The following is a 109,844-nucleotide window of genomic DNA, read 5'->3' as shown; positions in this document are numbered from 1 at the left end:
GCACTCGACAGGATTCGAACCTGTGACCGCTCGGTTCGTAGCCGAGTACTCTATCCAGCTGAGCTACGAGTGCATTTGTTGCGCCGCATTATAGCCCGTCTAATCTCTATTCCAACCACTTTTTCTATAAATTTCAACAACTTACAGAAAAAGCCAGATTACAACGTACTAAGCAAATAATGGCGGAGAACGGGGGATTCGAACCCCCGACACCCTTGTGAGGTGTACTCCCTTAGCAGGGGAGCGCCTTCGGCCACTCGGCCAGCTCTCCGCAACACGGGGCGTATCTTAACCAACCTTTTCCCCGTTTGCAAACATAAAAATCAATAAAAATTAATGACTTGGTTCTTCGTCCTTCTCTTTCTTTATACGCAGGTAGATTTCCTCACGGTGCACGGCGACCTCTTTCGGGGCGTTGACGCCGATACGCACTTGATTTCCTTTGACGCCGAGCACGGTCACGGTGATTTCGCCATCACCGATAATCAGGCTTTCTGCGCACCGACGAGTCAGAATCAGCATACCTTTCTCCTCACGCGAATCATTTCAGGGACAACAGTCTGCAAAAAAAAGGCACCCGACCTACAACCGGAGCGATCGTAGCCCTACATGCCTGAGTATTGACCAGCGCGAGCAAAAGAACAGTTCAGGGCTCGCGCCATTCAAAAAATAAAGGGCGCGGTCAGACCGCGCCCTTCATTGACCAGGATTACTCGCCCTGACGGGCCGGAGCGTCCAGTTCGAAAGCCGTGTGCAGGGCGCGCACGGCCAGTTCCAGGTACTTCTCTTCAATCACCACGGAAACCTTGATTTCCGAAGTCGAGATCATCTGGATGTTGATGCTTTCCTTCGCCAGGGATTCGAACATGCGGCTGGCCACACCTGCGTGGGAACGCATGCCGACGCCGACGATCGAGACCTTGGCAATCTTGGTGTCGCCGACGACTTCACGGGCACCGATCTCGCGAGCGGTGTTTTCCAGCACGGTCTGTGCGGCCTGGTAGTCATTGCGGTGCACGGTGAAGGTGAAGTCGGTGGTGTTATCGTGCGCGACGTTCTGCACGATCATGTCGACTTCGATGTTCGCGGCACTGATCGGGCCGAGAATCTTGAACGCCACGCCCGGGGTGTCTGGCACGCCACGGATGGTCAGCTTGGCTTCATCGCGGTTGAAAGCGATGCCGGATATGATCGGCTGTTCCATGGTTTCCTCTTCATCAATAGTAATGAGGGTGCCCGGACCCTCCTTGAAGCTGTGCAGTACGCGCAGCGGAACGTTGTACTTGCCGGCGAACTCCACCGCGCGGATCTGCAGCACCTTGGAACCAAGGCTGGCCATTTCCAGCATCTCTTCGAAGGTGATCTTGTCCAGACGCTGAGCGACCGATACCACACGCGGGTCAGTGGTGTAGACACCATCGACGTCGGTGTAGATCTGGCATTCGTCAGCCTTCAACGCAGCGGCCAGCGCCACGCCGGTGGTGTCGGAACCACCACGACCCAGGGTCGTGATGTTGCCGTGCTCGTCGACGCCCTGGAAACCGGCGACCACAACCACGCGGCCGGCCTTCAGGTCGCCGCGAATCTTCTGGTCATCAATCTGCAAGATACGCGCTTTATTGTGCGCACTGTCCGTCAGGATCCGCACCTGATTACCGGTGTACGACACCGCTGGCACACCGCGCTTGATCAGCGCCATGGCCAACAGGGCAATCGTCACCTGCTCACCGGTGGAAACGATCACGTCCAGTTCACGCGGAACCGGTTGATCTTCGCCACTGATTTGCTTGGCCAGATCGATCAGACGGTTGGTTTCGCCGCTCATTGCAGACAGCACAACCACCAGGTCATCGCCGGCATCGCGGAATTTCTTAACCTTGTCGGCGACCTGCTCGATTCTCTCGACAGTGCCGACCGAGGTGCCTCCAAATTTCTGTACGATCAAAGCCATTTCAAAGCCGCCTCTGCCCATGAAGGGCGCCCAATAATCACTCAAACAGCCGCCGGGCCCGCCACTAGACTGCGGGCCCGACGGGCCGTCTTATAAACCCTGCTCGACGAATGGAACGGTCAGCGCCAGTGCGCCATCCAGTGCGCCGGCGTCGACACCGCCGCCCTGCGCCATGTCCGGACGACCACCGCCCTTCCCGCCCACTGCCGCAGCAGCCTGTTTCATCAAATCACCGGCTTTGAGTTGGCCAGTCAGGTCCTTGGTCACGCCAGCGACCAGTACGACCTTTTCCTCATGGACACTGCCGAGCAGGATCACTGCGCGACCGAGTTTGTTTTTCAACTGATCGACCAGCGCCAGCAGCGCCTTGCCGTCCTGACCATCCAGACGCACGGCCAGGACCTTCACGCCCTTGACGTCCACGGCCGAGGCCGACAGATCGTCGCCTGCGGCAGCAGCGGCCTTGGCCTGCAACTGCTCGAGCTGCTTTTCAAGCGCACGGTTGCGCTCCAGCACAGCCGACAGCTTGTCGATCAGGTTGTCGCGGCTGCCCTTGACCAGGCTGGCCGCTTCCTTGAGTTGTTCTTCAGCAGCGTTCAAGTAAGCCAGCGCCGCAGCGCCGGTGACCGCTTCGATACGACGCACACCCGATGCCACACCGCCTTCGCTGATGATTTTCAGCAGGCCGATGTCGCCGGTACGGTTGGCGTGGATACCGCCGCACAGCTCGACGGAGAAATCACCGCCCATGCTCAGCACGCGCACGTTGTCGCCGTACTTCTCGCCGAACAGCGCCATCGCGCCTTTCTGCTTGGCGGTTTCGATGTCGGTTTCTTCGGTTTCAACAGCGGAGTTCTTGCGGATCTCGGCGTTGACGATGTCTTCCAGCGCTTTGATTTGCTCAGGCTTGATCGCTTCAAAGTGGCTGAAGTCGAAGCGCAGGCGCTGGCTATCAACCAACGAACCTTTCTGTTGAACATGCTCACCCAGCACCTGACGCAATGCAGCGTGCAGCAAGTGGGTGGCCGAGTGGTTCAACGAAGTCGCATGACGCACCTCGGCATCCACGTGGGTTTCCACTGGCGCGCCGATGATCAGGCTGCCGGACGCCAGCACGCCGTGGTGCAGGAACGCGCCGCCGGTCTTGGTGGTGTCGCGCACATCGAAGCGGCTGTTGCCGGCCTGCAGATAACCGCAGTCACCCACCTGGCCACCGGACTCAGCGTAGAACGGCGTCTGATTCAGAACGATCACCGCCTCTTCGCCTTCATTCAAGACGTCGACCGACTGGCCATCTTTATAGATGGCGACAATTTTCGCCGAACCGCTGGTGTCGGTGTAACCGGTGAACTCGGTGGCCACATCGACCTTGACCAGCGTGTTGTAGTCCAGACCGAACGAACTGGCCGAACGTGCACGAACACGCTGGGCTTCCATCTCGCGTTCGAAACCGACTTCGTCGATGGTCAGGCTGCGCTCGCGAGCGATGTCCGCAGTCAGGTCCATCGGGAAACCGTAGGTGTCGTAGAGTTTGAACACCACGTCACCCGGCACCACGGTGCCTTTGAGTTCCAGCAGATCCTGCTCGAGGATCTTCAAGCCGTGATCCAGAGTCTTCGAGAACTGCTCTTCTTCGGCCTTGAGCACGCGCTCGATGTTCGATTGCTGCTTCTTCAGTTCCGGGAACGCTTCGCCCATTTCGGCGACCAGCGCTGCAACGATCTTGTAGAAGAAGCTGCCGGTGGCGCCCAGCTTGTTACCGTGACGGCAGGCACGACGGATGATCCGGCGCAGCACGTAGCCACGGCCTTCGTTGGACGGCAGCACGCCGTCGGCGATCAGGAAACCGCACGAACGGATGTGGTCCGAAACAACCTTGAGCGACGACTGATCGCCATTTTCGCAGCCGATTGCTTCGGCCGATGCGCTCAGCAGGTTCTTGAACAGGTCGATTTCGTAGTTGGAATTGACGTGCTGCATCACCGCACTGATCCGCTCCAGGCCCATGCCGGTATCCACCGACGGCGCAGGCAACGGATGCAACACGCCGTCGGCGGTGCGGTTGAACTGCATGAACACGTTGTTCCAGATCTCGATGTAGCGGTCACCGTCTTCTTCCGGCGAGCCCGGAGGGCCGCCCCAGATGTGGTCGCCGTGATCGTAGAAAATCTCGGTGCATGGGCCGCACGGGCCGGTATCACCCATGGTCCAGAAGTTGTCGGACGCGTAAGGCGCGCCTTTGTTGTCGCCGATGCGGATCATGCGCTCGACCGGCACACCGACTTGTTGGGTCCAGATGTCATACGCTTCGTCGTCGGAGGCGTAGACGGTGACCCAGAGCTTTTCCTTCGGCAGTTTCAGGACACCGGTCAGGAACGTCCAGGCGAAGGTAATCGCGTCGTGCTTGAAATAGTCACCGAAGCTGAAGTTACCCAGCATTTCGAAGAAGGTGTGGTGACGGGCGGTATAACCGACGTTTTCCAGGTCGCTGTTCTTGCCACCGGCACGCACGCATTTCTGGCTGCTGGTCGCACGGGTGTACGCGCGCTTTTCCTGGCCCAGGAAGCAGTCCTTGAACTGGTTCATCCCCGCGTTGGTGAACAGCAGGGTTGGGTCGTTGCCCGGAATCAAAGAGCTGGAGGCTACACGGGTGTGGCCTTGCTCTTCGAAGAAGCGAAGGAAGGCTTCACGGATTTCTGCGCTTTTCATTAGGTTCTTCCACGGAGGCTGCGGCCAAAGGCCTGTACGAAACGTCAACAGACGAAACGACGGCAAAGGGCCGCATTATATCGGCCCTGCGCGCGGGGTACAGCGTGTTTATACGATAGAAACGGTCAATTGAGGGGCTAACGCTGTCACTTGCGCGAAAACTCGACGAATGTCGCGATCACTTGCTCGATTTGCGAACGATTGACGTCCATGTGCGTGACCATCCGCAGACGGGCGGCAGCGCTCAATTTGATCCCGCGCTCGGCGGCAAACGCCTTGATCGCCTCGGCACGATCGCCCATCTGCACGTAAACCATATTGGTCTGCACCGGCTCGACGGTGAAACCGGCCGCACGCAGGCCTTCGGCCAGAAATTGCGCGTTGGCATGATCATCCGCCAGACGCTCGACGTGGTGATCCAATGCATACAACCCCGCCGCAGCCAGCAAGCCGGCCTGGCGCATGCCGCCGCCGACCATCTTGCGCAGGCGCCGCGCCTTGCCGATCAGTTCGGCCGAGCCGCACAGCACCGAGCCGACCGGTGCGCCGAGGCCTTTGGACAGGCACACCGACACCGAATCGAAATGTTGCGTGATTTCCCGGGCATCGACCCCTAGCTTGACCGCCGCGTTGTACAGCCGCGCGCCGTCCAGATGCAGGGCCAGTCCGTTGTCCTGAGTGAACTGGCGAGCCCGGGCCAGATACTCCAGCGGCAGCACTTTGCCTTGCATGGTGTTTTCCAGCGCCAGCAGACGGGTGCGGGCGAAGTGAAAGTCGTCAGGCTTGATCGCCGCCGCCACCTGATCCAGGTCCAGCGAGCCATCGGCCTGCACTTCCAGCGGCTGCGGCTGGATCGAACCGAGTACCGCTGCGCCACCACCCTCGTACTTGTAGGTGTGCGCCTGCTGACCAACGATGTACTCGTCACCGCGTTCGCAATGCGCCATCAAGCCCAGCAAGTTGCTCATGGTGCCAGTCGGGACGAACAGCGCTGCAGCAAAACCCAGCCGTTTTGCCAGTTCGGCTTCCAGACGATTGACCGTCGGATCTTCGCCATACACATCGTCACCGGTGGCCGCAGCGGTCATCGCGTCGAGCATGGCGGGAGTCGGTTGGGTGACGGTGTCGCTGCGAAGATCGATAACACTCATGAACCTGGCCTCTAGTCAGCAGGGGAAATCCCTTTTCGTAGAGGAATTACTGCGGGCATGGCGCGGATTAATCAACCCTCGCGCAAGGAAAAGTCGTTTCCACGCTTCGAAAAATCCGATGGCAATCATCACAAAGGCGCAATGCACAGCCCGGCAATCTGTGTTAAAAACGCTGCGCCGCCCGATAAAGGGTGGCGAAACGTTCTCAGGGCGGGGTGCAATTCCCCACCGGCGGTAATTGCGCGCAATGCGCATAGCCCGCGAGCGCTTGGTGACGGGCACGGCAAAAGCCGTGAGCGGCGGCAAGGTCAGCAGACCCGGTGTGATTCCGGGGCCGACGGTCATAGTCCGGATGAAGAGAGAACGGGATTGACGCCAAAGGGCCGTCCGCCGTGTTCGCGCGAGCGTGCGTACCCTTGAATCCCTTTCGATTCATAACGCCCTGTTTTTCACACAAACAGGAGTCAGAACATGCAACCCACCGCTATCGACAGCAAAAGCAAACACACTCACGGCGAGCGCGTCGCGTTCATCCAGGCCTGCTGGCACAAGGAAATCGTCGACCAGAGCCGTAAAGGCTTCCTCGCCGAAATGATCGCCCAGGGCTATCAGGAATCGGACATCGATTTCTTCGAAGTCGGCGGCGCCTTTGAAATGCCTCTGCACGCCAAGCTGCTGGCCAAGACCGGCCGTTATGCCGGTATCGTCGCGGCCGCCCTGGTGGTGGACGGCGGGATCTACCGTCACGAATTCGTCGCCCAGTCGGTCGTCAGCGGCCTGATGCAGGTTCAGCTGGAAACCGAAGTGCCGGTGTTCTCGGTATCGCTGACCCCGCACCACTTCCATGCCGGCGAAGAACACCAGAAGTTCTTCTTCGAGCATTTCGTGCACAAGGGTCAGGAAGCGGCGAAGACTTGCGCGGATACGCTGCAGAAAGTGCGTGCGTTGCGCCGCACCGAGCCGCGCGCCGTAGCGGTCTGATGCAATAACGATCTCCCCCGTGCGCTGCGCGGGGGAGATTCAGTGTCAGGCCAACTGCTCGTCAGTGGTCGGCACAATCAAAATGCCCGCCCGCAGGCCGTTCTTGACCTTGGGATTGGGGAAGATGATCCGCGCGCCCTGCTCCTCGATGATCCAGCGGGTATTGGCCAGGTCTTCGGCCAGCACATAACCCACATCCAGTTCCGAAAAGTTTTCGATGTCCGCCGGCAGGTTCAGACGGAACGCATCGCTGTGCTTGATGATTTCCCGGGCCACGCTGAACAGTTGCAGACCGTCCAGCCCCTGCTCGGCCATCTCCGGCTCGGTGCCTTCGATGATCTGCTTCAGACGGGTTTCCAGCAGCGACACATTGACCCCGGCGTTCTGCCCGAACGGCCGCGCCTTGCCCAGTTCCAGGGTGAAGGACTCGGCACCGAGCTTGTCGTAGGTGTAGGAGCTGAACACGATCGACGGCTTGTTCTGCAACAGCACCGCCTCCATGCCGGCCGCACGCAGACGGGACAGTTCAAGACGGGAATGCTGGCGACCTTCCTTCCACGGATACAGGGCGAACTGCTCGATCTTCGAACCGCGAATCGCCGTGTGCAAGTCGTAGTGCAGACGCTGACGATCCGGCACGCTGAAGAAGCTCGCCGCCAGGCGTTCCAGCTCGCAGGCGCGCAGGGCTTCGGAACCGCTGCTTTGTTCGTGACGGCCGTTGAACAGCCGATTGACGTCCTGCTCGATGAAACGCTCGCCCTTGCGAATCGCTTCCGGGTTGCCGAACAGGAACAGAATGCGTGCGCGCGGCTTCAAGTCGCCGCGGGCGATGTCATGCAGCAACCGGTCGAGCAATTCGATCGGCGCCGTTTCGTTGCCATGGATGCCTGCCGACAGCAGCAGATCCAGGCCATTGTCGCGTGCTTCGGGTGGCCGGACTTCCAGTGCACCCTCGCTCAACCAGCGCATGCGCACGCCTTCGACAGTCAGTTGAGTCTTCTCCGCCGGTTCGCGGCCGGCGAGGGTCAGTTCAAGCAGTTTGCCGAGGGCGAGCATAGAGCGGTTTCCTTAGTGGTCGTGGTTGCAATCCGGGCCGTGCACGTGGTCTTCGTCGTCGCCGACGTCGGCCGGTTCCATCTCCAGCTGCAGACTTACCAGATTAGTCGCCAATGGGCGCAACAGCAGGTTGGCGTATTCAGCATCGCCTTCTTCGACGTCCACGCCGATCAACAGTTGGCCGCGGCCGTCCTGCTGGATCCACAGCTCTTTGCCTTGCCACATGACCGCGACGCGGGTGCAGGAAGTTTCCAGTTGCTTGCCGTCGGTGTCTTCAAGGATCAGCCGCAGGGAATCGCTCATGTCTTTTTTACGCTCTGTTGGGGTGACAAGCCGCGCGCCGCGTTCAGGCGGCGCGCCGGCCATCAATTGATCTGGAATGGATAAACCGCGCCCAGTTTAAGGATTTGCGTCAGTTCATCCAGTGCCGTCCGGCATTCAAGCAGCAATTGCGGGTCCGCCAGATCGCTTTCGCTCAGGCGGTCGCGGTAGTGCTTTTCAACCCATGCGGTCAACGAACCGTACAACGGGGCGGTCATGATAACCCCTGGGTTGACGGCCGCCAGCTCGGTTTCGTTGAGCGCGACGCGCAGTCGCAGGCACGCCGGGCCACCGCCGTTCTGCATGCTTTGCTTGAGGTCGAAAACCTTCACTTCACGGATCAGACCGCCGGAGCTGGTCAGGCCTTGCAGGTAATTCCACACGCGCTCGTTGCCACGGCACTCTTCCGGCACGATCAGCAGCATCGAACCATCAGGGCGCGACAGCAACTGGCTGTTGAACAGGTAGGAACGCACCGCGTCGTCCACGGTGACCGCCGAGCGTGGCACGCAGACTGACTGGAACTTGCCGCCGACCTTGGCCAGTTTGGCTTGCAGTTCGGCCAGCATCTGTTCGGTGTCGAGGAACGCGTCCTCGTGATAGAACAGCACCTCGCCGTTGCCTACCGCGATCACGTCGTTGTGGAACACGCCTTGATCGATCACCGCCGGATTCTGCTGCGCGTAGACCACGCCTTCGTCACGCAGGCCGTGCAGACGGGCAACGGCTTGCGAGGCTTCGAGGGTCTGGCGCGCCGGGTACTTTTGCGGCGCCGGGTAACGGGTGTCGAACGCACTGCGACCGAACACGAAGAACTCGACGCCCGCCTCGCCATACTCACGGCAGAAACGCGTGTGGTTGGCCGCGCCTTCGTCGCCGAACTGCGCCACCGCCGGCAATGCGGCGTGGTGAGCAAAGTGTTGCTGGTCAGCGAACATCGCACCGAGCACGCGGCTGGTGGTCGGGTGCTCGATGCTGCGGTGATATTTGCAGTTCAGGTTGGCGGCGGTGAAATGCACGCGACCGTCAGCGGTGTCGGCACTCGGGCTGACCGTGGCGGCGTTGGCCACCCACATGCTCGACGCCGAGCAACTGGCGACCAGCAGCGGCATCGCGTCTTTCGCGGCGCGCTCGATGACCTGGGCGTCGGTGCCGCTGAAACCCAGACGGCGCAAAGCAGCCACGTCCGGACGCTCCTGCGGTGCGAGAACGCCCTGCTGAAAGCCCATTTCCATCAGCGCTTTCATTTTCGCCAGGCCTTGCAGCGCCGCTTCCTTCGGATTCGAGGACTGCTGGCTGTTGCTCTGGGACGCAACGTTGCCGTAGGACAGACCACCGTAGTTATGGGTCGGCCCCACTAGACCGTCAAAATTGACTTCAAAGGATTTCATCAGCGAGGCTCCACGAGAATCTGTTTTTATAGGCATCAAATAACAATCGAGTGCAATCGAGGCGCGACGCGCCTCACGCCATCTTCACGCCAGGCGTCAGGGCCGCCGGCATCACCAGGCTCGGGGTTTCCAGCGAGGCCACCGGGTACGCGCAGTAATCCGCCGCGTAGTAGGCACTGGCGCGGTGGTTGCCCGAAGCGCCGACACCGCCGAACGGCGCGCTGCTCGCAGCCCCCGTCAGCTGTTTGTTCCAGTTGACGATACCGGCACGGCTTTCCAGCCAGAACTGCTGGTAGCGCTCTTCGGAATCCGACAGCAGGCCAGCGGCCAGGCCGAAAGCGGTGTCGTTGGCTTCGGCGATCGCTGCCGCGAAATCGGCGTAGCGGATCACTTGCAGCAACGGGCCGAACAGTTCTTCGTCGGAGCGATCGGCAACCGCCGTCACATCAACGATGCCCGGGGTCAGCAGCGCCGACTGCGCCTGTGGCTGAGTCATTGCCAGCAACGACACTGCACCGTTAGCCAGCAGATGTGCCTGGGCATCCATCAACGCTTTCGCTGCGCCTAGGGAAACCACCGAGCCCATGAACGGCGCCGGTTGCTGATCGAACGCGCCGACCTCGATGGTCGAGCTGACGTCTACCAGACGCTTGAGCAGGCTGTCGCCCCACGCGCCTTGCGGCACCAGCAGACGACGGGCGCAGGTGCAACGCTGACCGGCGGAAATGAACGCCGATTGAATGATCGTGTATACCGCCGCATCGAGGTCAGCGACCTGATCGACCACCAGCGGGTTGTTGCCGCCCATTTCCAGCGCGAGGATCTTGTCCGGACGACCGGCAAACTGCTGGTGCAGGTGATTGCCGGTACGACTCGAACCGGTGAAGAACAGACCGTCGATGCCCGGATTCGCCGCCAGAGCGATCCCGGTTTCACGGGCGCCTTGCAGCAGGTTCAGCACGCCGGCCGGCAGACCGGCTTCGATCCAGCACTTGACCGTCAGCTCGGCGACTTTCGGCGTCAGCTCGCTTGGCTTGAACAGCACGCTGTTACCGGCCAGCAGCGCCGGCACGATGTGGCCGTTCGGCAAATGCCCAGGGAAGTTGTAAGGGCCGAACACCGCTACCACGCCGTGGGGCTTGTGGCGCAACACGGCGGTGGCGTCGCCCAATGGGCCGCTCTTCTCGCCAGTACGTTCGCGGTAGCTTTGCACCGAGATCGCGATCTTGTTGACCATGCTGGTGACTTCGGTCGCAGCTTCCCACAGCGGTTTGCCGGTTTCCTCACCGATGGTGCGGGCCAGCTCGTCGGCGTGGTTTTTCAGCGCGGCGGCGAAAGCCTCGAGCACGCTGATGCGATCTTCCAGGGTACGACGGGCCCAGCCCGGGAACGCCTGACGCGCAGCCTGCACGGCCGACTCGACCTGAGCGGCGGTGGCACCCTCCCCCGACCACAGCACTTGCTGGGTCACCGGGTTCAGCGATTGAAAGGCCTCGCCCTGACCGGCCAGCCACTCACCTGCGATGTATAGCGAATTCATTATTTCGACTCCCGAGCAGCGGACAACGCCACGGCGCGAACCTGATCGCCAGCGTTGAGTTGAAGACGTTTGGCGGTCAGCGGATCGACCACCAGCGTGCCGGCGGCCAGACGGGCCGGCGCAGCCGTGATGCGGCAGTCTTCGCGTTTGCGGTTATGGATGATGAACGGCGTGGCGTCTTCGCCCGGCGTGCCGATGGCCAGCACCAGCGCCTCGCTGTCACGCACTGCGCGGATCTTGCTGGTCTCGCACTCGATGGCCGGGCCGGCATCGAAGATGTCGACATAGCCCTGATAGCTGAAACCTTCGCTCTTGAGCATCGCCAGCGCCGGCTCGGTGTCCGGGTGCACCTGGCCGATGACGTTGCGCGCGTCCGGCGACAGGAAGCAGGTGTACAGCGGGAATTTCGGCATCAGTTCGGCGATGAACGCCTTGTTGCCGACGCCGGTCAGGTAATCGGCCTGGCTGAATTCCATTTTGAAGAAGTGACGGCCCAGGCTTTCCCAGAACGGCGAACGGCCGGCTTCATCCGACACACCGCGCATCTCGGCAATGATCTTGTTGCCGAACAGCTGCGGGAATTCGGCGATGAACAGCATCCGCGCCTTGGACAGCATGCGACCGTTGAGGCCGGTGCGGTAGTCGGCGTGCAGGAACAGCGAGCACAGTTCGGAGTTGCCGGTCAGGTCGTTGGCCAGGAACAGCGTCGGGATCTCGCGATAGATGTTCAGCTCCTGCGAGGCGCTGACGGTCAGCCCGACGCGGAAGTTGTACCAAGGCTCGCGCAGACCGACGGCGCCGGCGATGGCGGAAATCCCCACCACGCGACCGTTGTCGTCTTCGAGCACGAACAGGTAGTCCGCGTCGCCACGGCCGGCTTCACCGCGAAAGGTCTTCTCGGCCCAGCCGACCCGGTGGGTCAGGCGCTCTTCGTTGGCCGGCAACGTGGTCAGGCCGGTGCCGGTGCTGCGGGCCAGGTCGATCAGAGCGGACAAATCGCTGCTGCGTACGGGACGAACAATCATGCTATCTCCTCAAACGGGCCGCCGTGGCCACCCGTGAAACTCGCTAAGGCGTTAAACCGCCACCAGGCGCACGCTGGCACCTTCACCGACGCCCAGGGCTTCGGCCGCTTCCAGATCCAGGGTCACCGGTTTGCCCGGCGCGTAATCCAGTTCCAGCAATACCGCGCGGTAATCCTGCAACTGGGCATTGGCCACCAGATACTGGCGCCCGGCACCTTTGACCGGCTCGCCGATCTTCACCGGCACCACACGGCTCTGGGCGATCGAACGGATCCCCGAGACACGTGCATGCAGGGTCGGGCCGCCGTCGAAAATGTCGATGTAGTGATCGGTCTCGAAGCCTTCGCGCATCAGGATGTCGAAGGTGATCTGCGCACGCGGGTGAACCTGGCCCATCGCTTCCTGAGCGGAGTCCGGCAGCAGCGGCACGTAGATCGGGTAATGCGGCATCAGTTCGGCGAGGAACGTGCGGCTTTTCAGGCCACACAGACGCTCGGCCTCGGCGTAGTTCAAGTCGAAGAAGTTGCGACCGATGGCGTCCCAGAACGGTGAGTCGCCGTTCTCGTCGCTATAACCGACGATCTCGGTCACCACCGAATCGGCGAACCGCTCCGGGTGGCTGGCGACGAACAGCAGACGGCCACGGGAGTTGAGTTCGGCCCAAGGCGAACCTACCAGCTCGCGCTGCACGTAGAAACTGGTCAGCAGACTGTTGCCGGTCAGGTCGTGGCATTGCGAGAGCACGTGGATCTTGTTGTGGATCTTCAGCTCGCGGGAGGCATGCACGAAGGTCTCGTTGCGAAAGCTGTAGAACGGCTCGGAATAACCGGCCGAAGCGACGATCGCCGAACAGCCCACCAGTTTGCCGGTGGCAGTGTCTTCAAGGACGAAGAAGTAACTCTCTTCACCGTTGAAGCTCACTTCGGCGGCAAACGAGGCTTCGCTCGCGGCGATCTTGTCGCTCAGGCGTTCCACGTCATCCGGCAAGGAAGTGACACCAATCGGGCTGTCCGCAGCCAGACGCTGTACCTCGCCCAGATCAGCCATTTGCGCGGGGCGCATCACCAGCATGGTGTCACTCCTTTCTCTACTTCAGGTCGGCGAAAGCGCCGCCTCGGGAAAAAAATGCCGGGCAGGCCCGGCACAGGAAAATTGTCCCGGCGCCTGCCGATAACGACAGGCGCCGGGCGGTCTTGCATGAATCAGGCTTGGGTCAGTTTCGCTGCAGCACGTTCGAAGCGATCCAGACCAGCGTCGATATCCGCGTCTTCAACCACCAGGCTCGGGGCGAAACGGATCACGTCCGGGCCGGCCTGCAGAATCATCAGGCCTTCTTTTTCAGCGGCGTTGAAGATGTCCTTGGCCTTGCCTTTCCAGGCATCGCTCAGCACGCAACCGATCAGCAGACCGAGGCCACGCACCTGGGTGAACAGGCCGTACTTCTCGCCGATCTGTTGCAGGCGGGTCTTGAACTTGTCGTGCTTGGCGTTGACGCCGTTCAGCACCTCAGGGGTGTTGATCACGTCGATCACCGCTTCGGCCACGGCGCACGCCAGCGGGTTGCCGCCATAAGTGGTGCCGTGCGTGCCGACGACCAGGTGCTTGGCCAGCGCTTCGGTGGTCAGCATCGCCGCGATCGGGAAACCGCCGCCCAGGCTCTTGGCGCTGGTCAGAATGTCCGGAACCACACCGTAATGCTGGTAGGCGAACAGGTTGCCGGTGCGGCCCATGCCGGTCTGCACTTCGTCGAACACCAGCAGCGCGTTGTTCGCGTCGCACAGTTCACGGGCACCTTGCAGGTAAGCCAGCTCGGCCGGCAGTACGCCGCCCTCGCCCTGGATCGGTTCCAGAACGACCGCGCAGGTCTTGTCCGAAACAGCGGCTTTCAGTGCCGCCAGATCGTTGTACGGCACGTGGGTGATGCCGGTGATTTTCGGGCCGAAACCGTCGGAGTACTTCGACTGGCCACCGACGTTCACGGTGAACAGAGTACGGCCGTGGAAGCTGTTGAGCGCAGCGATGATTTCGTACTTCTCGGTGCCAAAACGATCGAACGCAACGCGACGGGCCAGCTTGAAAGCAGCCTCGTTGGCTTCAGCGCCGGAGTTGCAGAAGAACACGCGCTCGGCAAAGGTGGCGTCGATCAGCTTGTGCGCCAGGCGCAGGGCCGGTTCGTTGGTGAACACGTTGGACACGTGCCACAGCTTGTTGGCTTGCTCGGTCAAGGCACCGACCAGCGCCGGATGCGCATGGCCCAATACGTTGACGGCGATGCCGCCGGCGAAGTCGATCAGCTCGCGGCCGGCCTGGTCCCAGACGCGGGAACCGGCGCCACGCACCGGAATGAAAGCGGCAGGCGCGTAGTTGGGAACCATAACCTGGTCGAAATCGGCGCGTTGTACCGCAGCGTGCTCAACGGACATCGGAGTCTCCTGATGAGGGCCACCCGCCTGAAACTGGCGAGCGATGGGGGGATTGTAAGGACAGTTTTCAGCCCGGCCTTGCCGCCAAGCGACAACTTCTTATAGCGCAAACCCCGGATTTTCCCGGGTTTACGGCAATGCGACATATAGCGTCGCAAAGGCGCAGTTTAAACTGCCGCCGGCCATTGCAGCACTCCTGCGAGCTTATCAATTACGAAGGCGATGCCTGTCGTACATATGTACCACTTGGCGGCGACCGCATTTTGCTCTGCTTGAGCTCCTTATCGACGCTCAAGGACGCCAACGATGTCTTCCACCACCGGGCAATCGCTCAACCCCGCTTCTCACTATGAACCGCTGGCCAAAGCGATCCCCGAATGGCTGGGCAAGGCCTCACCCGCCCGGCGCTCTGCATTGAAGAACAGCCGTCGCACCCTCACCGACTCGCTCAAGTCAGCCCCGCGATCGCAGCACGACGCCCTCAGAAACGCCATCACCCAGCACATGACGGCACAAAATGCTGTCGATCAAATGCTCGACCGCGTGCAAAACGCCAGCACCTTCGCCGAGCCTCTGCTGACCGAGGCGCTGAAGTCGCGCTTCGACCTGGACGTGAATGTCAGGGAAACCTTTTTGCAGTTGTATATCCCCGTCACAGCGGCTGGCATGACCACCGGCACCCGGACGTGGACGGTGTCTCTGCTGGAGGCGGCGCTGCATAACTTTGAGGTTGGCGAAACAGAAGCCGGGGCGTATGCCAGCGGCTCCTCGTTCATCACCCGCCCGTCGGCGACGGGGCAATTCGAAACGCTGGCGCCGCTCAATGCGAAACCCGGTATCCAGGCCTTTACCCGCCTGTGCCGGGAGCTGGATATCGGCACCCGCTACAAAATCTATCTCGAGGAAAACCTCGCGATCTCCAATCCGGTGACGGCTGCTGTGCTGAGACACAAAGTCAACGCGACGCAAAAAAACGCACTGCGAGTCGCACTGAAGATGGCCCGGATGAAGGGCGATATCAGTGAAGCGAATCTGCTGTCGATTGAAAGCCTGCTGGATGGCGCAACCACCGTATCGATGAACGGCCAGCCAATGCGGTGCCACGACCTGACGATGATGTCGGTCGCCCTGACCGGGATCGTGATATTTGCGCCAGACCTCGAACGCGCGAAAACCACAGTCAGTGTGGTGGCTTACTTACCGGATGACCCGGAGCATTCGATCAAGGAATACCGTTCCACCGCAGACCTCGCAAAAGAACTGATCCGGCAATTGCGCGGGGCCGACTATCAACGATTCTTCAGCCGCTTCATCGCTCATGAGCAGCGTGGACAATTCTTCGGCCAGCTCAAGCAACGCCTGAGCGAAGTGAAATGGCACCCGCCCCAGGTCGGCAGTCAATTGCCGTCCTGGCGCGAGACGCCCATCGAAAAGCCTGACCTGCAACTCGCTGTCACGCCCATCGTCGGCGATCTTTGGGAACATCTTTATCAGGGCAAGCTGAACAAGATCCTCAACGATGGGGCGGTGATTGCAGTTCCAACCGCAATGGTCGATCGCAATGCACGCTGGAGGCGCTGGGATTCATTTGTCAGTGTCGCGGCGTCGATCCTGGAAATTGCCGCGTTCGTCGTTTTGCCGTTCGTACCGTTTCTGGGCGAAATGATGATGGCGTACATCGCTTACCAACTGCTCGATGAGGTCTTTGAATCGGTCATCGACTGGACTGAAGCTCAAACGACCGAAGCCTGCGAACATTTCTTCGCAGCACTCGAATCGCTAATCCAGCTCGGCGCTTTCGGGATCGGTACCAGTATCGCCATGGCCGAATTGCCCAAGGTGTTGCCGGCCGAGGTGGTGGCGTTCATGGATCGCTTCCAGCCGGTGAAACTGCGCAACGGCAAAACCCTGTACTGGAAGCCGGATCTGCAAAGCTACGCCCGCGACATCGTGCCTGCGGCTGGCTCCACACCCGACGCGCAAGGCTTGCACTGGCATCAGGGTAAAAAACTGCTCCCGCTGGAGCAGGCGCACTTCGTCGTCAACGATCACGAGACACCCGGCAAGTTGCGGATCGAACACCCGGCGCGCACCGATGCCTATGAACCGATCGTGCGGCATAACGGCGAAGGGGCGTTTCATACCGAACTGGAAAACCCGCTGCAGTGGGACAGCGCCACCGTGCTGCGACGTATCGGCCCGCGCATGGAACCGTTCGCCCCGGCCCGGCGCGAGCGAATACTTCAAGTCAGCGGCTACACCGAAGGCGGCCTGCGCAAGATGCACGTGAATCAGGAGCGCGTGCCACCGTTGCTGGCCGACACCATCGAGCGCTTCAGGATCGATCAGGATCTGCAGACGTTCATCGAGCAACTGACCAGCGACGATCCAGCGATTTATCGCAAGGCCGATCCGTTGATCCAGCTTCAATTGCTCAACGAGCAGGGCTTGTGGCCGGACACCAAACGGCTGCGCCTGATCAATGCCTTGGGCGAAACGGTCTGGCAGTCCTCCGACAATGCGCAGCTCCCCCTGACAGACATTCACGCTGACCGGCTTATCGATAGCGACCTGCTCAAGACTTTGCTGCAAACCCTCGGCGAAGCCGAAGTCCACGCCCTGCTCAATGAAGAGTTCGGGCAGAAAATCGCCCTCGAGGTACGCAGTCGTCAACTCAGGATCCGGCTCGCGCAGATCGCAGAACAGCAGCGCCCTGCCCTGTTCGAACAACGCTATCAGTCACTCCAGCATCACGATGCCCCGCTGGTGAAACAAGTGGCACGGCACGTACCGCAACTGCCCGTCAGGATCACCGAAGAACTCGTTCTCACCGCTACCGGCACCGAGCTGCTGCAACTGGGCGAAGGCGCGTTTGCAGAGCGTCAGCAGCGACTCTCTGAAAACGCCCTGCACGAATTGCGGATCACCCGTGCCTATGAAGGACTGGAAATCGATTCGGTGCACAACCCGGATTCCGAAACCCTGGCACTGCACAGTCTGCCGCTGTTGCCGGGTTGGTCAGACGCGGTGAGTCTCGAAGTCCGCAACCAGTCGTTTGCAGGGAACAGGCTCGACACCACCGGCCCTGTGGGTGCGGCCATCGAGAAAGTTCTGGTGCGCCGGGCCGATGGCACCTGGCAACCGTTCGACCAGGCCGGACTGGAACTGCACGGCCCGACGGATTTCTACACCAGCGTGGTGCAAGCCTTGCCCGATGCCCAGCGCCAGGCATTGAATCTGCAAATTGGTGAAAGCCAAAAACTCCGCCAGCTCATTCGCGACAATCCCCTGCCCCGTGCCAACCTGCGTCTGACATCGATGGACGCATCTGTGCCGGCATCTGGCGTCGATACCTTGCGTCTGCTGGGTACAGACGGTTACGCACGTAATGTGTCGGCCGACGAGGCACCCCCAACCCTGGAAACGCGGGTGCGCGATGTTTTTCCCGGCATCACCCAGGACGGTCAACGGGCAATGGTGCAACACCTGCAAAGCCATCTGGAGAATCCGATTGCCGAGCTGTCGCGTCTTCGACTCGAATATTCGAACCTTGAAAACAGCCTTGATCAATGGCGGTTCAGGGAAGTGCGGATCGATCCAGCAACCGGTCTGCCACTTTCCCTGGCACGACGAGCAGCGGCGGCTCGCGATCGACAGGTTTTTGCCCGAACCCTGCTCAGTTGCTGGCGCCGGGAAACCCCGGAACGCTTTGGCTACCGCATGCGTTTTATCGAACCGCTGCTGGGCGATCTGCCGGTGCTGACGGCTGACTTCAGCCATGTCATCAGCCTGGAATTGAGCGGCAGCGGAACATCCGCAGGCATCGAGACTTTCATAGGTCGCTTCCCTCGATTGGCCCGTCTCGACCTGCAGAACTTTGACCTGCACAACCTGCCGCAAGGCATCTCGGTCATGCCCGCTCTGCGCCAATTGCGGCTGCGTAAATGTGGAATCACCCTGACCCCGGAAAACCAGGCGCTGCTGACATCACTCAACGAACTGGTGGAGCTGGATCTGAAGGACAACCCGCTGGGACCGAGCTTCGACGTGACCTTCATGCCTTCGCTGACCTACCTCAACCTGTCGCGCACCGGAATTGCCGAAGTGCCCGTCAGCTTGATCGATCACCCGCAGATCAGGAGCGCCTGGCTGACCGACAACCAAATCACCACGCTGCCCGCAGCGCTGTTCGAGTTCTCACCCACTGCCGGAGCCGGATACGATTTTTCCGGCAACCCGCTCTCCGCCGCCGCGCGCGAGCGTGTGAAAACCTATTTCACTCGTACGGGCCTCAATTTCGGCGTTCGCGCCGAACAGGCCGATATCGTCCGTACCCGAGCACTGTTTCCGGACGTCGACGAAGGCCAGGCCAGCAGCCTGATTTATCGCTTGCCCGGCTCACTGGTTCAGGGCCGCTTGCAATTGACGGCGTGGGAAACCGAGATAACTACGCTGAGCAATGATCTGACTCGCTGGGCCCGAGACATTCCAGACCGCGACCCGGACAGCGGCACAACACTGGAGGCCAACGAGCGCTTCACCGAGCAAGACGCACGCGAGACTTTCGCCGGCAAATTGCAACAGCTTTGGCGTCACCGCTCGAGAATCCACCCGCACGCAAGGGCCGATATCTTCACTGCCGAGGCCACGTTCATCGGCGACCTGCCGGAAATGAGCGCTGACTTCAACCACATCACCGCGCTGACCCTCAACGGCAACAAAGGCCTGCGCGGCAACGCGCCATTCCTCAGAAGCTTCCCCCGACTCAAGCGCTTGTTTTTACGCAATGGCGAGCTTGATCAATTGACCCAAACCCTCACCGGACTGCCAATGCTGGAAGTACTGGTATTGGACAACTGCGGGGTGAGATTCAACGCCGAGTCGCTGACGGCGCTTGCTGCCATGTCGAAACTCGAGTCACTGGAACTGCCACGCAATCTGCTGGATCTGGTGCCCGACCTGCAAACCCTGAACACGCTGTCCTACCTTGACCTGTCGCGTACGGGCCTGCTGGAAATCCCGCCCGGTCTGATCGATCACCCAACCCTCAAGACCGCGATCCTCAGTGAAAACCAGATCACCGAATTGCCCGAGGCTCTTTTTGAGCTATCGGCCCAGGCCGGTGATGGCTACGACCTGTCGAACAACCCGCTGACCCTCGCCACTCGAGAAAGGATCAAACAGTACTGCCGTGAAACCGGCCAGGATTTCGCCGTCCTCGCCGACGCGGCCGATATCGAAACCACCCAGCAGCTGTTTCCCGACCTCGACGTGCAGGACGCCAGCGATGTGTTCTACAGTTTGCCGGGCTCACTGGAGAATAGCCGAAGCCAACTGCGGCACTGGCAGGCAGAAATCCGTCAACTGAACGCCGACCTTGCGCAATGGGCTGCGGCAGGGCCGAGCATTCACCCGACCACGGGGCAGTTACTCAATCCACGGCAGATCTTCGTGATGCAGGCGAACAGACGACTGTTCGCTCAGCGGATCGAAGAACTGTGGCGCTTCCGGTTTACCGAGAAACCCACAGAACGAGGCAATGTGCTGATCACGGATCTGCCCTTTGTCGGCGAGTTGCCCGTGCTGTCGGCAGACTTCAGTCATATCGCCGAACTGACCCTCGACGGCAACCCTACCCTGAGCGGCGCCGATGCCTTCCTTTCATCCTTTACCGGCTTGCGTCATCTGGAACTGCACGAGTTCAAACTGGAGCACCTGCCAGAGGCTTGCGAGCGCATGCCTTCGCTGGAACGGCTGGTGCTGGAGTATTGCGAGCTGGTCATGACGGATGAAACCCAGGCTCGCCTGTCATCGCTGACCCGATTACAGTTCCTCAACCTGAGCCATAACCCGTTGGGCGCTACACCGGAGTTGAAGGGATTGCCGGCGTTGACCCATGTGCGCCTGATCGACACCGGAATCACCCACCTGCCGGAAGGCCTGGTCGAACACCCGACACTGATCATGGCCAACTTCGATCACAACCGGATCAGCGAACTGCCCGACAGCCTGTTCGACCTGCCCGTGCTTTCGCCCAACCAATTCATCCTTGGCGAAAACCCGTTGTCCCCCGCCACGCGCGAACGTATCAAGGCAAGCTACCAGCGCAACCGGCAAAACTTCGGGGTATCGATGCCGCAGGCTGATATCGAGCGCGTGCTCGCGCTGTTTCCCGCGCTGGATACCGATCAAGCCAGTCGATTGTTGTATCTGCTGCCGGGGACGATTGATCACGGCCGCCTTCGAATCGGTCAGTGGGAAACGGAATGGCAACAGCTGGAGGCGACGCTTAACCGCTGGGTCGAGGAGACGCCCGATCAACATCCGTCAACTGGCGCACTGCTCACAGCCGAGGACAACGTCGTTGAGCGCTCCGGCCGCGATCAGTATCGCCGGGATCTGCAAGCGTTCTGGCGCGCCCGCTCAACAGCCCAACCCGAGGTGCGACCGGACAGGCTGGTTCTCAATCTCCCCTTCATCGGCGAACTTCCGGCACTGAGCGCAGACTTCAGCCATGTCACTACGCTGTCGATCACCGGCAATGCCCAACTGCGTGCCGGCGACGGATTCTTCGGCGCTTTCACAGGGCTGAAAACCCTGGAACTGCGCGACCTGGGCTTGCAACAAATGCCGGATTCATTCCGGCGCATGCCTGCCCTGGAAAGTCTCGTACTGAGCAACTGCGCGGTGGTGCTGGATACCAAAGGTCGCGCCACTCTTGCTTCGTTGACGCGCTTGAAGAAACTCGATCTGTACAACAATCCGCTGGGGTTGGCTCCGGACATCCGTTCCCTGCCGGCACTGGATTTTCTCGATCTGGCCGGTACCGCGATTGCCGAGGTACCCATCGGGATGATCAATCATCCGGAGCTGGAAATCGTCATCCTCAACAACAATCGCATCAGTGAGATTCCAGACGAAGTTTTCAACTTGCCGGCGGAAACCGGCAATGGCTACGACTTCGGCAACAACCCCCTGACCCCTGCGACTCGTGAACGGGTCAAAGACTACTTCAGGCGCACCGGCGGTGATCTCGGTGTACTTGCCGATGAGGCGGATCGCGCACGGGTGCAAACGCTGTACCCCGCGATGGACAACGAACAGGCCAGCACCTTCTTCTATCGCCTGAGCGGAACGTTGGCCGACGGTCGCCAGGAAGTGGCACGTCGGGAAACGGCGCTGAGTGATCTCACCCGCAGCCTCGCCCATTGGAGCGACGACATTCCGGCGAATCCGCTCAACGGCCAGCCACTGTCGGAAACCGCACGATTGCGACAGGAGCAACTGCGCTCACAGTTCGCCGAAGCGCTGCTGACCTGCTGGCGCAAGATCCCGATCGAGGATTCAAGTCTCGACAGTTACGGGTTCAGCCATACCGTGAGTTTCATCGGCGAACTGCCAACACTGGGCGCCCCATTCCCCTACGTGCCGGACCTGTTTCTGGTGGGTGACGGCCACTCATCACGCCTCGGTCGCTTCCTCGAAGCCTTTCCCGGCCTCGACAGCCTGGCCATTCGCGAATGCAATCTGGGCGATATTCCCAAGGATATTTTCACCATGAACCGACTGACGGCGCTGAGCCTGCCGGACTGCGAGATCAGCCTGACGCCCGAGTCAGTCGCGGCACTGGCGGGAATGGACAACCTCGAAGTGCTCAATCTGCGCGACAACCCACTGGGGCTGACGCCGGACGTCAGCAACCTGCACTCCCTGACCGATCTGGATTTGAGCGATACCGGGATCACCGAGATACCGAAAGGGACGCTGGAAAACCTGCACTGGAACGAGCTTGACCTGTCCGGCAATGCGATCACTGACATACCGGAAGAAATTATGGATGTGCCCGCGACAGTCGGTGACCGCTATGACCTGCACAACAATCCACTGTCACCCCAAAGCCTGGCCCGGGTACGGGCTTACTACCTGGAAACGGGTAACAACCTGAACGTTGCCGGCATCGACGGTACGCCGAGACTGCCGGAAATGAGGCCTGATCTGGAAATCGAAGACTGACCGAGACAGCGCCATGGCAGCCAAAGCCATGGCGTCGCTGGCAGCGGATCAACCGCGCTCTGGCGGCACCGACGACAGTTCGAACGGACTGCTGCTGCGCCGCTGGTTGCGGTCTTCCCGTGGCGTGGCGCCGAAGAAGTTGCGATAGGCGCTGGAGAAATGCGGCCCCGAGGAGAAACCGCAGGACAGGCCGATCTGAATGATCGACTTGCTGGTCTGCATCAACATCTGCCGGGCCTTGTTCAGGCGCAGTTCCAGGTAGTACTGGCTCGGCACGCGGTTGAGGTATTGCTTGAAGATCCGCTCCAGCTGGCGACGGGACACGCACACGTGCTGGGCGATTTCGTCGGTGGTCAGCGGTTCTTCGATGTTGGCTTCCATCAGCAACACCGCCTGGGTGAGCTTCGGATGGCTGGAGCCGAGACGGTTCTGCAATGGAATGCGCTGACGCTCGCCACCTTCACGGATGCGCTCGACCACCAGTTCTTCGGAAACTGCACCGGCCAGTTCAGCACCGTGATCACGGGCCAGCACCGCCAGCAACAAATCGAGTACCGACATGCCGCCGCACGCTGTCAGGCGATCGCGATCCCAATCGAACAGATGGCTGGTGGCGATGACTTTCGGGAAGCGTTCGGCGAAGTCGTCCTGCCAACGCCAGTGCACAGCAGCGCGATAACCGTCGAGCAGACCGAGTTGCGCCAACGGATACACACCGGCCGACAGACCGCCGATCACACAACCGGCGCGCACCAGTTGTTTCAGCGCGCTGCTGAGTGCCGGCGCCAGTGTGGTCGGCGGCTCATCGGCGAGCAGGAACAGTTTCTGGAAGTTTTCGAGCTTGCCGGCCCAAGGTTCGCCGGGCAGTTGCCATTCGCCTTCAAGCGGTGGCTCGGCTTGCAGGAACGACAATTCGTAAACCACGTCCGGATGCACACGCTGGGCAACACGCAAGGCCTCCTCTGCCAGCGCCAAAGTCAGAGCTTTAGTGCTGGGCCAAATCAGGAAACCAATTCGATGGGCAGTCATGGCGGGCGATCCGAAACGTAAACAGAGGGAAAAACCGAAATCGGCTGCAACCAAATTAGACCATCTGGCGCGCTGCGCAGCATGACCTAATTTGGTGCATAACGGGAGCGATTACTTGAGGCTGCCCGAGAGGAATTGTTGCAAACGTTCCGACTGCGGATTGACCAGCACTTCACGCGGGTTGCCGCTTTCTTCCACGACGCCTTTGTGCAGGAACACCAACTGGTTCGACACTTCACGGGCGAAGCCCATTTCGTGGGTCACCACCACCATGGTCCGGCCTTCCTGAGCGAGGGCCTGCATGACTTTCAGCACGTCGCCGACCAGTTCCGGGTCGAGGGCCGAAGTCGGTTCGTCGAACAGCATCACTTCCGGTTCCATCGCCAACGCACGGGCAATTGCCACACGCTGCTGCTCGCCACCGGACATGTGCCCCGGGAACGCGTCTTTACGATGGGCCACGCCGACCTTGTTCAGGTAGTGCTCGGCTTTCTCGCGGGCTTCGGCCTTGGACACGCCCAGCACGTGAACGGGCGCTTCCATGATGTTTTCCAGCGCGGTCATGTGCGACCACAGGTTGAAGTGCTGGAACACCATCGACAGGCGCGAACGCATGCGTTGCAGCTGTTTCGGATCAGCGGCTTTCAGCGCGCCGTCCTTGTTCGCCACCAGCTTCAACTCTTCATTGTTGAGCAGGATCTTGCCCGCGTGCGGCTGCTCGAGCAGGTTGATGCAGCGCAGGAAAGTACTTTTGCCGGAGCCACTGGAGCCGATGATGCTGATCACATCGCCGGCGGCCGCTTTCAGGGAAACGCCCTTGAGCACTTCGTGACTGCCATAGCGTTTATGCAGGTCTTGGACTTCAAGTTTGTACATGCGGTCGGTTCTCACAAAAACAGTCAGTCGTTGAGCAAAGGGCCGTCGCGCAGCGCATCGCGCCCCGCCACTTTGGCCAGCCAGAAACCGGGTTGGGCGTAACGCAGCCGCTCAATGGCAAACAGCACCCCGGACGTACCAGCACACACCGTGCTGACCCGATCCGACAGCGGATCGATCACTTCAAAAATCTTGTCACCGGCTTCAACCCACTCGCCGGGCTTGCGCAGAAAACTCACCACGCCAGGATGCGGCGGCAGGAGCAGCTCCGTGCCTTCGAACGGCATGCCTTCGCATGGTTCGCGCTCGGCGCTTGGCCACTCGCCACGGATCAGGCCTTGTTCGGCGAGGAATGCCAGGATCCCGTCTGCCCAGGCTTCGGCCTGTGCAGGCGTGGTGTCAGCCTGTCCACCCAGTTCAACGGTGGTCGCCAGGCACGCCAGTGGAATCTGCGCGTCCGGGAACAGGCGCGACAGACGCAGCCACGGCAGCGAACAGGCTTCGTCGAACGAGCTGCCACCGGAATCTTCCGCCAGCAGGCCGACCTTCACGTCCAGGTGCGCAGCGAGCGAACGCCACTGCGGCCAGTGTTGCGGCAAGGCATACATGTGCAGTGCGGCTTCGCAGTCGCAATGCAGGTCCAGCACCACATCGGCGGTGGCGGCATGTTGCAGCAGGATGCGCTGCATGCCTTGCAACTGGCTGCTGGCCTCGGGCAATGCGGCCAGGTGATCGGCCATCGCCTGACGGATCAGACGGATGTTGGCGTGCGGATCATCACCGAGTTGTCCTTGAAGCTTAGCGGCCACCGGCGCGCTGAGCTCGACGAAATCACGGTTGAAATTCTTGCCGCTGCCGGCCTCGAAGCGCCCCTGGTGGTTGCCTTGCAGCAACTGGCCAAGACCCAGCGGGTTGGCCACGGGCACCAGCTCGATGACGCCGTTGAGCAGGCCTTTGGCTTCGAGTTCGCCGAGGCGTTTTTTCAGTTCCCAGGCGGTACGCATGCCGGGCAATTCGTCGGCGTGGAGGCTGGCCTGGATGTAGGCCTTACGCTCACCGCTACCGAAGCGAAATACCGAAATCCGGCGCTCGCTGCCCAGGTGGCTCCACGGCAGAACGTGGTCGATGCGTTCCATATCAGTGCTTCCTCGGGGCCAGGTAGCTCAGCCAGCGACGCTCGGCCAGCTTGAACAGGCGCACCAGAATGAAGGTCAGACACAGGTAGAACACGCCGGCGGTGATGTACGCCTCGAACGGCAGGTAGAACTGCGCGTTGACGGTACGGGCCGCGCCGGTGATGTCGATCAGGGTCACGATGGAGGCCAGACTGGTGGTCTGCAGCATCATGATCACTTCGTTGCTGTACTGCGGCAGTGCCCGGCGCAGGGCCGATGGCAACAGGATGCGCTGGTACATCTTGAAGCGCGACATGCCCATGGCCTTGGCCGCTTCGATCTCGCCGTTCGGCGTGGCCTTCAGGCTGCCGGCGATGATTTCGGCGGTGTAGGCGCTGGTGTTGATCGCGAATGCCAGGCACGCACAGAACGTTGCGCTGGACAGCCACGGCCAGAGGAAGCTTTCACGCACCGTTTCGAACTGAGCCAGACCGTAGTAGATCAGGAACAGTTGAACCAGCATCGGTGTGCCGCGAATCACGTAAGTGAAGAGCCACGCCGTCATGTTGACGACGGCATTCTTCGAGACGCGCATCAGCCCCAGCGGCAGGGCCGCAAGCAGACCGAAGAACAGCGACAGCGCGAGCAACTTGAGGGTGGTGACCAGACCGCCGAGGTACAGCGGCAGGGCCTCCCAAATGACGTTGTAGTCGAAGATCATAGATCAGCCGCCCTTACGCCTACCGAGTAGCGCTTCTCAAGGTGACGCAGCGCCAGCAACGAGACACTGGTGATCACCAGGTACATCGCCGCCACTGCGAGGAAGAAGGTGAAAGGCTCGCGGGTGGCGTCGGCCGCCTGCTTGGCCTTGAACATCATGTCTTGCAGACCGACCACGGAAATCAGCGCGGTGGCCTTGGTCAACACCAGCCAGTTGTTGGTGAAGCCCGGAATCGCCAGACGAATCATCTGCGGCACCAGCACGCGAAAGAACACTTGGACGCTGCTCATGCCGTACGCCATGCCCGCTTCGGCCTGACCTTTGGGGATCGCCATGAACGCGCCACGGAAGGTTTCCGACAGGTACGCACCGAAGATGAAACCGAGGGTGCCGATACCGGCGGCCAACGGGTTCAGGTCGATGTAGTCGTCATAGCCGAGCATCGGCGCGACGCGGTTGAGCAAGTCCTGGCCGCCGTAGAAGATCAGCAGGATCAGCACCAGATCGGGAATCCCGCGGATCACCGTGGAATACAGATCGCCCAGCCAGGCCAGCCAGCGCACTGGCGACAGGCGCAATGCGACACCGATCAGCCCGAGAACGATGGCCAGGGCCATGGACGACAAGGCGAGCTGAAGCGTCAGCCAAGCGCCATCGAGGATGACAGCCCCGTAGCCTTTCAACATGATTCAGGTCCTCGAAAGTTGGGATGAAAAAATGGCGCAAACCGCAGAGATCCTGTTGCTTGCGCCATTTCGGACGGGTCGAGCGACGTCTTTACTTGCCGTAAATGTCGAAGTCGAAGTACTTGTCCTGGATTTGCTTGTACTTGCCGTTTTCGCGAATGGCCGCGATGGCAGTATTGATCTTGTCTTTCAGGGCGTCGCCCTTGCGCACCGCGATACCTACGCCGTCGCCGAAGTATTTGACGTCGGTGAAGGCCGGGCCGACGAACGCGAAGCCTTTGCCGGCGTCGGTTTTCAGGAAGCCGTCATTCAACAGCGTAGCGTCAGCCACGGTGCCGTCGAGGCGACCGGCGGCCACGTCGAGGTAGATTTCGTTCTGCGAGCCGTATGGCTTGATTTCGGCACCCAGCGGGGCCAGGACTTCGCGGGCGAAACGCTCGTGGATCGAACCACGCTGCACGCCGATGTTCTTGCCCTTCAGCTCGGTCAGGCCTTCGCTGACAGCGGTGCCTTCTTTCATGACCAGGCGAGCTGGGGTGTTGTAGTACTTGTTGGTGAAGTCCACGGACTTCTTGCGGTCGTCAGTGATGGACATGGACGACAGGATCGCGTCGATCTTGCGCACTTTCAGTGCCGGGATCAGACCGTCGAATTCTTGCTCGACCCACTGGCACTTGACCTTCATCTCTTCGCACAGGGCGTTGCCGATGTCGTAGTCGAAACCGACGATGCTGCCGTCCGGCGCTTTGGAAGCAAATGGAGGGTAAGCCGCTTCGATACCGATCTTCAGAGGCTTTTCATCGGCGAATGTCGGCAGGGACAGCACGGACAGTGCCAGGGCGCCAAGCAGCACAAGTTTCTTCATCTTGGGACTCCATCGGTAAAGGGCAAAAACGGCAGAGTGAGCGACAGCCCAATATGCGAATGGGTGAATCGGGAAAGCGGTGCTGCATCTGTGGGAAATTTCCCATTGAAACCGTCAGCGATTTCAACACGAGCCACGACGAGCGAGTGATCGGCATTCTAACGACAGGCCCGAAGCCGATATTTCTTCAATGCGACAACTAATTACAGATGCACCGAGAAACCCGCTTGAGCACATTGACAGCTCCGCAATTTCATGCAAGAGCGAAAGACAGTGAACCGATCTATGCTGCAAATTGCGGGCCTATTATTCGCAAACCCTTCTAATCCGGCAAGCGCGGGGTGATGTCTTATTTTTCACAGGGTGTTTTGAGGCCCTGAAACAGGGCGCAGCGTTTCCCATCGCCCCGTTGCGGAGCAGGCGGTTACACATTCAGTTACTTGAAGGCTGAGGGGTAACAGTGGGAATAGGCTGACAGAGCAATTCGATAATTATTGGCCGAAGATCGCCCGCGCCCTGAATCCGGCCACACCCCGTAACTGATCGTTCCCACGCTCCGCGTGGGAATGCAGCCCGGGACGCTCTGCGTCCCACGAGCGGACGCGGAGCGTCCAGAGAGGCGTTACCACGCGGAGCGTGGGAACGATCACGCCACAAATGAAAAAGCCCCGCCCGACGTGATGCCGGACGGGGCTTTTCAGCCTTCAGACCCGCCGCTTACGCGACGTTCATGGTCTTGTGCGTATCGATCAGATGCTGCACCACACCCGGATCGGCCAGGGTGGAGATGTCGCCCAACCCGTCATATTCGGCCGTGGCGATCTTGCGCAGGATGCGACGCATGATCTTGCCCGAACGGGTTTTCGGCAACCCCGGCGCCCACTGGATCACGTCCGGCGAAGCAATCGGCCCGATCTCCTTGCGCACCCAGTTCTTCAACTCCAGGCGCAGCTGCTCGCTCGGTTCTTCGCCATTCTTCAAGGTGACGTAGACATAAATGCCCTGCCCCTTGATGTCGTGCGGCACACCGACCACCGCCGCTTCGGCGACTTTCGGGTGAGCGACCATCGCGCTTTCGATCTCGGCGGTACCCATGCGGTGGCCGGACACGTTGAGCACGTCGTCCACACGACCGGTGATCCAGTAGTAACCGTCGGCATCGCGACGAGCACCGTCACCGGTGAAGTACATGCCACGGAAGGTCTTGAAGTAAGTGTCGACGAAACGATCGTGGTCGCCGTACAGGGTGCGCGCCTGACCCGGCCACGAGTCGAGAATCACCAGATTGCCCTCAGCCTCGCCCTCGATGATGTTGCCGAGGTTATCCACCAGCGCCGGCACCACACCGAAGAACGGACGCGCTGCCGAACCCGGCTTCAGGGTATGAGCGCCCGGCAGCGGGCTCATCATGTTGCCGCCGGTTTCGGTCTGCCACCAGGTGTCGACGATCGGGCAACGGGACTTGCCGACGTTCTTGTAGTACCAGTCCCAGGCTTCCGGGTTAATCGGCTCGCCCACCGAACCGAGCAGGCGCAGGCTGCTGCCGTCCGCGCCTTCAACAGCAGCGGTGCCGGAGGCCATCATCGCGCGGATCGCAGTCGGCGCGGTGTAGAGGATATTGACCTTGTGCTTGTCGACGATCTTCGCCACCCGGGTGATGTCCGGGTAGTTCGGCACGCCTTCGAACAGCAGCGTGGTCGCGCCGTTGGCCAGCGGGCCATAGACAATGTAGGAGTGACCGGTGACCCAGCCGACGTCGGCGGTGCACCAGTAGATTTCACCCGGACGGTAGTCGAACACGCGCTCGTGAGTCATGGCCGCGTACAACAGATAGCCGCCAGTGGTGTGTTGCACGCCCTTCGGCTTGCCGGTGGAGCCGGAGGTATAAAGGATGAACAGCGCTTCTTCAGCGCCCATCTCTTTCGGCGCGCAGACGGTGCCCGCCACTTTCATCAGGTCTTCGTACCAGATGTCGCGATGCTGGTTCCACTTGATGTCGCCGCCGGTGCGCTTGCACACGATGACTTTCTGGATGCTGCTGGTTTCCGGGTTGGTCAGAGCGTCATCGACGTTGGCCTTGAGGGAAATTTTCTTGCCGGCACGGATGCCTTCGTCAGCGGTGATCACCACTTTCGAGCGGCAGTCGATGATGCGACCGGCCAGAGCTTCCGGCGAGAAACCGCCGAACACCACCGAGTGAATCGCGCCGATCCGGGTGCAGGCCAGCATGGCGACCACGGCTTCAGGGATCATCGGCATATAGATGGTCACCACGTCGCCGCGGTGCACGTCCTGGCCACGCAGGGCGTTGGCGAACTTGCAGACTTGTTCATGCAGTTCGCGGTAGGTGATGTTGCGGCTTTCGGAAGGATCGTCGCCTTCCCAGATGATGGCGACCTGATCGCCGCGCTCGGCCAGATGACGGTCGAGACAGTTGTAGGAAACGTTCAGGGTGCCGTCGGCAAACCACTTGATGTCGACATGGTGATCGTCGAACGAAGTCTGTTTCACCGTGGTGAAAGGCTTGATCCAGTCGAGGCGCTTGGCTTGTTCGCGCCAGAAGCCGTCAGGGTTGACGACCGACTGTTGGTACATGGCTTTGTAGGTCGCCTCGTCGGTCAGCGTATTGGCCAGAACCTCGGGACGAACGGGATACAGGGAAGCCGCACTCATCTTTCCTACCTCGGTGTAATAGTTGTTTTTGTATGACCCTGTTGTAGCCGGGGCGCCCGTATAGAACCATTCGACGATGGTAGTAACAAGCCCCTACAAAACATCCAGATACCCCGGAGGCGCGCGACCAATACCTTTGCGAAACACCCTGCAACCCTTGTGGGATCTGGCCTGCAAGCGATTCGGGCGAGTCGATTGCTCAGGAAAGTCGCATCACCGACATCACGATATCCGCCGATTGTTACCAAATCTGCCAAAGGTGTTTATCAAAACCGAGTCTGTTTACCCCCTCCCCGCCTCCCTAGAATTCACCTCGCCGACAAGGCAAAGCGATTAACAACGTTACAGCCCCCACGAAGGCCGTTAATCCAGCTCTTAAGTAACAAACCAAAACGATGAAGTTCCACACGCAACCCCAAAAAGGTTGCGTGACCCCACTCGACCTCAAGAAGGTAAATTTCAAATGAAAGCTTTATTGGTTCTGGCCCTCAGCAGTCTGTGCGCAACCGCCATGGCAGACGAGGTCCCGACTGATGTCGCACAGCAACAACCGGCCATCGAGGAATACACTTACTCCACTCACCTGGACATCGCCAACGTTGTATCGATGAGCGAAGTTCCGAATGTCTGCGAAGTGGTTCCGATGAAAATGGAGTACGACGACTCCACCGGCCAGCGCCACATCCTGCGTTACAGCGTGATGGGTAACGGCTGCACCAATTGATGGTTTGAGACTGCACCGAATCGGATCACTCAGCGCAACATTGAGGGTCGATTCCAGCCCGGCTTCGGTCGGGCTCAGTTGTGTTTGAAGGGACGTAAAAGGGTTGCAAAACACAAGATATAGTGAAAAACGCGGTTTTTTGCTCGTTTTTTGAGCAATCAATCACACGCAGAAAAATTAATGAAAAAAAATTCTCCGGGGCCAATCCCGGCGAAAGCCCTGTAAACCCTCGCTCCGATCGAAATCACCCTCTCGCTCGACCGCCCTGCGCTGTTTCGCCCTCCCCCACGCCGGTGTTTTTTTCCCTATAATGCCGCCCAATCGGGTCAGCAATATTCCCTTACAGGGATCAAAGCCATTCTGAAGCCCCGCAGCAGCGACAACGCTGACCTGCGCCCGTCAGAGGCTCTCGGAAACCCGTACAAAATTCTGTTTTATTGCCTGCCTTAGCTGCTGCAAAAAACGATTCCTTAAGATCCAACGCGGCCAGTACGGTCGTGTGAAAAACCAACCATCAGTTTTCACACGGGCATCTGGCCCTCACGCAGGAGACGACACGTCATGCTGAGCTGGGACGAATTCGACAAAGAAGACAGTGAAGTAGCCGTAAAAGGCGCCAACGCCGGCCACGCTACCGAAGCCAACATGGACCGCCTCGACAGCGCCGGCGGTGCCGCTGCTCTCGAAGCCCGCGCCGTGACCGCCGCTGACTCGGCCGCCGTGGCCCGCGCCAAGGCTGCACTGGATTCCCTCGACGTCGCCGAAGGCCTCGCCGAACTCGAAGGCTCCGCCGCCCGTGTCGCCGTTGACGAAAAGCGCATGATCAACTGCCGCGCCGACCTCAACCAGCTCGTGCCATTCAAGTACGACTGGGCCTGGCAGAAATACCTGGACGGCTGCGCAAACCACTGGATGCCGCAAGAAGTCAACATGACCGCCGACATCGCCCTCTGGAAAAACCCGGAAGGCCTGACCGACGACGAGCGCCGCATCGTGATGCGCAACCTCGGCTTCTTCTCCACCGCCGACTCCCTGGTTGCCAACAACCTGGCCCTGGCCGTGTACCGCCTGATCACCAACCCGGAATGCCGCCAGTACATCCTGCGCCAGGCGTTCGAAGAGGCGATCCACACCCACGCCTACCAGTACTGCATCGAATCGCTGGGCATGGATGAAGGCGAGATCTTCAACATGTACCACGAGATCCCGTCGGTCGCGAAAAAAGCCGCCTGGGGCCTGAAATACACCCGCGCCATCTCCGACCCGGAATTCAACACCGGCACCGTCGAAACCGACAAAGAACTGCTGCGCAACCTGATCGCCTACTACTGCGTTCTGGAAGGCATCTTCTTCTACTGCGGCTTCACCCAGATCCTCTCCATGGGCCGCCGCAACAAAATGACCGGCGTCGCCGAGCAGTTCCAGTACATCCTGCGCGACGAATCCATGCACCTGAACTTCGGCATCGACGTGATCAACCAGATCAAAATCGAAAACCCACACCTGTGGGACGCCGAAATGAAGGAAGAAGCTTCGCAGATGATCCTGCAAGGCACTCAACTGGAAATCGAATACGCACGTGACACCATGCCTCGCGGCGTACTGGGCATGAACGCGGCGATGATGGAGGACTACCTGAAGTTCATCGCCAACCGTCGTCTGTCGCAGATCGGTTTGAAGGAAGAGTACCCAGGGACGACTAACCCGTTCCCTTGGATGAGCGAGATTATGGACTTGAAGAAAGAGAAGAATTTCTTTGAGACTCGTGTGATCGAATACCAAACTGGTGGTGCTCTGAGCTGGGACTAATCGTCTCGCGCGTCACGATTTGACGATTGCTGCTTGAGTCGTCGAATTGAGAAAGCAAAAAGCCCCGATTTGATCGGGGCTTTTTTATGGGCGACTGGTTGCCCTTTTCCGTCCCTACGTTGCAGAGTTCAATCTCCTACAGCACTTACAGCCGCTTCGCATTGAAGCCAACTGCAAGCACCTCTAAGCTCAATTGCAGGTGCCTAAGAAACACCCAACGTAGAAAGCTTGGCCAGTTACACAGACGTACATGTCGTCGGTGGAGCTGCCCCGCTCGTTGGGATTTCTTAAGTCCACTCTACGTTGGGGTCAGGCCCTCCAAAAATCTAACGTAGAGGTAATGGATATGCCCGATCCTTTTTCTGTAACAGTCTTCTCTCGTCACAACCTCGCACTACACGCCCTTCTGCTCGAAAACCAAACGTGGTTCTGCGCTCGCGATGTCGGCCGCTTGATGGGTGTCCATCTGTGCGAACGCATGGTCAATAAGCTAGACAAGGATCAACGTCGCGTTTTGTGGATTGAGTATTTTCGGCAACCTGAAAAGCAACTGATGCTCAGCGAGTCCGGTGTGTATGCGCTGCTGGTGTACCACTACGTTCCCGGGAATCGGTTGTTACGTGAATGGCTGACTCATCAGGTGGTACCGGCCTTGCGTGATGCAGAACACTCGGGACATTCAGATCGGCCGATGTTGAGTTTGTTAGATTGGCCGGAGATGTCATTGAGTCTGCTGCATTGGCAGGATGAAGGCTGGATTCGGCTGCGGGATATGCCTTATCTGCTATTCGATCAGACTCAACGGCAAGCGACAGTGGTTAAACCTTGGTGGAGGAGAGTCACCCAGCTGTTTCCGTCATCTAAGCACTCGATCGGTTAAGTATCGCGCTCGCAGGATCGCGGGATTTTCGCTGTCATTTTTTCATGTTTCGTATGCAGCGCTAGCTTCCGCAACTACCGAGGGTTCTCAATCCTCGGTAGCTGATCTATTAATCCATTTCGCACATTAGGTTAAATCGTCAAAAACCCAACGCCCACTGAGAACTCCTTTCAATTGCTCAACGCTTAGTAGCTGCTGGGGCTTTCTATGAATAATCGCGTGGCAATTTGCACAAAGCGGGATCAAGTCAGTCTCGGGATCCACAATCTGATCCTCGTCAAATTCGGAAATGGGCTTCACGTGGTGCACATGAATAAACCCCTTTGCATGAGCTCCGTATGCTTTCTCAAAATCAAAATCACAAGCTTTGCATTGAAGCCCGTGAATAGCGATTGCCTGCGCCCTCAGCTTTAGACAGCGTTCATATCTAACACCGTAGTAAATTATTTTTTTCCCTTCAGTACCAACGATCTTGGTTTCAAACTCCTGCGTGATATTGCTTGGACTGAACTCATCAATCGGAACTGACGTCAACGTCGCTCGGGATAAGATTTGGTCGAATACGGTTTGACCGATTGGGCGAACGCCATTCCACCAATAGTTTTTCTCAAGTTTTACAGGAATCTGCTCAAAATACTCTCCATCAGCTTTGATCGGGATCGCTGATTCAAATGGTTGGAAATCTTCAATGACAGCAAACCAATCACCCTGCTTGCTGTTCACATCCGCGTAAACCTTACCTATTCGAGCAACCCCAAAATAATGAGGCTGAGTACTCAGACGCTGCCCTGAAAAAGCCTTATTTTTCATCTTCCCTTTGTAATACAGCACCCTCGTTCCTTCGGCCAGAATCGCTCGGTACTGCTTCGGAAAGTGATAAGAGACTCCTGTTTCGTCGTCCCACTTTGACTCATCATTTTCGGCAATTACAGCTGGCATCCACTCACCTCCCTATCAGAGGGTGAAGACTACCAAATTTCAGGAAATCTCCTACACGATCAACAGAAGGCTCTCACTCGCAATTTAAAACAGAACCTAGAAAGCAGCGATCGAGCCTGTGTCGCAAAGAAAGCCCTTCCGAGATGCCGAACTTGGGCCGAAAAAATGAAGATGCTGGCTACTAAAGTGAATTAACAGGTGCGCCATCACGTACCTCCCGCTATTAATACCCCTCCCCCACTCAAGGACCCGAGCCCCACCATGAAATTCGACCTCGCCTACTGCCTCAGCCTCGACGACAAACTGTCGATCTATGACGTTCGCGATCTCAATTTCGATGAGACGGTGGCGTTCGACTCTGCGAAGGAGCATTTCCAGTGCCCCAACGACGCCTGTCGTGCGGCGTTCGATGCTTCCAACGAGTTGGGTACGTTCAACGCCAAGAATGTGAATTACGTGCGCACGCCGCACTTCAAGAATCTGCCCGGTACGCAGCATGTGGCGGGTTGTCCGTATGTGAGTTTGAAGACGTCGGCGTCGGGGGTTGAGGCGGCGGATGGGGAATTGGATGACGGGCGTGAGGAGCATTTCCCGTCGGAGTTGTTGCTGACGCGCCGTGAGTATGTGCGCAAGCCTGCTGTGCCTGCGGGGGCGGCGGATGTGTTGCGGGATGATCCGGTGCGGGTGGCGACTTCCCCTTCAAAAGAATCGCCGAGTCGTGAGACGGCGCCGGACAAGACCAGTGTCTTCGCTCACCCCGTGGAGTGTTTTGTGTCGAACTTCGCGGACAAGGATTTGCTCAAGCGCATGCCGTTGAAGATTGGCGAGCATACGGCGCCTTACAGTTCGTTCTTCAAGAAGATCGAGTACTTGATGGACAACAAGGGGCTGATTTACTGGGGCCGGATCAAGAAGATCGAGGACTTCCACAGCGCCAGTTTCCGGATCGATTTCGAAGACAAGGTCTGGTTCAAGAAACCGGATGACAGTAAGAAGAAGCCTTATCCGGTCAGTGTCTATCTCAACAAAAAGCTGATCGACAACTACCGCAAGCGCAAGGCGTTTCTGGAAGAAATCAAACACGCTATCGACAGTGATAAGGAGTTGTTCTGCTTCTTCTATGGTGTGACGCCGGAGTTGAAGCAGGTGCCGGGCAAGAAGAACCCCGAAAAACCTTTCGAGGTCTTCAATGCCAATATCGAGAACCTGGATCACTTCATCATTCGTGAAGCGCCGGGTCTGGCGTGACGGTTAGCCCTGGGGCAGTTGCAGTTTGACGGCGCCGGGGTGTTGTTTGATCAGGGAGTACGGCAGGATCGACCAGTCTGGTCGATCGCAAGAACGTTGTACGCGGGCGAAGTAGGCGCCCAAGTACAAACCTTTCGCAGTGAAGTACCACGGCGAAGAACCCCAAACGCTTTCTTCCGTGAAGTCGCAATCATCGTCTTGCGTTGGCTTCTTCATTTCTGCGGGGTACAGAGCGGTGAATTGCTTGATCAGCCAAGGCACCAGCTCTTTGTTTTCATACTGATAACGCGCGTCACTTTCAGCCGAGCTCAAAGGCTTGTCACCCAGGCTGTCTCGTTCGGCATGCAGCAGTGGCTTGCCCTCACCTACCCACAACACATCTTCGAGCGACAACGGATGACCAGTGCTCACATCAATGTTGAGGGGTGAATCACCGAAGTCCGGATGCGCGCCACCGCAGAAATAGCTGGTCGAGATGTTCAGGCTGACCACGGCAGGCGAAATCATTTTGGGTTCTGCGTCCTGCATGAACTCGACGTATTCCCCGCCCTGCAGTTGGCAACCGTGATAGCGGATGACCTCATTCCACAACCGTCCAAGCAACTGCTGGTTAACCCGTTGCAGATTATCTTTTGGCAGACCGGACTCTACGCTGAACAGCGAAATCTTTGACTCCGGTTCAATCCACCATTGCAGGGTGTAGCCCATGAAGTCTTGTTTCTTCAGCGGTTTGAGCTTGAGTCCCTGTAGTCGCAAATACTCATACGGCTCGCCGTTTGGCAGCGCGGCGATGAAGGGCAGCGTAGAAGTTGTCGGCTCTGGAAGCCTGGCCTCGGAAAGTTGCACTGTAAGCTTCTTGCCCTTCGGACTTTGCCACTCGCCCTGCCAGCCAGTGGCCGTTTCTTCCAGTTTCAAAGTCGGCAGTGGCTTGTCGTCGCTGTAGCGATTGTTGCCTTCAACCAGCGTCAGGGTGCTGTCCTGCAATGACCCGCTGAGGGGCAGGTCCCGATGGTATTTTTCGTAGAAGTAACGACCGGTCACTTCATCCGGTTGCTGGGTATTGAGCTCAACCACAATCGGCGTCTTGCCCAATGTGCCGGTGAAAACACGCCGGCCATCTTCGGCATGGGCAGTGGAAATCAATGTGAACAACGCCACGGCATATGGCGCCAGGCGTAACAGTCCCTTGAGCATGGATCGGTCCCTGAATGAGTCGGAAGTTGCGCCGGGACGTGGGTGCCGGCGCTGGAAAATTCGCGGCGGATTATGGCGGGGTTGTGCCCGGTAATCGAGAAATGTAATTCGAGATGCAACGTCGCGTCATGGCAGTTGCAGCGCAACACCACCCGGATGTTGTTTGACGATGTTGTACGGCAGAACACTCCAGTCCACGAATCCGCACACCGCTGCTACATGCGGAAACGATGGATCGAGCTTGATGCCTTGCTGTGTGAAATACCAACCCGGGAAGTCCCAAGGACCTTCATCGTTGTAGCCGCAGTCGTCTGTGCCTTCCGGCGTGATGGTCATGTCTTTCGGGTAGAGCCTGGTCAATTGGGCAACCAGCCAAGGCGCTAACTCCGTGGTGCGGTACTTTGACCAGACATCAGACGAACCGGATGATGTGTCGATGTAGTCGTCGCGCTCTTCATGACGTACTGGCTGGCCCTGCCCGACCCACAGGACATCTTCGAGGGTCAGTAACTTGCCGCTCTTTGTATCGATATTGAGCGCTTCCTGGTTTTGATCCGGATAGGCCCCGCCACAGAAGTATTCGGTTGAAATGCGCACGCTCATCACTGCCGATGACATCCACAGTGGTTGACTGGATTGAGCGTAATAACCGCCGCAGCCATATGACGACAACACTTGACCCCACAAACGCGCCATCAACTGCTGATTGATACGCTGACGCTCCTCAGGGGAGTAACCCGAGACCACTTCGAAGAGTGAAGTTTTGGTCTGCGGCTCGCTCCACCATTGCAGCGTATAGCCCATGAAAGTGTCGACCTTGCCTTTCTTGAGCGTGACGCCCTGCAACCGCAAGTACTCGTAAGGTGCATGATCATGCAACTTGGCCAGATAGGGTAAGGAGCCGGCGGGTACTTCGGGAATGATGGCTGGCTTCAACTCCATCCTCAGAGATTTACCGGCGGTACTTGTCCACTCGCCACTCCAACCATCAAGTGCTGGCTGCAGGCGAAGGGTCGGGCGGGAGTTCTCCATCCGCGAACCTTCTTCCAGCACAAGTGTTTCCCCCTCCATGGCACCGTCGAGTGCCAGATCCTTGCGGTACTTTTTATAGAAGTACCGCCCCTCTCCGGTGCGAGCATTTATTTCGAGGACGATGGGCGATTTACCCAGAGTACCGGTGTACACCTGCGCGCCGCTGTCGGCCCAGGTCGGCGTCGGCACAAACAAACCCGTCAGCAAAAAAACACCGAAAAGGCGCAACAGTCCTCGGAGCATCACTTCATCCTTGAGTAAACGAGCCGTTGCTCGCAAAAAGTAGCCGCGGATTATGTAGTGGTTGCAGTGGGGAATCGAGCAACTTCAGATTCAATTCACGCACATGCTGATCATCACAATCACTAGTAGCGCGACATACACCCACGCATGCACCCGATCCGGTATCCGCCCGATCCACGGCGTCGCCAGTCGAATCCCCAGCATCGAGCCCAGCGTCAGTACCGCAAACGCCAGCAGATCCACATACCCGATAAACCATGGCCCGAGGTCTGTCTCGCTGAACCCCGCCATCACCATGTACGTCAGCGTCCCCGCCAATGCCACAGGCACACTCAATGGATTGGCCATCGACGTCGCCTGCGACATGCTCAACCCGCAACGCCGCAATAACGGCACGGTCATGACGCTTCCTCCTACACCGAGAAACGTCGCGATGGTGCCAATGCCTACACCACCGCCGGACGTTTCCACCGTTCCCAATCGCTGTGGGATGACGCCTTCGGACTGTGTGAGAAAGCCGCGTCGCAGCAGGCAATCGACAATCGTCACGCCGAGGTAGGCGATGAAGGTATAACGAATGACTTCGCCACTGACCCATACCGCCGCCATTGCGCCGACGATAGCGCCTAACCCGATGAACCCGCCCAAGGGCCACAGGTAATCCCGGATCAGGTTGCCGGCGCGGCGGTGTTTGTCGGTCGCTATCAGGGCGTTGACGATCATCACGCAGGTCGAGGTGGCGACGGCGATGTGCATGGCCGATTGACCGATGGGGTCGTCGACGCCGTGGCTGGCGGTGAGCATGCGGTACAGCAGCGGCACGACGACGAAGCCGCCGCCGAAACCGCCGCCGAAACCGAAGAGCACGGCGGTGACGCCAGTCAGGCAGCCGAAGAGTGTCAGCAGGAGGTAGAACATGGCGCGTCGTCCGTAGTTTGGGAGCATTCGACGATAGAGCGGCGGCGCTTGGCCTGCCTCAGCAAGTCAGCCAATAATGTTTGCGTTTACGCCAATCGCTGGATGCCGCTCGATGCGCAATGTTTCGATCAACCTGCTGGACGACACACCACGCCCGGTGGTGGCGATCGGTACGGATTATTCCCACGGCTATCTGTTGCCACGTCATACGCATCGGCGGGCGCAATTGTTGTACGGCGCGACCGGGGTGATGCAGGTCAGCACTCATGACGGCAACTGGGTGGTGCCGCCGCAGCGGGCGGTATGGATTCCGCCGGGGGTGGCGCATGAGGTGTTGATGCTGGGGGTCAGCACTCGCAGTTTGTATATCGAGCCGGGGGCGGTGAATCTGGGTGAGCGTTGTCAGGTGATCAGTGTGTCGCCGTTGATGCGGCATTTGCTGATGGAGGCGGTGGAGCTGCCGCTGACCTATGACCTTGCCGGGCGTGACGGCGTGCTGATCGATTTGTTGCTGCATGAATTGGTGCGCAGTGCACCGCTGCCGTTGCATATACCGCTGCCGTCTGACGGAAGACTGCTCGAACTGTGTCAGACCTTTCTGCATCAGCCGAACGCCCACCAGTCGCCCCTGCAATGGGCCGATCAGCTGCACGTAAGCTTGCGCACCTTCAACAGACTGTTCCGTCAGCAGACCGGCCTGAGTTTCAGTCAATGGCGCCAGCGCGCCTGCGTGGTACTGGCGCTGGCACGGCTGGCGGCGGGTGAGGCGGTGACGCGGATTGCCCTGGATTTCGGCTATGACAGCCCGGCGGCGTTCTCGACAATGTTTCGTCGGATCCTCGGTCAGGCACCGTCCGTCTGGTTGGAGGCGGCGAACTAGGGCAAATCAAAAAATGCGTTTGATCCCGGCCGAAAACAACTGTACAAAAACACAGTACATTTTCCATCAGCACTCTCGAGCCCGGAGCACACCATGGCCTCTTCAGCGATGAACCTCATCCTCGAACGTATCGCCCTTTTCCAGTTCACCCCGACGCATTGCGCCCAGGCCCGAGGGATGTTGGGCTGGAGCGTGGAACAACTGTCGCGGGAGGCAGGGGTTTCGGTAGACGATATTCAGCGATTCGAAGCGCAGCAGGACGTGGCGGATTCGGCGCGGCTGGCGTTGACCTATCGGTTTGAGGCGCAGGGGCTGGTGTTCTTTCCGGGGTTTGCGCCGGGGCGTTCGACAAGCAATGGTTCGACGGTTGAATCGGTGCGTGGGGACTATGCGATGGCGGAGTGATTCGGTCCGCCTCATGGAGGCGAACCTGCGTCAGTGAGTCAGGCCCCTTGCACCACCGCCTCACTCGCCCCTTCAACCGCCAACCACCACGCATGCCCGCGTTGCGGCTGTGCCAGATTAAACGCCTCGCCCATTTGCGGGGTGGTAATGGAAACGCTGCGCTCCCAGGCCAGTGCAAGAATGCGATCAAAGGGTTCGTGCCACGCATGCATCGCCAGATCGAACGTGCCGTTGTGAATCGGAAATAACCAGCGACCCTTGAGATCGATGTGGGCTTGCAGGGTTTCTTCCGGTTGCATGTGCACGTGGGGCCATTCGACGTTGTAGGCGCCGGTTTCCATCAGGGTCAGGTCGAACGGGCCGTACTGTTCGCCGATGCGTTTGAAGCCGTCGAAGTAGCCGCTGTCGCCGCTGAAGAAGATTCGTGTATCGCCATCGATGATCACCCACGAAGCCCACAGGGTCTGATTGCCATCGAACAGGCCACGGCCGGAGAAGTGCTGCGACGGGGTGGCGATGAAGCGGATGCCGGCGACTTCGGTGCCCTGCCACCAGTCGAACTGGCGGATCTTGCTGGCATCGATGCCCCATTTGACCAGCGTGTCACCGACGCCCAGCGGGGTCAGGAACACGTTGACCTTGTCCGCCAGTTTCAACACCGCTTCGTAGTCGAGATGGTCGTAATGGTTGTGCGACAGAATCACCGCTTCGATCGGTGGCAACTCGTCGATGCTGATCGGTGGCTGATGGAAACGTTTCGGGCCGGCCCATTGCACGGGCGAGGCGCGCTCGGCGAAGACCGGGTCGGTGATCCAGAATTTGTCTTGCAGCTTCAGCAGCAAGGTCGAGTGACCGAGGCGAAAGACGCTGTGATTGGGGGCGGCGATCAGGTCGGCACGGGTCAGCGGCTGTACCGGAATGGCCGACGCAGGACGCGTGTTGCGCGGTTTATGGAAGATCATGTTCCACATGATGCGCAGCATCTTTCGCACGCCTTCGCGCTGCACCGGGGCGTGGTTACGGAACGTCCCTTCTGCCTGGCGCGAAGCTTCAGGTACAGGACTGACCGCGGAAGAAATTGATTTGGCCATGACTGAATGACTCCAGAAAAACCGCGCAATTCACGGTTTTCCACGGTGGGACGATAAATGGCCAAGGCACGCACGCATCAGCCGGACATCTGGTTTTAGGTTGCACCGATTAACGCAACATTACACTGCTCGGTGTACTTTCTAGGTTGCATCAAACCGGATGACAAGTAAACTACCGAGTGTAATTTCATCTATTTCCTGCCGAATCGAATTTATGACAGCTCCAACGCGCCTCACCGACCGCAAACGCGAAGCCATCATCCTGGCGGCCATCACCGAATTCCGTGCCAACGGTTTCGAAGTCACCAGCATGGACAAGATCGCGGCCACTGCCGGGGTGTCGAAGCGCACGGTGTACAACCATTTTCCGAGCAAGGAAGAGCTGTTCGCCGAAATTCTCAACCAGTTGTGGGCACGAATCAGCACCGAGCAAGCCGTGTCGTATCAGCCTGATCAACCCTTGCGCGATCAATTGCGAACGATGCTGCTGGCCAAACTGCAGATGATGGCTGACGACAATTTCATGAATCTGGCCCGTGTCGCCATCGCCGCCGCGATCCACTCGCCCGAACGCGCACAGAACATGGTGGCGCGCATGGGCGAGCGTGAGGAAAGCGTGACCGTGTGGATTCGCGCCGCTCAGGCAGACGGTCGGCTGAAACCGGTCGACCCGGAATTCGCCGCGCATCAGGTACAGGGCCTGCTCAAGTCTTTCGCCTTCTGGCCACAGATTTCCATGGGCCAGCCGGCGCTCGACAACGCAACGCAAAATGCCGTGGTCGAATCGGCGCTGGACATGTTCCTGGCCTGTTATCAGCTCTAGATCGAGCCTGCGCCACGATTAAATGGCTCACAAGGACACTGAATTTTCCCGCTGGAATAAATGACAATATCTGTCATTGACCGATGAACGGTCGCTCTGAAGAATTACACTGGAAAGTGTTTCAGAATGAATCTGGCGAAGAACCTCATGGATAACCAACGCGGCAAAGGCTTGTCATTCGCCAGACGCATTTACCTGCCACGTGCCATCGGTTTGGGCGTCGGTTTCTTCAGTGTCGGCGCCGCGCTGTATCCGTTGAACATGCCGGCCTGGCTCTGGGCGCTGTTGCTGTTCAATGGATTTCTCTGGCCCCACGTCGCCTATCAATGGTCGACCCGTTCGGCTTTCCCCTACCGCGCCGAACGTCGCAACCTGCTTTATGACTCGGTGTTCGGTGGTTTCTGGACCGCGTGTTTCCAGTTCAACCCGCTGACCGCCGTGACCATTCTGTCAATGATGACCATGAACAATGTGGCCGCCGGTGGCCGGCGGCTGTTCCTGCTCGGCGCCCTCGCCCAGCTGATCGGCGTGCTGTTGGGCTGGTCAGTGTTCGGGGTCAAGTTCAACCTGACCACCACGCAAACCCAGGTCTGGGCGTGCCTGCCGATGCTCACTCTTTATCCGCTTGCACTGGGGATGGTCTGTTACCAACTGGCGATCAAACTCGCCGAACACAAACGCACCTTGAGCGCCCTGAGCCGCACCGACAGCCTCACCGGCCTGCTCAACCACGGCGCCTGGAAAGACCTGCTGCACCTCAAGTTCCAGCAGTGCCGCGACCACAACAGCCAAGCCACCCTGGCACTGATCGACATCGATCATTTCAAGGTGATCAATGACAGTTACGGGCACATCGTCGGCGACGCGGTGCTGCAACAACTGAGTCGCGAACTGAAATCCGTGCTGGATGAAAGTGAGCTGGCCGGGCGTTACGGCGGCGACGAATTCTGCGTAATCCTGCCCAACCTGCCGCTGAGCAAAGCCGAAGCCCTGATGGAGCAACTGCGCCAGGCTCTGCATCAGTACCGCCATCCCGAGGTGCCCGAGTTGCGGGTCAGCCTGAGCATCGGACTGGCGCGTTTCCAACTGACCTGCCCGGACGCCCTCGACTGGCTGGATGACGCCGACAAAGCGTTGTACACCGCCAAGCACACGGGCCGTAACACGATCAGCGTAGCGTTGAGCCGTTCCAGCGCCTGACAAGCGTTGTACAAGATCCGGATCAACCACTTTCTTGTACAACTTTATAAACTTTGTATAAGATCGAGCTGTCAGCCTGGATGCTGGCACTATGAAGTCAACGCCGAACGTCGCCAGCATCTTCGGCCTGCCGCCGCGGGAACAGGGACAACACCTCTAGCCCTATTTCCGGAGCGCACCCAGTATGTTTTTCAATCGCCAGAAGTCTGTTGTCGACGACCTGCAACACACCCTCGCCCAGCAAACCGGCCTGCTCGAAGCCATCGACCGCTCCATGGCGGTGATCGAGTTCAATCTCGACGCGGTGGTGTTGCGCGCCAATGACAACTTTCTCAAGACCACGGGCTATACCGCCGAACAGGTGATCGGCCAGTCCCACCGCCAGTTCTGCCCACCGGAATTTGCCCGCAGCAGCCAGTACACCGAGCTTTGGTCGAAGCTGAAAAACGGTCAGTTCCAGTCCGGCACCTTCGAGCGCGTCGACAGCCAGGGCCGGCCGATCTGGCTCGAAGCCAGTTACAACCCGATCAAGGATGCTTCGGGTCGTGTGGTGAAAGTGGTCAAGTACGCCATGGACGTCACCGCCAAGGTGCAGCAAGAAAGTGAAGCCAACGCCAAACTGCAAGCCATCGACCGTGCCATGGCGGTGATTGAGTTCGACCTCAATGGCAATGTTCTTACAGCCAATCAGAATTTTCTGACACGCATGGGTTACACGCTCGCCGAACTCAAAGGTAAACATCACCGCTTGTTCTGCACTGCAGAGCTAGTCAACAGCAGTGCTTATGATGACTTCTGGCGCCGGCTCAATCAGGGTGAGTTTTTCCACGGCCAGTTCGAACGCGTCGACAAGCGCGGGCAAACCGTTTGGTTGGAAGCCAACTACAACCCGGTCTACGACGCCGCCGGCCGCTTGTGCAAAGTGGTGAAGTTTGCCTCGGACGTCACCGCCCGGGTCGAGCAGCACGAGCAGGATGCACGCAGTGCCAGCGCCGCTTATCACATTTCTGTCGCCACCCGAAAAGTCGCCGAGCAAGGCACGCAAGTGATCCAGCAAACGGCCAGCGAAATGCGCGAGATCGCCGATGACATCGCCGAATCTTCGAACCTGATCGCACAACTCGGCGAGCGCTCCGAACAGATCACCACCATCGTCAACACCATCCGTGCGATTGCCGATCAGACCAATTTGCTGGCCCTGAACGCCGCGATCGAAGCGGCACGGGCCGGCGAGCAAGGTCGCGGTTTTGCCGTAGTGGCCGATGAAGTGCGGCAACTGGCGGCACGCACCAGCGGCTCGACGGCAGAGATTTCCAACATGATCGGCCTGATCCAGAGCGAAACCCGTCAGGCGATCAAGAGCATGGACGGCACTCGTGGACGCGCGGCGCAAGGCGTCGAACTGGCGGATCAGGCGGGGACGGTGATTCTGCAGATTCGCGATGGCGCCAGCGAAGCCGTGGAAGCGGTGAGCATGTTTGCCAACGAGCGTGCGCCGGGATAAGGCCAACACGGGCGACGCAGGGCTATAGTGACTCAACGTCCCAAGCCTTGCCGAGCCCGTCATGACCACCGAAAAAACCGAATCCGCCGCCCCTGTCGATCACCTGCGCTTCCACCGCCCCCATGCCCACCTCAACACAACCTTCGGCAACGACAAGTTCGCCTTGCGGGCCGAGGCGTTTGCGCGATTCTTCGGTACGCCGACCTTCCTCGGCGCGCAGACCCTGATCGTGGTGCTGTGGGTGTGTCTCAACATGTTTGGCGTCACGAACTTCGACGTCTATCCGTTCATCCTGTTGAACCTGGCGTTCAGCCTGCAATCGGCCTATGCCGCACCGCTGATTCTGCTGGCCCAGACCCGTCAGGCCGCACGGGACAAGGCGCAATCCGACGCCGACGCGCAGCATCGCGAAGCCCTGGCTGTGGCCAATTCCGAGCGTCAGGTGCAGGCCGCAAAGAACACCGCGCAGTTGCTTGAGCTGCTGGAGCAGAACACCCGGCTCACCGAAATGACCAAGAACCTCACCGAGCGCATCGAAGGCCTGACCCGCGAACTGCACGATCACATGCGTCAGAACCCTCAGGCCTGATCACGGCAAACGCAGCGCCCGCCCGAGTTCATCGAACAGCGTGACCACCGAGCGCAACGCACGGCAGTCCGGGCGGGTCAGCAGCCAGAACGCGGTGTCATAACCGTGCAGCGGTTCGCTCAAGGCTCGCAGGCCTTCGGTGATCAGAAAGTCTGGCAACGCCGCGACGCCGAGCCCGGCACGCACCAGCTCCGTCACCGACAACATGCTGTTGCAGCGATAGCCCGGTGTCACGCCCGGCAAGTGCTGGCGACGCCAGACGACAGTCGGGTGATCGGGCAGGAAATCGTCCGGGGCGATCCAGGTCAGGGCGTTCAGATCGACCGCTTCAACATTTTGCAGATAACGCTCACTGGCGCAGACACGGTAGGAAATCTTCGCCAGCTCCCGTCCGACCAGGTGCTCCGGTGGCGTGCGCGTCAGGCGCAAGGCGATGTCGGCGTCGCGACGGCTGAGGTTGGCAAAGTCGTTGGAGGTGCTCAGTTCGATGGTCAGCGCCGGGTAGTTCGGCATGAACTGCGCCAATGCCGGCAGCAGCAGACCTTGCAGCACTGAGTCGGTACAGGTCAGGCGTACCGTGCCGCTGATCACTTCGCCGCCCTGCTCCACACCGATTCGCGCCGCCTCCAGTGCCTGCTCGGCGCGCTCGGCCTGCTCGGCCAAAGTCTGCGCAAGGCTGGTGGGCAGGTAACCGGCGCGGCTTTTTTCGAACAGTTGCTGACCGAGCGCGGCCTCCAGCCGGCGCACGGCGCGAAACACCGTCGACACGTCGACCTTCAGCAGCTGCGAGGCCCGGGCCAGAGAGCCGCCTCGCACCAGGGCGAGAATCAGCGCCAGATCCGGGAAGTCGAGTCGATAGTGCGTCGCTGCATTAATCACTTGGGGAAACGCCCATATTGAGTGCGTGAACGCCAATCTATAGTGAGCGTCATCCCTCAACAAGCACAGCGAACACTCATGGAATCCAGAGCCCTGCGCATCGCCCTGATCGGTGACTACGACCCGCAAGTCACCGCCCACCAAGCCATCCCCGTCGCCCTCGGGCTTGTGGCGGAACACATCCGCCGACCAGTCGATTTCGAATGGCTGTCCACTGAGCAAATCCACCTCGATACGCCGCTCGAAGGCTTCGACGGTTTCTGGTGCGTCCCGGCCAGCCCTTACAAGAGTGAAGCCGGCGCGCTGCGAGCCATCCGCTTTGCCCGCGAACAGCAGCGCCCGTTCCTCGGCACCTGCGGCGGTTTTCAACATGCGGTGCTGGAGTTTTCCCGCAACGTACTGGGCTGGGCCGATGCGGAGCATGGCGAAACCTCGCCCGAATCCAGCCGTGCGGTGCTCACGCCGCTGACCTGTTCGCTGGTGGAAGCGGTGGACAGCATCCATCTGGTGCCCGGTTCGTTGATCGCCAAGGCGTACGAAACGTCCGAGATTCGCGAAGGTTATCGCTGCCGTTTTGGTGTGAATCCGCAGTTCGAACGCGAATTGCTGACCCATGACCTACACGCCGTGGGCCACGATTCGGCAGGCGATCTGCGCGCCATCGAACTGAAAAACCATGTGTTCTTTGTCGCGACGTTGTTCCAGCCGGAACGTGCGGCGCTCAAAGGTCTATTGCCACCGCTGGTGCGGGCATTTGTCGAAGCCTGCACGGAGCAACGGGCATGATCGCCGAAACACCAGAAGCGCCGTACTACGCGGTGATCTTCACCTCAACCCGTACCGAAGGTGATCAGGGATATGCCGAAGCTGCCGAGCGCATGGTTGAACTGGCGCGCGAGCAACCGGGATTTCTCGGCGTGGAGTCGGCCCGAGGGGTGGATGGGCTCGGGATCACGACATCTTATTGGAACAGTGAAGCGGCGATTCTGGCGTGGAAACACCATCCCGAGCACCAGGCGATTCGCGAGCGCGGACGTTCGACCTGGTACTCGGCATGTCATACGCGGGTGTGCAAAGTGGAGCGCGATTATCGATTCGGATAGTCAGCCCTTCACCAGACTGCGCACCGCCACAATCTCCGGCACTTCGCGCTTGCTCATGTAAACGCGCAACGGCTCGGTGATGTTGATCCGGTCATCGATGTGCTGATCGAGCAGCAACTGGATCAACTCGCGCTTGAGGGTCATGGTCTGTTCGGTGGCCGGTGCCCAGACGAATTCGCTGGCGGGAATGATGCCGTCATCGGCCACGTCCATGCCGAACGAGTCTTCGCTGAAACGCACGATGTACTGGCCGGTCTTGCGATTGAGGCCGACAAAACCCTTGAGGTCGTCGGCCGCCTGGCAGATGAGTTGGGATGTGATGCGCATGGTAAACCTCACAAGAGTGATCGAAGGTTTACACGCAGGGCATTGAGGCACACCCTCTGCCGGGGTGGTCGCCGTGGCCAAGCGTACTGCAAACAAACGCACAAAAGTGCGGAAATTTTCGCTTTCAGTACGTTTATGTCGGTCTTGCGATAGCACGTTTTCGTTTGAGTTGCTAAAAGGGACATCTTCGAAAATACCTGCGAAAGGACCTCGACATGCCCGCCACGTTTACCAAAAGCGCTCTGCTGCTGAGCCTGATGCTCGGCCTCGGTCAGGCCCATGCTGCCAGCCAGCCAACCCCGGTTGCGCTCGCTGCCTCCGAGGGCATTCCGCACCCGGCGGTGATCGCCCACCGTGGCGCCTCCTTCGATGCACCGGAATCCACCGCAGCCTCCTACAAACTGGCCCGTGACCTCGGTGCCGATTACCTGGAAATGGACCTGCAGCGCAGCAAGGACGGCGTGCTGTTCGCCCTGCACGACAACAACCTGCAACGCACCACCGACGTCGCCAGCAAGTTCCCGGACCGCAAGGACAGCCCGGCCAACGCCTTCACCATGGCCGAACTGAAAACCCTGGATGCCGGCAGCTGGTACAACAAGGCCTACCCGGATCGCGCGCGTCCGTCCTACGCCGGCCTGAAGATTCTGACCCTGGACGAAATCATCGACATCGCCCAGGCCAACCCGCAGCACAAGCCGGGCCTGTACATCGAGACCAAGGAACCGCAACTGTTCCCCGGTATCGAGCACGACCTGAAGGAAAAACTCCAGGCTCGCGGCCTGCTGATCCCGGCCGGCGCCAAGCAGCCAAAAGACGCCACCAGCGTCGGCGCGGGCAACGGTAAAGTGATCCTGCAAACCTTCGAGAAGAACAGCCTCGAACTGCTGCAAAAGGAAATGCCGCAGGTGCCGAAGATTCTGTTGCTGTGGGTTGGCGAAGGCAGCATCGAGCCGAAATCCAAAGTGACTTTTGCCGACTCCGGCGAGAAGGACAAGAACACGTTCTACGGCAAACAAGAGCCGAAATCCGAAGCTGAATTCAAGCAATGGGTCGACTACGCCAAGGCTCAGGGCGCCATCGGCACCGGTCCTTCGGCCAAGCTGACCCACGGCGGCGATCAGAGCTATTCGGACCTCGTGCAGCCTTGGATGAACAAGTACACCCACGACAAGGGCATGCTGGTGCACGTCTACACCGTCGATGAGCCGGTGGACTACGAGAAAGTCATGGCTGCCGGAGTCGACGGCATCTTCACCAACCGTGCCAGCGAACTGCTGAAGTTCTACAAACGCCCGGCCGCCGCCAGTGTGGATCAGGTGTTGAAGAACAACGGTTTCTGATGCAACCGGACACCCCGTGGACAGGCCGCCTCTGGCTGGGGCACGACTATGGCCTGATCCACGGGATGTCGGGGCGCACTGCGCCCCACTCCCACTACGCTCACCAACTGATTCTTGCGCCTGACCGGCCGCTGACTGTGCTGGTCGAGGGCGAACCCGTCACCACTTCCCGCCTGCTGATTGCCTCGCAGACTCGCCATGCGATTGTCGAGGTGCCGGATCCTGTGTTCACCGTGTACGCCGAACCGTTGCGGTTTGAGGCTCAGGCGTTGCACGATGCGCTGTTCGACGTTGAGTTGTCGCTGACCGCACTGGATCACGCCATTGGCCAATGTCCGCGACGTGAGTTGAGCGATCCGCGAATCGAACGAGCCCTCGCCACTGTCGATGCTTCGCTGTCGAGCAAAGTTGCCGCCAGAGCCGTGGCTGATTCCGCCCACGTATCCATGAGCCAGTTGCAACGGTTGTTCGTCAGCCAGGTCGGCCTACCCGTGCGGCGACTGGTGTTGTGGCGACGATTGCGACTGGCGATGGCTTTAATAATCGCCGGCAGCCCGGTGACCGACGCCGCCCACGACGCCGGGTTTGCCGATTCCGCGCACTTCTCCCGCAGCCTGAAAAAACTCTTCGGCGTCACCGCCCGCCAGGCGTTGCAACACATCGAATTGCGTCTGCTGGACTGACTCAACGTCTCAAGCCCTCCGGTACTTTCGGTTCCTTGCCCAGCGTTGCCGGTTCGAACGGATCGAACAACTGCGCCATATAGTCCCGTGGAAAATCCGGACGACTGCCGATGCCCAGATCGCCCGCGCCGATCCGGTAATTCTCCGTGTAAAAACCGGTGCCCAGCAGCCAGTCCCAGAGGGTAAAGAACAGCCCGAAATTGACGTCACCGGCGCGCCCGTACTTCATGTGATGAAAACGGTGCAGCGGCGCCCAGGCGAAGATCCAGCGCAGCGGGCCAACGCGCATGTCGACGTTCGAATGCTGTAGCAACAGCTGGATTGCAATGGCGAATGCCAACAACACCGCGACCTCGGACGGAATGCCCAGCACCAGCAACGGCAGCAGCCCCGCCGTCGCCTCCAGCAATTGATGCAGCGGATGTTTCATCAAACCGTTGAACCCGTAGAGCCGTTCGACGCTGTGATGAATCGCGTGCAGCCGCCACATCCACGGCACGCGATGGCTGGCGTAATGCATCAGGCTCACGCCGGCATCGGCGATGAAAATCGCCAGACCGACTTGCAGCCACAGTGGCCAGCTCGACGGCCAAGCACCGTCAATCGCAATCAGAGTCACCAGCCCCGGCAATGCCAGCAGGCCGAGGGCGTTCAACGCTTCGTTGATCAACGCGTGGAGCATGTCGCGACGGCGATCGCCGGTCGGGCGGTTCCAGTTCATTTCATAAGGCAGCAGCCATTCGGCCGTGAACGATACCGCCAATGCCACAGCAAACAGCGGCATCAACCACAGTAGCGAATGCCCCGCCAACCCAATCCCGCCGCCGATGAATCCAAGCCAGAACAACGGCGCATACAACCACGAAAAAATGCGTTTCATGTCCACCTCCATTAATCGAAGGCAGAGCATGAAAGTTACCCGCGAACGGCGATTGAACAAACGACGCAAACACCCACGGCGTTTTTTTAAGGGTGAATTAAGTTGCGGTGGCTAACCTGAACTCACTTGAACGAATCACCCAAAGGAATAACCGATGAAAACCTTGACTGCCCTGTTTACCGCTGCCGCCCTGACCCTCACCGCTGGCCTGGCCCAGGCTGACGTTCGCGTCGATCAGATCCCTGAGCTGGTCAAGTCCGGCAAGATCAAGCCACTGGAAGAGCTGAACAAGATTGCCCTGGCCCTGCACCCGGGCGCGACCATCGTCGACACCGACCTGGACAACCATTTCAACGGCTATGAGTACGAAGTCGAGCTGCGTACTGCCGATGGCAAAGAATGGGACGTGGATCTGGATGCGGCAACCGGCAAGGTCCTGAGCAACAAGCAAGATCACTGATTGCCCCCACAATACAAAGCCGCACGATTTTCGGATCGTGCGGCTTTTTTGTGTCTGGCGTTTGGCTGAAACCATGTTTCGCCAGGGAGCCCCTACCCCCTCACCCCAGCCATCTCCCCCAGGGGGGCGAGGGGGAAAGGGAGCCGATCGGGGGATGCTCCAGTCCTGAGTTCAACACAAGATTTTCAGGTCGGTGTACTTCGAACATTCAACTCCGTCAGTCCCCTCTCCCTCGGGGAGAGGGCTAGGGTGAGGGGAACGGCTTCACGCGGTCGTGCTGACCAGCGAGCCAGACGTACTCGAATCAGACTCCTGCAACGCCGCCAACAACGCCGCCGTCGCCGTCTGCAACGAAGCCGAAGTCGTCGCGATCTGCGATTGCGCAGCCGCAACATCCGCCGCTTTAGCGTCCTGACTTTCCTGCTTGGCCTGGGCCGCTTGCAGCGCCTGTTGCTGCTCCTGCAATTGCTTTTGCAGCTCGGCAATCTGCTTGCGCAGTTCTTTCACCGTATCCGACTCATCGCTGCTGGAACTGCTGTCCCCCGATGGTGCGGCACCGCCGCCCGCCGCCACTTTGCTGGTGTCGGCCTTCACACCGGTACTGGCCGCTGCTGTGGTCGAGGTGTCGTCGCCCGTGTCGGCGATCGAGGTTTTGCTGGTGGGTGTGGTGACGGTCTGATTGATCGAAACAGACGTGATGCTGACCATGGGAAATCTCCAATGACGGTTATGAATAACCGGCCATCGGCGGCGGCCTGCACGAATTGAGATCGACTGTGTACCGACTCGGTAACCGGGCCGGTACACAGTCACTGGCGGATCAGACGCTCAGGCGAGCGGTGACGTCGTTCAGTTGGCCGGACAGACCGTGCAGGTTCTGGCTGGCACTTTCGGTGCGCTGCACGTTGTCGAGGTTGGTGCTGGCAATCGACGTGATCTCGGTCAGGTTGCGCGAGATGTCTTCGGCCACCGAGGTCTGCTCTTCGGCCGCCGTGGCGATCTGGCGGTTCATGTCGCGAATCGCTTCCACTGCGTGGGTGATGCGCTCGAGCATGGCGCCGGCCTGGGTCACTTGCTCGACGCTTTCATCGCTGCGGGTCTGGCCGCTGTCGATGGCGTGGGCCGCATCCACTGCGCCGGTCTGCACGCTCTGGATGATCTGGTTGATCTCGATGATCGACTCCGCCGTACGCTGCGCGAGGTTACGCACCTCATCGGCGACCACCGCAAAACCACGCCCGGCTTCACCGGCACGGGCCGCTTCGATGGCGGCGTTGAGCGCCAGCAGGTTGGTCTGCTCGGCGATCCCGCGAATCACTTCCAGCACCTTGCCGATGCGACCGCTGTCGGCTTCCAGACGACGGATGACCGTGGCGGTGTTGGCGATTTCGCCGCGCATCTGGGTGATGCTGTGGATGGTGCTCTGCATGACCTTTTCACCCTGCTGGGCGGACTGGTCGGCATCGTCGGCAGCACGCGCTGCGTCGGCCGCATGACGGGCGACTTCCTGGGCGGTGGCGGACATTTCGTTCATCGCCGTGGCCACCTGATCGGTGCGGTTGAACTGCTCGTTGGTACCGCCGGCCATCACGGTGGCGATGGCGTTCAACTCGCCGCTGGCGCTGTCCAGATCCTTGGCGCTGCGCTGCAGGTGGTTGAAGGTTTCAGCGAGGAAATCACGCAGGGTGTTGGCCGCGGCGGCCAGGTTGCCCAACTCGTCCTGACGGCTGCTGGACACACGCTCGACCAGACGGCCCTTGCTCAACTGGGTGACGTAGTCGATGAGTTTGCGGATCGGCTCGACCAGGTTGCGGTTGACCAGCCACAGGCTCAGCAAACCGATCAACAGGCCGGATGCGAGCATCACCAGAATCCCCAGCAACACGGTGCGATCAGCACTGGCACTGATCAGCGCCGACTGTTCGGTGCCCTGCTTGCGCAGTTCGCCCACCAGTTCGCTCATCTGGTCGCTGGCGGCGCGGTCGACGCCTTTGACGGCGGTGTCGCCCGCGGTCGGATCGGCACCGGCAGCTACGTAGGCATCGCGACCTTTCTGGTAGGCGGCGCCGAGCAGACGGTGTTCTTCACGCAGACGTTCGATGCGGGTTTTCAGCGCAGGCTCGAGGCCTTTCTGATTGGCCAGTTCACCGAGGATGTTCTGCACATCGCGCTGGCGATCTTCGAACTGGCCCCAGTACTTGGCCAGGTCTGCCGGTTGCTTGCCGCGCAGCAGGACGTTTTTCCACTCCTGCACCTGCACCTTGAATTGCAGGTTGGCTTCGTCGATCAGTTGCGACGTGTGCAAGGGGCCGGCAATCAACTGGCTGTAGTTCTGCACGCCGTTGGACAGGAAATGAAAGCAGGCCAGCGCGATCAACAGCATCGCCAACAGACTGCCGCTCAGCAGGGCGAGAATTTGCGCTCTCAGGGATTTTTGCAACATCGCAGGTACTCATGACAGGGATGAGGCACGTCCGGTAAGACGTGAATTGTGGCCGGACATCCGTGTCGGCGAACCTTGGCTCTTGGCCGAAGGCGCGCAACCTAACTCATGCGTGATCGGCGTGCCAGAGGGCTTCTTGAGAAAAATCCGACCGCCGGTAAGGCATTGATTCTGGCGTCATTTAGCTGTCACCAAAACGTCACACTGCATTGCAATGATGCGGCTCAGGTGAATCTGCAAATCCCGCGACAGACGCCCTCCTCCCAGCGAGACTTCATGAACCACAGCCTCGATATCAGCCATCGCGATCCAGACCTGTTCGGCTTGCTCTACGGTTTCCGTTTTCGCCCCGGCGAGCGTGGTCGCGAGGTCGACTCGGCGACTGCCCTGCGCTGCCTGCAAGACGACAGCGATAGCGATAGCGATGAGTTTCTCTGGCTGCACCTGAACCTGGCCCACGCCGCTTGCGAGCGCTGGATGAAAAGTCATCTGCAATTACCCGAAGAGTTTTTCGAAGCGCTGCACGAAGGCTCGCGCTCGACCCGCATCGAGCATGTCGATTCGGCGTTGCTGGCGGTGGTCAACGACGTGGTGTTCAACCTCAGCAGCATGGTGTCGTCGGACGTGTCGACGCTGTGGGTCTGCGTGCGCAGCAAACTGATCGTCAGTGCGCGCCTGCAACCGCTGCACTCGGTGGACAAGCTGCGTTCGTCGGTGAAGGCAGGCGAGTGCTTTCGCTCACCGTCGGAATTGCTCGTGCACTTGCTGCGCGACCAGGGCGAAGTGCTGACCCAGATCGTGCGCAAGACCAGCATGAGCGTCGATCAGGTCGAGGACGAGTTGCTGTCCTCGCGACTGTCGACCAACCGCGCCGAACTCGGCGCCAACCGTCGGGTGCTGGTGCGCCTGCAACGACTGCTGGCGCTGGAGCCGGGTTCGCTGCTGCGCCTGCTCAATCGGCCGCCACCGTGGTTGCAGAAGGAAGACGTGAAGGAGCTGCGCAAGTCCACCGAGGAGTTCGCGCTGATCATCAACGACCTCACGGCCCTCGGTGAGCGGATCAAGCTGTTGCAGGAAGAGATCGCCGCCAACCTCAACGAGCAGAGCAACCGCACGCTGTTCACCCTGACCGTGGTGACGGTGCTGGCGCTGCCGATCAACATCATTGCCGGTTTCTTCGGCATGAACGTTGGCGGTGTGCCGCTGGCCACTGATCCGGAAGGGTTTTGGATTCTGGTGGCGCTGGTGGTGACGTTTACCGTGATTGCCGGGCGCTGGGCGTTTCGCAAGCGCGGGGATTACTGAGCGCTGCCGAGCGCCGACACGCTCGTTCCCACGCTCCGCGTGGGAATGCATCAGGTGACGCTCTGCGTCACAGGGACGCGGAGCGTCCCGGGCGGCGTTCCCACGCAGAGCGTGGGAACGATCAGTCACTATTAAGCAAGACCAGCGGCGCGGCTAATCCGCCAAACACTGATCTGCCGCAGTCTCTCTGTAATATTTAGCAACGATCATGGGCAACACTCCTTCCCCCGCTCAGGATTGTCCTCCCATGGCTACTCCCTCCCTGACCGCCAGCCCGGCCTCCGCCCCCAGCGGCAGGCCAGCGCTCGACAAGAAAACCGGCCCCTTCACTTACGTGGTGTTCTTTGCCGTGCTGGCCATGGGGATGCTGTTCACCGCCTACAGCCTGATGCACGACATGCACGAACTCGGCACGGTGGTCACCACCTGGACCCCGTTCCTGCTGCTCGGCGTGGCGCTGCTGATTGCGCTGGGTTTTGAGTTCGTCAACGGTTTCCACGACACCGCCAACGCCGTGGCCACGGTGATCTACACCCACTCGCTGCCACCGAATGTGGCCGTGGTGTGGTCGGGTTTCTTCAACTTCCTCGGCGTGTTGCTTTCGAGTGGCGCGGTGGCGTTCGGCATCATCGCCCTGCTGCCGGTCGAGCTGATTCTGCAAGTCGGCTCGTCCGCCGGTTTCGCGATGATCTTCGCCCTGCTGATCGCCGCGATTCTGTGGAACCTCGGCACCTGGTGGCTGGGCCTGCCGGCCTCGTCGTCGCACACGCTGATCGGTTCGATCATTGGTGTCGGCGTGGCGAATGCCCTGATGCACGGTCGCGACGGCACCAGCGGTGTGGACTGGGCTCAAGCGACCAAGATCGGTTACGCATTGCTGCTGTCGCCGCTGGTGGGCTTCGGTTGCGCGGCGCTGTTGCTGCTGGCGTTGCGCGCGTTCGTGAAGAACCGTTCGCTGTACAAGGCACCGGAAGGCAACACCCCGCCGCCGTGGTGGATTCGCGGTCTGCTGATCCTGACCTGCACCGGCGTGTCGTTTGCCCACGGTTCCAACGACGGCCAGAAAGGCATGGGCCTGATCATGCTGATCCTCGTTGGCACCCTGCCGATGGCTTATGCGCTGAACCGCACCATGCCGGCCGATCAGGCGTTGCAGTTCGCCGCCGTGGCTGAAGTCACCCAACAGGCGCTGGTAAAAAGCGCACCGCTGCCGGCCCCGGCCGATCCGCGTCCGGTGCTCTCGGATTACGTGCGCAGCAAGCAGGCCACGCCGCAACTGGTCCCGGCCCTCGCCGCGCTGACCGGTCATATCGGTGAAGAAGTGAAAGGCTACGGTTCGCTGTCGAAAGTCCCGGCCGAGGCCATGGGCAACGTGCGTAACGACATGTACCTGGCCAGCGAAACCATTCGCCTGATGGACAAGAACAAGGTCGGCACCTTCGACGCCGACACCACCAACAAGCTGCAATTGTTCAAGCAGCAGATCGACAACGCCACCCGGTTCATCCCGCTGTGGGTGAAGATCGCCGTGGCGATTGCGTTGGGGCTGGGCACCATGGTTGGCTGGAAGCGGATCGTGGTCACGGTCGGCGAGAAGATCGGCAAGACCCACCTGACCTACGCCCAGGGCGCCTCGGCAGAAACCGTGGCGATGCTGACCATCGGCGCCGCCGACATGTTCGGCCTGCCGGTGTCGACCACCCATGTGTTGTCCTCAGGCGTGGCCGGGACCATGGTCGCCAACGGTGGCGGCCTGCAGATGAAGACCATCCGCAATCTGCTGATGGCGTGGGTGCTGACGTTGCCGGCAGCGATTCTGTTGTCGGGCAGCCTGTACTGGCTGTTTACCCAGATCTTCTGATCAACCGGAATCCCTGTGAGAGCCTTTGCTCCCACAGGGATTTGCGGCAGGAATCAGAGCGTCGAACGAATCAACTCCCCCAACCAGTCCATGAACACCCGCACCCGCAACGGCAAATGCCGCTGCCGGGCGTACAGCAGTGAAATGCCCATCGCCGGCGCGGTGTATTGCGGCAACACGGTCACCACCTCACCGGTGTCCAGATAGGTGTTCATGCCGGTACGCGGCACCTGGATCAGACCGAACCCACCCAGGCACGCCGACTCGTAGGCATCGGTGCTGTTGACCGTCACACTGCCCGCCATCGGCAAGCGGTAGATCTGCCCGTCCTGCTCATAGACAAACCCTTCCGATCGCGAACCCAGCACACCGACGTAATGCACCAGTCGATGCTGCGCCAGATCCTCAAGGGTCTGCGGCACACCGTAGCGCTGCAGATACGCGGGGCTGGCGCAGTTGATCATGCTGAAATCCCCCAGGTGTCGCGCCACCACCGACTGATCGGGTTGTGCGCCGATGCGCACCACGCAATCGAAGCCTTCGGCGAGCAGGTCGACCCGGCGATCGGTGCTGCTGATTTCCAGCTCCAGGTTCGGATGACGGGCCATGAATTCCGGCAACTTCGGCATGATCAGCCGCCGCGACAGAATGTTCGGCATATCGACCCGGATCCGCCCGGTCAGCGACGCTTCGTCCTGACGGAACAGGTTCTCGATTTCGTCCATGTGCGACAGCAGATCCTTGCTGCGCTCATACAACGCAAGGCCGTCCTGAGTCGCCTGGACCTTGCGCGTGGTGCGTTGCAGCAGACGCGTGCCGAGCAGGGTTTCCAGCGCCTGCACCTGCTCGGACACCGTCGAGCGCGGCAGCCCCAGACTCTCCCCCGCCATCGTGAAACTCGACAATTCGCTGACCCGGACGAAGGTGCGCAGCAGTTCCAGTTTGTTCATGGGCCACCCATTGATTGTTCGGACAATCCGACCAGTGATTCCGGTTTCAGTCTGTTTATCACCTCACGGCGGATAAATAAACTGGGCCCCATCAACCGTCACTGCCCTCGAGGAAGACCCATGAATCGCAAAATCGCATTGATCACCGGTGCCAGCCGTGGCCTCGGCAAGAACGCCGCCCTGCACCTCGCCGCGCAAGGCGTGGACATCATCGGCACCTACAACAGCCGCGCCGATGAAGCGCAATCGCTGGTCGAGGAACTGAAAACACTCGGCGCCAACGCCGTGATGCTGCGACTGGATGTCGGCCGCAGCGAAGGCTTTGCCGATTTCGCCGTACGGGTCGAGCAAGCACTGCAACAGCTCGGGCAGTCGCGCTTCGATTTCCTGATCAACAACGCCGGGATTGGTGTGCATGCGTCCTTCGCCGAAACCACGCCGGAGCAGTTCGACCTGCTGATGAACGTGCAGTTGAAAGGGCCGTTCTTCCTGACTCAGCAACTGCTGCCGCTGATCAACGATGGCGGGCGGATCATCAACATCTCCAGCGGTCTGGCCCGTTTCACCCTGCCGGGTTATGCCGCCTACGCGGCGATGAAAGGTGCGATGGAAGTGCTGACCCGTTATCAGGCCAAGGAGCTGGGTGCGCGGCAGATCGCCGTGAATATCCTCGCACCGGGCGCCATCGAAACCGACTTCGGCGGTGGTGCGGTGCGCGACAATTCGGCGCTGAACGCCATGGTCGCCAGCAACACCGCCCTGGGCCGTGCCGGGCAGCCGGATGACATTGGCGGTGCACTGGCGCTGCTGCTGTCGCCGGGCGCGCAGTGGATCAACGGTCAGCGGATTGAAGCGTCGGGCGGGATGTTTCTCTAAACCCGGCAAAAATCCCGGACAAAAAAAATCGCAGCCCTCACAGGCTGCGATTTTTTTGTTTTCAGCTCTGGCAGACGCTGCGCATCACCAGCCGCTCGCGCACCACGTCATAACCCCAGTGATAGACGTAGGTGTACGGCAGGAAGAACAGCAGCACGCCAATGTCGAGCAGGAACGCCTGCCACAGGCTGACCGACAGCCACCAGGCAATCAGCGGCACGCCCATCACGATCAACCCGCCCTCGAACAGCAGCGCGTGCACCACCCGCACCCAGGCGTTGTGGGCGATGTTCCAGCGTTTGAGCAGGCGGTCGAAGAAGCCGTTGAACACCACGTTCCAGCCCAGGGCCAGCAACGCGATGGCCATGGTGACGGCGCCCATTTCGACCAGCGGTTTGCCCATGATCCACGCCAGCAATGGAGTACAGATCAGGATTGCCAGCAGTTCGAAACCGATGGCCTGGAAGATACGTTCAGTGATGGATTTGTTGGCAGTCATGGCCGAGTTCCTCTGTGAAGATGGTTGCCATGATCCAGCACCGCACCGATACTTCATAACCAATAACCATCGATCAAGGCGATAGTTCATGGCCTCTCAGGAAGTGCTGCTCGCGTTTGTCCAGGCCGCCACTCAAGGTTCTTTTTCGGCAGCGGCGCGCAAACTCGGGCGCAGTCAGTCGACGGTGAGTGCGGCGGTGGCCAGTCTTGAGATCGATCTGGACTTGATCTTGTTCGACCGCAGCAGCCGCAAACCGACCCTGACTCCGGCCGGTCACGTGATGCTGCAACGGGCCGAGGCGATTCTGTCGGCCACCAGCCGCCTGGAAATGACCGCCCGGCAATTGGCCCAGGGCGTCGAGCCGAAACTCACGGTGGCGATTTCCGATACCTATCAATCCGACCGTTTCGAGGCGGCACTGGTGGGCTTCGAGCAGCGCTACCCGGATCTGGAGCTGGAATGCCTGATCGCCGAGTGCGATGACCTGATCGAACTGGTGCAACGCGGTCGGGCGCACCTGGCATTCGCCGAGATGCAGGACAACTACCCGCCGGACCTGGCGACCTCGACCGTCGCCGAGCGTACTGAAATCGCCCTGTTCGTCGGCCGCAATCATCCGTTGGCGACGCAGGAATCCATCGATCAAACAGTCCTTGAACAGCATCGCGAGCTGCGCCTGGCCACCATCGTCAATCCCTATGACAGTCGCGGCAAAGGCCGGGTGTGGTCGGCGCCGAGTTATCTGATGCTGCTGGAGATGGCCGAAAAGGGCTTCGGCTGGGCACCGCTGCCGCGCTGGCTGGTGGAGCGTTTCGGTAACGATCTGCTGGTTGAGCTAAAGGTGCGCGGCTGGCCGAAACCGGTGTTCGTCGATGCGCTGTGGTCGCGGCTGTACCCGCCGGGGCCGGCGGGGAGCTGGTTGCTGAGCAAGATGCTGGAGTGACGATTCAGGCGGCGGCAATCGCCGGCGGCCGATTGTGCTGGAAATACTCATGCAACCCGCGCATTGCCGGCAACTCCAGCGCCTGCGCCGCGTAGCACAACCCCACCCGCCGGGTCGGCGCCGGCAGGTGCAGCGCACGTACGACGATGCGTTCATGCCCGCTCACCAACGACTGCGGCAACATCGCCACGCCGACACCCGCCGCCACCATGTGCAACGCCTGTTGCAGTGAACCGGCATGCCCCGCCACCGCTTCCGGCGAGCGTCCGTAAAGCGCCATCAACCGCTGATGGGACGGATGTTGCGGGCAGGTGATCCAGTCCTCGATCGGCGCCCAGCCTGCCTGCGCGTTGGCCATCGGATGGTCGAGTGGCAGCGCCATCACGTAAGACTCTTCCCACAGCGGCAGAAACAGTTCGTCCTCGCAGCACATTTCCTCGACCGCCAGCCGACCATCGCCGTGACAGCCTTCTTCCAGGGTCAGCAGCAGATTGGGCAACGCCTGATGGGCCATGCGCACAAAGGCTTCGATGTGACTGGCGGCGATGTCACCCTCGATGCCGAGGGTCAGCGGCGCGCGGTTTTCGCGGCCGCGAAACATCCGGCTCAGCGCCTCGGACTCGGCCACCATCCGTCGCGCCTGCGGGTACAGCAGCCGCGCTTCGGCACTGACTTCCACGCCACGGGGCTGACGCACGAACAGCGTCGCGCCGAGTTCTTCTTCCAGCTGTTTGATGGTCACCGACAACGTGGGCTGACTGATGAACAGCCGTTGTGCGGCAGCGGTGATGTTGCGTTCCTCGAACACCGCGAGGAAGGCTTTGAGATGGCGGACATCCATAGGAAATTCCGATAGCAGACAGAGGAATAAGGCATTTTTCAGCCTCCAGCGGGCTAAATATACTGCGCTTCGAATCTGGTCATTTGTTTTTCTTATCTCAGGAGTTCAACCATGAGCAAGCCATTGATCATCATCACCGGCGCCAGCTCGGGCATCGGCGAAGCCACCGCACGGCGCTTGAGCGCTGCCGGTCACCCCCTGCTGTTGCTGGCGCGCCGTATCGAACGCCTCGAAGCGCTGGCACTGCCGAACACCCTCAGCCGCCGCGTCGACATCACCGACCGCGCCGCGTTGCTGGCCGCCGTTGCCGAGGCCGAAGCCCAATTCGGCCCGGCCGATGCGCTGATCAACAACGCCGGGGTGATGCTGTTGGGCGAGATGAGCAAACAGGACCCGGCGCAGTGGGACCAGATGCTCGACGTCAACGTGAAGGGTCTGCTCAACGGCGTGCACGCGGTGGTCGCCGGGATGATCGAGCGCAAGCACGGCACCATCATCAACGTCAGCTCGGTGGCCGGGCGCAAGACGTTCCCGAACCATGTGGCGTACGTCGGCACCAAGTTTGCGGTGCACGGGTTGTCGGAAAACCTGCGTGAAGAGCTGTCGCCGCATAACGTGCGCGTGACCACGATTGCGCCGGGTGCGGTGGAGACCGAGTTGTTGAGCCACACCACGGATGAGGCGATCAAGACCGGGTATCAGGCCTGGAAGCAGGACATGGGTGGGACGGTGTTGAGTGCCGAGGATGTGGCGACGGCAATTGCTTATGCGTATGGGCAGCCGCAGGGGGTTTGTATTCGGGAGATTGTGATGGCGGCTACGCGCCAGCAGGCCTAAAGGCGAAAGGCAAAATCAAAAGTTCCCTCACCCCAGCCCTCTCCCGGAGGGAGAGGGAGCCGACCGAGGTGTCTTGCGTCTTACATCGACCTGAAAAATCGAGTCGATTATGGATTTAGAGCAAATCGTTCACGTCAGCACCGAGGTGTCTTGCGTGATACGCCGACCTGAAAGATCTGGTCGATTATGGATTCACGACGAATCGTTCAGGTCGGCGTATCTCTCCAATATCCCCGGATCGGTCCCCTCTCCCTCCGGGAGAGGGCTAGGGTGAGGGCAAGCGATCCAAAGCCGAAAGCCGCCCTTCAATAAACCGCCGCTCCGGCTCCTGCCGAGTCAATTCCAAGGCCCGCCGATAAGCCGCCCGAGCCTCCTCAACCCGCCCCAACTGCCGACAAAACTCCGCCCGCGCCGAATGCGCCAGGTGGTAGTCCTGCAGCTCCCCACGGTCCAGAATTCCTTCAATCAAGGTCAACCCGGCCAGCGCCCCATCACGCTTGGCCACCGCCACCGCCCGGTTCAACTCGATCACCGGCGACGGCACCGCCCGCAGCAACACCTCATACAGCCCGACAATCTGTTCCCAATCCGTCTCCCCTGCCGTCGGCGCTTCGGCATGCACCGCCGCAATCGCCGCTTGCAGGCAATACGGCCCGAAGCGTCCGGTGGTCAGCGCCCGCTCTACCAGATCGCAGCCTTCGGCAATCAGTTCGGTGTTCCACAATCCGCGATCCTGATCATCCAGCAGAATCAGCTCACCGCTTGGCGTCGACCGCGCCGAACGCCGCGACTCATGCAACAGCATCAGTGCCAGCAAGCCCATGACTTCCGCATCCGGCAATAACTCCAGCAGCAGACGCCCCAGACGAATCGCCTCACGGGTCAAATCCTCGCGGGTCACCTGGGCGCCGCCGGACGCCGAATAACCCTCGTTGAACACCAGGTAAATCACCCGCAGCACACTGTCGAGGCGCTCGGGCAACTCGCTCAGGCTCGGGACTTGATAAGGGATTTTCGCATCGCGAATCTTCGCCTTGGCGCGCACGATGCGCTGGGCAATCGCCGCCGGGGCCGAGAGAAATGCGCGGGCGATTTCCTCGGTGGTGAGATCGCAGACTTCGCGCAGGGTCAGCGGCACTTGCGCGTCCGCCGCCAGTGCCGGGTGGCAGCAGGTGAAGATCAGGCGCAGGCGATCGTCTTCCACGTCTTCGGCGTCCCATTCGGACTGTTCCAGCTCCTCCAGTTGCGCCAGCAACAACGGCTGCGACGCCTTGAACCGCGCACGGCGGCGCAACACGTCGATGGCCTTGAAGCGCCCGGTGGACACCAGCCACGCTCGCGGATTGTCCGGCACGCCGTCGCGCTGCCAGCGCTCGACTGCGACGAAGAACGCCTCGTGCAAGGCTTCTTCGGCGAGGTCGAAATCGCCGAGCAGGCGGATCAGGGTCGCGAGGATCCGCCGCGAGTCTTCGCGGTAGACCTGCGCGACCCGAGCCGCGACCTCAGACATTCAACTGCCGCACGGGACGCACTTCGACACTGCCGACCCGGGCCGCCGGAATGTTGCCGGCGACCTGGATCGCTTCGTTGAGGTCCCGCGCGTCGATCAGGTAGAAACCGGCCAACTGCTCCTTGGTCTCGGCGAACGGGCCGTCGGTGATCGACAACTTGCCGTTGCGCATGCGCACCGTGGTGGCGGTCTGCACCGACTCCAGCGCTTCGGCGGCGACCATACGGCCGCTGCCCTGGATCGACTCGGCGTAGGCCCAGCATTCGGCGTCTTCCGGACTGTCGGGCGACGAATGCAGCAGGCGCTCATCGCTGTAGACCAGGCATAAATACTTCATGGCGTTCTCCTGAATCGGACGGATCAACTATGGCTGAAGATCAGGGTTTCACATCAAACAGGGTCGAGCCAGTCATCGGATCGAACGGCGCCGACCAGTGTTCGTGGGCGATTTTCCACGCCCCGTCGACCAGCCGATAGCAGGCGGTGGCGCGCATCCAGCAACTCTGGGTTTCGCCTTTTTCATTGGTGCCGCCGCAATTGGCGACCCAGTGGGCGAAGGCGATGTTGTCCCCGGTCTCGATGGCGATTTCGTGGAATTCGAAGATGTGCGGGCCAGGGCACATTTCCATGCAGGCCACCCAGTGGGCGCGGTAGGCCTCCTTGCCCTTGAATTGCAGGGCCTTGATCGCATCGAACGAGAGGATGTCGTCGGCGTACAGGGTCATGACCTTTTCCACGTCCTTGGTCATGACGGCCTGACGGTAGGTGTCGATCACGGCTTGAATCTGCGCTTTCGTACTCATGGGGTTTCTCCCTGGTTTTTTGTTGTGAAGACACCTCTAATCGCTCGGCGATTGGCCGGATCGACAGTTGAAACAAAAAAAATTCCAGAGAACGCAAAATCGCTAGAATCCGAGGCTCATCTTTGTAGGAAAAAGGAAATTCCCGTGTCAGCCCGACTCGTGCCTTACGAAAACCTGAACGCCACCCAACGCCAACAGGTCGAGGCCATTGAAATCCACGCCGAGCAGATCAAGTTCTCCGGCGACATCCACGGTGCCCTGCACACGCTGCTGTCGAAACCCGGCCCCGGCGTGAAAGGCTTTGCGCTGCTGGCCGAAGACGTACCCGTGGCATTCCTGCTGCTCAAGCGCCCGCCGGTCCTGCCGGAATGGGCCGATGAGCACAGCGCCACCTTGCATGCGTTGCAGGTCGATCATCGGGCCCAGGGCAAGGGTTACGGCAAGGCTTGCCTGCTGGCACTGCCCGAAGTTGCGCGCCAGGCCTGGCCGGAAATCAAAGGGCTGGAACTGTCGGTGGACGCTGACAACGATGCTGCGATTGCGCTGTATGCCAAGTACGGTTTCGTCGACAGCGGCGAAGCGTACAAGGGGCGCATCGGTTACGAGCGACGCATGGGCCTGTTCTTCTAATCATCGAGGGAGCAAGGATGATCGATTCAATCGAAGCACTGGAAGCTATTTACGGATTGCCCCACGAGCGGGCGGTGCGCAAGCAGATCGGTTTTCTCAACGAGGACTATCAGGCGATGGTCCGGGTCTCGCCGCTGGTGATCGTCAGTTCGGTCGGCGCCGACGGCATCGACGGTTCTCCGCGCGGGGACGCGCCGGGGTTCGTGCGAATCATCAACGAGCGCACCCTGGCCCTGCCGGATCGCCCGGGCAACAACCGCATCGATACCTTGCGCAACGTGCTGCACGATCCGCGAGTGTCGCTGCTGTTCATCATTCCGGGGATTGGCGAGACGTTGCGGGTCAATGGCACCGCGACCATCAGCGCTGATCCGGAGTTACTGGAAAGCTTCGCGGTCAACGGCAAGCCGGCGCGCACGGTGTTGCTGGTGACGGTGGAGGCGGCGTTCTTTCATTGCTCGAAAGCGTTCGTGCGTTCGGATGCGTGGAATCCGCAAACTCATCTACCGCGCTCGGCGCTGCCGACGGCAGGCGCGTTTCACAAGCGCCTGAACGAAGGTCAGTTCGATGCCGAGGCCTATGACCGAGAGGCCCCGGCGCGGGTGCGTGAAACCCTTTACTGACGCCGCCCATCGATCGTTCCCACGTCGAGGCGTCGAACCGTCTGCGTGGGAATGCAGCCTTTGACGCTCTGCGTCATGACGGTGCCAGGCGTTACATCAGCGGTGCGGCAGGAACGCGGAGCGTCCCGGTATGCATTCCCACGCAGAGCGTGGGAATGATCATGGGTCAGAGGGTCAGAATCATCTCGTGCCACGCCATCCCGCCATGGTCGGACTCGGACGGTTTGATGTAGGCAAAACCGAATCCGGCGTACAGCGGGATGTGCCGTTCCTTGCACATCAGGTGAATCGTCGCCTTGCCCTGGGCGCGCATGCGGTCGATGAATTCGCCCAGCAGACGCTTGGCCAGGCCTTGGCCTTGATAGTCCGGGTGCACCACCACTGACATGATCACCACGTTCGGCCCGGCCGGGTCGTGGCCGATCAGTTCCTTGAACGCCTCGTCGGACATCTGCACTTCAAACGCCGCGCCGGAGTTGATGAAGCCGGCCACCTGCCCGTCCACCTCGGCGACGATGAAACCGTCCGGCCAGGTGGCGATGCGCGTGGCGATCTTCTCGCGGGTCGCGGCTTCGTCGCCCTCGTAGGCGAGGGTTTCGATGGCGTAGCAGCGATCCAGGTCGGCGGCGGTGACGTGGCGGATGACGGTGTTCATGGCGGCTCGAAATCAGTGGAAACAGGGCCGCCAAGGATAAAGGAATAAGGTGTTCATATCGATCCGCATGGGCGGCGTAAAGCCTGCGTATAAGCGCTTTTCTTCGGATTCGGGACGGTCTATTCCTGACCACTGTCTCTGATCACCCGAAGGGGAACAGTTTATGAGCAGCATGGAAATCGGTTTGTTGATGGTGTTGGGTATCAGCTTTTTCGGCTTCATCACCCTGGGCATCGACCTGTTGCGGGCACGACGGATCAAGGGCAAGTAAGGCTTGATCGGCAGCGCGAAGCGGGTTCGCGCTGCCGGTCGTTCATCAGGTTTTCTTTTCCACCGGGACGCAGATTTCCAGCTTGCCGGTATTGGTTTTCGGATTGAAATCGGCGCTGTAGCGTTCCAGCTCCGGGGCGTTGAGGCCCTTGTATTCGGAGGCCGGCAGCCAGGTTTTGTAGATGTACTCAATGGTTTGCGGCAAAAGATCCAGCGAACCCTTGTGTTCGAACACTGCGTACTGGCGCGGGAGGATTTCGATCCACGGATACTTTTCCTGCGGGAAGTCATCCAGCTTGCGGATTTCGACCCCGGCCATGTAATCGAAACCGCCGTTGCCGTCGAAATTGCTGCAAACGCCGTAGGTCACTTCGCCCTTCTGACCCGGAACATTTCCGATGTGCGGGATCAGTTTCTCCCACAGCGCGGGGATGTCCTGGACGGTCTCTTTGGTGAAACGATCGCGAAAACCTGCAATCAGCAGGAAGTGTCCATGTTCGAAGCGAGGTTCAGCCACTTCGACGCGTTTTTGCTCATCCATGACTCGACTCCTTGGAACGAAAAAAGTGGGTTCGGCTGGGAGTATAGAAGCCAAACCCGATTCGCACATTTACAGCGTGTGCAGGGCCTCGACGGCACCGGACCCGACGAACTCGTTATAACCGGATACGATCACGTAGACCGCGAAATAGCAGAAGATCGCCGCCGATGCCATGTAGGAATAGCGCAGCAGTTTGTCACCCAGCAGTTTGCCGCCATGGCTCGCCGCAAAGCACAGACCCGCCGACCACAACAGCCCGGCACACAGGAAGCCGCCGAGGAACAGCGCCGAACTGAGCGGACCGCCGCCACCGGAACGGGCGATCAACGTGCCGCCCACGGCCGCGAACCACAGGATGGCGCTCGGCGACGACATGGCGAGAAAAATCCCACGGAAGAATTCCTTGCGATGGGAGTTCTGGCCGACCTCCGCCGTCTCCGCCAGCAGCGCTTCGTGGTGGATCGCCGAATAGATCATCTTCGCCGCGAAGTAGATCAACAGCGCCGAACCGCCGATCCACAACACCCAGCGCACGGTTTCGTATTGCAGCAGAACGGTCATTCCGGCCAGGGCAAGAACGGCGTAGATCAAGTCGCCGACGCAGGTGCCGAGGCCCAGCGCGAAGCCCTGAAAATAGCCGCGCTGCATGGCCAGGGTGATCATCGCGATGTTGGCCACGCCGATGTCCAGGCACAGCGAAAGGCTCAGCAAGAAGCCGCTGGTGAATTCCATTAACCGTTTTCCTTGGGAAAAAATTGTTGTCGTGCACGCTGGACAGTCTGCCATCGCTGCCCTTATCTTCCGCCACAGGTCACCGCAGTGACCAGCGTCGCTCGGACGGTTCCGGGCGCTTACGTTATCCGAGGCAACAATGGCTGAACAAGGTTCGCCGCGCCGCTTTGCGCGCATAGATCGACTCCCCCCTTACGTTTTCAACATCACTGCCGAGCTGAAGATGGCCGCCCGACGTCGTGGCGAAGACATCATCGACTTGAGCATGGGCAACCCCGACGGCGCCACGCCGCCTCACATCGTTGAAAAACTGGTGCAGGTTGCACAACGCGAAGACACCCACGGTTACTCCACGTCCAAGGGCATTCCGCGCCTGCGCCGGGCGATTTCCAACTGGTACAAGGAACGCTACGAGGTCGATATCGACCCGGAAAGCGAAGCCATCGTCACCATCGGTTCCAAGGAAGGCCTGGCGCACCTGATGCTGGCGACCCTGGATCAGGGCGACACCGTGCTGGTGCCGAACCCGAGCTACCCGATTCACATCTACGGTGCCGTGATTGCCGGCGCCCAGGTGCGGTCGGTGCCGCTGGTGCCGGGCGTGGACTTCTTCGACGAGCTGGAACGGGCGATTCGTGGCTCGATCCCGAAACCGAAGATGATGATCCTCGGCTTCCCGTCCAACCCGACCGCACAGTGCGTGGAACTGGATTTCTTCGAACGGGTGATCGCCCTCGCCAAACAGTACGACGTGCTGGTGGTGCACGACCTGGCCTACGCCGACATCGTCTACGACGGCTGGAAAGCCCCGTCGATCATGCAGGTGCCGGGCGCCAAGGACATCGCGGTGGAGTTTTTTACCCTGTCCAAGAGCTACAACATGGCGGGCTGGCGCATCGGTTTCATGGTCGGCAACCCGGAACTGGTCAACGCCCTGGCGCGGATCAAGAGCTACCATGACTACGGCACCTTCACCCCGCTGCAGGTCGCTGCGATTGCCGCGCTGGAAGGCGATCAACAGTGCGTGCGCGACATCGCCGAGCAGTATCGCCAGCGCCGCAACGTGCTGGTCAAGGGCCTGCATGAACTGGGCTGGATGGTCGAAAATCCGAAAGCCTCGATGTACGTCTGGGCGAAGATTCCCGACGCCTACGCGCACCTCGGCTCGCTGGAATTCGCCAAGAAGCTGCTGGCCGAGGCCAAGGTCTGCGTCTCGCCGGGTGTCGGCTTTGGTGAGTACGGCGACGATCACGTGCGTTTCGCGCTGATCGAGAACCAGGACCGGATTCGTCAAGCGGTACGCGGGATTCGCGGGATGTTCCGGGCGGATGGCCTGGGCACCAAGTAACAGCCTCCGCAACCTGATCGTTCCCACGCTCCGCGTGGGAATGCCTCAATGGACGCTCTGCGTCCGCTTTGGGACGCAGAGCGTCCCGGGCTGCATTCCCACGCAGAGCGTGGGAACGATCCAGGCACAAAAAAACCGCATCGCTGCGGTTTTTTTGTGTCTGGCGTTCGAGGTTAAACGAACAGCGACAGCAGCAGGATAAAGCCCAGCGCAACCACCGACAGGATGGTTTCCATCGCGGTCCAGGTCTTGAAGGTTTCCGCCACGGTCATGTTGAAGTACTGCTTCACCAGCCAGAAACCGGCGTCGTTGACGTGGGACAGGATCAAGGAACCGGCACCGGTGGCTAGCACCAGCAGCTCACGGTTCACACCCGGGATCATCCCCACTACCGGCACCACGATGCCCGCGCCAGTGATGGTCGCCACGGTGGCCGAACCGGTCGCGATGCGGATCACCGCCGCCACCAGCCACGCCAGCAGGATCGGCGAGATCTGCGCGCTGACCGCCATGTGGCCGATCACGTCGCCCACACCGCTGGTCACCAGCATCTGCTTGAAGCCACCACCGGCACCGATGATCAGGATGATCGCGGCGGTTGGCGCCAGACTGGCGTCGAGCCATTTGAGCATCTGCTGAGAACCGATGCCCTGCTTGGCGCCGAAGGTGTACAGCGACAGCAGCAAGGCAAGCAACAGCGCCGAGATCGGGTGACCGATCATGTCCATCCAGGTGCGGAAGAAATGACCGTCCGGCAGCGCCACGTCGGCGAAGGTTTTCAGCAGCATCAGGAACACCGGCAGCAGCACGGTGACCAGGGTGATGCCGAAGCTTGGCAGCTTGGCCGAATCGGTTTCACGGGCCAGTTGATCGACCAGCTCCTGATTCGGATGACCCGGAATGTGCTTGGCGATGAACGTACCGAAGATCGGACCGGCAATGATGGCGGTCGGCAGCGCGACGATCAGACCGTAGAGAATGGTCTTGCCGATGTCGGCACCGAACACGCCAATGGCCAGCAGCGGGCCCGGGTGCGGTGGCACCAGACCGTGCACGGCGGACAGGCCGGCTAGCAGCGGGATACCGATCTTGATGATCGACACACCGGTGCGGCGGGCAACGATGAACACCAGCGGAATCAGCAGCACGAAGCCGATTTCAAAGAACAGCGGAATGCCCACCAGGAACGCGGCGAACATCATTGCCCACTGCACGCGCTCTTTGCCGAACGCGCGAATCAGGGTCTGGGCGATCTGATCGGCACCACCGGATTCAGCCATCATTTTGCCGAGCATGGTGCCCAGCGCGAGGATGATGCCGACGAAACCGAGCACGCCACCGAAGCCGTCCTGGAACGCCTTGATGATGGTGCCGATCGGCATGCCGGACGTCAGGCCGAGGAACGCGGCGGCGATGGTCAGGGCAATGAAGGGATGGAGCTTGAACTTGGTGATCAGGACGATAAGCCCGATCACCGTGACCACTGCATCAAGCAGCAGGTAGGCGTCATGGGACATGCCAAACATTGGGGGTGTCTCCTGGTTTGTTGTTGTTATTAAAGCGGGTTAATCAGAAGTCGAAAGGACAGCGCTATCTTCGCAATCACACTCATATCGCCTGTTTCAGGCCATGGGCCTGCCACCAGACGTGGGCTTGCGACGCCAGTTCTTCAACGCTGTGGATCGAAGCATTCAGGGCCAGGGTCAACGGCTCGCCCTTGGGCGATTCGAGGGTGGCGAACTGGCTTTCGATCAAGGTGGCCGGCATGAAGTGGCCCGGACGGTGGGACACACGTTCGGCGGCAACTTCAGGCGTCAATTCGAGGAACACGAAGCCCAGGCCCGGCAAGGCGCTGCGCAGACGTTCGCGGTAAATGTGCTTGAGGGCCGAGCAGGTCAGCACCGGGCGTTCGCCCAGGGCATCGACGCGGCGCAGTTCATCGCACAGGCTGTCGAGCCAGCCGGCACGGTCTTCGTCGTTCAGGGGGATCCCCGCGCTCATCTTTTCGATGTTCGCGGCCGGATGGAAAGTATCGCCTTCAATGGCAGTGGCGCCGCTCAATTGGCACAGGGCCTCGCTGACGCACGTCTTGCCGCAACCGGCAACGCCCATGATGACCAGGGCGGTGATGGGATGATTCATGAAACACCTCAGCGCGCAGACAGCGCTACCTTTGCTAACTATGACTCTAGTGCACAGGCAGAAATTGCCGACGCCTTCTTGTCGTTTTTTTGGGTTGCAGCAGGTTGGGTCCCAACGCCAAAAAGCGAGGATCAGGCAGGACCTCGCTTACGCATTTGCAGCTGCATAAGGACAGCGCTACCTTAGTGCCTTGATTTTTGTTTGGCAAGCCGCCCGATGACCACCCCTAAAAACGATAAAAACACCCGCACCACCGGCCGTCCCACCCTCAATGAAGTCGCCCGGCTGGCTGGCGTCAGTCCGATTACAGCTTCTCGCGCCTTGCGCGGGGTCAGCACCGTCGCCACCGAACTGGTGGAAAAAGTGCAAAAAGCCGCGCTGGAACTCAACTACGTGGTCAACCCCGCCGCCCGCGCCCTGGCCTCGGCCCAGAGCCATTCAGTGGTGGTCCTGGTGCCTTCTTTGGCCAACCTGTTGTTCATCGACACCCTGGAAGCCATTCATCGGGTGCTCACGCCCAAAGGCTTCGAAGTGCTGATCGGCAACTTCCACTATTCCCGCGATGAAGAAGAAAACCTGCTGCGCAACTACATGGCTTATCAGCCACGGGGTTTGCTGCTGACCGGTTTCGACCGCACCGAAACATCGCGGCGGATGATCGAAGCCAGCAACATTCCCTGCGTGTACATGATGGAACTGGACAGCGCCGCCGGAGTGAACTGCGTCGGCTTCTCCCAGCTCAGCGCCGGGGAAACCGCCGCCGAACATTTGCTGTCCCGTGGCCGCAAGCGTCTGGCGTACATCGGCGCGCAGCTCGATCAGCGCACCCTGCTGCGCGGTGAAGGTTTTCGCAAAGCGTTGCAGAAGGCCGGTCGCTACGACCCGGATCTGGAAGTGCTGACCCCGCGTTCTTCGTCCGTGGGCCTGGGTGGCGAGTTGTTCCTGCAACTGCTGGCGGCGCATCCGGACGTCGATGCGATCTTCTTCGGCAACGACGACCTGGCTCAGGGCGCCCTGCTCGAGGCCCTGCGCAACGGGATCAAGATCCCCGAGCAAGTGGCGATCCTCGGCTTCAACGACCTGCCGATGTCCGAGCATATGGTGCCGCGCCTGAGCAGCATCAACACCCCGCGTGAGGCCATCGGCCGGCGTGCGGCGGAACAGATGCTGACCCTGATGGCCGGCAACAGCGTGGCGCGACCGGTCGAGGACATGGGCTTCGAACTGAAAATCCGCGAAAGCACCTGACCTCCGCGTTCGGCTCTGGAAGGGACGCGGAGCATCCCGGGCTGCGTTCCCACGCAGAGCGTGGGAACGATCACCGGCCGAGTATTTCAACCAATGCCGCCGCGCCCTTCTGCAACGGCTGGCTCTTGAGCCACACCGCGTGCACCGGCAGCACCAGACCGTTCTCGATGTTGCGGAAGTTCAGCCGTTTCAATCGCCCCGAATCGAGCCACGGCTGCACCACCGACAACGGGAAATTGCCCCAGCCCAACCCCGCCTCTACCATCTCCAGCGCCGTCTCCAGGCTGTCGGTGCGCCAGTGGGATTCGGCCACCAGCGGCCGGGTTTCGCTGATCGGCAAGTCGCGACTGCCGACGACGATCTGCCGCACATGCACCAGATCTTCGAGAAACAGATCCTGCCCCTGCAACAGCGGACTGTCCGCCGCCAGCGTGGCGATCATCCGTTCACTGCCGACAAACTGAAAGCGCTCCAGCACGTTCACGCTCAACCCGGCGAACGCCAGGCACACGCTGACCCGGCCACTGTGAAGCATCGCCAGCACGTCATCCTGCGGCGCGCTCAGTACTTCGATGTCGAGCAACGGATGACGCTCGCTGATCACCTTGATGGCCGCCAACAACCGTCGACGATCGATATCCGCCGCCACGCCGATCGACAACTTGCTCTCCAGCCCCAGCGACAACTGCACCGCATGCACCTGCAATTGCTTGAGCTGATCGGCGATCAGTCGCGCATGGGGCACCAGCGACAGCGCCATCGCCGTGGGTTGCGGTTCGCGGTGACTGCGATCAAACAGCGGGTAGCCGAGTTCGGCCTCCAGATTGCCGATGGCCATGCTCACCGCCGACGGGACTTTGCCCAATGCCCTGGCTGCGGCGGAAAACGAGCCGCGCTCAATCACTGCGAGAAACAGTTCGATGCTTTCGCTGTTGAAATTCACATCATCTACCTATCAATAAAACTGAAAGCTACTGACTTTTTCTGTCATCACCATTGAAGCTATCTTTCGTCGCCTTCGCCAGCCCCGCTGGCCACCAGTCGCAAGAAAGAGGCAATTCCCCATGCAAGGCGCCAAACGCAAACTGGTCTACGTGTCGCTCTATGAAGTGATCGGCATGACCTTCTCGGCCCTCGGCCTGGCCCTGTTGTCCGGCACCTCGCCCGGCAGCACCGGCCCGCTGGCGGTGATCATCACCACCATCGCCGTGACCTGGAACTTCATCTACACCTCGCTGTTCGAGCACTGGGAAAGCCGTCAGGTGTCGCGCACCCGCACAGTCAAACGCCGTATCGCCCACGCGGTCGGCTTTCAATTGACGCTGATCGTGTTCCTGATTCCGCTGATCGCCTGGTGGATGAACATCAGCCTGGTGCAGGCCTTCCTGCTGGATCTGGCGCTGATCGTGTTCATCCCTTGCTACACCTTCGCCTTCAACTGGCTGTTCGATAAGGTGTTCGGTTTGCCGGCCTCGGCGCTGCCGGATCCCGTGCCCGCAGCATGAATCGCTAATTGGTAAGCGGATATTGCAAGAAATCGGCGGTTTTCCCATGCCAACCGCCGATATAAACAATCCTTAATTTCCGATAGCAGGCTAAGCTTTTCCATCATAAAAAAATGGATCGGCCCATGACTGCACACGCCCCCGCCGCCGCGCAAAGCGATGGCATCGACCCGATACGCGCCGCACAGGTTTCCGCCCGCATCGACCGTCTTCCGGCGGTCGCCACGATCTGGCGGCTGGTGGCGCTGTTGTCGATCGGTGGTTTCTTCGAACTCTATGACCTGTTCCAGACCGCCTATATCAGCCCCGGCCTGATCCGCGACGGCATCTTCGCCACCGGCAATCAGGGCGTGTTCGGGTTCTCCGATCAAGCCGCGTTCGCCTCGGCGACGTTCCTCGGTCTGTTTCTCGGCGCCAGTCTGCTCAGTCCGCTGGCGGATCGTTTCGGACGGCGGGCGATCTTCACCTTCGCGCTGGTCTGGTACACCGTGGCCACGGTGCTGATGGGCGTGCAGAGTTCGGCGCTGGGGATCATCTGCATGCGTTTTCTGGTGGGCATCGGCCTCGGCATTGAGTTGGTGACCATCGACGCCTACCTCTCGGAACTGGTGCCCAAACGCATGCGCAGTTCGGCGTTCGCCTTCGCGTTTTTCGTGCAGTTCCTGTCGGTGCCGGCGGTGGCGCTGATGTCCTGGTGGCTGGTGCCGCAGGCGCCGTTCGGGGTGTCCGGCTGGCGTTGGGTGGTGCTGGCCAGTGCGGTGTTTGCGCTGTTCATCTGGTGGCTGCGCAAACGGCTGCCAGAGTCGCCGCGCTGGCTGGCCCAGCATGGCCGCTTCGATGAGGCGAACCGGATTCTCGATGACATCGAAGCGCGCTGCGAGAAGGATCACCGCCAACCACTGGACGCACCGGAAGCGGTAGCGGTAGATGTCGAAGGCAAGGGCCGTTTCGCCGACATCTGGCAACCACCGTACCGGCGCCGCGCACTGATGCTGATCGTCTTTCACATCTTCCAGGCCATCGGCTTCTTCGGTTTCGGCAACTGGTTGCCGGCGCTGCTTTCCGGTCAGGGCGTCAGCGTCACTCACAGCCTGATGTACGCGTTCATCATCACCCTCGCCTACCCGCTCGGGCCGTTGCTGTTCGTCAAATTCGCCAACCGCTTCGAGAACAAGTGGCAGATCGTCGGCTCAGCCTTGGGCGCCATGACCTTCGGCACCTTGTTCGCGTTGCAGACCAGCGCTTTCGGCCTGATTTTCTGCGGGGTGATGATCACCTTCTGCAACGCCTGGCTGAGCTTCAGTTATCACTCCTATCAGAGCGAACTGTTCCCGACCAACATCCGCGCCCGGGCGGTGGGGTTCTGTTACTCGTTCAGTCGTTTGTCGACGGTGTTCAGCAGCCTGTTGATCGGTCTGTTCCTCGACCACTTCGGCACGCCGGGCGTACTGGCGTTCATTGTCGTCAGCATGTTGATCGTGATGCTGACCATCGGCTATTTCGGCCCCCGCACCCGCAACCTGGCGCTGGAAAACATCGCTCATCGCTGACGGGCAACGGTCATCTTCTGCCGCCGGACGGCAAAGGATGACCGCTTCGGAAAACCGTAAATTCCTTAATCTGCTGAATTCATGAGACTTATTCTGACGGCACGGTAATTGCTGTTTTACCGCCGACAGCAATTACCACAAGGTCCTTCATCATGTTGGTTAGTTCGAAACAGGCGAATTTGATTCATCTGCCCAAGCGCATCACCGAAGACGCCACCGCTTCGGCGGCTGCCGGTCTGCAAGGCGGGCTCCACGGCGCGATGCTGCAATCGCTGCAAAACCAGGCGCAGGGGCAAACCACTGACGCCACCAACCAGATTCAAAGCTCGGCCACGCAACTCGCCACCCAGCAAGTCAGCGAAGCCACGCGCATCAGCGACAACGTCGATGAAGCGTTCGCCAAAACCCGCGTCGGCCTGCAGACTTCTGACGCTTCGCAGACCAAGGCCACCGGCACTTCCGCCACCGACGAGTTCAAGGACTACATGAGCAAGTCGCCGGAACAGCGTCTGCGCGACAGCATCCTCAAGGAAATGGGTTTGACCGAAGACGACATCAAAGCCATGCCGCCAGAGAAACAACTGGCCATCGGCAAAGAGATCGCCGATCGCCTGCAGGACAAGATGAAACTGGCCGAAGCCGAAAAGCAGAACAAACAAGACGCCAACTCGGTCAAGATCAGCGACCAGTCGGCAGACAAGTTCCTCGCTTCGCTCTGACTCGCAGCGCAATGAAAAAAGGATCCCAAGGGATCCTTTTTTTTCAGCCGTAAACCGTCAGTTCAACTGCAACGTCTCGTTGAACTGGCTGATCGCATCCACCACATGCCGCGAGCCCTGCTGAATCTCCCGGATCGCGTCGCCCGCCTCGTTCGCCAGTTCCACCCCGAGCCCGGTGCGGCTCAGGCTCGACTGCATGCTCGACACCGCACTCAGTGACAACTCATGGTTCTTGCGCACCACATCGACGATCTCCAGGGTCGCCTGACTGGTCCGCGCCGCGAGGCTGCGCACTTCATCCGCCACCACCGCAAAACCGCGTCCGTGCTCACCCGCCCGCGCCGCTTCGATGGCCGCGTTGAGTGCCAGCAGGTTGGTCTGGTCGGCAATCCCGCGAATGGTCTGGACGATGGTGCCGATGATGTCCGACTGCTTGCTCACCGCATCGATGCTCAGCGCCGCTTCGTTGAGGTCGCGGGAAATGTCCTGAATGATCTGCACCGTTTGCTGCACGACCTGTGAGCCTTTTTGCGCGCAGGCGTCGTTTTGTACCGAGGTGCTGTGGGCCGATTCCGCAGCGGTCTGCAAGGTGGTCATCTGGTGGGTGATGTCGCTGGCGAACTTCACCACTTTGTACAACCGGCCCTTGGCATCGAACAACGGGTTATACGAGGCTTCGAGGTAAACGGTCTGCCCGGACTTGTTCTTGCGTTCGAAGCGGTGCGAGTGATATTCGCCGCGATTGAGCGAGGCCCAGAACGCTTTGTATTGCGCGGATTCGGCTTCGGCGCGATGACAGAACAGGCTGTGATGATGGCCGACAATTTCGTTGAGCGAATACTGCATAGTCTTGAGGAAGTTGTCGTTGGCCGAGATCACATTGCCTTCCGGGGTGAATTCGATCACGGCCATCGAACGGCTGATGGCGGCGAGCATGCTCTCCTCTTCTTTTTCCTTGTTCACGCGCGCCGTGATGTCCGACGCCACTTTGATCACGCTTCTGACTTGTTTGTCCGGGCCATACACCGGCATGTAACTGGCCTCGAGCCAGATCTCCTGACCGCGCTTGTTCAAACGCAGGAAAGTCCCGCTGAGCGGTTCACCACGGGCCAGATCACGCCACAACTTGGCGTATTCCTCGCTGCGGTAAAACGCCTCTTCGCAAAAGACCCGGTGATGTTTGCCACGCACTTCCTCGGCGCTGTAGCCCATGGTCTTGCAGAAGTTCTCATTGGCATCCAGAACGATGCCCTCGGGGGTGAATTCGATCATCGCCATCGAACGGCTGATCGCCTCCAACTTGGCGTTGGCTTCAGTCAGGGCACAACTGAAGCGTTCGATTTCCTGCAGGTCAGCCTTGTGATGTAGGTTGAACATGTCTCTATCACCTTCCGCGCGGTCTTTTGATTTGATGAAAGTTCAGGTCTTTCAGAATCCACCACTACGTTCCACAGAACAGGCACACGCATTCCTCCACAGGAGGAAGTTGTCAGGTGATCAACGATGATTAATCAAAGAGTCCATGCAGCGACGCTCTAATCAAGACATCCTTCTCTTGATAGCCCGCGGGCGGGCCATTCCTAACGTGCAGAAGAACTTCCATTTAAAAACATGCTCCTTGTCGGTTCAGTGTCGGTGCCTTGGATTGCGCACTCTGGCAGCTTTGTTCATGACTAACCGATTGCCGTCGAGGCGCATTGGATGGCGGTCGACATAGTTAGTTACGTGTGAGCATAGACAGAGCAAAGCCTTGCGCAAGGCCACTAGTCGGCCAGTACCACGGGGAGTTTGGACAAAAAACGGACAAGAATCGGTTCAGCGGGCGGGATGTTTGTTGCCATTGCGACAGACTCGCAATGGCAACTTTTGAAACGACACAATTATCGGAAAAGTACTACAGACTCCCACTGACTTTATTTGCCACTTCACCCGGCACCCACGACTTCCAGACTTGCGGTTGATCGCGCAGGAAGGCTTCGGCGACCTGACGTGGCTGCTGACGTTTCTCGCTCATCCCGGCCAGGGTCTGGTTCAGCAGATCGATCGGCAAATCGACCTTTTCAAAGAACGTCACCAGTTCCGGATACTGCGCCTTGAACGGTGCAGACACGCCAATCGCCAGGCTTGCCGGCATCGAGCGGGTGCCTTTCGGATGGGGGTTGTTGGCGTCGGCCAGGGTTTTCCAGGCTTCGGCGTCGAACGGCGGCTCTTCCAGCTTCACCAGTTTGAAACGACCGAGCAACGGTGTCGGCGACCAGTAGTAGAACAGCACCGGTTTGCCACGCTTGATCGACGACGCCACCTCGGCATCCAGCGCCGCGCCGGAACCGGTGCGGAAGTTGACGAAGCTGTCGTTCAGCGCATAGGCCTTGAGCTTCTGGCTGTTGACGATTTCCGAGGTCCAGCCGGTCGGGCTGTTGAGGAAACGCCCGCGACTCGGGTCTTCCGGGTCCTTGAACACATCCTTGTAGCGCGGCAGGTCGGCCACGGATTTCAGCTCCGGCGCCAGCGGTTTGATCCCGCGCTCGGGGTCGCCCTTGATCACGTACTCCGGCACCCACCAGCCTTCGGTGGCGCCCTTCACCGTGTCGCCGAGCCCGAACACCTTGCCCTCGGCGGCAGCCTTGACCCACGCCGGACTGCGCCCGGCCCATTCCTCACCGATCACTTGAATGTCGTTTTTTGCCAGCGCCGCTTCGAGGCTGACGGTGCTGCCCGGCAGCGTGTCAGTCGGGTAGCCGTAGCCTTTTTCGACGATCAGGCGCAGCACTTCGGTGATGAAACTGCCGCTTTCCCAGGTGATGTCGCCGAAGTGGATCGGCGCGGTTTTTTCCGCTGCCACGGCGTGGCCGGCAGTCAGGGTCAGGGCCAGCAGCGAACTGCCGAGCAGGGTTTTGATCGATCTCATGCGGACCTCTTGTTCTGGGAGGAAATCAGGGTTTGGTTGGCGCTGTGGCGATTGCACAGGGCCTGGGAACGGGTCATGTACATGCTCACCGAACGCTGGGAGATGCCCAGTTCGGCAGCGATTTGCGGGTAGGTCAGGCCGTCGATGCGCGCCAGCAGAAAGGTCGAGCGCACCTTGCCCGGCAGGCGCTGGAGCGTTCGGTCCAGATGCTTGAGGCTCTGCGACAGATCTGCCAGATCTTCGGGAGACGGCGCGTGATCGAGGTCACTCTGTTGCAGTTGATGCAGATGCCGACGCTCCAGATCGCCCCGCCGCCAGCGCTCATACAGCAGCCGCTGGGCGATGGTGGTGAGCAACGCGCGGGGTTCGCGGATGGCGGTCAGGCCCGGTGCTTCGAGCAGTTGCGCGAAGGTTTCGGCGGCGATGTCTTCGGCGCTGGCTGCATCATTCGATTGCCGGCGCAGACGTGTGCACAACCACTGGTAATGGTCGCGAAACAACGTATTCACATGATTGCGATGGGATGAGTCGGCGCCGGACATGGGGGCTCCTTGGTCAAGGGTCGCTGAATGTCCGGTCGTCCGGTGGCGCGATCCTAGCAAGGTGCCTTATGCGTTAAAAATACTTAAAAAGAATTTTTATATTCCATTAATGAATTAGTCGAAACCGCTAACGCAAGCGGCCATAACCCAGTTCTTCGGCCTCGCGCTGATAATCCAGCAGGACGAGGTAATCGCTTTCGCTGGCAGGCAGGATTTCGGGCAGGCCGAGGATGCGGGCGACGTCGGGCAAGTCTTGAAGGCTGCGGTTCATCGCCCGGCGCAGCTGTTCGATCTGCGTGTCCGAAGCACTGGCAACGGTGATGAAAGGCAAGGTCGGGCTGAACGCACTGCGCGCCACCACCCGCAAGCCATTGACCTCTTCGGCGGCGTGCTGCGCCAGGTAGGCAAAGGTCACGCTGTCGATGGCCGCCAGATCCGCAAGGTCTTCGCGCAACCAGCGCAGGCTTTCGCGATGGCCGCCACTGAGGCCGACCGAAGCGAAAAATCGACCGTCCCGCTGCAACGGCGCCAGACGCTGGCGCAACAGGTTCATGCCGCTGTTGGAGTCCTCGCTGTTGATCACCCCGCGACTGTCGAAGAACTCCGCCAGACTGCGGCGCGGATCATTGGCGCGGGCAAGAATCAGACTGCAATGATTGCCGGCAGTGGCATCCGGCAATTCGTAGCGCGGACGGCCGACAATCCGGACCTGGCCACGCAGCGCGGTCATCAGCGGATAGCCGCAGGTCTGGGTCAGCAGCAACTGCGGCGACAGCCAGAGGTCGGGCAGCGACAAGCCTTCGGCCTTGAGTCGCGAGCGGCCCAGGTGATCGAGAATCCGCGCCAGCCACTGTTCGTTCGCCGCGCGGATCGGCTCGGGGGCGATGTACATCAACAGCTCTGCGTAACCTGACGTCATGGTGGCCTCAAATGAACGGATGCTGCGGACTGTCGATCGGTTTGATGCCGTGCCGACGCCACAGTTGCCCATAACCTTGCACCAGAAATCCACCGCTGCGCGCCACCCATTGCTCCCGACGCATGCGATAGGCCTTGGGCAAGTCGTACCACGCCAGCTTCGGCAAATCGTGGTGCACCAGATGGAAATTCAGGTTCAGGAACAACCAGCGCCACGGCCATCCAGCTTCGTTGAGCACCGTGCGCTGTTCCGGTTGTGCGTGTGGCCGGTGTTCATAGTAGGAGCGAACCATCGCAATCGACAGCGCCGGCACGCTGATCAAAAACAGGTAATGCCCCACCGGCAATACGCTGTAGCGGGCGATGAAAAACAGCATCAGCAAGGTCAGGGTTCCGTGGGTCAGCCACATCAGCCAGGCCTGGCGCTCGCCGTTTTTCAGGCGTTGCAGTTGTTCATTGGCCAGCGCCAGCAACGCCAGCGGTGCGCCAAGAATGAATCGGCCGAGCACGGTCTTGTTCAGCCAGTGCAGGCTGCGTTCGAACAGCGAACTGCCCTGCCAGCGCTCGGCGCTCAGGTAACGGCTTTCGGGGTCGACGCCGGGGATCGTCAGGTCCTCATCGCGATGGTGCTGCAAATGGCTGTCGCGATAGAGCGTGTATGGATACCACACCGCAAACGGCGCGTAGCCGAGGACTTTGTTCACCGAAGTCCAGCGCGTCGGATGCCCGTGAAGCAACTCGTGCTGCACCGACAGCCACAGCACCAGCAACGGAATCAGCAGCAGCGTGCTCCACCAGAGGCCCAGCCATTCGCTGCCCAACACAATCGCGAACCAACCGGCATACACGCCGATCAGCAACAACCAGGTCGGCCAGTCGGTGCGGGCGGTGAAGCGTTGGCGCAGGGCTTCGATCTGTTGGCGATGGGCATCGTCGAAATAATGGGGCATGGCGTGGCTCGGAACGAGGGTCTGATCGTTCTGTGCAACACCAGCGGAAAATCTTGCAGATTATTTTTGCGAGGTTTTTACGGGCGAGACAGGAGCCTGGGAACCAGGCTCCTGAAGGAGGTGATCAATGACCGAAGATGTCGACTTTTTTCGCCCTTTTCTCGTGGCGTTTCTCGATGGCGGTCTTGGCCGGTTTCTTCTTCGCGGCTTTCTTCGAATCCATACCTTTGGACATGATGCGTACTCCACTCAGAGGGGATGTGAGATCAGGTATACACCTATCCCGGCGAGCACGTTGTTTTATAATCCGCGGCTTTTGCACCGGTAGTCCGATTCATGACCGACATCCGTTACAGCCAGCTCGACGACCTGTCCTGGCCCTTGATGAACAAGTTCTACCGCCAACATCAATCGTCGATGAAAGCGGTGCGCGAGGCGCAATTGTGGGTGGCGCGGCGGGAGGAGATTGTTGCTGCGTTGTGTCTGCGGCCGGTATCAGGCGGGCATTGGCTAACCGGATTGTTCGTCGACCCGACCTGCCGCGAACAGGGTATTGCCGCGCAATTGATTGCCGAAGCGGTGAAGGACGTCGAGGCGCCGGTGTGGCTGTTCTGCCACCCGGATCTGCGCGGTTTCTACGAACGGCGCGGCTTCACTTTCGACCCCGCCCTGCCCCAGGCGATGGCCGAGCGCTTGAGCCGTTATGCACGGAGCAAGCCGATGATTGCCATGGAGCTTGCGCCGCGCGCGGACTAGTCAGTCGTCGGCGTTGGGGTCGAGATCCGGGAACATCACTTCGGTGTAACCGAACTTGCTGAAATCGGTAATGCGCGACGGGTACAACCGCCCGATCAGGTGATCGCACTCGTGCTGCACCACCCGTGCATGGAACCCCGAGGCCACGCGCACGATCGGCTGCCCCTTGGGATCGACACCTTCGTAGCGGATCTGCTGATAACGATCTACCGCGCCCCGCAGGCCGGGCACCGACAGGCAGCCTTCGAAGCCCTCTTCCATCAAGGGACTCAACGGCGTGATCAGCGGGTTGATCAGGATCGTCTGCGGCACCGCTTCGGCGTCCGGGTAACGTTCGCTGTGCTCGAAGCCGAAGATCACCAGTTGCAGGTCGACGCCGATCTGCGGCGCGGCCAGGCCGACACCGCCGACGCTTTCCATGGTCTGGAACATGTCGTCGATCAGTTGCCACAGCTCAGGGCTGTCGAGCATCTCGGCGGGCACCGGCGGGGCAATGCGCAGCAGGCGTTCATCGCCCATCTTCAGGATTTCACGGATCATGATCAGGCTTCGTCTGTGTTCGGGTTGAGCGAATGATCGCGCCCAAGTCCGGAAACGTGTTGTTTGGGATGTTCATCGAGTTCGCCGGGGACTTTCTCGCCCGGGTCCTTGCCCTCGCTGGACATGTGTTCGATCACGGCATTCATCTCCGCGCCCAGCAACAGCACGGCAGCGGAAATGTAGAAATACAGCAACAGCACGATGATCGCACCGATGCTGCCATACATGGCGTTGTAGTTGGCGAACGTCTTGACGTAAAACGCGAACCCCAGAGACGCGATGATCCACACCACCACCGCCAGCACCGAGCCCGGGGTGATGAAACGGAATTCCTGTTTGACGTCGGGCATCACGTAGTAGATCAACGCGACAGCCACCATCATCAGGATCACGATCACCGGCCAGCGGGCGATGGTCCATACGGTGACGATGAAGTCTTCCAGCCCGACCTGCCCGGCGATCCAGCCCATCACCTGCGGCCCGAGCACCATCAGCGCGGCAGCGGCCAGCAGCATGCCGGCAATGCCGACGGTGTAGATGATCGACAGCGGGAAGCGCTTCCAGATCGGCCGGCCCTCGACCACGTCGTAGGCCGCGTTCATCGCGCTCATCATCAGGCGCACACCGGCGGACGCGGTGTACAGGGCGACGACGATACCCACGGACAGCAGACCACCCTTGGATTGCTGCAACTGGTCGATCACCGGGTTCACCTGCTCCAGCGCCTGGGGCGGCAACACCAGCTCCGATTGCAGGCGCAGCCAGGAGAAGAAGTCCGGCAGGTGCAGGAAACCGATCAGGGCAATCAGGAACAGAATGAACGGGAACAGCGAGAACAGCATCTGGTAGGCCAGTGCCGAGGCATAAGTCGACATCTCGTCATCCATGAACTCGGTGACGGTGCGCACGATGACCCGGTGCAGGGGCAGGCCTTTCATGTCGGGGAAAATCATTCGCGTCTCCTTTCGCCGCAAAACAGGTTGAAGTCGTGGCGACTCAGGGGCCGTTTTTCTCTCATCAAAGTAGCTTACTTGGCGACTTTGAAACACTGTGATCCGTGACTGTATGTGAACGGGACACGAAAACGGCCATCCTTGGATGGCCGCTTTGTTGTTTCGTTCAAGGCTGGATCAAGCCTTGTCGACGCCTTTCTTGATCGCGTCCTTGGCTTTGCCCACCGCTTGCTGGGCCTCGCCTTTCTTCTCTTGCAGTTTGCCTTCGACTTGCAGTTTGGTGTTGTCGGTGGCTTTACCGATGCCCTGCTTGACGTTGCCGACCGCTTCGTTGGCCATGCCTTTTACTTTATCGCCTGTGCTACTCATGGTGTTTCTCCTTGGTGCATTGAAGGGGAAAAGTCAGTACGTAACGATTGACTGGCCCGGTTTGCGCCAAGTTTCATTTATTTTCAGGGCTTCATTTCGTCGCGGCGTGCAGGTTGCGCTTTATGTTTGCGAGCATTGCCCCGAGAATGCCCACCATAAGGGCGCCAGGCGCCACAGAACCGATCCCGCAGGAATGTTATGAAACTCGATAAAAAGCAGGCCATCGCCCGTCGCAACCAGGAACTGGGCGGTGCCGTGCTCGGCACCAACAACTGCCACTTCGCCGAACTGAACCGCAACCGCAACATCTGGTGGTTCGATCTGCCGGTGTCGCGTCTGGCCATCGGTCAGTACGAGTGGATTCACCTGTTGATGCACACCCCGGCCACCGACGAACTGCTGCACCTGAAAGTGCCGACCGTGTTTCTGCGCGAGAAGCTCGAAGGCCTGGTGATCCGCAACGAAGGCAAGCGCAAGGCAGCCCTGAGCCTGGAACTGAGCGCCGACAAGGACTCGTACCTGCAGGACATGCGCCCGGCAGGCACCAACGTAAACTTCGCACCGTTCCGTCAGTAAGCGATTCCTGCACCAACAAAAAGCCCCGCATCTGCGGGGCTTTTTATTTTATGCGGCGTTCTTCGCCTTGATCTTCTTCAGCTCTTCGTCGCGCAACTCGCGACGCAGGATCTTGCCGACATTGGTGGTCGGCAGCGCATCGCGGAATTCCACCGAACGCGGCACCTTGTAGCCGGTGACGTTGGCGCGCATGTGCTCCATCACCGTTTCCTTGGTCAGCGTGACGCCTGGCTTGGCGACGATAAAGATCTTGATCGCCTCGCCCGACTTCTCGTCCGGAATACCGATGGCCGCGCACTGCAACACGCCCGGCAGGGTCGCCAGCACGTCTTCCAGTTCGTTCGGGTACACGTTGAAACCGGAGACCAGGATCATGTCTTTCTTGCGATCGACAATGCGCATGTAACCGTCCGGCTGGATCAGCGCGATGTCACCGGTCTTCAGCCAGCCTTCGCTGTCGAGCATCTCGTCGGTGGCTTCCTGACGCTGCCAGTAGCCCTTCATCACTTGCGGGCCCTTGACGCACAGCTCGCCGATTTCACCCAGCGGCTGCTCGACGCCGGCATCGTCGATGACTTTGCACAGGGTCGACGGCACTGGAATGCCGATGGTGCCGATCTGGATGTTCTGGATCGGGTTGACCGTAGCCACCGGGCTGGTTTCGGTCATGCCGTAACCTTCGCAGATCGGGCAACCGGTGACCGCTTTCCAGCGCTCGGCGGCGGCCAGTTGCAACGCCATGCCACCGGACAGGGTGACTTTCAGCGCCGAGAAATCCAGCTTGCGGAAACCTTCGTTGTTGCACAGGGCCACGAACAGCGTATTGAGGCCGACGAAACCGCTGAACTTCCACTTCGACAGTTCCTTGACCATCGCCGGCAGGTCGCGCGGGTTGCTGATCAGGATGTTGTGGTTGCCGATCAGCATCATCGCCATGCAATGAAAGGTGAACGCATAGATGTGGTACAGCGGCAGCGGGGTGATCAGGATCTCGCAACCTTCATTGAGGTTGGAGCCCATCAGCGCCTTGCACTGCAACATGTTGGCGACGAGGTTGCGATGGGTGAGCATCGCGCCCTTGGCCACGCCGGTGGTGCCGCCGGTGTATTGCAGCACCGCGACATCGCCGCTGTCCGGGTTGGCTTCGGCGACCGGTTGACCCTGGCCCTTGCTCAGCACGTCGTTGAACTTGACGGCTTTTGGCAGGTGATAGGCCGGCACCATTTTCTTCACGTACTTGATGACGCTGTTGATCAGCAGACGCTTGATCGGCGGCAGCAGGTCGGCGACTTCGGTGACGATGACGTGTTTGACGCCGGTTTTCGGCACCACGGCTTCGGCCAGGTGCGCCATGTTGGCCAGGCACACCAGCGCCTTGGCACCGGAGTCATTGAACTGGTGTTCCATTTCCCGCGCGGTGTACAGCGGGTTGGTGTTGACCACGATCAGCCCGGCACGGATGGCACCGAAGACGGCGACCGGGTACTGCAACACGTTGGGCAGTTGCACGGCGATTCGATCACCGGGCTGCAAATCGGTATGCTGTTGCAGATAAGCGGCAAACGCACCGGACAATTCGTACAGTTCACCGTAGGTGATGGTCTTGCCCAGGTTGCTGAACGCCGGTTTGTCGGCGAAGCGTTGGCAGGATTGCTTCAACACTGCCTGAATATTCGGGTACTCGTCTGGATTGATGTCGGCAGCAATTCCAGCGGGGTACTTATCCTTCCAAAAGTCTTCGATCATGGAAGCCCACTCCTCAGCAACGCGAATTCAGCACCGCATTTGATGCGATTATTATTGGTGTTTGTTTATTGGTGAGTCTGGCTTTTTACAAGGCCGAGAAGTCACAAAGCGCGCCGAGAGTAGCAGCTTTGCCAAGGGTCGACTAGAGCCAAAAGCGGCCCCTACAGTCATTTTCATGACTCAAGAACTACTGGCAGTCATTTTAGAGCAAAAATCCTATAACTCTCTAAAAGCCCCGGAATTCCGGGACAAAAAGCAAAAGATCGCAGCCTTCAGCGGCTTCAAGGAAGCCACCAGAGGCTGCGATCTTCAGGCCTCAACGCGAATGCGTCAGGCGCGGTCATTCAGCGATCAGGCGATATCGCGCAACTCACGCCGCAGAATCTTCCCGACAGGCGTCATCGGCAACGACTCACGCAGCACGATGTGTTTGGGCACCTTGTACGCGGTGAAATTCTCTTTGCAGTAGGCCTTCAGTTCTTCCAGGCTCACGCCGGTTTCCCGCGCCACCACAAACAGCTTCACCGCTTCCCCGGAGCGTTCGTCCGGCACACCGATCACCGCGCAGTTGGCGACTTTCGGGTGGGCCATCACCACGTCTTCGATTTCGTTCGGGTACACGTTGAAACCGGAGACGATGATCATGTCTTTCTTGCGGTCAACGATGCGCACGAAACCGTCCGGATCGATCACCGCGATGTCACCAGACTTGAACCAGCCCTCGGCATCCAGCACCTCGGCGGTGGCCTCGGGTTTCTGCCAGTAGCCCTTCATGATCTGCGGGCCCTTGATGCACAGTTCGCCGCGCTCGCCCAAAGGCTGTTCGACGCCGTCGTCATTGATGACTTTCAACCGGGTGCCCGGCACCGGCAGGCCTACCGTGCCGATTCGTGACAGATCGCCGTAAGGGTTGGTGCAGGCTACTGGCGAGGTTTCAGTCAGGCCGTAACCTTCGGTGATGCGGCAACCGGTGATCTGCTCCCAGCGTTCAGCGGTGGCCTTGACCAGCGCAGTGCCGCCGGAGTTGGTGAGCTTGAGGGTGGAGAAGTCCAGGGTCTTGAAGTCCGGATGATCCATCAGCGCGACGAACAGCGTGTTGAGCCCCAGCAGTGCCGAGAACTTCCAGTTCTTCAGCTCCTTGATGAAACCGCCGATGTCACGCGGGTTGGTGATCAGCACGTTGTGGTTGCCCGACACCATCATGCACATGCAATTCGCGGTGAAGGCATAGATGTGGTACAGCGGCAGCGGCGCGATCATCACCTCCTGCCCTTCGCGCAGCAGCGGCTGGCCGTCGCTGCCGAACTGGCCGAGACAGGCGCGCACCTGCTGCATGTTGGCCACCAGATTGCCGTGGGTGAGCATCGCGCCCTTGGCCAGGCCGGTGGTGCCGCCGGTGTATTGCAGGACGGCGATGTCGTCCAGGCCGACCTTCAGCGGCTTGATACCCAGGCCCCGGCCCATGCGCAAGGCGCTCTTGAAGGAAATCGCCTGGGGCAGCGAGTACGCCGGGACCATTTTCTTCACTTTGCTGACCACGGTGTTGACCAGCCAGCCCTTGGCGGTGGGCATCAGGTCGCCCATCTTCGCTTCGATCAGGTACTGGATGTCGGTGTCCGGCAGCACTTCCTGGACCTTCTGGCCGAACATGTTCAGGTACACCAGCGCCCGGGCACCGGAGTCCTTGAACTGGTGACGCATCTCCCGCGCGGTGTACAGCGGGTTGGTGTTGACCACGATCAGCCCGGCGCGCAGCGCGCCGAACACGGCAATCGGATAATGCAGGACGTTGGGCATCTGCACCGCGATGCGATCCCCCGGCACCAGATCGGTGTGGGCTTGCAGGTAACCGGCGAACGCGGCGCTGTAGCGCTCGAGTTCGGCGTAGGTCAGGGTCACGCCCATGTTGCTGAACGCCGGGCGATCAGCGAATTTCTTGCAGGAACGCTCGAACACCTCGATCACCGACTTGAATTCACCCACGTCGATGTCCAGGGGTACGCCCGCCGGGCGTTTGTCATTCCAGAAATCAGGTTGCATTGTTCTTGTCCTCTTTACCTGAGCCGATCCGGGGCCGCTTCGCTGTCATTTTTCTCTTGTCCTTGAAAAAGCCGAAAGCAAAAAGCGGGGCTTCACGGACACTAGCAGCTATGGTCATTCAGGCAAATATGGGCGACGTCCTCATTGATCGTGTGAATCTTCCAGCCGTGGCGTGAGCTGATCGGACGCGCTATACAATGCAACCTCTGCTGGCCCCTGCAGCAAAAGCATGCAGCAAAAGGAATAGCCATGATCCACGACACTTTCTGGCTGGACGCGAGTGACCGCAGCCGCCTCTTCATCAACCAGTGGCTGCCGAACGCGCCGCTGAAGGCGGTGATTCTGCTGGCCCACGGCATGGCCGAGCACAGCGGTCGTTATGCGCGACTGGCAGAGTCGTTCTGCACCGAAGGTTACGGTGTATACGCGCCCGACTTACGCGGCCATGGCAAAACGGCCGATCAAGGGACGCTCGGGCATTTCGCCGACGACGATGGCTGGTGCAAGGTGGTCGGCGACCTGGCCAGCCTCAACCAGCACATCGGCCAGCGTCATAGCGACGTACCGATCGTGCTGCTCGGGCACAGCATGGGTAGCTACATCGCGCAGGCTTATTTACTGCATCACAGCGCCAGCCTGCACGGCGCGATTCTCAGCGGCTCGAATTTCCAGCCGGTTGCGCTGTACCGCGCAGCCCGGCAGATCGCCCGGTTCGAAAAGCTGCGCCAGGGCGCCAAGGGCCGCAGCGCGCTGATCGAGTGGCTGTCGTTCGGCTCGTTCAACAATAAATTCAAACCGGTGCGCACTGCGTTTGACTGGCTGAGTCGCGACCCGGCCGAAGTCGACAAGTACGCCACCGATCCGCTGTGCGGCTTTCGCTGCACCAATCAGTTGTGGATCGACCTGCTCGGCGGGTTGCAGCAAATCAGCAAAGCGTCCAATCTCGCCCAGATCGACCCGGGCCTGCCGCTGCTGGTGATTGGCGGCGAATGTGATCCGGTGAGCGAAGGCAAGCGTCTGACTGATCTGGCCAATGCCTTGCGCTCGGCCGGCAGCCAGAACCTGCAACTGAAGATCTACCCGCAGGCGCGGCACGAATTGTTCAACGAGACCAACCGCGACGAAGTGACCGCCGATGTGCTGGCCTGGATCGACCAGGCGCTCAGCCATCGCCGCCCTCACCGCAGCGAATAATTTTTTGTGGATTCATTTAATCCGTCACAGGAATCAAGACCGATGACCCAGGTTACCAACATCCCTTACGAAGCCCTCGAAGTCGGCCAGACCGCCAGCTACAGCAAGACTGTCGAAGAGCGCGACATCCAGCTGTTCGCCGCGATGTCCGGCGACCACAACCCGGTGCACCTGGACGCCGAGTTTGCCGCCGCCAGCATGTTCAAGGAACGCATCGCCCACGGCATGTTCAGCGGCGCGCTGATCAGTGCGGCCGTGGCGTGCGAGCTGCCTGGGCCGGGCACCATTTATATCGGTCAGCAGATGAGCTTCCAGAAACCGGTAAAGATTGGCGACACCCTGACCGTACGCCTGGAAATCCTCGAGAAACTGCCGAAATTCCGCGTGCGCATTGCCACTCGCGTATTCAACCAGCGCGATGAATTGGTCGTGGACGGTGAAGCCGAGATTCTGGCTCCACGTAAACAACAGACCGTTACCCTGCCGACCTTGCCGGCGATCAGCATCGGCTGATCAATCTCGGTTAAATCCGGACACAAAAAAACGCCAGACTAGCTGGCGTTTTTTCTTGGCCCCGAACGCTTAAGAGCGTGCGCGAGCCTGGTTACGCAGGGCTTTCACTTGATCGTGATTGCGTTGCACGCCGTGGTACTGGCGTTCGACCAGATCACGGATGCCCACCAGGTTGTGCTTGTTGATCTTCTCGATCGCTTCACGATAGGCCTTCAGGGCATGGTCTTCACCGCGCTCGGCTTCGTTGAGCACCGCTTCTTCGTCCTTACCGGTAAACACGGCTTTGACGTCGACCCAGCGACGATGCAGATCGCCGCTGACGCTGGTGGAAGTTTCCGGATCGCCACCCATTGAACGCACGGTCGCCTGCAATTCGGCGGCAGCCGTAGCGCAGTCGGCGGAGCGTTTCACGAACAGGGTTTTCAGTTCAGGGTGTTTGATGTCTTCTGCACAGGTCTTGAACCCTTCCTGACCGTCCTTGCTGGTTTCAATCAGATCGTTGAGGACGGAGATGGCTTCTTTATTGAGGTCAGTCATTTTTCAATTCCTTGCGTTCGGTGGAAGGTGCAAGGAGTGTTGCAGTGGCCGTGCCAGTTTTTTCTATTGAATTTATTCTTTTATTTTCAACAAGTTACTCATAAAGACGAAATCTGTATGCCTGTTATTTGCATGATCTGTCATTTGGCCTGCATGCAGAATGCCTGTATTTTCCAGACTGTTTTGAACTCAGACGATCCGTGCAATGAATCCCGAAAAACTCGAACTGCTGATTACCCGCGAAATGCCCTTCGGCAAATACAAGGGACGGATCATCGCCGACCTCCCCGGCCCGTACCTGAACTGGTTCGCCCGGGAAGGTTTCCCCCACGGCGAACTCGGCGGCCTTTTGGCGCTGATGCAGGAAATCGATCACAACGGCCTGTCGGAGCTGCTTGAACCGCTGCGCGCCAAACATGGCAAACCCGCCCCGCGCCACTGAGGCGCATCCTGATCCGAGTCGACCATGCCCGATAACACCCGCCGCGCCCGAGACGAAGCCTTCTGGCAAACCTTCGCCGACCGTTACGACCGCCACCCCGGCCCCGTGAACCTGGAAAACGGCTACTTCGGGCGCATGTCGCGCACCGTGGTCGAGGACTATCAGCGCCACATCGAGCTGATCAACAACAGCAACTCGATCTACGTGCGCCAACGCTTTGAACAGCACGACAGCCTCGACATCCGCGCGCAACTGGCCGAGTTGATCGGCGTGCGTGCGCAAAGCATCGCCTTCACCCAGAACGCCACCGCTGGCCTGCAGTCGCTGATCCGCAACTACAACCGTCTCGAACCTGGCGATCAGGTGCTGATCTGCGATCTGGAATACGACACGGTCAAGGGCGCCATGCGTTGGCTGGCCCGCCATCGCGGGGTCGAGGTGATCGAGATCGAGCACGCGCACCCGGCCAGCTTCGACAGCCTGCTGGCGACCTACCGCGAAGCCTTCACTCGCTATCCGAAGCTCAAGCTGATGGCGCTGACCCACGTCACCCACCGCACCGGACTGGTGATGCCGGTGCAGGCCATCGCCTCGCTGGCCAAGGAACATGGCGTCGATATCATCCTTGATGGCGCCCATGCCCTCGGCCAGATCGAGTTCGATCTGGAAGCGCTGGGCATCGCCTTCGCCGGGTACAACCTGCACAAATGGATCGGCTCGCCGCTGACCCTGGGCTTTCTGTATATCGCCCCGCAACGCCTGGCCGACATCGACCCGGACATGGGCGAGATGCATTTCCCGCTCAACGACATCCGCTCGCGCACACCCCACAGCACGCCGAACATTCCGGCGCTGATGACCCTGCCGCTGGTGTTCGAGGAACACCGCTCACTCGGTGGCGCGGCGGCCAAGGGCGCACGGGTCAATTACCTGCGCAACCTGTGGGTCAGCGCCGTGCGCAATCTGCCGGGCATCGAAGTCACGACCCCGGACGATCCACGTCTGTATTGCGGCATCACCTCGATGCGTTTTACCCGGCATGCCGACCAGCAGGCGATGGTCGAACGCCTGCTCAACGACTACAACCTGTTCACCGTCGTGCGCAACGGCGCAGCCTGCGGGCCGTGCATCCGCATCACGCCGTCGTTGACCACGACGGCGGCGGAGATCCAGTCGCTGGTTCTGGCGCTGAATGAACTGCGTTAAACCGTGTACTTGTCGAAGTCCTCGGGCTTGATCTGCGACGACACCGCAAAGGTGTCGATGCCGATCGTGAGGTGGCCGAAGTAACCGTCCTCATGGGAGTCGCGGCCGATCGGCCACACGGTCAGGGTCGAGTCTTCCCCACCCATGTTGGCGTAATAGACATCGTTGGCATTGCACACAGGCTCCGAGCCGCGCCCGCGATACGCCTTGGCGTTGAGCACCCCGCGAGAAACCACCTCGGGGAAGTACAGCTGTCCGACCCAGGCCACATTGCGCTCGTCCAGGTATTCGTTGCCGGCGACGATGCGCACCGCCACGTGAATGTGCAGGGCACGTCCGGCATAAAACCCCGGATAGATTGTGGTGAAGCGCACCCTGCCCTTGTGATCGCTGAACTGACCGCCGCGCAGGTAGGTGTCGTCGTCGGTTCGCGGGATTGAACCGATGTCTTCGACATCGACTTCCTGGTCCGGGTTGACCCGACTCCAGCCGGAATAGGCGCCCCGTGCGTTGCAGTGCCAGATATCCACCAGTGCACCGCTGACCGGTTCGGCGGTCATCGCATCGACGATGGTCAGGCGCAGCAGCAAGGGCAGGCCCTCAGCGCCTTCACTGATGTTGCGGCGCAGCAGTTTGGGATTGCGAAAATACGGCCCGGCGACTTGCTCGGGGGCCAGTTGATAAACCGATGGCGCTGAAGGCTGGTTATCCATGACGCGTTCTCTCTTCCATAAGATGAACGCAGGTTAGCGCCCCACGCGAAGCCGGGTGCGGTAACTATGTATCTCCAGATAACGTATCTCGAGATAACGAAGGTTTTTTGCGGGCAAAAAAAAACGGTGCACCGACCAAGCGCACCGTTAAAGCCGTAGAACACACAACGAAGTGTCAGGAAAAAACTATTTCAGAAACATCAGTCCAGCAGCGCCAGAGCCTCGGCGGTGCATTCCTGAATGCGCGCCCAGTCGCCGTTCTTGATCCACTCAGGATCCAGCATCCAGCTGCCGCCCACGCACATGACGTTTTTCAGCGCCATGTAGCTCTTGATGTTGGCCGGGCCGACACCGCCAGTCGGGCAGAATTTCACTTCGCCGAACGGGCCGCCGAGAGCCTTGATGGCTGCGACGCCGCCGCTGACTTCAGCCGGGAACAGCTTGAAGCGGCGATAACCCAGGCCATAGCCTTCCATGATGCCGGAGGCGTTGCTGATGCCCGGCAGCAGCGGGATCGGGCTTTCGACGCTGGCTTCCAGCAGGTCACGGGTGATGCCCGGGGTGACGATGAATTGCGAACCGGCCGCTTCGGCCGCGGCCAGCATGTTGCGGTCGAGTACGGTGCCGGCACCGGTCACCAGCTCCGGGCGCTGTTCGCGCAGGATCTGGATCGCCTTGAGGCCGAACTGCGAACGCAGGGTCACTTCCAGCGCGGTCAGACCACCGGCGGCCAGGGCGTCGGCCAGCGGCAACACGTCCTGTTCACGGGCGATGGTGATCACCGGCAGGATCCGCGCCTTGGCGCAGAGGCTGTCGATCAGGGCAACTTTGTCCGCCATGGAAACGGTCGGGGATGGGGTTGTCATAGCGGCTGTTCCTTGGCTCATGGGCACCAGTAAATCTCTAACGTAGGTTGCAGAAACGCGCGAACCGGCATGGCGGCGACGTCGTTGGATGCCAGTGCGGCATTCAGGGTGGTCAGTTTCGACTGACCGGAAATCGACAGAATCTTGTGCCGCGCCGAGGCCAGCAGCGCCCGGCTCATGGTCAAGCGTTGACGCGGCACGCTTGGCGCCAGCATCGGCCAGCAGCGACGGGTGCCATCGGCTTGCAGGGCTTCAGTCAGGTTCGGGCTGTCCGGGAACAACGACGCGGTGTGACCGTCATCGCCCATGCCCAACACCAGCACGTCGATGGGCGGCAACTCGGCGAGCAACCGATCGGCCTGCTCCGCAGCCTGCTCGACGTTGGCCGCCGCGCTGTAAAGGCTGAGGAACTGCGCCTTGGCCGCCGGGCCCTTGAGCAGATACTGCTTGAGCAGGCCGGCATTGCTGTCGGCGTGTTCGACCGGCACCCAGCGCTCGTCGGCCAGGGTCACGACGACCTTCGACCAGTCCAGCGCCTGCTTGGCCAGGTGCTGGAAAAACGCCACGGGGCTGCGACCGCCGGACACCACCAGCACAGCGTTGCCGCGCGCTGCCAATGCATCGCTCAACTGCTTGGCGACATTCAGCGCCAAGCCTTCGGCGAGCAACACCGGGCTCTTGAATTCGTGGGCATTTACGCCCGCGGGCAGTTTCACATCAGATATCGCCATACCACGACCTCCCGTCCCGCGTGATCAATGCAATGGAGCTCATCGGCCCCCACGACCCGGCCGCATACGGCTTGGGCGCGTCACCGGATTTTTTCCACCCGGCGATCAACTGGTCACACCACTTCCACGCGGCTTCGATTTCATCTTTACGGACAAACAGGTTCTGATTGCCGTTCATCACTTCCAGCAACAACCGCTCGTAGGCGTCGGGGATCCGCGCGCTGCGCCAGGTGTCGGAGAAATTCAGTTGCAACGGGCCGCTGCGCAGCTGCATGCCCTTGTCCAGGCCTTGATCCTTGGTCATCACACGCAGGGAAATGCCTTCGTCCGGTTGCAGACGGATGATCAGTTTGTTGCTGATCTGCAGGCGCTGCTCCGGGGCGAAGATGTAGTGCGACGGTTCCTTGAAGTGGATGACGATCTGCGACAGTTTCTGCGGCATACGCTTGCCGGTTCGCAGGTAAAACGGCACGCCGGCCCAGCGCCAGTTGCGGATATCGGCACGCAGGGCGACGAAGGTTTCGGTGTCGCTCTGGGTGTTGGAATTCGGCTCTTCCAGGTAACCCGGTACGGATTTTCCTTCGCTGTGGCCGGCAATGTACTGGCCGCGCACCACTTGAGTGGTCAGGCCTTCCGGGCTGATCGGCGCCAGCGCCTTGAGCACTTTCACTTTTTCGTCACGGATGCTGTCGGCGGACAGGTCGGCCGGCGGGTCCATGGCGATCAGGCAAAGCAGTTGCAGCAGGTGGTTCTGGATCATGTCGCGCAGCTGGCCGGCCTTGTCGAAATAGCCCCAGCGGCCTTCAATGCCGACCTTCTCGGCCACGGTGATTTCCACGTGGGAGATGTAATGCTGGTTCCACTGGGTTTCGAACAGGCTGTTGGCGAAACGCAGGGCGATCAGGTTTTGTACCGTCTCTTTGCCCAGGTAGTGGTCGATGCGGTAGGTGCGGTTCTCCGGGAAGAACTGCGCCACGGCGTCGTTGACCTTGCGCGAGGATTCCAGGTCCGAGCCGATCGGTTTTTCCAGCACCACGCGGGTGTTTTCGGCCAGACCGACTTTCGCCAGGTTCTCGCAGATCGCGCCATACACCGCCGCCGGGGTGGCGAAGTAGGCAATCATGCGTTGTTTGGTGCCCGCCAGTTCGGCCAGCGCCGCGTAATCTTCAGCCTTCAGGAAGTCGACGTGCAGGTAGGTCAGGCGCGCCAGAAAGCGCTCGGCCACGGCCTCGTCCAGTTCCTTGCCCACGTAGCGGCGCAGTTCGGCGGCAATGAATGCCATGTGCTGCTGTTCGGTGCCTTCTTCACGGGCCAGCGCGATAATACGCGTGTCCTCGTGCAGCAGGCCGGCGCCATCCAGGTGATAAAGGGCAGGAAACAGCTTGCGCAGGGCCAGATCGCCCAAGGCGCCGAACAAGGCGAAGGTGCACGGTTCAACCGTAATCGAAGGCATGATGTTTGTTCTTTTATCAAGTTAAGCTACAAATACCTTTTTTCAAGGCATCACTCAAGGGAAAATGTAGTAATAACCACAACATTTTCGCAAAATACAGATTCCGAGTGGTGGTCGGTCGGAGCCATCAGTAGGATAGGCCACCGTCACGGGCCACATCAAAGGCCCAATTTGCATAGCCGCGCGCTTATCGGCGCCGGTGAATCTAGGAATTCTTATGGACCGCGTGCGAAATTTACTGGAACAGATCCAGAGTCGCCTTGAAGAGCTGAACAAGGCCGAACGCAAAGTCGCCGAAGTGATCCTGCTCAACCCACAGCAGGCCACCCGCTTCAGTATCGCCGCCCTCGCCCAGGCGGCGTCGGTCAGTGAACCGACGGTCAACCGTTTCTGCCGTTCGTTCGGTGTCAGCGGCTACCCTGAACTCAAGCTGCAACTGGCCCAGAGCCTGGCCAGCGGCGCGGCGTATGTCAGCCGTGCAGTGGAAGCTGATGACAATCCCGAAGCCTACACACAGAAAATTTTCGGCAGCGCCATCGCCTCGCTCGACAGCGCCTGCCAGGCGCTGGACCCGAACCTGATCAGCCGCGCCGTCGACCTGTTGATCCAGGCCCGGCAGATCCACTTCTTCGGCCTCGGCGCCTCGGCCCCGGTGGCTTTGGATGCGCAGCACAAATTCTTCCGTTTCAACCTGGCGGTGACCGCCCACGCCGATGTGCTGATGCAACGGATGATTGCGTCGGTGGCGCACACTGGCGAGCTGTTCGTGATCATTTCCTACACCGGGCGCACCCGCGAACTGGTGGAAGTGGCGCGCATCGCCCGGGAGAACGGTGCTTCGGTACTGGGCCTGACCGCCGAGAACTCGCCACTGGCCAAGGCCAGTACGCTTAGCCTGAACATTCCGCTGCCGGAAGACACCGACATCTACATGCCGATGACTTCGCGGATCATTCAATTGACGGTGCTGGATGTGCTGGCGACGGGGATGACTTTGCGTCGCGGGGTGGATTTCCAGCCGCATCTGCGCAAGATCAAAGAGAGCTTGAATGCGAGCCGGTATCCGGTGGGTGACGAGTTCAACTGAAGATCAAAAGCCCCTCACCCCAGCCCTCTCCCGGAGGGAGAGGGAGCCGACCGAGGTGTCTTGCGTTATACATCGACCTGAAAGATTGGGTCGATTATGGATTCGGTACTGCAATTTCACGTCGGCGTAACTCGTCAGCATCCCGCGGTCAGTCCCCTCTCCCTCCGGGAGAGGGCTAGGGTGAGGGCAGCAGTGGAACTGACCCACTCAAGCAGCAGCCCAAGCCTGCAAACTCAAATGCGCCTTCTCCCCCGGCGCCAGATGCAAGCTGTCGGTTCCCCCCGCCGCCGCTTCAACACAGACAAATTCCGAGATCTCATCCCAAGTCACGCCCAGCAACGGCCGCGCCCCCGGGTGCCACACCACCGTGTCCGCGCTGTCACCGGTATCGATGCACAACTCGCGCTGCCAGGCGTGATCCTTGAGCTGCAATTCGCCGTCGTGCTGGAACACGCGCTGACAGCCGCCATCGACCCGTAATTCGCCTTCCTGCTGACAAATCTCACGGTTCAACTGATCGTAACCCTGCGCCCCTTCGAGCCCAGACAGCGCTATCTCACTCACATCGCCAATACGCCAGTAAGCGTGCAAAGCCTGGCTCAACTGGCACGGCATGTCGTCCTGATGCTCGGTGCTCAGGCGCAATTCCATGCGTTCACCCAGGTGCGCGTGCAGGTCCACCTGCCAGTCGCACAGCTGCAATTGCCAATGCAGGCGCACGCCGTCATCGCTGGTGCTGCTGTCGAGCAGTTTCCAGTCCAATAGTCGCGCCCAGCCGTGGGACGGCCACGCGTTTTCGCTCGGATGACGGCCATACCACGGCCAGCAAACCGGCACACCGCCACGGATCGCGCCGACATGCGGCCACTTTGCCGCACACCACAGCCACGGTTTTTGCCCGCGCGGTTGAAAATGCAGCAACTGCGCGCCCTGACGACTGAACACCGCCTGACACAGCGGATGGTCGATCACCAGCACATCGCGCATCTGATAGCGCTCCCAGGCGAACACCGGTCGTTCGCGCAAGGATTTGAAGAAGCGTTGCAGCGGATGCTCATGCATGGGCCACGGTTCCAGATTCAACTTTCATGGGCTGCGACGCCCCTTTGCAAAAAAAAGCGGACAGCCTGGGCTGTCCGCAAATATGCGCACATAGAGAGGAGCTTATCGCAGACGCGTTAGAACGTAGACTGAATTTTCAGGCCAGCGACCAATGCGTTGTCCACTTGATCCACACCACCCGGGTGAGTGATGTATTGCAGGTTAGGACGCACGGTCAGCCAGTTGGTGACGTGGAAGCCGTAGTTGATCTCGTAGTTGTATTCGGTCTCGCGAATCGGCGAGAACACCGGATTGTCGTAGTCCGAAACACCGTTGGAAGCGTTCAGCAGCTCGGCGTTTTTCTTCACGTCGTCGTTGACATGGATACGCGCGGCACCGATACCGACGTCATCCTTCGGACGTGCATCGAACGGGCCCTTGTAGACAAACATCACCGACTGATAGTTGTCGATGAAGTTGGTGTCCTTGTCGTGGAACGTGGCGTTGGCCGCGATGTTCAGACCACGGGAAGCGTCGCCGTTGTGGCTGGTGAGCTGCTGTTGCGCAACGAACCAGTAGCCGTGTTTGCTGCTGTGGGTGCGGTAGGCGTTACCGGTGGTTGCTGCGTCGTTGCCGTTGATGTCTTCACGGACGTCATTGGCATCAGCCGTGCTCTTGTAGTAACCGACGCGGTATTCGCCCGGCAGGCTGTTGACCTTCGGCGACCAGACCAGTTCGACCGGCAACACGGTACCGGCGGTGCCGCTGCCGCTGAGCTTGAAGCCGTTGCCGTGTTCCAGCTGCGACGGGTTCTGGTTGTACGCGCCGATCTGCGCGTAGAGCTCGTCGTTGATGTTGTACTTCACGCGGATCGCGGCCTGGCTGACGGGCCAGTTGTACCAGATGTTGGTCGCCCAGTTACCCACCTGCGAGCCGCAGAACGCCAGGTTCTGGAATTCGCACGGGAAGGTATTGAAGTCTTCGCCTTCACCGAAGTAACCGGCCTTGACGTCGAGTTTGTTGTCGAAGAACTGGTGCTGAATCCACAGTTGGGTCAGACGCACCATGTGGCCACGACCGTAGACTTCCTGCGAGGAAGACAGGGTGCCGGCACGCGGATCGCCAACGCGGTCGTTGGAAATGTTCTGACCGTTACGGTTGGTCAGCTGGATCTTGGCCTGAGTGTTGTCCCAGCCCCAGAGTTTTTGCAGGTCCAGTGCCACGCCCAGACCGAACTGGTCGCTGTAGCGGCCGGTCTTGTCGTCGTTGTAGCCGCCATGCAGGTTGGCGCCCATTTCCCCAACGTAGTCGGCCTTGATGTCGATGCCTTGCTCGATCAGCTTGGTCCGCTCACCACCCCAGTCGCCCGTCATCCACTTGGAATCGGAGCTGAATGCATCGGCGGCCATGGCATTGCCGGCCAGAACCAATGCGGCCGCAGCTGACATTTGGCAGATCAACCGGGCATTGACGTGTTTCTTTTTCATCCCTACATCCTCGTCTTTATTGTTATTAACTGTTTTTTTCCAACGCGGTTTACATCCCCTGCAGAAATGAGCCTGTTGCAGGCTCACTCCCACATTGATTTCTTACCGACCTTTGAACTGAGCGACGTTGGCGCTGTGCGCTTCAGTCTTCGGCAGACCGGCAACCCCCAGGCGCTCGCCGCTTTTGGCGTCGAACAGCAGCACTTTCGACGGATCGAATTGCAGGGTCAGGGTCTCACCCACCTGCGGCGCCACGTCCGGGGCCAGACGGCAGCAGACCTTGGTGTCGTTGAGGTTGACGAACACCAGGGTGTCCGGACCGGTCGGCTCGGTGACTTGCACTTCAGCCTTGATGCTCGGCAGGCCGTTGCCCTCGCCGTTCGCCAGAACAATCTGCTCCGGACGCAGGCCGAGGATCACTTCGCGGTCTTCGAGACCGGCGTCCTGCATCGCCATCGGCAGCTCGCAACGGGCCTGGCCGCTGTCCAGCAGCGCCACCAGACGGCCATCCTTGCGTTGCAGGCGCAGCGGGATGAAGTTCATCGGCGGCGAACCGATGAAGCTCGCCACGAACAGGTTGGCCGGGTCGTTGTAGATCTCTTTCGGCGTACCGAACTGCTGGATGATGCCGTCCTTCATCACCGCCACCTTGTCGCCCAGGGTCATCGCTTCGATCTGGTCGTGGGTCACGTAGACCGTGGTGGTTTTCAGGCGCTGGTGCATCAGTTTCATTTCGGTGCGCATCTCGACGCGCAGCTTGGCGTCGAGGTTGGACAGCGGTTCGTCGAACAGATAGATCTTCGGTCGGCGCGCCAGTGCACGGCCCATCGCCACGCGCTGTTGCTGACCGCCGGAGAGCTGGCCCGGCTTGCGATTGAGCAGGTGCTCGATCTGCAGCAGCTTGGCCACGCGGGCGACTTCTTCGTCGATGGCCGACTGGCTCATCTTGCGGATCTTCAGACCGAACTCGATGTTCTCGCGCACGCTCATGGTCGGGTACAGCGCGTAGGACTGGAACACCATGGCGATGTCGCGATCTTTCGGGCTCATGCCGCTGACGTCCTGGTCACCGATCATGATCGCGCCGCCGGTGATGGTTTCCAGGCCGGCGATGCAGTTCATCAGGGTCGACTTGCCGCAGCCCGAAGGCCCGACAAGGATCAGGAACTCACCGTCCTTGATCGACAGTTCGATGTTCTTCAGGGTGTCCGGCAGGCCGGCACCGTAGGTCTTGTTTACATTGCGAAGTTCGAGCGTAGCCATGATTACCCCTTGACTGCGCCGGCCGTCAGCCCGCGCACGAAATACTTGCCTGCGACCACATAGACCAGCAGGGTCGGCAGCCCGGCGATCATCGCCGCCGCCATGTCCACGTTGTATTCCTTGGCCCCGGTGCTGGTGTTGACCAGGTTGTTCAGCGCCACCGTGATCGGTTGCGAATCACCGCTGGAGAACACCACGCCGAACAGGAAGTCGTTCCAGATCTGCGTGAACTGCCAGATCAGGCAGACCATGATGATCGGCGTCGACATCGGCAGGATGATCATGCGGAAGATGGTGAAGAACCCTGCACCGTCCAGGCGTGCCGCCTTGATCAGCGCATCCGGAATGCTCACGTAGTAGTTACGGAAAAACAGCGTGGTGAACGCCAGACCGTAGACCACATGGATGAACACAAGGCCGGTGGTGGTGCTCGCCAGGCCCATCTTGCCGAGGGTGAACGACGCCGGCAGCAGCACGGTCTGGAACGGCAGGAAGCAGCCGAACAGCAACAGGCCGAAGAACAGCTGCGAACCGCGGAAGCGCCAGAACGACAGCACGTAGCCGTTCAACGCACCGATGGCGGTGGAGATGATCACGGCCGGAACGGTGATCTTGATCGAGTTCCAGAAGTAACCGTCAACGGTCGCCCAGGCTTTCACCCAGCCGATGCCGCTGACCACGGTCGGCCAGCTCAGCAGGTTGCCGGTGGAGATGTCTTCCGGGGTCTTGAAACTGGTCAACAGCATGACCACCAGCGGTACCAGATACAGCAGGACCGCGAGGATCAGCACCGCGTAGATCGCGATGCGGCTCAGGCTGATGGAAGGTTTGGCAGCGAGACTAGTCATGGCGCTTGGTCCTCAGCTCGGAGTACAGGTAAGGCACGATGATCGCGAGGATCGCACCGAGCATCAGAATCGCACTGGCCGAGCCCATGCCCATCTGCCCACGACTGAACGTGAACGAGTACATGAACATCGCCGGCAGGTCGGAGGAATAACCCGGGCCGCCGGCCGTCATGGCCGCCACCAGGTCGAAGCTCTTGATCGCAATGTGCGCCAGGATCATCACCGCACTGAAGAACACCGGACGCAGGCTTGGCAGCACCACTTTCCAGTAGATGCGCGGCATGCTCGCGCCGTCGATCTGGGCGGCACGGATGATCGACTGATCAACGCCACGCAGACCGGCGAGGAACATCGCCATGATGAAGCCCGACGCTTGCCAGACCGCCGCGATCACCAGGCAATACACGACGCGATCCGGGTCGATCAGCCAGTCGAGACGGAAGCCTTCCCAGCCCCAGTCCCGCAGCAATTTGTCCAGGCCCATGCCCGGGTTGAGCAGCCATTTCCACGCGGTACCGGTGACGATCATCGAGAGCGCCATCGGGTACAGGTAAATGGTGCGGATGAAGCCTTCACGACGGATTTTCTGGTCGAGGAAAATCGCCAGTGTCACGCCGATCACCAGGGTGATGCCGATGAACATGCCGCCAAACACGGCCAGGTTCTTGCTCGCCACCCACCAGCGGTCGTTGTCGAACAGCCGCGCGTATTGCGCCAGCCCTGCCCACTTGTAGTTCGGCAGGAAGGTCGACGTGGTGAACGACAGGACAAACGTCCAGAGGATATAGCCATAGAAGCCCACCAGAACGATGAACATGCTCGGCGCCAGCACCAGTTTCGGTAGCCAGCGCTGCAATGCGTCGAACGGCGAGGCCTTGCTGAACACAGCAACAGAACTCATGGGAAGATCCAGTAAAGAAGATGAGGGACCGCTGCAAGCTGCCAGCCTCAAGCCGATGCGCGACTTGAAGCTGGCTGCTGCTCTACGCTGGTGTTACTTGGCAGCCTTGATGGCGGTGCCGAGTTTCTTCGCAGCGTCGGCCGGGTCGGCTTTCGGGTCGTTGATGTAGTTGGTCACGACATCAAAGAACGCACCCTGTACGGCCAGCGTGGTCGCCATGTTGTGCGCCATGCTCGGCTGCAGGCCGCCGTTCTTGGCGTCTGCCAGGAAGTCCTTGGCAGCGGTCTGGGCGCAGGAGTCGAAACCGTACTTGCCCATGTCGGCGAGCATGTCGTTGCGCACCGGGATCGAGCCCTTGTTGATGCTGAAGACTTTCTGGAAGTTTTCACCCAGCACGACTTTGGCGATGTCCTGCTGACCGGCCGCGGTGCCCGCGTCCTTCTGCTTGAACACGGCCAGGGAATCGATGTTGTAGGTGAACGCCTTGTCGGTGCCCGGGAAGGCTACGCACTCGTAATCCTTGCCGGCGACTTTCTTGGCGGCGGTCCATTCGGACTTGGCCCAGTCACCCATGATCTGCATGCCGGCCTTGCCGTTGATGACCTTGGCCGCTTCCAGGTTCCAGTCCTGGCCTTTGCCGTCCTGGTCCATGTAGGTCGCGACTTTCTTCAGCTCGGTCAGGGCCTTGACCATTTCCGGACCGGTCAGGGCAGCGTTGTCCAGGTCGACCAGGGCTTTCTTGTAACCATCAACGCCCATCACCGACAGCACGACCGCTTCAAACACGGTGCTGTCCTGCCAAGGCTGGCCGCCGTGGGCCAGCGGGATGAAACCCGCAGCCTTGAGCTTGTCACCGGCAGCGTAGAATTCTGCGAGGGTGGTCGGGGCTTTTTCGATACCGGCTTTCTTGAAGACTTCCGGGTTGATCCACAGCCAGTTCACACGGTGAATGTTCACCGGCACGGCCACGTAATCACCTTCGAACTTCACGGTGTCGGAGACTTTCTTGTCGAGCAGGCTGTCCCACTTCTCGGACTTGGAAACGTCCTTCAGCACGTCAGTGCTGAGCAGACCGGTCGACGCCCATTCCTGGATGTCCGGGCCTTTGATCTGGGCAACGCCCGGCGGGTTGCCGGCGACGGCACGGCTTTTCAGCACGGTCATGGCAGTCGCACCGCCACCACCGGCGACAGCGCCGTCTTTCCAGGTGAAACCGTCTTTTTCCACTTGTGCCTTGAGCACATCGACGGCGGCTTTTTCGCCACCGGACGTCCACCAATGCACGACTTCCACCGAACCTTTGGATTCGGCAGCGGAAACACTCAGGGGCAGCACAGCGAGCGGGAACAGGGAGGCGACAGAAATGACAGTAGCGAGGCGAGAAATCGCATTCATCTGAGATGTACCTTTCTTGTTGTTATGCATGCAAGTCTGGTGCTTGCGCTGCACACGAGTTTAAACAGAGCGCTTCCCTTCGCAGGTAACGAAGGGACGCGCAAATGTCACCGCATGGTTACACAGGAACGGGCCGGGACAACTGTGCCAGCGCAGTCGCCATGCTCGGCGCCAGCGGCAGACGCGGGATCAGTACGGCTTGCCAGGCGTGATACAGATCCGGTTTGCCCGCCCAGATATCGGCACTTGGACGGTTTTGCGGATCGAGTTCGTGATGCCAGCTGCCGTCGCAACGGTCGATGAAATTCGCTTCGCAAAATTCCCAGAACAGTCGGTACCAGGTTTCGTACTGGGCATCGCCGGTACGTTTGAGCAAGGCGCTGGCAGCGGCGCTGGCCTCGGCGTGGGTCCAGTGCAGGCGATGGCGCACCACCGCTTTGTTGTCCCAATCGAGGGTGTAGACGATGCCCGGGGCGCCATCGACGTCCCAGCCATGACGGCAGTTGTTCTCGAACAGCTTTTGCGCATCGGTGGCCAGCCAGCCCGGCGTGAGCATCCCGGCCTGAACCCGCGCCGCTTCGAGGTGCAGCAACAGCCGCGCCCACTCGAAGCCGTGGCCCGGCGTGGTGCCGTACGGGCGGAAACCGTCGGCGGGATTGTCGTGGTTGTATTCGCGCAGCGGCTGCCAGTTTCGGTCGAAATGCTCGATCACCAGATAATCGTTGGCGGCTGCGTGACCATGAATCACCCGCTCGACGATACGCTGCGCACGCACCAGCCAGCGCGGGTCTGCGGTGACATCGGCCAGCACGAGGAACGCTTCGGTGGCGTGCATGTTGCTATTGGCGCCGCGATAGGCTTCTTCCTCGCTCCAGTCACGGTTGAAGAATTCGCGCATGGCGCCCTCTTCTTCGCTCCAGAACCAGGTGTCGATGATGTCGATGGCGTCATCCAGCAACGCCTGTGCGCCAGGACGCTGGGCGACCACCGCGGAACTGGCCGCGAGGGCCACGAAAGCATGCAGATAAGCGTTCTTGCCGGTGTTGCCATCACGGTGTTCGGCAACCGCAAACCAGCCGCCATGCAACGCATCGCGCAACGGGCCGCGCAACGCCTGAATGCCGTGATCGACCAGCTCGGCAAACCCCGGCAGGCCCTGAATATGGGCCATCGCGAAGCTGTGGGTCATGCGCGCGGTGTTCATGGTTTCGGCTTGCGCACCGGCCTGAAGCTGGCCGCGCTCATCGAGATTGCCAAAGCCTTCGGGCAGTCGCGAAGCCTTGGCAAATGCCAGCAGGCGCAGGCCTTCGTCGGCGAGCCATTGCTGGTGGGCAGGGGCGTTCAGCCAACTGCTGAAGCCCGGATTGAAGTGATCCATGGAAGGCCTTTTTTGTTGTTATGACTGCGGGCAGTCTAAACAACGGGCCGGGGTGGGCTTGTAACGAAGGGGACGGGTTTTGTCACCGACCGGTGACATTCAGATCAATCCGCCGAACGCGGCAATTGCAGGGTCACGCGCAATCCACCCTCACGCAGGTTCTGCAACGTCACTTCACCGCCATGGCTATGAGCAATGTTGCGGGCGATCCCCAATCCAAGCCCATATCCCTGCTGCTGCCCCGCCAGCCGGAAGTGCGGTTCGAACACCTGCTCCAGCCGCTGCTCCGGCACGCCCGGGCCTTCGTCGTCGACATGCAGCACGAACGCACTCTCGTCGTCATCGATATGCAGATGCGCGTTCTGCCCGTACTTCAGCGCATTGTCGATCAAGTTGCCGATGCAGCGCTTGAGCGCCAACGGCTTGCCCGGATACGCCGCCAGCGCCCGCCCCTGCTGGGTGACGCGGCCATTGCCGTTGGGCGCCAGATACGGCTCCACCAGGCAGTCGAGCACATGGTTCAGATCCACCGGCTCGATGTTTTCGTGGATGTCGGTGTCCTTCACGCATTGCAGCGCGCCTTTGACCAACAGCTCCAGCTCATCCAGGTCGCGGCCGAACTTGGTTTGCAGTTGTTCGTCTTCCAGCAGTTCGACCCGCAGACGCAGGCGGGTGATCGGCGTGCGCAGGTCATGGGAAATTGCGCTGAACAACTGGCTGCGCTCAGTGAGGTAACGGCTGATGCGCTCGCGCATGGTGTTGAACGCGCGGCCCACCTCGACCACTTCGCTGCCGCCACCCTCGGCCACCGGCTCGACGTCGGCGCCCAGCGACAAGTCCCGCGCGGCCCGCGCCAGACGCTTGAGCGGCCGGCTCTGCCAATGCACCAGCAGGCCGATGAACAACAGCAGAAAGCCGCTGGTGAAGACGATGAACCACACCTGCTGGGTCGGCAGGCCTTGCTCTTCGAGACTGGTGTAGGGCTCGGGCAGCAGCGAGGCGATGTACAGCCATTCACCCGGTGCCAACTGGATCTGGGTCACCAGCACCGGCGGATTCACCGGTTCCAGGGTCAGCGCGTAATGCGCCCAGGAGCGCGGCAACTCATCGAGTTTCAACCCGGCATTGAAGATCCGCAGGTCATCGGGGCTGACGAAGGTCACCAGAATATCGGTGTCCTGGCCCAACGACTGACGCAGCACCTCATCCACCGCCTGAAGCACCGCCGCCTTGCGCGGCGTGACCGGCAACACGTCCATGCCCAGCGGTTTGTCATTCAGCGTCACCACAAAACGCGTGCCGCCCATGCTGCGCAACTGATCAAGCACCAACGGCCGGTAAGCCACCGGCAACGAGCGGAAATAGCTGACGCTGGCGGTCATCGAATGGGCGAGGCTGCGGGCGCTGGTGACCAGGCCTTCGAGCTGGGTCGCGCGCAATTGGGACACCCAGATCACACTGGACAAGGTCTGGGCAAACAACACCGCCAACAACGTCAGCAGCAGCATCCGCCCAAGCAGCGAGCGCGGCATCGGCACTTTGCGTGCGGTGTTGCGCAGGAACTCAGTGACCATTGCCGGCAACCACGTTGGCTGCCAGTTGGTAGCCGCTGCCACGCACGGTGCGGATCAGCCGTGGCGGTTTTTCGGTGTCGCGCAGACGCTGACGCAAGCGGCTGACGGCCATGTCGACGATGCGATCAAGCGGCATCAGGTCGCGGCCACGGGTGGCGTTGCCGATGGTGTCGCGGTCGAGGATTTCCTGGGGGTGATCGAGGAACAGTTTCAACAGGGCGAAGTCGGCGCCGGACAGAATCACTTCCTCGCCGTCGGTGTGAAACAGCCGATGGCTGACCATGTCCAACCGCCACTCGTCGAACGCCAGCACTTCACTGCCGCTGCGTTCCTGACCGAACTGGGCACGGCGCAGCAGAGCTTTGATCCGGGCTTGCAGTTCGCGGGGGCTGAAGGGTTTGCCGAGGTAGTCGTCGGCGCCCAGTTCCAGACCGATCACCCGATCGGCCTCGTCGGAACTGGCAGTAAGCATGATGATCGGCACCTGAGCCTGACGCGGATGCTGGCGCACCCAGCGGCACAGGCTGAAGCCGTCTTCATCGGGCAGCATCACATCAAGAATCACCAGATCGCTCGGCGCCTCGTTCAGCGCCTGGCGGAAGCTGGCGCCGTCGGCCGTGGCCCGTACCTGAAAACCCGCGCGGGTCAGGTAGGTTTCCAGCAACTCGCGTATCTCCTGGTCGTCATCGACCAACAAAATCGACTTGTTGACTGAACTCACTTCGAAGGCATCCTTGTTGTTGGAATTGGGCGGATTATGCCTGATGTGCCGATGGTTCCCACGCTCGGCGTGGGAATGATCATTGACCGGATTGTTCGAGCGCGACTCCTGCACCGACGAGACCCGAGTACGGCGCCGTTACCAGCCACACCGGAATCCCCTTGAAGTAATCGCTCATGCAGCCCTTGTCGGCGAAGCTGCGGGCGAAACCGCTTTCGAGAAAGAAATCGGCAAAGCGCGGAATCACGCCGCCAACGATGTACACCCCGCCGCGGCCGCCAGTGGTCAGCACGTTGTTGCCGGCCACGCGACCGAGCCAGCAGCAGAACTGCTCCAGCACTTCCAGGGCAATCGGGTCGCCCGCAAGACCGGCGGCGGTGATTGCTTCCGGCGTATCGAGTTTGGGTTCATGGCCATCCACCGCGCAGATCGCCCGGTACACCCGAGGCAAACCGCCGCCGCTCAACGCGGTTTCCGCACTGACGTGGCCGATTTCGTTGTGGATGTGCTGCCACAGTTGCGTTTCACGCGGGCTGCTCAGCGGCAGATCGACGTGGCCGCCCTCCCCCGGCAACGCGGCAAACCGGCCTTCGCCCAGATCGAGCAAGGTGCCGACACCCAGGCCGGTGCCCGGGCCGATCACCGCCGCCGGACGCAACGGTTCCGGCGTGCCTTCGCAGACCACGCGGAATTCGCCGGGCTGCAAACGGGTCATGCCCAGCGCCATCGCCGAGAAATCATTGATCAGCAACAACTGCTCGACCTGCAACGCCTGGCAGAACGCCTTGCGGCTCAGGCGCCAGTGGTTGTTGGTGAACTTGAATTCATCGCCGCTCACAGGACCTGCCACCGACAGGCACACCGAACCGATGGCGCCCGGCGCCAGGCCGAGCCCGCTCAAGTAGAGGCTGATCGCCTCTTCCGGGCTGGCATGGTCAGCCGTGGCCAGCACCTGCACCGATTCGAGCTGCTGATCTTTCCACAACGCGAACCGCGCGTTGGTGCCTCCGATGTCACCGACCAAAGCCAGTTTCAATTAAGCGTCTCCAGGGCAGAAGTGAAGGCGCTGGCGCCCTGCTCTGCCGAGCTGAAGGCCAAACGCATGAAGCCAAACAGTTCGCGGCCGCTGCCGATGTTGTTGCCCAACAGGCCTTTGGCGGGTTCGCGCGCTGCAAATTCGGCGGCGTCCACCTTGAGTTCCAGGGTGCCTTTGACGCCATCGACGCGGATGATATCGCCCTCTTGCACGCGAGCCAAAGCGCCGCCGACATAAGCTTCGGGGCTGACGTGGATCGCCGCCGGGATTTTCCCCGACGCGCCGGACATGCGCCCGTCAGTCACCAGCGCAACCTTGAAGCCGCGATCCTGCAGCACGCCGAGGAACGGCGTCATCTTGTGCAGTTCCGGCATGCCGTTGGAACGCGGGCCCTGGAAGCGCATCACCGCGACAAAGTCCTTCTCCAGCAAACCGGCCTTGAAGGCGTCGGCCAGATCCTGTTGATCCTGGAACACCATGGCCGGCGCTTCGACGATCTGGTTTTCCAGCGCCACGGCGGACACCTTCATCACGCCACGACCGAGGTTGCCTTCCATCACCCGCAAGCCGCCCTCTGCCGAGAACGCACGGGCCACCGGACGCAGGATGTTTTCGTCGAGGCTGTCGGTCGGGCCTTCGCGCCATACCA

Annotated in this window: 101 protein-coding genes, 2 tRNA genes, 4 pseudogenes and 1 riboswitch (1 of these 108 cut by a window edge); of the genes and pseudogenes, 37 read left to right on the top strand and 70 right to left on the bottom strand. The window is 60.2% G+C overall.

What is annotated here, in order from left to right:
* From AC1RR7_RS18125 to ltaE, 6 genes are all read right to left on the bottom strand, one after another.
* Window positions 1–73, bottom strand: a tRNA-Arg gene (locus AC1RR7_RS18125).
* A 107-nt stretch (window positions 74–180) separates the two neighbouring features.
* Window positions 181–271 (bottom strand) — tRNA-Ser (locus AC1RR7_RS18120).
* A gap of 62 nt (window positions 272–333) precedes the next feature.
* The gene (csrA, locus tag AC1RR7_RS18115; protein WP_002554426.1) at window positions 334–522 is read right to left on the bottom strand and encodes a carbon storage regulator CsrA; all 189 of its coding nucleotides are present in this window, start codon (window positions 520–522) and stop codon (window positions 334–336) included.
* Between the two features lie 187 nt (window positions 523–709).
* Entirely contained in the window at window positions 710–1,951 is a 1,242-nt protein-coding gene (locus tag AC1RR7_RS18110; RefSeq protein WP_096818090.1) for an aspartate kinase, read from the bottom strand.
* 90 nt (window positions 1,952–2,041) lie between these two features.
* Window positions 2,042–4,660, bottom strand: a complete 2,619-nt coding sequence (gene alaS / locus AC1RR7_RS18105; RefSeq protein ID WP_493158093.1) for an alanine--tRNA ligase — start codon at window positions 4,658–4,660, stop codon at window positions 2,042–2,044.
* Between the two features lie 146 nt (window positions 4,661–4,806).
* A complete protein-coding gene (ltaE, locus tag AC1RR7_RS18100) occupies window positions 4,807–5,811 on the bottom strand; it encodes a low-specificity L-threonine aldolase (protein WP_493158092.1) in 1,005 nt (334 codons plus the stop codon).
* Between the two features lie 197 nt (window positions 5,812–6,008).
* A riboswitch (FMN riboswitch) is annotated at window positions 6,009–6,180 on the top strand.
* Window positions 6,181–6,282: 102 nt separating this feature from the next.
* On the opposite strand from ltaE, the gene AC1RR7_RS18095 reads away from it, so the two are divergent.
* Window positions 6,283–6,792, top strand: coding sequence for a 6,7-dimethyl-8-ribityllumazine synthase (locus AC1RR7_RS18095; protein WP_011335530.1), 510 nt, complete (start codon window positions 6,283–6,285; stop codon window positions 6,790–6,792).
* 45 nt (window positions 6,793–6,837) lie between these two features.
* On the opposite strand, the gene astE is transcribed toward AC1RR7_RS18095, so the two are convergent.
* The 7 genes from astE to AC1RR7_RS18060 form a co-directional block, all read right to left on the bottom strand.
* Window positions 6,838–7,848, bottom strand: coding sequence for a succinylglutamate desuccinylase (gene astE / locus AC1RR7_RS18090; protein WP_102621027.1), 1,011 nt, complete (start codon window positions 7,846–7,848; stop codon window positions 6,838–6,840).
* A gap of 12 nt (window positions 7,849–7,860) precedes the next feature.
* The gene (locus tag AC1RR7_RS18085) at window positions 7,861–8,151 is read right to left on the bottom strand and encodes a topoisomerase II (protein WP_102621065.1); all 291 of its coding nucleotides are present in this window, start codon (window positions 8,149–8,151) and stop codon (window positions 7,861–7,863) included.
* A gap of 62 nt (window positions 8,152–8,213) precedes the next feature.
* On the bottom strand, window positions 8,214–9,560 hold the full coding sequence (gene astB, locus AC1RR7_RS18080; RefSeq protein WP_493158091.1) for an N-succinylarginine dihydrolase: 1,347 nt from the start codon (window positions 9,558–9,560) through the stop codon (window positions 8,214–8,216).
* 73 nt (window positions 9,561–9,633) lie between these two features.
* Window positions 9,634–11,103, bottom strand: a complete 1,470-nt coding sequence (gene astD, locus AC1RR7_RS18075; protein WP_176504809.1) for a succinylglutamate-semialdehyde dehydrogenase — start codon at window positions 11,101–11,103, stop codon at window positions 9,634–9,636.
* On the bottom strand, window positions 11,100–12,125 hold the full coding sequence (astA, locus tag AC1RR7_RS18070) for an arginine N-succinyltransferase (RefSeq protein ID WP_096818101.1): 1,026 nt from the start codon (window positions 12,123–12,125) through the stop codon (window positions 11,100–11,102). Before astA ends, astD begins: the two co-directional genes overlap by 4 nt.
* A 51-nt stretch (window positions 12,126–12,176) precedes the next feature.
* Window positions 12,177–13,196: an arginine/ornithine succinyltransferase subunit alpha gene (gene aruF, locus AC1RR7_RS18065; RefSeq protein ID WP_025112905.1), complete on the bottom strand. Its 1,020-nt coding sequence runs from the start codon at window positions 13,194–13,196 to the stop codon at window positions 12,177–12,179.
* A gap of 131 nt (window positions 13,197–13,327) precedes the next feature.
* A complete protein-coding gene (locus tag AC1RR7_RS18060) occupies window positions 13,328–14,548 on the bottom strand; it encodes an aspartate aminotransferase family protein (protein WP_096818105.1) in 1,221 nt (406 codons plus the stop codon).
* A 306-nt stretch (window positions 14,549–14,854) separates the two neighbouring features.
* Here AC1RR7_RS18060 and AC1RR7_RS18055 point away from each other — a divergent pair, with 306 nt between their 5' ends.
* Window positions 14,855–22,561 carry a dermonecrotic toxin domain-containing protein gene (locus AC1RR7_RS18055; RefSeq protein ID WP_493158090.1) on the top strand — a complete coding sequence of 2,569 codons (7,707 nt, stop codon included), beginning with the start codon at window positions 14,855–14,857 and terminating at the stop codon, window positions 22,559–22,561.
* A 48-nt stretch (window positions 22,562–22,609) separates the two neighbouring features.
* On the opposite strand, the gene argR is transcribed toward AC1RR7_RS18055, so the two are convergent.
* The 7 genes from argR to acs all read right to left on the bottom strand — a co-directional run bounded on the left by argR (window position 22,610) and on the right by acs (window position 30,526).
* Window positions 22,610–23,590 carry a transcriptional regulator ArgR gene (gene argR / locus AC1RR7_RS18050; protein ID WP_273540237.1) on the bottom strand — a complete coding sequence of 327 codons (981 nt, stop codon included), beginning with the start codon at window positions 23,588–23,590 and terminating at the stop codon, window positions 22,610–22,612.
* A 111-nt stretch (window positions 23,591–23,701) separates the two neighbouring features.
* On the bottom strand, window positions 23,702–24,466 hold the full coding sequence (locus AC1RR7_RS18045; RefSeq protein WP_003227281.1) for an ABC transporter ATP-binding protein: 765 nt from the start codon (window positions 24,464–24,466) through the stop codon (window positions 23,702–23,704).
* A 23-nt stretch (window positions 24,467–24,489) separates the two neighbouring features.
* On the bottom strand, window positions 24,490–25,602 hold the full coding sequence (locus tag AC1RR7_RS18040; RefSeq protein WP_102621032.1) for a succinylglutamate desuccinylase/aspartoacylase family protein: 1,113 nt from the start codon (window positions 25,600–25,602) through the stop codon (window positions 24,490–24,492).
* A gap of 1 nt (window position 25,603) precedes the next feature.
* Entirely contained in the window at window positions 25,604–26,302 is a 699-nt protein-coding gene (locus AC1RR7_RS18035; protein ID WP_102621033.1) for an ABC transporter permease, read from the bottom strand.
* Window positions 26,299–26,988 (bottom strand): ABC transporter permease, encoded by a 690-nt coding sequence (locus AC1RR7_RS18030; RefSeq protein WP_096818114.1) that lies wholly within the window; start codon window positions 26,986–26,988, stop codon window positions 26,299–26,301. The genes AC1RR7_RS18035 and AC1RR7_RS18030 overlap by 4 nt, the downstream gene beginning before the upstream one ends.
* A gap of 91 nt (window positions 26,989–27,079) precedes the next feature.
* Window positions 27,080–27,853 carry an ABC transporter substrate-binding protein gene (locus tag AC1RR7_RS18025; RefSeq protein ID WP_096818116.1) on the bottom strand — a complete coding sequence of 258 codons (774 nt, stop codon included), beginning with the start codon at window positions 27,851–27,853 and terminating at the stop codon, window positions 27,080–27,082.
* 717 nt (window positions 27,854–28,570) lie between these two features.
* Window positions 28,571–30,526 (bottom strand): acetate--CoA ligase, encoded by a 1,956-nt coding sequence (acs, locus tag AC1RR7_RS18020; RefSeq protein ID WP_102621034.1) that lies wholly within the window; start codon window positions 30,524–30,526, stop codon window positions 28,571–28,573.
* A gap of 463 nt (window positions 30,527–30,989) precedes the next feature.
* On the opposite strand from acs, the gene AC1RR7_RS18015 reads away from it, so the two are divergent.
* From AC1RR7_RS18015 to AC1RR7_RS18005, 3 genes are all read left to right on the top strand, one after another.
* Window positions 30,990–31,250: a DUF2790 domain-containing protein gene (locus AC1RR7_RS18015; RefSeq protein WP_102621035.1), complete on the top strand. Its 261-nt coding sequence runs from the start codon at window positions 30,990–30,992 to the stop codon at window positions 31,248–31,250.
* Between the two features lie 561 nt (window positions 31,251–31,811).
* A complete protein-coding gene (locus AC1RR7_RS18010; RefSeq protein ID WP_096818122.1) occupies window positions 31,812–33,059 on the top strand; it encodes a ribonucleotide-diphosphate reductase subunit beta in 1,248 nt (415 codons plus the stop codon).
* A 346-nt stretch (window positions 33,060–33,405) separates the two neighbouring features.
* Window positions 33,406–33,939 carry a BRO-N domain-containing protein gene (locus AC1RR7_RS18005; protein ID WP_134334342.1) on the top strand — a complete coding sequence of 178 codons (534 nt, stop codon included), beginning with the start codon at window positions 33,406–33,408 and terminating at the stop codon, window positions 33,937–33,939.
* Window positions 33,940–34,065: 126 nt separating this feature from the next.
* Here the strand turns inward: AC1RR7_RS18005 and AC1RR7_RS18000 are convergent, their stop codons facing one another.
* The gene (locus AC1RR7_RS18000; protein ID WP_493158089.1) at window positions 34,066–34,878 is read right to left on the bottom strand and encodes an HNH endonuclease; all 813 of its coding nucleotides are present in this window, start codon (window positions 34,876–34,878) and stop codon (window positions 34,066–34,068) included.
* Between the two features lie 261 nt (window positions 34,879–35,139).
* On the opposite strand from AC1RR7_RS18000, the gene AC1RR7_RS17995 reads away from it, so the two are divergent.
* A complete protein-coding gene (locus tag AC1RR7_RS17995) occupies window positions 35,140–36,126 on the top strand; it encodes a hypothetical protein (RefSeq protein WP_493158088.1) in 987 nt (328 codons plus the stop codon).
* A 3-nt stretch (window positions 36,127–36,129) separates the two neighbouring features.
* On the opposite strand, the gene AC1RR7_RS17990 is transcribed toward AC1RR7_RS17995, so the two are convergent.
* The 3 genes from AC1RR7_RS17990 to AC1RR7_RS17980 form a co-directional block, all read right to left on the bottom strand.
* Entirely contained in the window at window positions 36,130–37,320 is a 1,191-nt protein-coding gene (locus AC1RR7_RS17990) for a hypothetical protein (protein WP_493158087.1), read from the bottom strand.
* Window positions 37,321–37,446: 126 nt separating this feature from the next.
* Window positions 37,447–38,595 (bottom strand): hypothetical protein, encoded by a 1,149-nt coding sequence (locus AC1RR7_RS17985; RefSeq protein WP_493158086.1) that lies wholly within the window; start codon window positions 38,593–38,595, stop codon window positions 37,447–37,449.
* Between the two features lie 90 nt (window positions 38,596–38,685).
* Entirely contained in the window at window positions 38,686–39,513 is an 828-nt protein-coding gene (locus AC1RR7_RS17980; protein ID WP_493158085.1) for a sulfite exporter TauE/SafE family protein, read from the bottom strand.
* Window positions 39,514–39,625: 112 nt separating this feature from the next.
* On the opposite strand from AC1RR7_RS17980, the gene AC1RR7_RS17975 reads away from it, so the two are divergent.
* Window positions 39,626–40,393, top strand: coding sequence for an AraC family transcriptional regulator (locus tag AC1RR7_RS17975; protein WP_493158084.1), 768 nt, complete (start codon window positions 39,626–39,628; stop codon window positions 40,391–40,393).
* Between the two features lie 93 nt (window positions 40,394–40,486).
* A complete protein-coding gene (locus tag AC1RR7_RS17970) occupies window positions 40,487–40,798 on the top strand; it encodes a helix-turn-helix domain-containing protein (RefSeq protein WP_493072559.1) in 312 nt (103 codons plus the stop codon).
* 38 nt (window positions 40,799–40,836) lie between these two features.
* Here AC1RR7_RS17970 and AC1RR7_RS17965 read toward each other — a convergent pair whose 3' ends face one another.
* Entirely contained in the window at window positions 40,837–41,889 is a 1,053-nt protein-coding gene (locus AC1RR7_RS17965) for an MBL fold metallo-hydrolase (protein WP_493072558.1), read from the bottom strand.
* A 214-nt stretch (window positions 41,890–42,103) separates the two neighbouring features.
* On the opposite strand from AC1RR7_RS17965, the gene AC1RR7_RS17960 reads away from it, so the two are divergent.
* The 5 genes and pseudogenes from AC1RR7_RS17960 to AC1RR7_RS17940 all read left to right on the top strand — a co-directional run bounded on the left by AC1RR7_RS17960 (window position 42,104) and on the right by AC1RR7_RS17940 (window position 46,005).
* Window positions 42,104–42,712, top strand: a complete 609-nt coding sequence (locus AC1RR7_RS17960) for a TetR/AcrR family transcriptional regulator (protein WP_102621054.1) — start codon at window positions 42,104–42,106, stop codon at window positions 42,710–42,712.
* A 147-nt stretch (window positions 42,713–42,859) separates the two neighbouring features.
* On the top strand, window positions 42,860–43,912 hold the full coding sequence (locus tag AC1RR7_RS17955; RefSeq protein WP_493158115.1) for a diguanylate cyclase: 1,053 nt from the start codon (window positions 42,860–42,862) through the stop codon (window positions 43,910–43,912).
* Window positions 43,913–44,096: 184 nt separating this feature from the next.
* A pseudogene (locus tag AC1RR7_RS17950) lies at window positions 44,097–44,870 on the top strand (PAS domain-containing protein); the annotation flags it as partial.
* An 87-nt stretch (window positions 44,871–44,957) separates the two neighbouring features.
* A complete protein-coding gene (locus AC1RR7_RS17945; protein ID WP_493158114.1) occupies window positions 44,958–45,416 on the top strand; it encodes a methyl-accepting chemotaxis protein in 459 nt (152 codons plus the stop codon).
* A gap of 61 nt (window positions 45,417–45,477) precedes the next feature.
* Entirely contained in the window at window positions 45,478–46,005 is a 528-nt protein-coding gene (locus AC1RR7_RS17940; protein WP_493158083.1) for a DUF1003 domain-containing protein, read from the top strand.
* Here the strand turns inward: AC1RR7_RS17940 and AC1RR7_RS17935 are convergent, their stop codons facing one another.
* Window positions 46,006–46,947, bottom strand: coding sequence for a LysR family transcriptional regulator (locus AC1RR7_RS17935; RefSeq protein WP_102621057.1), 942 nt, complete (start codon window positions 46,945–46,947; stop codon window positions 46,006–46,008).
* 15 nt (window positions 46,948–46,962) lie between these two features.
* Here AC1RR7_RS17935 and AC1RR7_RS17930 point away from each other — a divergent pair, with 15 nt between their 5' ends.
* Window positions 46,963–47,670 carry a CTP synthase C-terminal region-related (seleno)protein gene (locus AC1RR7_RS17930; RefSeq protein ID WP_493158082.1) on the top strand — a complete coding sequence of 236 codons (708 nt, stop codon included), beginning with the start codon at window positions 46,963–46,965 and terminating at the stop codon, window positions 47,668–47,670.
* Window positions 47,667–47,987, top strand: coding sequence for an antibiotic biosynthesis monooxygenase family protein (locus AC1RR7_RS17925; protein WP_493158081.1), 321 nt, complete (start codon window positions 47,667–47,669; stop codon window positions 47,985–47,987). Before AC1RR7_RS17930 ends, AC1RR7_RS17925 begins: the two co-directional genes overlap by 4 nt.
* Here the strand turns inward: AC1RR7_RS17925 and AC1RR7_RS17920 are convergent, their stop codons facing one another.
* On the bottom strand, window positions 47,988–48,314 hold the full coding sequence (locus AC1RR7_RS17920; RefSeq protein WP_085730336.1) for a DUF2025 family protein: 327 nt from the start codon (window positions 48,312–48,314) through the stop codon (window positions 47,988–47,990).
* A 215-nt stretch (window positions 48,315–48,529) separates the two neighbouring features.
* On the opposite strand from AC1RR7_RS17920, the gene AC1RR7_RS17915 reads away from it, so the two are divergent.
* A complete protein-coding gene (locus AC1RR7_RS17915) occupies window positions 48,530–49,657 on the top strand; it encodes a glycerophosphodiester phosphodiesterase (protein ID WP_493158080.1) in 1,128 nt (375 codons plus the stop codon).
* The gene (locus AC1RR7_RS17910) at window positions 49,657–50,340 is read left to right on the top strand and encodes a helix-turn-helix transcriptional regulator (RefSeq protein ID WP_493158079.1); all 684 of its coding nucleotides are present in this window, start codon (window positions 49,657–49,659) and stop codon (window positions 50,338–50,340) included. Before AC1RR7_RS17915 ends, AC1RR7_RS17910 begins: the two co-directional genes overlap by 1 nt.
* Before the next feature lies 1 nt (window position 50,341).
* Here AC1RR7_RS17910 and AC1RR7_RS17905 read toward each other — a convergent pair whose 3' ends face one another.
* Window positions 50,342–51,220, bottom strand: coding sequence for a sterol desaturase family protein (locus tag AC1RR7_RS17905; RefSeq protein WP_493158078.1), 879 nt, complete (start codon window positions 51,218–51,220; stop codon window positions 50,342–50,344).
* A 154-nt stretch (window positions 51,221–51,374) separates the two neighbouring features.
* On the opposite strand from AC1RR7_RS17905, the gene AC1RR7_RS17900 reads away from it, so the two are divergent.
* The gene (locus AC1RR7_RS17900; RefSeq protein WP_065259299.1) at window positions 51,375–51,680 is read left to right on the top strand and encodes a PepSY domain-containing protein; all 306 of its coding nucleotides are present in this window, start codon (window positions 51,375–51,377) and stop codon (window positions 51,678–51,680) included.
* A 264-nt stretch (window positions 51,681–51,944) separates the two neighbouring features.
* Here the strand turns inward: AC1RR7_RS17900 and AC1RR7_RS17895 are convergent, their stop codons facing one another.
* The 3 genes and pseudogenes from AC1RR7_RS17895 to AC1RR7_RS17885 form a co-directional block, all read right to left on the bottom strand.
* Entirely contained in the window at window positions 51,945–52,388 is a 444-nt protein-coding gene (locus AC1RR7_RS17895) for a hypothetical protein (protein WP_493065980.1), read from the bottom strand.
* A gap of 112 nt (window positions 52,389–52,500) precedes the next feature.
* Window positions 52,501–53,205 (bottom strand): methyl-accepting chemotaxis protein, encoded by a 705-nt coding sequence (locus AC1RR7_RS17890; RefSeq protein ID WP_371858321.1) that lies wholly within the window; start codon window positions 53,203–53,205, stop codon window positions 52,501–52,503.
* 228 nt (window positions 53,206–53,433) lie between these two features.
* Window positions 53,434–53,544, bottom strand: a pseudogene (locus tag AC1RR7_RS17885) (hypothetical protein); the annotation flags it as partial.
* Between the two features lie 855 nt (window positions 53,545–54,399).
* On the opposite strand from AC1RR7_RS17885, the gene AC1RR7_RS17880 reads away from it, so the two are divergent.
* Both AC1RR7_RS17880 and AC1RR7_RS17875 read left to right on the top strand, forming a co-directional pair.
* The gene (locus tag AC1RR7_RS17880; RefSeq protein ID WP_493158077.1) at window positions 54,400–55,428 is read left to right on the top strand and encodes a transporter; all 1,029 of its coding nucleotides are present in this window, start codon (window positions 54,400–54,402) and stop codon (window positions 55,426–55,428) included.
* Window positions 55,429–55,675: 247 nt separating this feature from the next.
* Window positions 55,676–57,289 carry an inorganic phosphate transporter gene (locus tag AC1RR7_RS17875; protein WP_096818172.1) on the top strand — a complete coding sequence of 538 codons (1,614 nt, stop codon included), beginning with the start codon at window positions 55,676–55,678 and terminating at the stop codon, window positions 57,287–57,289.
* Between the two features lie 53 nt (window positions 57,290–57,342).
* Here AC1RR7_RS17875 and AC1RR7_RS17870 read toward each other — a convergent pair whose 3' ends face one another.
* Window positions 57,343–58,239 (bottom strand): LysR family transcriptional regulator, encoded by an 897-nt coding sequence (locus tag AC1RR7_RS17870; RefSeq protein WP_102621318.1) that lies wholly within the window; start codon window positions 58,237–58,239, stop codon window positions 57,343–57,345.
* Between the two features lie 120 nt (window positions 58,240–58,359).
* Here AC1RR7_RS17870 and AC1RR7_RS17865 point away from each other — a divergent pair, with 120 nt between their 5' ends.
* Window positions 58,360–59,115 carry an SDR family NAD(P)-dependent oxidoreductase gene (locus AC1RR7_RS17865; protein WP_493158076.1) on the top strand — a complete coding sequence of 252 codons (756 nt, stop codon included), beginning with the start codon at window positions 58,360–58,362 and terminating at the stop codon, window positions 59,113–59,115.
* 61 nt (window positions 59,116–59,176) lie between these two features.
* Here the strand turns inward: AC1RR7_RS17865 and AC1RR7_RS17860 are convergent, their stop codons facing one another.
* Window positions 59,177–59,614 (bottom strand): multidrug/biocide efflux PACE transporter, encoded by a 438-nt coding sequence (locus AC1RR7_RS17860; protein WP_102621317.1) that lies wholly within the window; start codon window positions 59,612–59,614, stop codon window positions 59,177–59,179.
* 88 nt (window positions 59,615–59,702) lie between these two features.
* On the opposite strand from AC1RR7_RS17860, the gene AC1RR7_RS17855 reads away from it, so the two are divergent.
* On the top strand, window positions 59,703–60,557 hold the full coding sequence (locus tag AC1RR7_RS17855; protein ID WP_102621316.1) for a LysR family transcriptional regulator: 855 nt from the start codon (window positions 59,703–59,705) through the stop codon (window positions 60,555–60,557).
* Window positions 60,558–60,561: 4 nt separating this feature from the next.
* Here AC1RR7_RS17855 and AC1RR7_RS17850 read toward each other — a convergent pair whose 3' ends face one another.
* Window positions 60,562–61,398, bottom strand: coding sequence for a LysR family transcriptional regulator (locus AC1RR7_RS17850; RefSeq protein WP_493158075.1), 837 nt, complete (start codon window positions 61,396–61,398; stop codon window positions 60,562–60,564).
* Between the two features lie 111 nt (window positions 61,399–61,509).
* Between AC1RR7_RS17850 and AC1RR7_RS17845 the strand changes: the two genes are divergently transcribed.
* Window positions 61,510–62,235: an SDR family oxidoreductase gene (locus AC1RR7_RS17845; protein WP_011335572.1), complete on the top strand. Its 726-nt coding sequence runs from the start codon at window positions 61,510–61,512 to the stop codon at window positions 62,233–62,235.
* 265 nt (window positions 62,236–62,500) lie between these two features.
* On the opposite strand, the gene AC1RR7_RS17840 is transcribed toward AC1RR7_RS17845, so the two are convergent.
* Genes AC1RR7_RS17840 through AC1RR7_RS17830 form a run of 3 tightly spaced genes read right to left on the bottom strand, consistent with a single transcriptional unit; the run spans window position 62,501 to window position 64,548 of the window.
* Entirely contained in the window at window positions 62,501–63,745 is a 1,245-nt protein-coding gene (locus AC1RR7_RS17840; protein WP_493158074.1) for an RNA polymerase sigma factor, read from the bottom strand.
* Window positions 63,738–64,082: a YciI family protein gene (locus AC1RR7_RS17835; RefSeq protein ID WP_007951101.1), complete on the bottom strand. Its 345-nt coding sequence runs from the start codon at window positions 64,080–64,082 to the stop codon at window positions 63,738–63,740. The genes AC1RR7_RS17840 and AC1RR7_RS17835 overlap by 8 nt, the downstream gene beginning before the upstream one ends.
* Window positions 64,083–64,122: 40 nt before the next feature.
* Window positions 64,123–64,548 carry an SgcJ/EcaC family oxidoreductase gene (locus tag AC1RR7_RS17830; RefSeq protein ID WP_273535669.1) on the bottom strand — a complete coding sequence of 142 codons (426 nt, stop codon included), beginning with the start codon at window positions 64,546–64,548 and terminating at the stop codon, window positions 64,123–64,125.
* Window positions 64,549–64,692: 144 nt separating this feature from the next.
* Between AC1RR7_RS17830 and AC1RR7_RS17825 the strand changes: the two genes are divergently transcribed.
* Together AC1RR7_RS17825 and AC1RR7_RS17820 are read left to right on the top strand one after the other, a co-directional pair.
* Window positions 64,693–65,178: a GNAT family N-acetyltransferase gene (locus AC1RR7_RS17825; RefSeq protein ID WP_096818193.1), complete on the top strand. Its 486-nt coding sequence runs from the start codon at window positions 64,693–64,695 to the stop codon at window positions 65,176–65,178.
* Window positions 65,179–65,195: 17 nt separating this feature from the next.
* Window positions 65,196–65,801 carry a pyridoxamine 5'-phosphate oxidase family protein gene (locus tag AC1RR7_RS17820; RefSeq protein ID WP_102621310.1) on the top strand — a complete coding sequence of 202 codons (606 nt, stop codon included), beginning with the start codon at window positions 65,196–65,198 and terminating at the stop codon, window positions 65,799–65,801.
* 166 nt (window positions 65,802–65,967) lie between these two features.
* Here AC1RR7_RS17820 and AC1RR7_RS17815 read toward each other — a convergent pair whose 3' ends face one another.
* The 3 genes from AC1RR7_RS17815 to AC1RR7_RS17805 form a co-directional block, all read right to left on the bottom strand.
* Complete coding sequence (locus tag AC1RR7_RS17815) at window positions 65,968–66,456, bottom strand: GNAT family N-acetyltransferase (RefSeq protein ID WP_493158073.1); 489 nt, start codon at window positions 66,454–66,456, stop codon at window positions 65,968–65,970.
* Between the two features lie 316 nt (window positions 66,457–66,772).
* The gene (locus AC1RR7_RS17810) at window positions 66,773–67,267 is read right to left on the bottom strand and encodes a GyrI-like domain-containing protein (RefSeq protein WP_493158072.1); all 495 of its coding nucleotides are present in this window, start codon (window positions 67,265–67,267) and stop codon (window positions 66,773–66,775) included.
* 69 nt (window positions 67,268–67,336) lie between these two features.
* Window positions 67,337–67,999: a LysE family translocator gene (locus AC1RR7_RS17805; RefSeq protein WP_096818201.1), complete on the bottom strand. Its 663-nt coding sequence runs from the start codon at window positions 67,997–67,999 to the stop codon at window positions 67,337–67,339.
* 139 nt (window positions 68,000–68,138) lie between these two features.
* On the opposite strand from AC1RR7_RS17805, the gene alaC reads away from it, so the two are divergent.
* Window positions 68,139–69,347: an alanine transaminase gene (alaC, locus tag AC1RR7_RS17800; protein ID WP_273541081.1), complete on the top strand. Its 1,209-nt coding sequence runs from the start codon at window positions 68,139–68,141 to the stop codon at window positions 69,345–69,347.
* A 173-nt stretch (window positions 69,348–69,520) separates the two neighbouring features.
* Here the strand turns inward: alaC and AC1RR7_RS17795 are convergent, their stop codons facing one another.
* Both AC1RR7_RS17795 and AC1RR7_RS17790 read right to left on the bottom strand, forming a co-directional pair.
* Complete coding sequence (locus AC1RR7_RS17795) at window positions 69,521–70,873, bottom strand: GntP family permease (protein WP_096818205.1); 1,353 nt, start codon at window positions 70,871–70,873, stop codon at window positions 69,521–69,523.
* Between the two features lie 82 nt (window positions 70,874–70,955).
* Window positions 70,956–71,489 (bottom strand): gluconokinase, encoded by a 534-nt coding sequence (locus tag AC1RR7_RS17790; RefSeq protein WP_102621306.1) that lies wholly within the window; start codon window positions 71,487–71,489, stop codon window positions 70,956–70,958.
* A 216-nt stretch (window positions 71,490–71,705) separates the two neighbouring features.
* Between AC1RR7_RS17790 and gntR the strand changes: the two genes are divergently transcribed.
* The gene (gene gntR, locus AC1RR7_RS17785; protein ID WP_096818207.1) at window positions 71,706–72,737 is read left to right on the top strand and encodes an HTH-type transcriptional regulator GntR; all 1,032 of its coding nucleotides are present in this window, start codon (window positions 71,706–71,708) and stop codon (window positions 72,735–72,737) included.
* A 70-nt stretch (window positions 72,738–72,807) separates the two neighbouring features.
* On the opposite strand, the gene AC1RR7_RS17780 is transcribed toward gntR, so the two are convergent.
* Window positions 72,808–73,680 carry a LysR family transcriptional regulator gene (locus tag AC1RR7_RS17780; protein WP_273538057.1) on the bottom strand — a complete coding sequence of 291 codons (873 nt, stop codon included), beginning with the start codon at window positions 73,678–73,680 and terminating at the stop codon, window positions 72,808–72,810.
* Between the two features lie 121 nt (window positions 73,681–73,801).
* Between AC1RR7_RS17780 and AC1RR7_RS17775 the strand changes: the two genes are divergently transcribed.
* The 3 genes from AC1RR7_RS17775 (at window position 73,802) to AC1RR7_RS17765 (ending at window position 76,511) form a co-directional block, all read left to right on the top strand.
* Window positions 73,802–74,242 carry a PACE efflux transporter gene (locus AC1RR7_RS17775; protein WP_102621304.1) on the top strand — a complete coding sequence of 147 codons (441 nt, stop codon included), beginning with the start codon at window positions 73,802–73,804 and terminating at the stop codon, window positions 74,240–74,242.
* Window positions 74,243–74,367: 125 nt separating this feature from the next.
* Window positions 74,368–75,792 (top strand): MFS transporter, encoded by a 1,425-nt coding sequence (locus AC1RR7_RS17770; RefSeq protein WP_493158071.1) that lies wholly within the window; start codon window positions 74,368–74,370, stop codon window positions 75,790–75,792.
* Between the two features lie 152 nt (window positions 75,793–75,944).
* A complete protein-coding gene (locus tag AC1RR7_RS17765; RefSeq protein WP_493158070.1) occupies window positions 75,945–76,511 on the top strand; it encodes a hypothetical protein in 567 nt (188 codons plus the stop codon).
* A 57-nt stretch (window positions 76,512–76,568) separates the two neighbouring features.
* Here the strand turns inward: AC1RR7_RS17765 and AC1RR7_RS17760 are convergent.
* The 6 genes and pseudogenes from AC1RR7_RS17760 to AC1RR7_RS17735 all read right to left on the bottom strand — a co-directional run.
* Window positions 76,569–76,997: pseudogene (locus AC1RR7_RS17760) on the bottom strand (methyl-accepting chemotaxis protein); the annotation flags it as partial.
* A 120-nt stretch (window positions 76,998–77,117) separates the two neighbouring features.
* A pseudogene (locus AC1RR7_RS17755) lies at window positions 77,118–77,888 on the bottom strand (PAS domain-containing protein); the annotation flags it as partial.
* Between the two features lie 517 nt (window positions 77,889–78,405).
* A complete protein-coding gene (locus AC1RR7_RS17750; protein WP_096818220.1) occupies window positions 78,406–79,419 on the bottom strand; it encodes an ABC transporter substrate-binding protein in 1,014 nt (337 codons plus the stop codon).
* Window positions 79,416–79,961 (bottom strand): sigma-70 family RNA polymerase sigma factor, encoded by a 546-nt coding sequence (locus AC1RR7_RS17745; protein ID WP_102621301.1) that lies wholly within the window; start codon window positions 79,959–79,961, stop codon window positions 79,416–79,418. The genes AC1RR7_RS17750 and AC1RR7_RS17745 overlap by 4 nt, the downstream gene beginning before the upstream one ends.
* 127 nt (window positions 79,962–80,088) lie before the next feature.
* Complete coding sequence (locus AC1RR7_RS17740; protein ID WP_493158069.1) at window positions 80,089–80,880, bottom strand: phosphate/phosphite/phosphonate ABC transporter substrate-binding protein; 792 nt, start codon at window positions 80,878–80,880, stop codon at window positions 80,089–80,091.
* A gap of 7 nt (window positions 80,881–80,887) precedes the next feature.
* Window positions 80,888–81,829 carry a fatty acid desaturase gene (locus AC1RR7_RS17735; protein ID WP_493065992.1) on the bottom strand — a complete coding sequence of 314 codons (942 nt, stop codon included), beginning with the start codon at window positions 81,827–81,829 and terminating at the stop codon, window positions 80,888–80,890.
* 336 nt (window positions 81,830–82,165) lie between these two features.
* Here AC1RR7_RS17735 and AC1RR7_RS17730 point away from each other — a divergent pair, with 336 nt between their 5' ends.
* Window positions 82,166–82,585: a GNAT family N-acetyltransferase gene (locus AC1RR7_RS17730; protein ID WP_493158068.1), complete on the top strand. Its 420-nt coding sequence runs from the start codon at window positions 82,166–82,168 to the stop codon at window positions 82,583–82,585.
* On the opposite strand, the gene def is transcribed toward AC1RR7_RS17730, so the two are convergent.
* From def to AC1RR7_RS17715, 3 genes are all read right to left on the bottom strand, one after another.
* Window positions 82,586–83,125, bottom strand: a complete 540-nt coding sequence (gene def, locus AC1RR7_RS17725; protein ID WP_096818225.1) for a peptide deformylase — start codon at window positions 83,123–83,125, stop codon at window positions 82,586–82,588.
* A gap of 2 nt (window positions 83,126–83,127) precedes the next feature.
* A complete protein-coding gene (locus AC1RR7_RS17720; RefSeq protein WP_096818226.1) occupies window positions 83,128–84,078 on the bottom strand; it encodes a YihY/virulence factor BrkB family protein in 951 nt (316 codons plus the stop codon).
* A gap of 177 nt (window positions 84,079–84,255) precedes the next feature.
* Window positions 84,256–84,447, bottom strand: a complete 192-nt coding sequence (locus AC1RR7_RS17715) for a CsbD family protein (protein WP_096818227.1) — start codon at window positions 84,445–84,447, stop codon at window positions 84,256–84,258.
* A 198-nt stretch (window positions 84,448–84,645) separates the two neighbouring features.
* Between AC1RR7_RS17715 and AC1RR7_RS17710 the strand changes: the two genes are divergently transcribed.
* Entirely contained in the window at window positions 84,646–85,023 is a 378-nt protein-coding gene (locus AC1RR7_RS17710; protein ID WP_007951149.1) for a hypothetical protein, read from the top strand.
* 48 nt (window positions 85,024–85,071) lie between these two features.
* On the opposite strand, the gene fadD1 is transcribed toward AC1RR7_RS17710, so the two are convergent.
* A complete protein-coding gene (fadD1, locus tag AC1RR7_RS17705) occupies window positions 85,072–86,769 on the bottom strand; it encodes a long-chain-fatty-acid--CoA ligase FadD1 (protein WP_096818229.1) in 1,698 nt (565 codons plus the stop codon).
* 351 nt (window positions 86,770–87,120) lie between these two features.
* Window positions 87,121–88,809, bottom strand: coding sequence for a long-chain-fatty-acid--CoA ligase FadD2 (gene fadD2 / locus AC1RR7_RS17700; RefSeq protein ID WP_493158067.1), 1,689 nt, complete (start codon window positions 88,807–88,809; stop codon window positions 87,121–87,123).
* 249 nt (window positions 88,810–89,058) lie between these two features.
* Here fadD2 and AC1RR7_RS17695 point away from each other — a divergent pair, with 249 nt between their 5' ends.
* Both AC1RR7_RS17695 and AC1RR7_RS17690 read left to right on the top strand, forming a co-directional pair.
* The gene (locus AC1RR7_RS17695; RefSeq protein WP_273539088.1) at window positions 89,059–90,003 is read left to right on the top strand and encodes an alpha/beta hydrolase; all 945 of its coding nucleotides are present in this window, start codon (window positions 89,059–89,061) and stop codon (window positions 90,001–90,003) included.
* 42 nt (window positions 90,004–90,045) lie between these two features.
* Window positions 90,046–90,516, top strand: coding sequence for a MaoC family dehydratase (locus AC1RR7_RS17690; protein ID WP_003227420.1), 471 nt, complete (start codon window positions 90,046–90,048; stop codon window positions 90,514–90,516).
* A gap of 69 nt (window positions 90,517–90,585) precedes the next feature.
* Here AC1RR7_RS17690 and AC1RR7_RS17685 read toward each other — a convergent pair whose 3' ends face one another.
* Window positions 90,586–91,053, bottom strand: a complete 468-nt coding sequence (locus AC1RR7_RS17685) for a PA2169 family four-helix-bundle protein (protein ID WP_096818237.1) — start codon at window positions 91,051–91,053, stop codon at window positions 90,586–90,588.
* Between the two features lie 205 nt (window positions 91,054–91,258).
* Between AC1RR7_RS17685 and AC1RR7_RS17680 the strand changes: the two genes are divergently transcribed.
* Window positions 91,259–91,495, top strand: a complete 237-nt coding sequence (locus AC1RR7_RS17680) for a DUF3820 family protein (protein WP_003213031.1) — start codon at window positions 91,259–91,261, stop codon at window positions 91,493–91,495.
* Window positions 91,496–91,519: 24 nt separating this feature from the next.
* On the top strand, window positions 91,520–92,701 hold the full coding sequence (locus AC1RR7_RS17675; RefSeq protein ID WP_493158066.1) for an aminotransferase class V-fold PLP-dependent enzyme: 1,182 nt from the start codon (window positions 91,520–91,522) through the stop codon (window positions 92,699–92,701).
* Here AC1RR7_RS17675 and AC1RR7_RS17670 read toward each other — a convergent pair.
* The 4 genes from AC1RR7_RS17670 to zwf all read right to left on the bottom strand — a co-directional run bounded on the left by AC1RR7_RS17670 (window position 92,698) and on the right by zwf (window position 96,464).
* Window positions 92,698–93,414 (bottom strand): intradiol ring-cleavage dioxygenase, encoded by a 717-nt coding sequence (locus tag AC1RR7_RS17670; protein WP_096818241.1) that lies wholly within the window; start codon window positions 93,412–93,414, stop codon window positions 92,698–92,700. The genes AC1RR7_RS17675 and AC1RR7_RS17670 overlap by 4 nt on opposite strands.
* Before the next feature lie 200 nt (window positions 93,415–93,614).
* The gene (locus AC1RR7_RS17665) at window positions 93,615–94,280 is read right to left on the bottom strand and encodes a bifunctional 4-hydroxy-2-oxoglutarate aldolase/2-dehydro-3-deoxy-phosphogluconate aldolase (protein ID WP_011335602.1); all 666 of its coding nucleotides are present in this window, start codon (window positions 94,278–94,280) and stop codon (window positions 93,615–93,617) included.
* Between the two features lie 17 nt (window positions 94,281–94,297).
* Window positions 94,298–95,011, bottom strand: coding sequence for a 6-phosphogluconolactonase (gene pgl, locus AC1RR7_RS17660; RefSeq protein WP_096818242.1), 714 nt, complete (start codon window positions 95,009–95,011; stop codon window positions 94,298–94,300).
* Entirely contained in the window at window positions 94,998–96,464 is a 1,467-nt protein-coding gene (gene zwf, locus AC1RR7_RS17655) for a glucose-6-phosphate dehydrogenase (protein ID WP_085709658.1), read from the bottom strand. The genes pgl and zwf overlap by 14 nt, the downstream gene beginning before the upstream one ends.
* Before the next feature lie 226 nt (window positions 96,465–96,690).
* Between zwf and AC1RR7_RS17650 the strand changes: the two genes are divergently transcribed.
* Entirely contained in the window at window positions 96,691–97,551 is an 861-nt protein-coding gene (locus AC1RR7_RS17650; protein WP_169842436.1) for a MurR/RpiR family transcriptional regulator, read from the top strand.
* A gap of 207 nt (window positions 97,552–97,758) precedes the next feature.
* Here AC1RR7_RS17650 and AC1RR7_RS17645 read toward each other — a convergent pair whose 3' ends face one another.
* The 11 genes from AC1RR7_RS17645 to edd all read right to left on the bottom strand — a co-directional run.
* Window positions 97,759–98,613: a D-hexose-6-phosphate mutarotase gene (locus AC1RR7_RS17645; RefSeq protein WP_102621293.1), complete on the bottom strand. Its 855-nt coding sequence runs from the start codon at window positions 98,611–98,613 to the stop codon at window positions 97,759–97,761.
* A 116-nt stretch (window positions 98,614–98,729) separates the two neighbouring features.
* A complete protein-coding gene (locus tag AC1RR7_RS17640; RefSeq protein ID WP_102621292.1) occupies window positions 98,730–100,079 on the bottom strand; it encodes a carbohydrate porin in 1,350 nt (449 codons plus the stop codon).
* A 102-nt stretch (window positions 100,080–100,181) separates the two neighbouring features.
* Entirely contained in the window at window positions 100,182–101,342 is a 1,161-nt protein-coding gene (locus tag AC1RR7_RS17635; RefSeq protein WP_096818249.1) for an ABC transporter ATP-binding protein, read from the bottom strand.
* A gap of 2 nt (window positions 101,343–101,344) precedes the next feature.
* Window positions 101,345–102,190 (bottom strand): carbohydrate ABC transporter permease, encoded by an 846-nt coding sequence (locus tag AC1RR7_RS17630; RefSeq protein WP_096818250.1) that lies wholly within the window; start codon window positions 102,188–102,190, stop codon window positions 101,345–101,347.
* Window positions 102,183–103,091: a carbohydrate ABC transporter permease gene (locus AC1RR7_RS17625; RefSeq protein ID WP_085697145.1), complete on the bottom strand. Its 909-nt coding sequence runs from the start codon at window positions 103,089–103,091 to the stop codon at window positions 102,183–102,185. The genes AC1RR7_RS17630 and AC1RR7_RS17625 overlap by 8 nt, the downstream gene beginning before the upstream one ends.
* A gap of 93 nt (window positions 103,092–103,184) precedes the next feature.
* Window positions 103,185–104,486, bottom strand: a complete 1,302-nt coding sequence (locus AC1RR7_RS17620; protein WP_102621290.1) for an ABC transporter substrate-binding protein — start codon at window positions 104,484–104,486, stop codon at window positions 103,185–103,187.
* Window positions 104,487–104,604: 118 nt separating this feature from the next.
* Window positions 104,605–105,864: a D-mannose isomerase gene (locus AC1RR7_RS17615; RefSeq protein ID WP_493158065.1), complete on the bottom strand. Its 1,260-nt coding sequence runs from the start codon at window positions 105,862–105,864 to the stop codon at window positions 104,605–104,607.
* Window positions 105,865–105,968: 104 nt separating this feature from the next.
* Window positions 105,969–107,396: an ATP-binding protein gene (locus AC1RR7_RS17610; protein ID WP_173861378.1), complete on the bottom strand. Its 1,428-nt coding sequence runs from the start codon at window positions 107,394–107,396 to the stop codon at window positions 105,969–105,971.
* A gap of 31 nt (window positions 107,397–107,427) precedes the next feature.
* A complete protein-coding gene (locus tag AC1RR7_RS17605) occupies window positions 107,428–108,159 on the bottom strand; it encodes a response regulator (RefSeq protein WP_025112821.1) in 732 nt (243 codons plus the stop codon).
* Window positions 108,160–108,238: 79 nt separating this feature from the next.
* Entirely contained in the window at window positions 108,239–109,195 is a 957-nt protein-coding gene (locus AC1RR7_RS17600; RefSeq protein WP_102621288.1) for a glucokinase, read from the bottom strand.
* Window positions 109,192–109,844, bottom strand: the 3' end of a protein-coding gene (gene edd / locus AC1RR7_RS17595; RefSeq protein WP_085606582.1) for a phosphogluconate dehydratase. The gene runs 1,174 nt beyond the window's last position; 653 of the gene's 1,827 nt are visible here — the last part of the coding sequence; its start codon lies beyond the right edge, outside the window; the stop codon is at window positions 109,192–109,194. Before edd ends, AC1RR7_RS17600 begins: the two co-directional genes overlap by 4 nt.

The sequence above is a fragment of the Pseudomonas sp. GW821-FHT11G12 genome (assembly GCF_058808055.1).
The sequence above is the reverse complement of the archived record's forward strand: the minus strand, read 5'-3'. Positions and strand labels throughout refer to the sequence as shown.

Coding starts and splice junctions, on each gene's coding strand:
- alaS (WP_493158093.1), bottom strand. CDS start 4,660: ATGAAAAGCGCAGAAATCCGTGAAGCCTTCCTTCGCTTCTTCGAAGAG.
- AC1RR7_RS17840 (WP_493158074.1), bottom strand. CDS start 63,745: ATGTCTGAGGTCGCGGCTCGGGTCGCGCAGGTCTACCGCGAAGACTCG.
- pgl (WP_096818242.1), bottom strand. CDS start 95,011: ATGGCGATATCTGATGTGAAACTGCCCGCGGGCGTAAATGCCCACGAA.
- AC1RR7_RS17690 (WP_003227420.1), top strand. CDS start 90,046: ATGACCCAGGTTACCAACATCCCTTACGAAGCCCTCGAAGTCGGCCAG.
- AC1RR7_RS17635 (WP_096818249.1), bottom strand. CDS start 101,342: ATGGCTACGCTCGAACTTCGCAATGTAAACAAGACCTACGGTGCCGGC.
- AC1RR7_RS17625 (WP_085697145.1), bottom strand. CDS start 103,091: ATGAGTTCTGTTGCTGTGTTCAGCAAGGCCTCGCCGTTCGACGCATTG.
- AC1RR7_RS17730 (WP_493158068.1), top strand. CDS start 82,166: ATGACCGACATCCGTTACAGCCAGCTCGACGACCTGTCCTGGCCCTTG.
- AC1RR7_RS17930 (WP_493158082.1), top strand. CDS start 46,963: ATGGAATCCAGAGCCCTGCGCATCGCCCTGATCGGTGACTACGACCCG.
- AC1RR7_RS17850 (WP_493158075.1), bottom strand. CDS start 61,398: ATGGATGTCCGCCATCTCAAAGCCTTCCTCGCGGTGTTCGAGGAACGC.
- AC1RR7_RS17915 (WP_493158080.1), top strand. CDS start 48,530: ATGCCCGCCACGTTTACCAAAAGCGCTCTGCTGCTGAGCCTGATGCTC.
- AC1RR7_RS17860 (WP_102621317.1), bottom strand. CDS start 59,614: ATGACTGCCAACAAATCCATCACTGAACGTATCTTCCAGGCCATCGGT.
- AC1RR7_RS17710 (WP_007951149.1), top strand. CDS start 84,646: ATGAAACTCGATAAAAAGCAGGCCATCGCCCGTCGCAACCAGGAACTG.
- zwf (WP_085709658.1), bottom strand. CDS start 96,464: ATGCCTTCGATTACGGTTGAACCGTGCACCTTCGCCTTGTTCGGCGCC.
- AC1RR7_RS18095 (WP_011335530.1), top strand. CDS start 6,283: ATGCAACCCACCGCTATCGACAGCAAAAGCAAACACACTCACGGCGAG.
- fadD2 (WP_493158067.1), bottom strand. CDS start 88,809: ATGCAACCTGATTTCTGGAATGACAAACGCCCGGCGGGCGTACCCCTG.
- AC1RR7_RS17905 (WP_493158078.1), bottom strand. CDS start 51,220: ATGAAACGCATTTTTTCGTGGTTGTATGCGCCGTTGTTCTGGCTTGGA.
- astE (WP_102621027.1), bottom strand. CDS start 7,848: ATGCTCGCCCTCGGCAAACTGCTTGAACTGACCCTCGCCGGCCGCGAA.
- AC1RR7_RS17845 (WP_011335572.1), top strand. CDS start 61,510: ATGAGCAAGCCATTGATCATCATCACCGGCGCCAGCTCGGGCATCGGC.
- AC1RR7_RS17675 (WP_493158066.1), top strand. CDS start 91,520: ATGCCCGATAACACCCGCCGCGCCCGAGACGAAGCCTTCTGGCAAACC.
- AC1RR7_RS18010 (WP_096818122.1), top strand. CDS start 31,812: ATGCTGAGCTGGGACGAATTCGACAAAGAAGACAGTGAAGTAGCCGTA.
- AC1RR7_RS17900 (WP_065259299.1), top strand. CDS start 51,375: ATGAAAACCTTGACTGCCCTGTTTACCGCTGCCGCCCTGACCCTCACC.
- AC1RR7_RS17670 (WP_096818241.1), bottom strand. CDS start 93,414: ATGGATAACCAGCCTTCAGCGCCATCGGTTTATCAACTGGCCCCCGAG.
- AC1RR7_RS17735 (WP_493065992.1), bottom strand. CDS start 81,829: ATGCCCCATTATTTCGACGATGCCCATCGCCAACAGATCGAAGCCCTG.
- fadD1 (WP_096818229.1), bottom strand. CDS start 86,769: ATGATCGAAGACTTTTGGAAGGATAAGTACCCCGCTGGAATTGCTGCC.
- AC1RR7_RS17965 (WP_493072558.1), bottom strand. CDS start 41,889: ATGGCCAAATCAATTTCTTCCGCGGTCAGTCCTGTACCTGAAGCTTCG.
- AC1RR7_RS17875 (WP_096818172.1), top strand. CDS start 55,676: ATGGCTACTCCCTCCCTGACCGCCAGCCCGGCCTCCGCCCCCAGCGGC.
- AC1RR7_RS17995 (WP_493158088.1), top strand. CDS start 35,140: ATGAAATTCGACCTCGCCTACTGCCTCAGCCTCGACGACAAACTGTCG.
- AC1RR7_RS17640 (WP_102621292.1), bottom strand. CDS start 100,079: ATGAAAAAGAAACACGTCAATGCCCGGTTGATCTGCCAAATGTCAGCT.
- AC1RR7_RS17720 (WP_096818226.1), bottom strand. CDS start 84,078: ATGATTTTCCCCGACATGAAAGGCCTGCCCCTGCACCGGGTCATCGTG.
- AC1RR7_RS17770 (WP_493158071.1), top strand. CDS start 74,368: ATGACTGCACACGCCCCCGCCGCCGCGCAAAGCGATGGCATCGACCCG.
- AC1RR7_RS17815 (WP_493158073.1), bottom strand. CDS start 66,456: ATGAACACCGTCATCCGCCACGTCACCGCCGCCGACCTGGATCGCTGC.
- AC1RR7_RS17790 (WP_102621306.1), bottom strand. CDS start 71,489: ATGAATCATCCCATCACCGCCCTGGTCATCATGGGCGTTGCCGGTTGC.
- ltaE (WP_493158092.1), bottom strand. CDS start 5,811: ATGAGTGTTATCGATCTTCGCAGCGACACCGTCACCCAACCGACTCCC.
- AC1RR7_RS17610 (WP_173861378.1), bottom strand. CDS start 107,396: ATGCCGCGCTCGCTGCTTGGGCGGATGCTGCTGCTGACGTTGTTGGCG.
- AC1RR7_RS17750 (WP_096818220.1), bottom strand. CDS start 79,419: ATGAGATCGATCAAAACCCTGCTCGGCAGTTCGCTGCTGGCCCTGACC.
- AC1RR7_RS17870 (WP_102621318.1), bottom strand. CDS start 58,239: ATGAACAAACTGGAACTGCTGCGCACCTTCGTCCGGGTCAGCGAATTG.
- AC1RR7_RS17835 (WP_007951101.1), bottom strand. CDS start 64,082: ATGAAGTATTTATGCCTGGTCTACAGCGATGAGCGCCTGCTGCATTCG.
- gntR (WP_096818207.1), top strand. CDS start 71,706: ATGACCACCCCTAAAAACGATAAAAACACCCGCACCACCGGCCGTCCC.
- astA (WP_096818101.1), bottom strand. CDS start 12,125: ATGATTGTTCGTCCCGTACGCAGCAGCGATTTGTCCGCTCTGATCGAC.
- AC1RR7_RS17615 (WP_493158065.1), bottom strand. CDS start 105,864: ATGGATCACTTCAATCCGGGCTTCAGCAGTTGGCTGAACGCCCCTGCC.
- AC1RR7_RS18000 (WP_493158089.1), bottom strand. CDS start 34,878: ATGCCAGCTGTAATTGCCGAAAATGATGAGTCAAAGTGGGACGACGAA.
- AC1RR7_RS17970 (WP_493072559.1), top strand. CDS start 40,487: ATGGCCTCTTCAGCGATGAACCTCATCCTCGAACGTATCGCCCTTTTC.
- AC1RR7_RS17765 (WP_493158070.1), top strand. CDS start 75,945: ATGTTGGTTAGTTCGAAACAGGCGAATTTGATTCATCTGCCCAAGCGC.
- AC1RR7_RS17805 (WP_096818201.1), bottom strand. CDS start 67,999: ATGGAATTCACCAGCGGCTTCTTGCTGAGCCTTTCGCTGTGCCTGGAC.
- AC1RR7_RS17630 (WP_096818250.1), bottom strand. CDS start 102,190: ATGACTAGTCTCGCTGCCAAACCTTCCATCAGCCTGAGCCGCATCGCG.
- AC1RR7_RS17820 (WP_102621310.1), top strand. CDS start 65,196: ATGATCGATTCAATCGAAGCACTGGAAGCTATTTACGGATTGCCCCAC.
- AC1RR7_RS17865 (WP_493158076.1), top strand. CDS start 58,360: ATGAATCGCAAAATCGCATTGATCACCGGTGCCAGCCGTGGCCTCGGC.
- AC1RR7_RS17620 (WP_102621290.1), bottom strand. CDS start 104,486: ATGAATGCGATTTCTCGCCTCGCTACTGTCATTTCTGTCGCCTCCCTG.
- AC1RR7_RS17960 (WP_102621054.1), top strand. CDS start 42,104: ATGACAGCTCCAACGCGCCTCACCGACCGCAAACGCGAAGCCATCATC.
- AC1RR7_RS17975 (WP_493158084.1), top strand. CDS start 39,626: ATGCGCAATGTTTCGATCAACCTGCTGGACGACACACCACGCCCGGTG.
- AC1RR7_RS17985 (WP_493158086.1), bottom strand. CDS start 38,595: ATGCTCCGAGGACTGTTGCGCCTTTTCGGTGTTTTTTTGCTGACGGGT.
- AC1RR7_RS18005 (WP_134334342.1), top strand. CDS start 33,406: ATGCCCGATCCTTTTTCTGTAACAGTCTTCTCTCGTCACAACCTCGCA.
- AC1RR7_RS17740 (WP_493158069.1), bottom strand. CDS start 80,880: ATGACGTCAGGTTACGCAGAGCTGTTGATGTACATCGCCCCCGAGCCG.
- AC1RR7_RS18060 (WP_096818105.1), bottom strand. CDS start 14,548: ATGTCCGTTGAGCACGCTGCGGTACAACGCGCCGATTTCGACCAGGTT.
- AC1RR7_RS17795 (WP_096818205.1), bottom strand. CDS start 70,873: ATGTTTGGCATGTCCCATGACGCCTACCTGCTGCTTGATGCAGTGGTC.
- aruF (WP_025112905.1), bottom strand. CDS start 13,196: ATGCTGGTGATGCGCCCCGCGCAAATGGCTGATCTGGGCGAGGTACAG.
- AC1RR7_RS18045 (WP_003227281.1), bottom strand. CDS start 24,466: ATGTACAAACTTGAAGTCCAAGACCTGCATAAACGCTATGGCAGTCAC.
- AC1RR7_RS17695 (WP_273539088.1), top strand. CDS start 89,059: ATGATCCACGACACTTTCTGGCTGGACGCGAGTGACCGCAGCCGCCTC.
- AC1RR7_RS17980 (WP_493158085.1), bottom strand. CDS start 39,513: ATGTTCTACCTCCTGCTGACACTCTTCGGCTGCCTGACTGGCGTCACC.
- AC1RR7_RS17890 (WP_371858321.1), bottom strand. CDS start 53,205: ATGTCCGCCACCGCCCAGGAAGTCGCCCGTCATGCGGCCGACGCAGCG.
- AC1RR7_RS17665 (WP_011335602.1), bottom strand. CDS start 94,280: ATGACAACCCCATCCCCGACCGTTTCCATGGCGGACAAAGTTGCCCTG.
- acs (WP_102621034.1), bottom strand. CDS start 30,526: ATGAGTGCGGCTTCCCTGTATCCCGTTCGTCCCGAGGTTCTGGCCAAT.
- AC1RR7_RS17910 (WP_493158079.1), top strand. CDS start 49,657: ATGCAACCGGACACCCCGTGGACAGGCCGCCTCTGGCTGGGGCACGAC.
- alaC (WP_273541081.1), top strand. CDS start 68,139: ATGGCTGAACAAGGTTCGCCGCGCCGCTTTGCGCGCATAGATCGACTC.
- AC1RR7_RS17775 (WP_102621304.1), top strand. CDS start 73,802: ATGCAAGGCGCCAAACGCAAACTGGTCTACGTGTCGCTCTATGAAGTG.
- AC1RR7_RS17645 (WP_102621293.1), bottom strand. CDS start 98,613: ATGCATGAGCATCCGCTGCAACGCTTCTTCAAATCCTTGCGCGAACGA.
- argR (WP_273540237.1), bottom strand. CDS start 23,590: ATGACTGCCCATCGAATTGGTTTCCTGATTTGGCCCAGCACTAAAGCT.
- AC1RR7_RS17855 (WP_102621316.1), top strand. CDS start 59,703: ATGGCCTCTCAGGAAGTGCTGCTCGCGTTTGTCCAGGCCGCCACTCAA.
- AC1RR7_RS18015 (WP_102621035.1), top strand. CDS start 30,990: ATGAAAGCTTTATTGGTTCTGGCCCTCAGCAGTCTGTGCGCAACCGCC.
- astB (WP_493158091.1), bottom strand. CDS start 9,560: ATGAAATCCTTTGAAGTCAATTTTGACGGTCTAGTGGGGCCGACCCAT.
- AC1RR7_RS18055 (WP_493158090.1), top strand. CDS start 14,855: ATGTCTTCCACCACCGGGCAATCGCTCAACCCCGCTTCTCACTATGAA.
- AC1RR7_RS17990 (WP_493158087.1), bottom strand. CDS start 37,320: ATGCTCAAGGGACTGTTACGCCTGGCGCCATATGCCGTGGCGTTGTTC.
- AC1RR7_RS17830 (WP_273535669.1), bottom strand. CDS start 64,548: ATGAGTACGAAAGCGCAGATTCAAGCCGTGATCGACACCTACCGTCAG.
- AC1RR7_RS18085 (WP_102621065.1), bottom strand. CDS start 8,151: ATGAGCGATTCCCTGCGGCTGATCCTTGAAGACACCGACGGCAAGCAA.
- AC1RR7_RS17680 (WP_003213031.1), top strand. CDS start 91,259: ATGAATCCCGAAAAACTCGAACTGCTGATTACCCGCGAAATGCCCTTC.
- AC1RR7_RS18040 (WP_102621032.1), bottom strand. CDS start 25,602: ATGGAACGCATCGACCACGTTCTGCCGTGGAGCCACCTGGGCAGCGAG.
- csrA (WP_002554426.1), bottom strand. CDS start 522: ATGCTGATTCTGACTCGTCGGTGCGCAGAAAGCCTGATTATCGGTGAT.
- AC1RR7_RS17955 (WP_493158115.1), top strand. CDS start 42,860: ATGGATAACCAACGCGGCAAAGGCTTGTCATTCGCCAGACGCATTTAC.
- AC1RR7_RS17940 (WP_493158083.1), top strand. CDS start 45,478: ATGACCACCGAAAAAACCGAATCCGCCGCCCCTGTCGATCACCTGCGC.
- AC1RR7_RS17745 (WP_102621301.1), bottom strand. CDS start 79,961: ATGTCCGGCGCCGACTCATCCCATCGCAATCATGTGAATACGTTGTTT.
- AC1RR7_RS17895 (WP_493065980.1), bottom strand. CDS start 52,388: ATGGTCAGCATCACGTCTGTTTCGATCAATCAGACCGTCACCACACCC.
- AC1RR7_RS17925 (WP_493158081.1), top strand. CDS start 47,667: ATGATCGCCGAAACACCAGAAGCGCCGTACTACGCGGTGATCTTCACC.
- def (WP_096818225.1), bottom strand. CDS start 83,125: ATGATCCGTGAAATCCTGAAGATGGGCGATGAACGCCTGCTGCGCATT.
- AC1RR7_RS18025 (WP_096818116.1), bottom strand. CDS start 27,853: ATGAAGAAACTTGTGCTGCTTGGCGCCCTGGCACTGTCCGTGCTGTCC.
- AC1RR7_RS17685 (WP_096818237.1), bottom strand. CDS start 91,053: ATGACTGACCTCAATAAAGAAGCCATCTCCGTCCTCAACGATCTGATT.
- AC1RR7_RS17880 (WP_493158077.1), top strand. CDS start 54,400: ATGAACCACAGCCTCGATATCAGCCATCGCGATCCAGACCTGTTCGGC.
- AC1RR7_RS18110 (WP_096818090.1), bottom strand. CDS start 1,951: ATGGCTTTGATCGTACAGAAATTTGGAGGCACCTCGGTCGGCACTGTC.
- AC1RR7_RS18035 (WP_102621033.1), bottom strand. CDS start 26,302: ATGATCTTCGACTACAACGTCATTTGGGAGGCCCTGCCGCTGTACCTC.
- AC1RR7_RS18030 (WP_096818114.1), bottom strand. CDS start 26,988: ATGTTGAAAGGCTACGGGGCTGTCATCCTCGATGGCGCTTGGCTGACG.
- AC1RR7_RS17920 (WP_085730336.1), bottom strand. CDS start 48,314: ATGCGCATCACATCCCAACTCATCTGCCAGGCGGCCGACGACCTCAAG.
- AC1RR7_RS17810 (WP_493158072.1), bottom strand. CDS start 67,267: ATGGATGAGCAAAAACGCGTCGAAGTGGCTGAACCTCGCTTCGAACAT.
- AC1RR7_RS17715 (WP_096818227.1), bottom strand. CDS start 84,447: ATGAGTAGCACAGGCGATAAAGTAAAAGGCATGGCCAACGAAGCGGTC.